Below are 115343 nucleotides of genomic sequence, written 5' to 3'. Positions count from 1 at the left end.
GATCGAGCTCGGCGTCAGGAAATCGGTGAAGGAGAAGGAGACGCTGGAACCGAAATGCTCGGCATGGCTGATGCCGACATTGCCGTTTTCGGGCAAAGCCACGGGCTTGAACTCCCAGCCGCTGTCGCTGCGCTTGCCGGCGACGACCTTGCCGCGCACATTGTCCATCAAATTGATGAAAAGCCGGTCCTGCGTGCGGGCAATACCGGCGATCGAGACACGGTGCGCCGGCTCGAGCACGGTATCGAGGGATCCGAATAGCCCGGTTTCGATCCAGCGCTCGAAATCGAGTGAATAGAGCCCGTCGGGCTTGCACAGCGTGCCGTCCGGCGCCGTCCATGGCGTACGCACGCCGAAGACAAACTGGCCCTTGAACAGTGCTGTATCGGTGACGTCGTCCGGCAACGGGATGCGCCTGTTTTCGCCCGATGGCAGCCGCAGGAAACTGTGCGAGGCGAAGAAGTCGATGGTCCGGGCGAGGAAGACATGACGCTTGTTGCCGTCGAATTCGACGGACCCGCCGGCGGCAAGATCCTGCTTCAGCGCCTCAAAGATCGGCATCGCCTCGTTCAGTGGCGTGCCGCGCCGCCAAAGCTTGACCACGCGCGGATAACCGGACTGGGTCTTGTCGTCCTCCTCGAAGGCGGCGGAAACGATAACCGTGTCCTCGTCCAGCCAGCTAAAGCTCGACTTCGAGGCAGGAGCGCGAAAGCCGCTATCGACGAACGATCTGCTTTCGATATCGAATTCGCGCATCTCGCTGGCATCGCCGCCATCCGGCGACAGGTTGAGTAGGCAGCGGCTGAAGTCGGGGTAGAGCCGACTGGCGCCGCTGAACACCCATTTCACCCCCTCTTTCGCCGCCAGGTTATCGAAGTCGATGATCGTCTGCCATTCCGGCTTGTCGGTCTTGTAGGACGCGACCGTGGTGCGCCGCCAGAGGCCGAGTACGTTCGTTCGGTCCTGCCAGAAATTATAGACATAGCCGTTGATAGCGGCCCCAACGGCGATGTTATCCTCGGCCGTCATCAGGTCGAGTGCCGTCTCGAACGACGTCCGATAGGACGGATCACCCTGCAGCTCCCCGACCGTGATCGCATTTTGGCGATGCACCCAGTCGAGCGCCTGCTTGCTCCTCCTGTCCTCCAGCCAGAGAAACGGGTCTTGGGCCGGTGAACCCGGCTGTCCCTTGGTATTCGATTTGGTCATGAGGTCTCCGGTTGAATCGGGCGGCGGCATAGCCAAGATCGACATGGGGCCGCTTATATTCAAGTCGTTCGTCAGAAACGGCGGCTTTCTGGCATTCACGCCATCCGTCTTCGAATGACCGTTACAACTGTCAGCGCCAGGCAAATGGCACCGAGCGTCATTGGCAGGCCGCCGGCGCCAACAACATCCATGGCGCTGCCCGCCAGCGGCGGCACGGCGATGCCGCCGATGCCCCACATCAAAGAGAAGGCGGCATTGCCGGCGACCAGTGCCGAGCCGGTGAACCGCTCGCCGAGCTCGATGATCGACATCGTGTAGATACCGTACGAAACCGCACCCCAGACGAAGACGCACGACCAGATCAGCGGCGTCTCGATGAGAACCGGCAGCAGCGCGCATCCCAGCACCGTCATCGAAACACAGATGAACCGCACCAGCCGCGCCGTCAGTCGTTCCGCCAACAGGCCGAGCGGCACCTGCATAGCGATATTGCCGGCGATCATCACTGACAGCAGCGCCGACATGCGCGCTTCCGCAATGCCATAATGTGTTCCGTAGACCGGCAGCAAGGCGAGCACCGCCTGTTCGAAACCGGCGGCCACAATCACCGCCGATAACAGCAGCCACGCCTGCGGCACGAACCCCAGCACCGAAACCCGGTGCCCGCTCTCGTCGACCTTGGGCAGCCGTGCCAGCACCGAGGCGAGGCAGGCGCCGCAAAACAGGAATGCGCCGATGCCGACCAGAAACGGCGGCCATCCCACGGTGCCGACCGCAAGCAGGCACAGCGGCCCCGCCGCAAAGCCGGCCGAAATGATGGTCGAATAGATGCCCATGACGCGGCCGCGGCGTGCCGGCGGCGCCAGTGCGATCACCCAGACTTCGCTCAGCACGTAGAGCGGGTTGGTGACGGCGCCGATCAAAAAGCGCAGCGGAAACCACAGATAGACATTTTGGGTCCAGCCGATCAGCGCGAGCACCAGCGCGGAAAGTGCCGCGCAAGTAAGCGCGGTGCGCCCTGCCCCGAAACGCCGCGCCAGCGCCGGAACCAGCGGCGACGAGACGATGAAGCCGATCGGCGTCATTGCCGCCGACAGGCCGATTATGGCCGGCGAGACGCCCTGGCGCTGCAGGATGAAGCTCAACAGCGGATAGCTCAGCCCTTGCGCGATGGCGAACACCGAGACGGTGGCGATCACGCCGGTGATCGCCGCCCATTGCCCTATTTCGCCGCTGCTTTGTTCCGCCCGGTCCATGATGCAGGATTAGCGTTTCGGTTCCGTCGCGGTAAGCACCGGCAACGAAAACCGCTTGCCCCAGCCGGAACGCGATCAAGAGGCTGGCGATCCCGCCGGCTGCCCCAGGGCATGTCGCTTCCCTCGCCCTAGTGGTCGCCGCCTCCGCAATGGCCGGACGGCCGGCGGTCCATTATGCCGCCGCATTGCCGCAGCGTACGAGGACTATCATGACCGCCGCCCTTCAGCCCGCCGAACCGGCACTGGCAAACGACCGCGCCCGTCGCGGCGGCCGCGCGGGGAAGCGTGCCGGCGGATCGACGGCGTTTGAGCAGCCGCCGTTTCGGCAGTTGAAGAACCCGCTGACGCCGACCCGGCTGGTTTCCGACGACGAGCTGGAATCAATTCACCTCGCCTCTCTACGCGTGCTGCGGGAAATCGGCGTCGACGTGCTGCATGACGAAGCCCGGCGCATCATGAAGGCGCATGGTGCCGATGTCCGCGAGGGCAGTGAGCGGGTGCGCTTCGACAGCGACATGATCCTGGAACTGGTTGCCCATTGCCCGCCGGAATTCACCATCCACGCCCGCAACCCGGCGCACAATGTGCGCTTTGGTGGCGATAATCTGATCATCTCGATGATGGCGTCGGCACCCAATTGCTCAGACGTCGACCGCGGCCGTCGGCCAGGCAACCAGCAGGACTACCGCAACTTCCTCAAGCTTGCGCAGATGCACAACATATTGAACTGCACGGGCGGCTACCCGGTCGAGCCGATCGACATCCATCCGTCCGTGCGCCACCTCGAATGCATCCGTGACCTCGCCACGCTGACCGACAAGATGTTCCACATCTATTCGCTCGGTAAGGAGCGCAACGTCGACGGCATCGAGATCACCAGGATCGCGCGCGGCATCAGCCATGAGCAGTTGCTCGCAGAGCCGTCGGTATTCACCATCATCAACACCAATTCGCCGCTCAAGCTCGACGTGCCGATGATGGAAGGTATCATCCAGATGTCGAGCAAGGGCCAGGTGGTCATCGTGACGCCCTTCACCCTGTCCGGCGCCATGGCGCCGGTGACGATTGCCGGCGCGCTGGTGCAACAGAATGCCGAGGCGCTGTCCGGCATCGCCTTTGCGCAGATGGTGCGCAAGGGCGCGCCTGTCGGCTACGGCGGCTTCACCTCGAATGTCGATATGAAGTCCGGCGCGCCGGCCTTCGGCACGCCGGAATATATGAAGGCGCAGCTGGTCGGCGGGCAGCTCGCCCGCCGCTACAACATCCCCTACCGCACCTCCAACACCTGCGCCGCTAACACGGTCGACGCGCAAGCCGCCTATGAAAGCGTGTTCTCGCTGTGGGGCGCCATTCAGGGTGGCGGCAATCTGATGATGCATGCGGCCGGCTGGCTCGAAGGCGGCCTGCGCTGTTCCTACGAAAAGACCATCCTCGATATAGACCTGTTGCAGATGGTCGCCGAGTTCCTGACGCCGCTCGATCTTTCCGAGGAAGCGCTCGGTTTCGACGCCATCCAGTCGGTCGGCCCCGGCGGCCATTTCTTCGGCACCCAGCACACGCAGGACCGCTACAAGACCGCGTTTTACGCGCCAATCATTTCCGACTGGCGCAATTTCGAGAGTTGGGTTGAGGCCGGATCGCCGACCGCACTCGAAAAGGCCAATCGCGTGTGGAAGGAACGGCTGGCGTCCTATGAAGAGCCTTATATGGACCCGGCAATCCGCGAGGAGCTCAACGCTTTCGTCGACAAGCGCCGGGCCGAAGGCGGCGCGCCGACCGATTTCTGATCATTGGTTTGATGAACAGTCGACCCCCGCTCCGTCGAGCGTCGGACGACACCTCTCCCCCGATCGACGGGGTAGAGGAAGGGCGCGACCTTATTCCAGCCAGCCCCCTTCCTCTCCCTCCGGAGGGGGGAGAGGTGGCGCTGCGAAGCAGCGACGGAGTGGGGGAAGCCGTTCATGAAACGCGTAGTCGCCGCAAAATAGGTACAACCGAGCGAGCACGAAAACTTAGGCAAGCAGGCAATCAGGCGGAAGCACTGCTCTGGCTTGAATTAAAGGCGCGCAAGCTTGGCGGCTATCGCTTTACGCGTCAGTTCTCCATCGGCGCCTTTTTTGCAGACTTCGTCTGCCGCGAAAAATGGCTTGTTGTTGAAATCGACGGACAACAGCACGCCGACAGTTCATATGACCGCCGCCGCGATGATTTCATGCGCGCCCAAGGCTATTCGATCCTGCGTCTTTGGAACCATGACGTCCTGAAACATCGTACTTCCGTCTGTGAAACCATTCTTGCCGCGCTTGATGGCAGGCTGGCCGAAAACACCGCTGTATTCGACCTCCGCTTTGTTTTCGCGCCCCGCTCACTCGAGTCAATCTCTTCAAAAACGGAACTATCTTCATGAAATCTCATGCAAAAGCGGTTGTCATCGGCGGTGGGGTCGTTGGCTGCTCGGTGCTCTATCATCTGGCCAAGGCTGGCTGGACCGACATCCTGCTGATCGAGCGTTCGGAGCTCACCTCCGGCTCGTCCTGGCATGCGGCGGGCGGCTTCCATACGCTGAACGGCGATCCCAACGTCGCCAAGCTGCAGGCCTATACGGTGCAGCTTTACAAGGAGATCGAGGAGATTTCCGGCCAATCCTGCTCGCTGCACCTGACCGGCGGCGTGATGATGGCCGATACGCCCGAGCGCATGGACTTCCTGCGGCTCGCCCACGCCAAGGGCCGCTATCTCGGCATGGACACAGAACTGATCACGCCGTCCGAGGCGAAGGCGATGTTCCCGCTGATGGACGAGACGAATTTCGTCGGCGCCATGTGGGATCCGGTCGAGGGCCATCTCGATCCTTCCGGCACCACCCACGCCTATGCCAAGGCCGCCAGGAAGCTGGGCGCCGAGATCGTGCTGCGCAACCGCGTCGTCGAACTGACGCAGGAGGTCGACGGCACCTGGAACGTCGTCACCGAGCAAGGCACGGTCAAAGCCGAGCATGTCGTCAACTGCGGCGGCCTGTGGGCGCGTGAGATCGGTCGCATGGTCGGCGTCGAACTGCCGGTGCTGGCCATGGAGCACATGTATCTCCTGACCGAGCCGATGCCGGAGGTCGAGGAATTCAACAAGTCGACCGGCCGCGAGATGATCGGCGTGCTCGATTTCAAGGGCGAGATCTATACCCGCCAGGAGCGCAACGGCATCCTGCTCGGCACCTATGAAAAGGCCTGCAAGCCGTGGTCGCCGGTCAACACGCCGTGGGATTTCGGCCACGAGCTGCTGCAGCCCGACATCGACCGCATCGCGCCGTCGCTCGAGATCGGCTTCAAGCATTTCCCCGGCATCGAGAAGGCCGGCATCAAGCAGATCATCAATGGTCCCTTCACCTTCGCGCTGGACGGCAACCCGCTGGTCGGCCCGGTGCAGGGCCTGACCAATTTCTGGTGCGCCTGCGCCGTCATGGCCGGCTTCAGCCAGGGTGGCGGCGTCGGTCTCGCACTGTCCAACTGGATGGTCCATGGCGATCCGGGCTTCGACGTCTGGGGCATGGACGTGGCCCGCTTCGGCGAATGGGCAACGCTGCGCTACACCAACGCAAAGGTGCGCGAAAACTATTCGCGCCGTTTCTCCATCCGCTTTCCCAACGAGGAATTGCCGGCGGCAAGACCAGCGCAGACAACCCCGCTCTACGACACGATGCTCGCCAATAACGCCGTCATGGGCGATAGCTGGGGGCTCGAAACCCCGCTCTGGTTCGCGCCGAAAGGCTCTGAGCCAAAGGACATCGTGTCCTTCCACCGTTCCAACGATTTTGGCCCGATCGGCGAGGAAGTGCGAGCCACCCGCGAGAGGGTCGGCGTCACCGAGATCGCCAACTTCGCCAAATACGAAGTCTCCGGACCAGGGGCCGAGGATTTCCTCAACCGGCTGATGACCAATCGCATGCCAAAGACCGGCCGCATCGTGCTGACGCCGATGCTGAACGAGTTCGGCCGGCTGATCGGCGACTTCACCATCGCCAAGGCGGGCGAAGAACGCTTCATGATCTGGGGTTCTTCGGCAGCGCAGAAGTATCACATGCGCTGGTTCGAGAAGCATCTGCCCAAGGACGGCCCAAGGGCGTCAGAGGTGCGCATCCACCGCTTCGACCAGACGCTGGTCGGCCTCTCCATCGCCGGGCCGAAATCGCGTGACCTGCTGCAGAAACTGGTCGATGTCGACATCTCGACCAAGGCCTTCCGCTTCATGGATTTCCGCGAGATGGCGGTCGGCGGCGCGCCCTGCATGGTCAACCGCATCACCTACACCGGCGACCTCGGCTATGAGATCTGGATGGCGCCCGCCTACCAGCGCCTGGTCTACAAGGCGATCAAGGAGGCTGGCGAAGAGTTTGGCCTTATCGATTTCGGCATGCGGGCTTTGCTCTCGATGCGCCTTGAGAAGAACTTCCCGACCTGGTTCCGCGAGCTACGTCCAATCTACGGACCATTCGAAGGCTCGATGGACCGCTTCATCAAGCTGGAGAAGAACGATTTCATCGGCCGGGAGGCGGCAGCCAGGGAACAGGCGGCAAGGCCGAAGCTGCGCCGCGTTTCCTTCATCGTCGATGCCGCGGATGCCGACGTCATGGGCGACGAGCCGATCTGGGCCAAAGTCGGCGGCAAGGATTACGGCACGGTGGAAAAGCCGCATGGCTACGGTGCACCGCGCTTCGACGCGGGCGGCAAGGAAGTGCGCGGCTCGAACGCCGCCGAAGGCGCGTCTGCCGTGCGCGGCATTGTCGACGGCGACTGGCGCGTGGTCGGCTGGGTCACCTCCGGCGGCTATGCGCATTATGTCGAGAAGTCGATGGCGCAAGGCTATGTACCGGCAGCGCTTGCCGAGAACGAGAGCGCCGGCCTGTTCGAGATCGAAATCCTTGGCCACCGGCGTCCCGCACGCATCAATGTCGAACCGCCGTTCGATCCGAGCGGCGAAAAGATGAGGACGTAGGCGCAGCCAGCCGGTCGCATTGTGCGGAGCATGCTCTTCATGTTAGCGCAGCCGGCAACACTCTGCTGGCAGGGGCGATGAGATTTCATTGAAGTACAATCTGAGATGGGCCGAGTGGCTGGCCGAGGGACGGATCGGCCCGTTCCCGGCGGCGATCGTCGTGGTCGCGGCTTACTTCGCCTTGCAGACCGTCATACTGTCCCTGTTGAGCTCTTGGGCGGGAACCGGCGTCGGCATCGATGATGCGGAGCAGCTGATCTATATACCGTATCTCTGGGCTGGATATGGCGGCTCGCAACCACCCCTCTACACCTGGATCAACTGGCTGGCCGCGCATGTTTTCGGCACCAGTATCTTCACGCTGAAGCTCGTCAAATACTCCGTGCTGTTCCTAGCCGCCTGCAGCGTGTTCGCCGCCATGCGGCGGTTTGGCTACACCAAAGCGACGGCGGCGGCGGCCATGTTCGGCCTGTTTACGATCCCGCAGATCGTCTGGGAATCGCAGCGCGCCTTGTCGCATTCCGTCGCCGTCGTCGCCTTCTGCTCGCTGCTCCTGCTTGCTATGGCCTATCTTGTCGAGCGGCGAAGCATGGTCGCCTATGCGGCGTTTGGCTTGGCCACGGCGGCCGCAATTCTTGCCAAATATAATGATGTCTTCCTCGTGGTGGCCCTTGTTGCGGCAGTGCTGTCGCTGCGCGAATGGCGCAGCGTAATGCTCGATCCGAAGTTCGCCATCAGCATAGCGGTCGCGATACTGGTGCTGGCGCCAACCACCTATTGGAGCCTCATGCATCCCGCCGATTTATTGTCGAGAGGCGAGAAGTTCGGAATAGACTCGCAACGAGGGCGCATGGCGGCGGCTTTTGTCGGTGCCGGCAAGTTTATCATGGGAACCTTCAATTTCGCGGTCTTGCCGGTGCTCGTTTCCGCGCTGGCTTTCGGGCTGGCCGGGTTTCGTTTCTCCGAGTGGCACCCGAAAGGTCCGGCTCGGGAAATTCTGTTGCGGCGTACCTTGGCGCTCGGCTTGGCCATGCTTGCGATACTTGTACTGGTCACGGGCGTGACGGTGGTCAAGGACCGCTGGCTGCTACCTGTCCTGTTCATGTTGCCGCTGGCCATCGTCGCCACTATGGAACGGCTGGCGCCGCACGGCAGGAATGCGCAGCTCCTGGTAATCGCGGCTGGAGCGATAATCGCCGTGCTCCTCGCGCCCGCCACCTGGTACGTCCAGATAAACGGGACCAGTGGTCTGTCGCGGATGATCCGCGTGGATTACCCCGCCCTCTATCGCCAACTGACTGCGGACGGACCGGTCAAAACCGCAATATCTGATGGTGCATGGGTCGGAAACCTGCGGCTGGTCGACGAAAAACTGGTCGCACTTGACCAGGAAGTGCCTAATTTCGAAATGCTGATGCAGGAGCCGGCCGTACTCGTCTGGCTTGACCGTGACGATCCGCGTCCGGTCATTTTGGAGCAGCTCAAAGCGGCCGGCTATGAGCCGGACGGCCAGCCGCGGCAAATGATGGTTCCGCTGTTGCGTGGCACCGACAAGTCCACCCGGCCCGGCGCCTATGTAAGATTGAAGAGAATGGCGGTGGGAGGAGCCACGGTGCCAAAAGAAGGCGTTAGCGGAGGAGCCGACGGTGGACAGGAACCCGACTGACCGGCCCCGTCATCACCGCAAGATCATGCCGTTCGAGCCGGACGGCTCGAACGGTGTGCTGCGCAAAAAATCGCGGCTGAAGGCCGCTGAACTCAACCAGCATGCGCTGGGCTATGGAGCGCTGGCGGAAACCGAATGGCAGGCGGCGGGAATTGCTGCTCCTGACCTGCCCGCCATGCGCCGATACCGGCTCGAGCGCATCCGCGCCGAGCTGAAGCGCCGCGACTATGCGGGAGCCTTGCTCTACGATCCGGTCAACATCCGCTATGCGACGGATGCGACCAACATGCAGCTCTGGGTCGCACACAATCGGACCAGGCATTGTTTCGTCGCCACCGATGGCCCGGTGGTGCTGTTCGACTATTTCTCCTGCGAGCATCTTTCCGATCATTCCGGCGTCGTCGACGAGGTGCGGCCGGCAGTGTCGTGGGCTTATCTGTACAGCGGCGAGCTGACCGGTCAAAAAGTCCGCCGCTGGGCAGCCGGCATCGCCGAGCTGGTATTGGAACACGGCGGCGGCAATCGCCGTATCGCGATCGACCACATCAATCCCGAGGGCATCGAAGAGCTCGCCCGTCTCGGCATTTCGACCGGCAATGGCGAGGCGGTGATGGAAAATGCGCGGCTGATCAAATCGCCCGACGAGATCCTTGCCATGCGCCGCGCGATCGTCGCTTGCGAGGCAGCGATGGGTGAGATGGAGCAGGCGCTGAGGCCGGGGATTTCCGAGAACGAATTGTGGGCCGAACTCCACCGCGGAAACATCGCGCGCGGCGGCGAATGGATCGAAACCCGGCTCCTGTCGTCGGGTCCGCGCACCAATCCGTGGTTCCAGGAGTGCTCGTCGCGGACGATCGAGGCCGGCGAGCTCGTCGCCTTCGACACCGACCTGATCGGTCCTTACGGCTTCTGCGCCGACCTTTCGCGCACTTGGCTTTGCGGTGACGCGCCGCCGTCGCAGGAGCAGCGCGACCTGTTCCGAATCGCCGCCGACCAGATCGCCAACAACACGGAGCTGATGCGGCCGGGCGTATCGTTCCGCGACCTCGTCGAGCGCTCGTCAGTGCCGCCGGGGGACTGCTTCCCCGCCCGTTATGGGGTGCTCTATCATGGCGTCGGTCTTGCCGACGAATACCCGACTTTGCCGCATGCTAGCGACTGGACCGACGACACACCCGACGGAGTGCTCGAACCTGGCATCGTGCTGTGCGTCGAGAGCTATATCGGTCGGCTTGGCGGCTACGAAGGCGCCAAGATCGAGGAACAGATCCTGATCACCGAAACCGGCAACGAGAAGCTTTCGACCTACCCGCTCGACAATCGGCTGCTTGGCGGCTGCTAATGCATGTCCCACAAAGCATGCCCTCGGGCTTGACCCGAGGGTGTGCAGCGGTTCTGCGATAACGACATGCGTAAACTGGAATCTAAAGTGCTCGCATGAGGCCGCCCGACGCGACGCGTTTATATGAGCGCTGCGATCGCCTCGCGCATCGTGGTGACGATCGTTTCCGGCGTTGTCCTGGCCGTGATGAACGGCAAGCCTTTGCGACGCCTTGTCCAGCCGACGACCGTCACCTTCTGCGCCGCAGGCTCGAAACGCTGCGCCAGCGCCCAGCTCTCGCAGTCGATCGCCGCGACGTCGGCCCTGCCCTCGGCAACAGCAACGATCGAAGCACGGTGCCCACGGCTTTCGCTCAACGCGGAAAAGATGTCCAGACTCTCGCCCAATGCTTGCAGGTCGCGAGTTGGCGCGATGATGCCCGACATGGAATCCAGGCTGTTAAAGGTGAAACGCCGGCCGCGCAGCAGATCGAGCGGAATGACGGCACCGCCGTCGGCCGGCGACCTTGCCTGCGGTGCCTCGCCCGCTCTCATGATGATGGCGCTCGAATAGAGTTCGCCCTGTCCACCCTCGAAGGCATCGTAACGCGGCTGACCGACGAGCTGGACACGTTGCGACAGGCCGAGTTCCATCGGTCCCCAACAGGTTTGCGCAAGGAGCAGCGCCGGGTGCAGCCAGAGCCGGTGGAAATCCAGCTCGTCCGGCGGCAATGTCGCCGGATCTGGCGCGACGGGTTTTCCCTGATCGTCTCGGATACCGCCAGGCACTGGAGGCAAATCGCCATTGCGGCGGACGATTGTCTCCGGCGCATCGATGCCCCTTTGTCTGAAAGTATCGCGCAACCGCGCCCATTGCGCGTCGACCTCGTCCCGCGCTTCCGGCCAGTCATACATCGGCAAAGCCGCAATGAATTCGCTCATGTCGGGGATTTGACCGTTATGCGGGGAAATTGACAAGTTCAGGAAAGCGTCGTCCGCGCGGAACCGCCTGCAACAACGCAAGAATCACTCTTTCGGCGGCTCGGCGGGTACCGGTGCGCTGCCAAGCCCATTGAGGCTGCGTGCCCTGACACGCGGCTTGAATGCGCGTCCCGGTTCCGGCATGCGCCGCAGCACGGGATGGACGACCGGCTCCTTCGCCTTGAAGGCATAGGCCTTGAGCAACGCGAAATAGTTCGGATAGGCGTAGCCATTGTTCATCCGCAGCCACTCGTCGCGGCGGTCGCGAAACAGTTTCGGCAGCCTGTACCAGGCCACCGTCGGGCTCTTATGATGGACGAAATGTAGATTGTTGTTGAGGAACAGGAAGGACAGCGGCGAGCGCTCGACGATGATCGTGCGGCCTTCCGGATGTTCCGACCATTGGTGCTCGGCGTAGGTGCGGATCGAAATCAGCGATTGTCCCAGCCATACCGGCACCAGAACGTAAAGCCACAACGGCATGCCGAAGCCGAACTGCACGATGGGCAGCACGATGGCGAGGCCGATAGCGTGCAGCAGCCAGGCCTTGCGGACGACCTTGTCGCCCGCGGCAACCTGCCTGGCGTCGTCGATGAAGAAGCCTATGCAGGAAAGCCACGGGCCCAGCACGAAACGGCCGAGCATTGTGTTGTTGATCTTCAGCAGGAATTTCATCGCCGACGGCAGGCCCTCGTGCTGCCAGAGCGCCTCGTAATAGCTTTCGGGATCGTCGAGCGGATCGGTCAGGCGCTCGTCTGCATGGTGGCGCAGGTGAATGGTCTTGAACCGGCGAAACGGCCAGACAAGGCCAATCGGCAGGAACACAAACGCTTCGTTGAGCCGCGCGTTCCGGGTTGGGTGGCCGTGCAGGACCTCGTGCATCAGCGAGGATTGCAGCGTCGCAATCAGGGTCAGAAAGGCGAGCGCCAGCAGCGGGTAGGATGGCCAGAGCAGAAAGCCGGCAGCGAGCCAGCCGCCGTAACAGAGAAGTGCGAGAAATACGGTCGGCCATTCGATGGCTGCTGCGCCGTGTCGCCTATTGCCCATGCTCGTCATGCTATCGACCACTGCCTTCCAGTCGCCGGAACCCGTTTGATTCCTGACAGCATTGTGTCAGGAGTGTTGCATCGAGGCAACGCGATAAAGCGCACAAACTGTTGCGATTGCGCATTTTCAGCTGCATATGTTATGCATTGCAAACAACGGACCGGATTCATTTACGCCTGAAGCCCGCGTTCGCAGGTTTCAGCGCAAATTTTTCCTCCTATCGAGTGGGACGGCGATTTGGACAAGCGCGACCTGTCGACGATCTTTCGCGAGCGCCTGAAAATGCTCTTGACAAGGTCCGATTTGAACCAATCAGCGTTCGCCGGTGCGGTTGGCATCGACCGTTCGGCACTGTCGCAGCTGCTCTCCGGCGGCTCGACCCGCCTTCCCCGTGCTGAAACGCTGCTTAACATCGCCGCCGAATTCAAAGTCTCGCTCGACTGGCTGCTCGGCCTCAGCCACGACGAGGGCGTCACCGGTGAAATCCGCGAGAGCCTTGAGATCGAGGAGGCGCCGGACGGCTTCGACCGCACGCTGCTGGCTCGCTGGCATGCCGAGGCGGCGGGAACGAAAATCCGCTACGTGCCGGCCGGCATTCCCGATCTTCTGCGCACCGAGGCGCTTGTCGACTATGAAGCCGTCATCGCCAACAAGAGCCGCGAGGCACAGGCCGGCGAAACGCAGTATCGCATTGACTACAACCGACGGCCCGAAACCGACATGGAAGTCTGTATGCCGCGCCACACGCTGGAGATCTTCGCGCGCGGGCTGGGCGTGTGGGACCGCTTTCCGGAAGCCGACCGCCACCAGCAACTCCTCCACATGGCGACACTGCTCGACGACCTCTATCCCACCTTCCGCCTGTTTCTCTATGACGGGCGGATGCGCTATTCGATCCCCTACACGATCTTCGGGCCTTATCGCGCTGCCATTTACGTCGGCGACATGTATCTGGTGCTCAACGCCACGCAGCCGATCCGCATCCTGACCAGCCATTTCGACAATCTGATCCGTGCCGCGGACGTCAACGCGCATGAGGCGGCCAGCTTCACACGAAAGCTGGCGGAGATGCGATTTTGACCGGTTGTTTCCCGCGCCGACATTGACGTCACATAAAGAATTCTTTATATCGTTATCTCAATAATTCTCCGGGAAGGCGTATTCCACAATGACCAATCCGATCGACGCGCTGCTTGCCGAAAAGGGCGTCCTGCTCGCCGATGGCGCCACCGGCACCAATCTGTTCGCCATGGGCCTTGAGGCCGGCGAGGCTCCCGAGCTCTTGAACGAGACCGCTCCCGACACCATCACCAGCCTGCACCAGAACTTTGTCGATGCCGGCGCCGACATCATCCTGACCAACTCTTTTGGCGGCACCCGCCATCGGCTCAAGCTGCACCATGCGCAGGACCGGGTCTATGCGCTGAACAAGCGCGCCGCCGAAATCGCAAGCGCCGTTGCAAAAAAGGCCGGCCGCAAGGTGATCGTGGCCGGCTCAGTCGGCCCGACCGGCGAGCTGCTGGTACCGCTTGGCGCCATGACCTATGACGAGGCGGTCGAGGCCTTTGCCGAGCAGATCGAGGGGTTGAAGGCGGGCGGCGCCGAAGTCGCCTGGATCGAAACCATGTCGGCGCCGGACGAGATCCGTGCCGCCGCCGAAGCCGCCATCCGCGTCGGCCTGCCGTATACCTATACCGGCTCCTTCGATACCGCCGGCCGCACCATGATGGGACTGCTGCCGAAGGACATCCACGGCGTCGTCGATGGCCTGTCGCAGACGCCGCTCGGTGTCGGCGCCAATTGCGGTGTCGGCGCCTCCGATATTCTCGCTTCGCTGCTCGACATGACCGAGGCGAAGCCGGAGGCAACGGTGATCGTCAAGGGCAATTGCGGCATTCCCGAATTTCGCGGTGCCGAGATCTACTATTCGGGCACACCCGAGCTGATGGCCGACTATGTGCGCCTCGCCGTCGATGCCGGCGCCAAAATCGTCGGCGGCTGCTGCGGTACCTCGTTCCAGCACCTTGCCGCCATGCGCAAGGCGCTCGATGCGCATACCAAGTCGGATCGCCCGACCGTCGAGCAGATCGTCGAACGCATCGGCCCGATGCGCAACAAGCAGGCTACGGTCAACGTCGCCGAGACCAGCGAAGCCCGCCGCGAGCGGCGCCGCGGACGCGCCTGACGCTTTCGTCTGCGACGCGGTCCGCGCGAAGCAGTGCGGCCGCGAAAAAAAGGCCGGCAAGGTTTCCCTCGCCGGCCTGCCTCACCCGCCCGTAGGCCGGCTCCCCCTATCAGAACGATCCCATCTGAAAGAAACCGGCGGTCATTGCCACTACCGGTTACCGCCGAGCGCCGAGGCAAGGCGCACAAGCGAGAGGAACTCGGACCGGTATCCAAACGGGTCGGGTCCTCTGGCGGCGGTGGCAATCTGCATGATCTTGTCGTAGCCGAACTTCGCGGTCGCATCCTCGTCGCGCAGCTTCTGGCCGAAGGCAGCAACGGCAACGGAAAAACGCTGGTCGGTGCTGGCCTGGTCGAACGACGCCACCTCGTCGGCTGACGTCACTGGCGTGGTGATCAGCTTTGAAGTGTCCTCGTTCGGCAGCTTGTAGCGGATCTTGACGAAGGCATATTCGTCGGCATTGGCAACACCGCCATTGTTCACCGAGGCCTGGCCATAGCGCAGTTGATCAATCTGTTCGCCGCCGCTGCCCTTAGGCGTGATTTCGTAGATCGCTGTGACCGAATGGCCTGAGCCGATCTCGCCGGCGTCGACCCGGTCATTGTTGAAATCCTCGCGATTCAAGGCGCGGGTCTCGTAGCCGATCAGCCGGTACTCCGAAACCTTGTTCGGGTTGAACTCGACCTGGATCTTCACGTCCTTGGCGATGGTGAACAGTGTCGAGGAGGCATCCTCGACCAGTACCTTCTCGGCCTCCGCCAACGTATCGATATAGGCAGCGGTGCCATTGCCGTTCTGGGCGATGGTCTGCATCATCTGATCGTTCAGATTGTCGCGGCCGAAGCCGAACACCGACAGGAATACGCCTGTCTTGCGCTCCTTTTCGATCAGCCGCTTCAGATCGTCGTCGTCGGTCTGGCCGACATTGAAATCACCGTCGGTGGCGAGCATCACCCGATTGATGCCGTCCTTGACGAAGGATTTCTGCGCCAGCCGGTAGGCTTGCCTGATGCCGGCCTCGCCTGCCGTCGAGCCGCCCGATGTCAGATTGTCGATGGCAGCGAGGATCTTGTCCTTTTCCGAAGCCTTGGTGGGCTCCAGCACGGTACCGGCATCGCCCGCATAGGTGACGATCGAGACCGTGTCGTCAGGTCTCAGCTTGTTGACCAGCAGTCGGAAGGCCGACTGCAGGAGCGGCAGCTTGTCCTGCTCGTTCATCGAGCCCGACACATCGATCAGGAAGACCAGATTGGCCTTGGGCTGCTCGGCCGGCTTCACGTCGAAGCCCTTGATGGCGACGTGCATCAGCTTGGTGTGTTCGTTCCATGGCGTCGGCATGACGCTGACGGTCGAGTTGAACGGCGTCGAGGTGGAGTCCGGGCCTTTCCAGTCATAGGGGAAGTAGTTGACCATCTCCTCGACGCGCACCGTATCGGCTTGCGGAATAAAACCTTCCTTCAGCGAGCGCCGCACGAAGGAATAGGAAGCGGTGTCGACATCGATAGAGAACGTCGAGACCGGATCTTCCAGCGCGGCATGCACCGGATTGGTCTTGAAATTCTCGATGCGATCGCGGTTTTCCTCTTGCGGCAGCATCTGGTCGGCCGGCGCAGCGGCAGGCTGCTGTGCCATCAGCTTGGGCTCGGCAACCGTGCCAGGCATGCGTCCGACCCGCGCGCCGCCATCGACGGCCGGAGCCGCGGTGCTGGTGCCGCCATTCAGCACAAACTCGCCACTCTGCGCCGGTTCGGGAGCATTGCGGGTGAGCACGTCCTGCTGGGTCAACCCGCCGACTGCGGTCGATTCCGCTTTCGGCGGCGATGTCGGCGCCACAAGCGCCTCGCCGGCGTTACGGCTTTCGCTGTCGGCGTCCGCCTTCTTCTGCTTGTCTGCTTCGGCCACGACCGGCGGTTTGACGGCCGCCGGCTTGTCGGCCAGTGTCTCGGTGATCTTGTCGTCCCCGCCGAATTCGGGCCCGCTGAATGTGGATTCCCCAAGCATGTACATGGCAGCGTATCCGGCGATCGGCAGGGCAACGAGCCCGGCGATGGCCGGCGTGGCGAAGAGTTTCTTTTGCATGATTTCGCTCCAGAGCCTTTGTGCTCGCTCTGTGAGACGAAGCCCGCTTGCCGATCCTTGGGCGGCCGGTAAAGTTTTTTCTTCCATGTCATAGGCGCGCAGCGCGGCCTGGAGGGCACGCGCCTTTGCGTCCGCGTCCGGCGCCGGTGCCGCGATGTCGCGCAGTTTGTTGAGTTCGTTGTCGTCGACCATGGTCACACTTCCCCGGCTGAACGCATCAGCGTCTTCAGCCGTTTCTTCGCTTCATGGATGTGCCAGGAAGCCGTCGTCTCCGAGATCGCCATCGCCTCGGCGGCGGCTGCATGGCTCAGCCCTTCGCCATAGACCAGCAGCACCGCGTCGCGCTGCTTGTCCGGCAGCTTGCGCACCGCCGCCCAGAGCGCCTCGGCCGGGTCTTCCGGCTCAGCCGAGATTTCCCCCGAAATCAGGACATAGGCGCCATAGGCATCGGTCTTGACCGTCTCGCGGGCGGTCTTGCGCATCATGTCGCGCGCCGCATTCAGCGTCATAGCGTAGAGCCATGTCGTGAAGACGCCGCTGCCATGATAGTCGCGGATCGCCCGGCCAAGCCGGACGCAGACTTCTTGGGCGATATCCTCGGCGTCGGCCTTTTTCCCGCACCAGCGATAGGCGGCGCGATAGACGAAACCGTAGTGCCTTTCGAGCAACTTGCCGAAAGCACCCCGATCTCCGCCCTTCGCCCGCCCGATCAGTTCAGCGTCGGAGGCTTCGCTTTCGTCCAGCATCATCGCCATCATTGCCTGTTGGACGAAGGCTAATGGCTGTTCCTTGGGGCGATGGAAAGAATTTTCTGGCGCGCCGTCACGTCGTAACGGTTGGCGTGCCCTGACCGAGCGTCTCCGCGAACAGCGTCGTCAGCCGCTTCCAGTGGCGCTCGGCGCCGGCTGCATCGAAGGCGCTGTGGTCCGGCACGCACCAGCCGTGCGCCATGCCGGCATAGTTCTCGATGACATGGTCGACCTCGGCCGCGCGCAGCGCTTCGGCCAGCCGCGCGGCTTGCGCGGGCGGAAAGCTGCGATCAGTGCCGGCCGTACCGATATAAACCCTTGCCTTGAGCGAAGCGGCCTTCCGGTGCGGACTGTCGGCGGCGTCACCAGCCAGATTGCCGCCGTGGAAACTGGCCGCGGCAACGATGCGGCCGGGATAGCTGGCCGCTGCGTTCAGTGCCCGCGCTCCACCCATGCAGCAGCCGACAATGCCGACCGGCCCGACGTGCGATAGATACCGGCGGTGACCGTCGCCGCAAGCTGTAGTGAGGCGATCTGCTTCAAGATTTCGTGCGGCATTCGGCGACGCTACAGACGCGCGAATGCTGCCATGTGAAAGGCCTGAACTTCGGCCGGATAGCGATAGTCGGTGCAGTAAGGACAGGCGTTGCGATCAAGGCAGCCGCCGGTCCGGCAGGGCTCGCCGTTTTGCCCGCGCACATGCGCCAGACAGGCTTCATGTGCAAAACCATCCGCAGAATAAGCCTCTACCGGACAGGATTTCAGGCAGGGTTTTTCCAGACATGTGTCGCAAAGGTGAATCATGTCGCGGGGTTCTTGGAGCGCAATTTCGTCTTCGAACAGCAGCGCGCCGCGATAGGCATGCCAGAGCCCATATTGCGGATGCATGAGAATGCCGAGCGGTGACGGCTTCAACCCCTCCGCACGCATCGCCCATTGCTGGAATGGCAGATAAGGCCTGTCGGACGGCGACACAGCGCGCGCCCCTAATTTTCCGGCCACCGCGCCGATCACTTCGCGCGACCATCTGTCGAGCGGATCGTCGATCGGCTGTGACCGTTTCTCCAACCAGTGCATAAAGTGCGGCCAAGGTGCGGCACCCGCCTGCCCCACCAGCAGGACGGATTTGGCGGTAGCGCCGGAGAGATCGGAAGGCGCCTTCTCAGCGCCTGCAAAATTGAAGCCGCCGCGAAGCACGAGACCGTGTGCGGAAAGTGCCGCCGCGATGGTTTCGACCATGCTGCGCTCGAGGATCATCCCTTCTTGTCCGGGTCGGAGAAGGCGCTCCGCCAGACTTCCTTGTGGATGATGTTGGCGACTTTAGCCCCGCCTGATTCGGGCTCCTTTCAGGTGAAGGCGTCGGCCATCGACGCCTTCTTCCTGGCAATGAAGTCCTTCAGCCCGTCGTCGATACCCGGATCGAGATGCGGCGCCTCGTAGCTTTCCAGCCAGCGGCGGGCGAGCTCGTTGGCGCGCTGCGGGGCGGTTTTTTCGCCTTCGGCCAGCCATTGCTCGTAAGAATTGTTGTCGGCAATGTTGGAACGATAGAATGCCGTCTGGAAATTGGCCTGGGTGTGATCGCAGCCGAGATAATGGCTGCCCGGGCCAACCTGGCGGATGGCGTCCATCGCCTGGCCGTTTTCCGACAGGTCGACGCCTTCGGAGAACTTCTGCGTCATGCCGAGCTGGTCGATATCCATCATGAACTTTTCGTAGCAGGAGGCGAGACCGCCCTCGAGCCAGCCGGCCGAATGCAGCACGAAATTGGTGCCGGCGAGGATCGTCGAGTTCAGCGTGTTGGCGCTCTCGTAGGCGGCCTGCGCATCGGGGATTTTTGAAGCACAGAGCGAACCGCCGGTGCGGAACGGCAGGCCGAGCCTGCGGGCAAGCTGTGCGGCGCCATACGAGACCAGCGACGGCTCCGGCGTGCCGAAAGTCGGCGCGCCCGACTGCATCGAGATCGACGAGGCGAAGGTGCCGAACAGCACCGGCGCACCCGGCCGGATCAGCTGTGTGAACGACGCCCCGGCCAGAACCTCGGCCAAAACCTGTGTCAGCGTGCCGGCGACCGTCACCGGGCTCATCGCACCGGCAAGGATGAACGGCGTGACGATACAGGCCTGATTGTGGCGCGAATAGACCTTCAGCGCTCCCAGCATGGTCTCGTCGAAGACCATCGGCGAGTTGGCATTGATCAGGCTGGTCAGCACCGTGTTGTTCTCGACGAAATCGTCACCAAACACGATCTTGGCCATCGCCACCGTGTCTTCGGCGCGCTCGGGCGCGGTCACCGAGCCCATGAACGGCTTGTCCGAATATTTGATATGGCTGTAGACCATGTCGAGATGCCGTTTGTTGACCGGCACGTCGACCGGCTCGCAAACCGTGCCGCCCGAATGGTGGATCGACGGCGCCATATAGGCGAGTTTCACGAAATTCCGGAAATCCTCGATCGTCGCATAGCGCCTGACGCCGTCGAGATCGCGCACGAAGGGCGGTCCATAGACTGGCGCGAACACTGTCGCGTTGCCGCCGATCTGCACCGAGCGCTCGCCGTTGCGAGCGTGCTGGGTGTAGACGGACGGAGCGGTCTTCAACAGCGAGCGGCAGAGGCCCTTGGGGAAATGCACCCGCTCGCCCTTGACGTCGGCGCCCGCCTCTTTCCAAAGCTTTAGCGCCTCGGCGTCGTCGCGGAAGATGATGCCGATCTCCTCCAGCACCGTGTCGGTGTTCTTTTCGATCAGCGCCAGCCCTTCCTCGTCCAGCACTTCATAGACGTTGATCTTGCGCTTGATATAGGTGAGCTGTGTGCCGGGGCCGCCGCCCGAACGTGCAGCCCGTCGGGCTGCGGCGCCACCGCTGGCAGCGCGTCCGCGCCGCGCGTTTGACGCTTCCTGATCGACCGGCGCGTTCTCACTCATAATCGTTCTTCCCTGGCTTTCGTTCTGGCCTTGATTTACTCCGGCCGGGCTCTTGTACCGGCCTGAAATCCGTTTGCGGCCGCATATTGCGGTCTCTGGCCGGATCGTAGCCATGCACCCTATTCGAAACGGCCCGCCAGCGCCAACGCCTGTCGCAAAATCGACAAGAATTCCAAGAGATTTACGGTCGCTTTCGTTTTGCGGGAAGTCGCAAATCAGCTATGGACAACCGGCCCATGCGGGTTAGGTATTGGCGCGATATTTTTTAAGCTGCCGCGATAGTTGTAGCCGGCAAGGAGCCTGAGAAAAAATGGCCGACGACGAGATCATCCTTTCGGAACTCTCCGACGACGAGTTGGTGCAGCAGATGCACGACGATCTTTATGACGGGTTGAAGGAAGAAATCGAGGAAGGCACCAATATCCTTCTCGAGCGCGGCTGGGCGCCTTACAAGGTGCTGACCGAGGCTCTGGTCGAAGGCATGCGCATCGTCGGTGAGGATTTCCGCGATGGCATCCTGTTCGTTCCCGAAGTGCTGCTGTCGGCCAACGCGATGAAGGCCGGCATGTTCATCCTGCGTCCGCTGCTTGTCGCCACTGGCGCGCCAAAGCAGGGCAAGATGGTGATCGGCACCGTCAAGGGCGACATCCACGATATCGGCAAGAACCTGGTCGGCATGATGATGGAAGGCGCCGGCTTCGATGTCATTGACCTCGGCATCAACAATGCGGTCGAAAAATATCTCGATGCCATCGAAAAGCACCAGCCCGACATTATCGGCATGTCAGCGCTACTGACGACGACCATGCCTTACATGAAGGTCGTCATCGATACGATGAAGGAAAAGGGCATTCGCGACGACTATGTTGTGCTGGTCGGCGGTGCGCCGCTCAACGAGGAATTCGGCAAAGCCGTCGGTGCCGACGCCTATTGCCGCGACGCCGCGGTGGCGGTCGAGACCGCCAAGGACTTCATGAAGCGCAAGCACAACGTCCGCGCTTCGGCCTGAGGTCAATAAGTCCGGCACCAACGAGAAAAGCCGCGCCTTGCAGTGCGGCTTTTTTATTCCCAAATGTTTAGAGCCGTGCGGATCAGGGTTTCTTGACGGTATCGTCAACAGCTTTAGCAGTGGATTTGATATCCTTACCGACGCCGCGCACCGTGTTGGCGCAGGCCGAAACAGCCAAGGCGCAGGCGAGAATAGCGATTGGCGCAACGCGGAACAATTTCATGAATGGTGTCTCCCTCAGGATATAAATTCGCTGGACAGCAACGAAGATGGATTAGACTGGTTCCATGACTACCGCGCGAAAACAACAATCCGATCAGGGCGACAGGCTGCTCGTCATCGCCTGCGGGATGATTGCGCGCGAGGTTTTGGCGGTCAAGGAGCAGCTTGGGCTCGACCATCTCGACCTGACCTGCCTGCCAGCGGAGTTCCACTTCTATCCGGACCGCATCGCGCCGGCCATGGACAAGGCAATCGAGAAGGCCAAGACCGACGGCTACAGACACATCTTCGTCGGCTATGCCGATTGCGGCACGGGTGGCTTGCTCGATCGGATCTGCGAGAAGCATGGCGTCGAGCGCATGGCCGGGCCGCATTGCTTTGCTTTCTACCAGGGCATGGATACCTATGCGAAGGTCGCCGATGATGACATGATGTCGTTCTACATGACCGATTTCCTCTGCCGGCAATTCGATGCCTTCTTCATGAAGCCGCTCGGCCTGGACAAGCACCCGGAGCTGATCAAGGACTATTTCGGCAACTACGAGAAGCTGATCTATATCGCTCAGACTGACGACCCGGAACTCGACAAGGTCGCCGAAAAGGCGGCGAAAATGCTCGGTCTCGCCTATGAGCGGCGCTCGACCGGCTATGGTGACCTGACGAAGGAACTGGCCAGCGCTGCAATCCTGGCTTGACGGTACTTCTAGGCAAGGCCTTCTTCAGCTTCGAGCCCGGCGAGCACATCGGCAAAGCTCGTCTTGCAGACGAAACCCAGCCGGTCCCTCGCTCGCGACGCATCGTAGACCCGGTCGATCGACGAAAAAATCGTCCAGCCTTTCTTCGCGTAGAGTGCCGGATAATCCGGAAAATAGCGTGCGACGACCGAGGGTGCATCGGCGATCAATGCCGCGCAATCCTCGGGCTGGAACGGTGTCGGTGCCGAAATGATGAAGATGTCGAAGCCCAATTGCGGTGCTTTCTCCAAGGCAGCGATATGGGCATCGGCAGCATCCTCCACCGTCAGCCGGCGAAACAAAAGCTCATTGGCTTTGGTGTTGGCGTCCGACTGTTCGATCACGTGCGCCATATCGTCTGCTTCGGGAAAGAACCGAGCGGTGCGCAGTACGATCGACGGAAGGCCGAACTGGAGCTGGTAAAGGCGACAAAGATGTTCCGCGGCAAGCTTGGTGACGCCATAGATGTTGCGTGGCTCCGGCGACATGTCTTCCGTCAGCCATGCCGCCTTGCGCGCGCCTCCCGTGAAACCGGCGCGTATGGCCTCGGAAATCATCAGCGATGTCGTCGACGTAAACACGAAGCGCTGAACCGCGAATGCAGCGGCCGCATCGAGCAGGTTGAGCGTGCCGCGCACATTCGTCTCGACGAAATCCTCGTTGCGATAACGTTCGATGTCGGGCTTGTGCAGCGCGCCGCTGTGGATGATGGCCTCGATGCGGTTCTCCTCGACCGCCTGCATGACCAGGTCGCGATCGGCGACTGAGCCGACGATTGGAGTTTCCGAAGACGGAACGGGATCGAGGCCGGTGACGTCATGGCCGAGGGCCCGCAGGCGCGGTGCCAAGGCGCTGCCCAGCCAGCCCGACGATCCCGTCAGCAAGATCCGCATTCTTTCCACCTCGTTTCCGCTGTCGATGCCCAAGCACGGATGACAGAACGTGGCGAAACATTAAGGTATGCGCCAGACAAGAAAACGGGCTGCTCTAGCCATCAACAGGGAAACGCCACCGATGATCGCTCGCCTCATGTTTGCCGCAGCAACTGTCCTCTGCTTGACCATGCCCGCGTTCGCCGACGGCGAGGTGCAGAAGTTGATAACGGCTGCCGACAAGGCGCGGCTCGACAAATATGGCGAGACGCGCAAGGCAGCGCTTGACGAGGCGAAGGCCGGCGATCCGGCCGAGGTCAAGCAGCTCGACGCCTTGCTGGCAAAGCCGCTGGTTTCCTTCTCCGACAACGACCTGACCGGCAAGTGGCAATGCCGCACCATCAAGGCCGGCGGATTGAGCCCGCTCGTCATCTATGGCTGGTTCAAATGCAAGGTGAGCGACGATGGTTCCGGCTGGAGACTGGAAAAGATCACCGGCTCGCAGCGCACCAAGGGCCGCTTCTTCGACGATGGCGAGAAACGCGCATCTATGTTGGTTCCTTCTACGTCAACGACGATCCGGCAAAGCCCTACGGCAGCGGCCCGGAAAGCGATCAGGTCGGCTATGCCTTCCGCAACAGCGCCAGCGAATGGCGCATCGAGTTCCCGGCGCCCTATTACGAATCGAAGCTCGACATCCTCGAACTCAAGCGCTGAGCCCCGATCACCAAGGGTTAACCCGGTCAGCCTAGCATTCGCGCGCAAAGAACAGGTCTTTGCGGAGGTCGCGAACCATGGCACGGTCGAAACCAAACCAACGACCGATCGTCGTCGTCACCGAAGGCGGCTCGCATATCTGGGCGATCGTCAACGCGGTCGCCGATCAACTCGGGCCGGTCAGTGTTATCCTCGAAGCACCTGAATCCAAAAAGCAATTGCTTCTCGGACGGGCGCGACGGCAAGGCTGGGCCTCGGCCATCGGTCAACTCGGCACGATGATGCTGACCCGGCAAAACCGCAGCCGGGCGACACAATTTCAAGCTACGCGTTGCGGCAGGCGGCGTTCTCGCGCGACATCTGCGTCGAGGCGGTCAGAGATGCGCTGGCCGGCAAGCTCGGCACGGTCGAGCCCGGCCTGCCTTCGAAACAATGGTATCACCCGACGGTCTGGTCCTATCTCTGGACCGGGATAACGAACGGCGTCTGGTGACGCGCCGATTTACCGGATGCCCACCCGCCGCTAACATTGCATCATGAGCGACATCGATCACCGCACCATCATTGCCGGCCTTTCGGTCGAGGACCGTCGCGACCTCACCGCCAGGCTTGACCGGCCAGGCATTTTCCGGCTGGCCGCCCATGGCGGGCTGGTTATCCTGCTGGGCGCGTTGATCGCCGCCCGCATCCCGTTCTGGCCGCTTCTCGTCTTGCCGCAGGGAATCCTGATCGTCTTCTTCTTCACGCCGCTGCACGAGACCATCCATGAAACGGCGTTCAGGACGGCGTGGCTCAATCGCGCTGTTGCCGCCGTGGCCGGCTTCCTGATCCTGCTGCCGCCGGCATGGTTCCGCTATTTCCATTTCGCCCATCACCGCCATACGCACGACCCCGAAAACGACCCCGAACTGAGGGCGCCGAAGCCGGAGACCGTCAGCCAATATCTGCGCTATCTGTCGGGCGGCCCCTATTGGATCGCCATGGGCCGCGTGGTCGCAACCAATGCGGCTGGCCGCAATCGCGACGGCTTCGTACCGGAAAAGAGTCGCGGCAAGGTGGTTGCCGAAGCACGGCTGTTCCTTATCGGTTATGCGGTGTTGCTGGCCGCATCTCTCACCATACAGTCGGCGCTGCTGTTGTGGGTCTGGATCGTGCCGGTGCTGGTAGGACAGCCGTTTTTGCGGGCCTACCTGCTGGCCGAGCACGCGTTGTGCCCGCATGTCGCCAACATGCTCGAGAACACCCGCACCACCTTCACCAACAGGCTGGTGCGCTTCGTGGCCTGGAACATGCCATACCATTCGGAGCACCATTCCTATCCGGCCGTTCCCTTCCACCGCCTGCCGCGCTTCCATGAGATCGTCGCGGAGCATCTAGGCACGACCGAACGAGGTTACGTGCGTTTCCACAGGAAGCTGGTCGGCAGCTTCGATGGCCGCGCCGGCTGACCTGTGCTGAAAGACTCCGCTTTCAACCGCGGCCGTCGATTGCGTCGCTTTTGAAGGCCCCCGCGTCGTCCCATAACAAGCAGCCCAACAGCGCTTCCGGCAATGCTCGAAACCACTGCATTGGCCCAAAACATCGGAATCGATCTTTGGAGGGCACGATGCAGCGGAGTTAGATGGTAGAGCATCGTTTGTGCGTTCGATTGGACGCGCGGCGCTCTGCAGGAGCAGGAATTCATGGCCGATCTGATCGTCGTCTACTGGCGCGACATCCCCGCCCAGGTCATCGTCAAAAAGGGCCGGCAGAACGCCAAGCGCGAACTGCCGCTGCGCTTCACCGAGGCGATCGACATGTGCGCCATGCGCACCGGCGCCGGCGGCACCGACGACTATCTTGCCGAATGGCGCAAGGCAGAACCCATCCTAGTCGGTGACGATCTTGAAGCCGAGGCGGAGAAGGCTCTTCAGGAAATCGATGCGAAATACGACCGCGAGCGGCTGATAGCTCTGGTCAAGGCGGGCGGCAAAGAAAATGTCTGATCCCCAATCAATGCCGGCGACGACGGCTCAGACCGGCCTGACGCAGGCGACCATCGTCAGGAAGGCGGCGCCGAAATCCGACTACAAGCCGGCCGACGTGTCGCCGCAGCGGCGCGTGCAGCGTTCGTTTGCAGTGCGGCTTTGGTCGGTCCGGCATTCGCGGTTGCTCGAATGGTTTTACGCCAAATTCGCCGACATGTTTCTGCTCCTCCACCCGCTTTGGAAGGGCATCGGCTACAGCCGCGTCGAAGGACCGGTGAAATTCGTCGAAAAGCGCGTCAAGGGTTTCATGTTCGACTGCCGCATGTGCGGCCAGTGCATCCTTTCCTCGACCGGCATGTCGTGCCCGATGAACTGCCCTAAGCAATTGCGCAACGGCCCTTGTGGCGGTGTCCGCGCCAACGGCAATTGCGAGGTCGAGCCTGATATGCCCTGCGTCTGGGTTAAGGCCTGGGAAGGCTCGCGGAACATGGTGCATGGCGACAGGATTTTGGAGGTGCAGAAACCGGTCGACCAATCCTTGCGCGAGACCTCCGCGTGGCTGCGCGTCACCGCGCAGGCGGCGGCCGCCCGCGATGCGGCCCGGAACATTACCAACACTGGAGCGTCGGCATGATTGGCCGCCAGCCCGACGAGAATCCGGCCGGCATCCATTTGCCGCTCGATCCCCTGCCCGGCCACACCTCGCGTGGTCGCCTGGAGCGCGTATTGAGACGCGGCGAATTCGCAGTGACGACCGAGCTCAATCCGCCCGACAGCGCCGATCCGGAAGACGTCTACAACCGCGCCAGGATTTTCGACGGCTGGGTCGACGCCATCAATGCCGTCGACGCTTCCGGCGCCAACTGCCACATGTCGTCGGTCGGCATCTGCGCCCTCCTGACCCGCATGGGCTATGCCCCGATCATGCAGATCGCCTGCCGCGACCGGAACCGCATCGCCATCCAGGGCGACGTGCTTGGGGGTGCTGCGATGGGCGTCGCCAATATGCTCTGCCTGACCGGCGACGGCGTGCAGGCCGGCGACCAGCCCGGCGCCAAGCCGGTGTTCGATCTCGACTGCATGTCGCTGCTCGAAACCTGCCGTATCATGCGCGACAACGGAAAATTCCTGTCCGGCCGCAAATTGACGACCCCGCCGCAGCTTTTCCTTGGCGCGGCCATCAACCCGTTCGCGCCGCCGATCGATTTCCGGCCCTATCGGCTTGGCAAGAAGATCGCTGCCGGCGCGCAGTTCGTGCAGAGCCAGTATTGCTTCGACGTGCCGATGTTCCGTACCTACATGCAGAAGGTCCGCGATCTCGGCTATACCGAGAAATGCTTCATCCTGTGCGGCGTCGGGCCGCTGGCCTCGGCCAAGACGGCCAAATGGATCCGCTCCAACGTGCCGGGCATTCACATTCCCGATCAGATCGTCAAGCGCCTGGAAGGCGCTCAGGATCAGAAGAAGGAAGGTAAGCAGCTCTGCATCGACATCATCAATGAGGTGAAGGAAATTCCCGGTGTGTCCGGCGTTCATGTGATGGCCTATCGCCAGGAAGAATACGTCGCCGAGATCGTCGACGAATCCGGCGTGCTGAAGGGTCGCCGGCCATGGAAGCGCGAAATCCGCCGCGACGACCAGCTCGTTGCCGACCGGCTCGACCACATACTGCATGACGACCTCACCGAAACCCAGGTCGACATGGTCAAAACCGCGCATTGACAGCGCGAATCGTCAGCATTCGCTTGATCACAAACAGATAACGATATAAAGAACTCTTTATATCACGATGGAGAGATTTCATGACCCGCACCATCGTCGCCTCGGCGACACGAGAAATCATCATCGGCTTCGATCAGCCCTTCTGCGTGATCGGCGAGCGCATTAATCCGACCGGCCGCAAAAAGCTCGCCGCCGAAATGATCGCCGGCAATTTTGAGACCGTCATCAAGGATGCGCTGGAGCAGGCCGCCTGCGGCGCGACCATGCTCGACGTCAACGCCGGCGTCACCGCAGTCGACCCCAACGCCACCGAGCCGGCGCTGCTGGTGCAGACGCTGGAGATCGTGCAGGGCCTGGTCGATCTGCCGCTGTCGATCGACTCCTCGGTGACCGCCGCGATCGAAGCGGCGCTGAAGGTCGCCAAGGGCCGGCCGCTGGTCAATTCCGTCACCGGCGAGGAGGAAAAGCTCGAAGCCATCCTGCCGCTGATCAAGAAATACAACGTTCCGGTCGTCGCCATTTCCAACGACGAGACCGGTATTTCGATGGACCCCGATGTGCGCTTTGCCGTCGCCAAGAAGATCGTTCAGCGCTGCGCCGACTTCGGCATTCCGGCGCATGACGTGGTCGTCGACCCGCTGGTCATGCCGATCGGCGCGCTGGGCGATGCCGGCCGCCAGGTATTTGCCCTGCTACGCCGGCTGCGCGAGGAGCTCAAGGTCAACACCACCTGTGGCCTCTCCAACATCTCATTCGGCCTGCCGCACCGTCATGGCATCAACGCCGCCTTCATCCCGATGGTGATCGGCGCCGGCATGACCTCGGCGATCATGAACCCGGTGCGGCCGCAGGAAATGGAAGCGGTGCGCGGCGCCAACGTGCTGAACGGCACCGACGAGAACTGCACCAACTGGATCAGGACATACAAGGACTACAAGCCTGCTGAAGGCGGCCAGGCCGTTGCCGCCCGGACGCAGGTCAACGCGCCGGGCGATGGCAATGGCAATGGCGGACGCAGGCGCGGCGGCCGCGAAGCGCGGATGGCCCGGGGTTGAGCCATGGCTTGGCCGACACGATATGGGTTTACGACTGGGAGGAACCGAAACACAGCGGCATCGCTGCCGTGGCCAAGACCCGAGCAGCGTAGAAAGTAAAGTCTGGAACGAATGAACTCTCCCGTCAACATCACTGATCCGCTCGTGCTGTTCATGCCGTCGGGCAAGCGCGGGCGGTTTCCGGTCGGCACACCGGTTCTGGATGCCGCGCGCCAGCTTGGTGTCTACGTCGAGAGCGTGTGCGGCGGGCGTGCCACTTGCGGGCGTTGCCAGATCGAGGTGCAGGAAGGCAATTTCGCCAAGCACAAGATCGTCTCCTCCAACGATCACCTCTCGCCCAAGGGCGCCAAGGAAGAGCGCTACGAGCGCGTTCGCGGGCTCCCCGAGCGGCGCCGCTTGTCCTGCTCGGCACAGATCCTCGGCGATCTCGTCGTCGACGTGCCGCAGGACACCGTTATTAACGCGCAGACTATCCGCAAGGACGCCGATACCAGGGTCATCGCCCGCGATGCGGCTATCCGCATGTGCTATGTCGAGATCGAAGAACCCGACATGCACAAGCCGCTCGGCGACCTCGACCGCCTGAAGATCGCGCTGATGAAGGACTGGGGCCTCAAGAGCCTAGATTTCGATTTCCATCTGTTGCCGCAGGTGCAAGGCATTTTGCGCAAAGGCAACTGGACCGCGACGGCCGCCATCCACAAGGACACCGACAGCGAGACCGCGCGGGTCATCGCTCTGTGGCCTGGCCTGAAGAACGAGGCATACGGGCTTGCCTGCGATATCGGCTCGACCACGATCGCCATGCATCTGGTGTCGTTGCTGTCGGGTCGGGTCGCCGCCTCGTCGGGCACCTCCAATCCGCAGATCCGCTTCGGCGAGGATCTGATGAGCCGCGTCTCTTACGTGATGATGAACCCGGACGGCCGCGAAGGCATGACGGTCGCCGTGCGCGAGGCCATTTCGGGCCTCGTCGACAAGGTCTGCGCCGAAGGCAACGTCCAGCGTAACGATATCCTGGATTCCGTTTTCGTCGGTAATCCGATCATGCATCATCTGTTCCTCGGCATCGATCCGACCGAACTCGGCGGCGCTCCCTTCGCGCTAGCCGTCTCCGGCGCCGTGCACATCAAGGCATCGGATATCGGCTTGAAACTCAACCAGGGCGCCAGGCTTTACATGCTGCCTTGCATTGCCGGCCATGTCGGCGCTGATGCGGCTGCAGTGACGCTGTCGGAAGGCCCGCATCGGCAGGACGAGATGATGCTGATCGTCGATGTCGGTACCAATGCCGAGATCGTGCTCGGCAATCGCCAGCGGGTCGTGGCGGCCTCCTCGCCAACCGGCCCGGCCTTCGAGGGTGCGGAAATCTCCGGTGGCCAGCGCGCCGCACCGGGTGCAATCGAACGCGTCCGTATCGATCCCGAAACGCTGGAGCCGAAATACCGCGTTATCGGCTCGGAACTCTGGTCCGACGAGCCGGGCTTCCTCGACAGCGTGCAGGCGACCGGCGTCACCGGCATTTGCGGCTCCGGCATCATCGAGGTGGTAGCCGAGATGTACCTCGCCGGCATCATTTCCGAGGACGGCGTCGTCGATGGATCGCTGAGCGGCCACTCGCCTCGCGTCGTCGCCAATGGCCGCACCTTCTCCTATGTGCTGAAGGAAGGCGAGCCCAAGATCACCATTACCCAGACCGACGTGCGCGCCATCCAGCTTGCCAAGGCGGCGCTTTATGCCGGAACCAAGCTTTTGATGGAAAAGCAGCACACCGAACATGTCGACCGTATCCATTTTGCCGGCGCGTTCGGCTCGTTCATCGATCCGAAATACGCAATGGTGCTGGGCCTGATCCCGGACTGCGACCTCGACAAGGTCTCGGCCGTCGGCAATGCGGCCGGCGCCGGCGCCCGCATGGCGCTCCTGAACCGCGGCTATCGCCGCGAGATCGAGGAAACCGTCAGCAGGATCGAGAAGATCGAGACGGCGCTGGAGCCGAAATTCCAGGAACATTTCGTTTATGCCATGGCGCTCCCAAATAAGATCGACCCGTTCCCCAAGCTGTCGGCGGCGGTGAAACTGCCGCCGCGCAAGACGGTGAGCGAAGACGGCATTGCCGGCGACGCTGCCCCGCGACGGCGTTCGCGCGAAGGCCACGCCGCGCGGCGCGGGCGGGGATGACTCGCCTCCGCTCGGCTGTCAGCCTTTCTATTTTCATTTGTATGCAAATGTTTCCAGATCGCGCCGATCTGGAAACGAAATCGCGTTTTCGTGAAATCCGCCAGATACATGTGCGGAGCATTTAACCGGCATCGAACGGCAGGCAGAAACAGTTGTCGGCCACCGCAACGCTCCAAAGGAGATCAAGATGTCGATGTTCGGAAGCCTCGGCCGCTATGGTGCGGCCTTCAAGAAAACACGCGAAGCGCGCAAGTCGCTGCGCATCCTCAACAGCTTGCCGCCTGAGATCCAGAAGGACATTGGCTGGCCGGTGTCGCCGCGTTCAAGCGAAAGGCAGCTTTCGGTCGGCTGGGGCATGCAGCGCGGATGAACTTCATCGACAAATGCAAGCTGCTTGGTATTCGCCGGGGCCGCAATGCGGCTCCGGCTGCACCCAGCAATCGGCTGCGCGCCGCACTGCCGCCCGCGGCGCTGAGCTGCCCAGGTGGGCTAGCGACTTCATGGACCTGAGGCTTTATCGCCAGCTGGAGTCAAACCACCGTGTTGAGATTGCATAAATATTGACTTTTTTGGTGGCGACACAATCTTCAAAATAGTCGGGGGTTCTCTTAGTCGGCTCAGCCGAAGTCCGTGTATCTGCATGCCCAGTCTCAAAAGCCACGTCGTTTCGTTCGTGCTCAGGTACAGCCGTAAGAAGGCGTTTTCCAGCCCGGAGAACCTGCAGCGCTGGATCGCCTATGCGCGCAAGACGGAAAACCATCGGCCGCCTGCGTCGCTGCGGTCGCGCCTGGAGATCACAACCCGCACGATCAACGGCTTTCCCGTCTACGAGATCGCGCCCAAGGCTGGCGAGCGGAGGCGGATTCTCTACCTGCACGGCGGCGCTTACGTCTTTGAAATCACCCCCTATCATTGGCGGCTGATCGCCGACATGGCCGACCGCCTCGGGTTCGGTATCACCGTGCCGATCTATCCCATTGCTCCCGAACACGATTTCCACGCGATGTTCGGTATGGTCGGCGCCGTCTACCGCCAGATGTTCGGCGAAACCAGGGCAAATGACATCATCTTCATGGGCGATTCCGCCGGCGGAAACATGGCTGTCGTGCTGACCATGATGGCTGCGCAAGACGGCCTGCCCTTGCCATCACGCCACGTGCTGATTTCGCCCGGCCTCGACGTATCGCTCGCCAACCCAGAAATGTATGAGGCTGAACGCAACGATCCATGGCTGGGCATTGCCGGCGGCCGCGAGGCGATCCGGCTTTACAGCGCCGGCATAGATCCCACCGACTGGCGCATCAGCCCGGTTTACGGCGACCTGTCGGTGCTGCCCAAAACGCTGCTGCTGACCGGTTCACGCGATCTGCTTACACCCGACAATCTGATCTTCGCGGAAAAGGCACGCGCGGCCGGCGTCGAAATTGAGGTCGTCCACGAGCAAGGCATGTTCCATGTCTGGCCATTGATCGACATGCCGGAGGCGCGACGCGCGCGGGACAGCATAGTGGCCTTCTTGACCAACGAAACTGACAGTTATCATGCCAAGGCAGGAGAGTTGTCGCTGCAAAGGGCAGACCGCGATGGAACCCCTCGCGATCTGGTTGCGCCGCTCAGGTCGTAGTTTGGCTCAGAACTTCCCAGTTTCCCTGAACATCTCAAACGTCGCTCGGATATGGTCGGCGACTGCCTTCACCGGCGCGCTGGCGTCCGGCGTCACCACCATGGCGAGGTTGTAGGTGCCGATGTCAGGCATGCCGTCCTTCGGGCACAGCTCGACCATGTCGCTGCCGAGGAACGATTTCGGCAGCGGCGCGACTGCAAGATCCGCCATGATCGCGGCGCGCTGGCCGGCCGTGTGCGCGCTCATATAGGCGATACGGTAGTTGCGGCCCTCGCGGCCAAGCGCCTCCAATGCACCCGCCCGCCAGGCGCAGCCTTCTTCCCACAAGGAGACCGGCAGCGGCTCGCGCAGATGCGCACAGCCCCCCTTGGCACCGGCCCAGACGATAGGCTCGGTGAGCAGTACTTCGGCGCCGATCGCGCTGGTCTTGTATGAGTTGGTGAGCAGCGTGATGTCGAGTGCCCGATCGTCCATGCGACGGCGCAGGTTGACGCTCTGGTCGATGGTGACGTCGACCGCGATGGAAGGATGCGACTGTGCGAATCGCTTCAGCACATGCGGCAGCACACGTTCGCCATAATCGTCCGGCGAGCCGAGCCGCACCACCCCGACAATGTCTGGAATGATGAACTTCGACACCACCTCGCGATTGATCGACAGCAGCCGGCGCGCGTAGCCGAGCAGCATCTCGCCATCGGTGGTCAGCGTCACCGAACGGGCGTCGCGCGCGAACACCGAGCGGCCGAGAATGTCCTCCAGCTTCTTGATCTGCATGGAGACGGCCGACGGCGTGCGGAAGACCGCATTGGCCGCAGTGGTGAAGCTCCCGGTCTCGGCGATTGCGACGAAAGTGCGCAGAACGTCGAGATCGAGCAGCGGCAGCGGATGATTGAGTGGGGCGTTCATGGCAAGCGACCTTCAATTTTTCTGATGCAAACCATCATTCCATTTCGTTTGATTGAACATCAGTTTGGGAGGATAGTCAACTCCATCGAAGGCAGGACGCATCGACGTGGTCCCGAAACAACCATGACACGGACCTGCAATCGACACGAAATGAAGCTGAAACAAACCCGGTGTACCGCCTGACGCTGCAAGCGCCGGGACAATCCCGGCCCAACGCGAAGGAGAATGAGATGTCTATCCTGTCATCCATCGGTCGGATCGCGACCGAGTTCAGCGAGGCCCGTGCCCGCTACCAGACGGAACGAGCCATCCGCGCGCTGCCGATTGAACTGCAGAAGGATATCGGCTGGCCCGAAGCTGCCGATGCCAAGACCGGCACTCGCCATGGTGTGGGATCTTGGGCTGGAGCAAAGTAAACCGTGTGTATCAACAGCTGAGGCCTGCCGCGCAGATCAGCCCGGCAGGCCTTTTTGTTTGTATTCAAATGATTTTCCCGAGCCATGTCGCCGTCGCATGCCGCATATGAGCAAGTCGCATAGCAGCCCGCACTGGCAATCAACACATTGTAAATAATCGAAAATCCTGGGCAGGTTGCCCAAATTTGTCGCATTCCGTGTCGCTTTTCATATCAAGTGCTTCGCTTTTGCGATTTAGTTTCCCCTCACGTAAGCCTATATGATCATCAACAAACGAGCTGCCCCACTCCATCAAGCGAAGGCGACCCGTCTGAGCAACTGAATGGAGATGATCATGAAGCTTTTTGCCCGCCTCTTTGCCCGCCGCGAAATGAACCTGACGACCGCGCTCGAGCGCCAGCGCCTGGCCAACACCATGCCCGGCCAGACCGGGGCCATGGCTGCGGCGCGCCTCGGCTTCGTCGCCTGAGACAGCAATCCTGGCGGAAGCAGCCCAGCGCTGCTTCGAAGTCGATCCAGCGCCGCCTCGGTTTTGCCGAGGCGGCGTTTTCGTGTGCGCAGACTGCGTAGGCTCGTTGGTCGATCCGGCGGCCTGTCACGTCCTTCGCCGCACAGCGATTGCCCATTTGCGACCCATGTCGCAAATAAAGTCGCTCCATTGCCATCTAGCCAATTGACAGGAAACGTTTTTCCTGATGTCGCTATGCTGATCGCGACATCCTGTTCGCGCCATTGCAGCGTGAGGATCTACCCGTGAACGTCGTAAAGCACCCGATCCGGCGATCGTTCGTATTCTTCCTGGTCCCCGATTTCACCATGATCGCCTTCGCAACGGCGCTCGATCCGTTGCGTTCGGCCAACCGCATGCTCGGCTATGAAGCCTATCGCTGGCGGCTCGCCAGCATCGACGGCAAGCCGGTGCGCGCCTCGAACGGCGTCGAATGCGCCGTCAACACCTCGCTGGAGGAAGAGCGCAAGAAGATGTCCGGACCGGACCGGCCGAACATGGCCATCGTCTGCAGCGGCATCAATGTCGAGCGCTACCAGAACAAATCGGCCTTTGCCTGGTTGCGCGAGGAGTACAATCGCGGCGTTGCCGTCGGCGGCCTGTGCACCGGCGCGCATATCCTGGCCGCAGCAGGCCTGTTGTCCAACAAGCGCTGCGCCATCCATTGGGAGAACCTGCCGGGCTTTTCCGAGGCGTTCCCCAAGGCCAATGTCTTCGCCGACCTCTTCGAGATCGACCAGAACATCTACACCTGCGCCGGCGGCACCGCCGCTCTCGATATGATGCTGAAGCTGATCGGCGACGATTTCGACGAGAGCCTCGTCAACCGCGTCTGCGAGCAGGTGCTGACCGATCGCGTGCGCAGCCCGACCGACCGCCAGCGCCTGCCGCTGCGCGCCCGCCTTGGCGTGCAGAATTCCAAGGTGCTGACCATTATCGAGCTGATGGAAGCCAATCTCTCCGAGCCGCTCTCGCTGATCGAGATCGCTGACCATGTCGACCTGTCGCGCCGGCAGATTGAGCGCCTGTTCCGCACCGAGATGGGGCGCTCCCCTGCCCGTTACTATCTGGAGATCCGCCTCGACCGCGCCCGGCACCTGCTGATCCAGTCGTCGTTGCCGGTCGTCGAAGTGGCGGTCGCCTGCGGCTTTGTTTCCGCCTCGCATTTCTCCAAATGCTATCGCGAGTTGTACGCCCGCTCGCCGCAACAGGAACGCGTCGACCGCAAGCAGCTTCTGGCGGCTTGATCGGGCCATCGGCTGGACGAAGCCCGCCGAGTCAATGCACTTCGGCCGTGCGCATCGCCTCGACGCGGATATCTTCCGTCAGCCGCGCCTTCAGTGCCGAAAACTCCGGGCTGGTCTTCAGCGTGTAGTGGCGCGGATGCGGCAGGTCGACGGCAACGTCCGACTTGATGCGGCCGGGCCGCGCCGTCATTACCACCACGCGCGACGCCATGAAGATCGCCTCCTCGATGTCGTGGGTGACGAACAGCACCGTTTTTTGCCGGCGCTCCCATATGCCGAGAAGCAGCTCCTGCATCAGCCCTCGGGTCTGGTTGTCGAGTGCTCCGAACGGCTCGTCGAGCAGCAGGATCTCCGGATCGTTGGCCAGTGCCCTGGCAATCGCGGTGCGCTGCTGCATGCCGCCGGAAAGCTGCTTCGGCCAATGGTTTTCAAAACCTCTCAGCCCGACGAGATCGACGTAAGAAGCGACGATTTCGTTGCGCTCGTGCTCGGCCATTCCACGTTCGCGCAGGCCGAAGCCGATGTTCTCGGCGACCGTCAGCCACGGAAACAGCGTATAGGACTGGAAAACCATGCCGCGGTCTGGACCGGGCCGGTCCACCACCCTGCCGTCGAGCATAACACGTCCCCCACTCGGCGCTTCGAGGCCGGCGACGATCCTGAGCAGCGTCGACTTTCCACAGCCGGATGGCCCCAGGATGGTGATGAAGTCGTTGGCGGCGACCGCCAGATCGGTCGGCATCAGCGCCTTGACCGGCTGCCCACCGCCGACACCGGCGAAGGTGCGCGAGACGCCTTCGATGACCAGCTTGCTCACGCCAGGCTCCATGGAAACAGCCAACGGTTGAGCGCCTTGAAGGCGAAATCGGACAACAGCCCGATCAGGCCGATGACGATGATGCCGAAGATGATCTGCCCTGTCGCCAGCCGCGACTGGCTGTTGATGATCATGTAGCCGATGCCCGACGACGAGCCGATCAGCTCGGCGACGATGACATAGGTCCAGGCCCAGCCGAGCACCAGCCGCAGGGTCTCGGCAATCTCCGGCGCATTGGCCGGCATGATCACGCGCCGCACGATGCCGTTGTCGGACGAGCCAAGCGTGTAGGCCGCCTCGACCAGGTCGCGCCGTGTTCCGCCGACTGTGACCGCGATGATCAGGATGATCTGGAACACCGAGCCGACGAAGATCACCAGCAGTTTTTCGAGCTCGCCAACGCCCGCCCACAGAATGAGCAGCGGGATGAAGGCCGATGCCGGCAGATAGCGGGCGAAGGAGACGAACGGCTCCAGGAACGCCTCCACGGGCTTCCAGGCACCCATCACGATGCCGAGCGGCACGGCAACGATGGCCGCCATCAGGAACCCGCCGAAGACGCGCCAGATAGTGATAAGGATGTCGAGCCAGAAGCGGTCCTCGACCAGCAGCCGCCAACCGTCTCTCACCATCGACAGCGGATCGGCAAGGAAAATGCGATTGACGTGGCCGCCAAGCGTGATCCACGCCCAGAACGCCACGAACAGCACGAAGAACGAAATGCCGAGCACGGTTCGAATGCCCGGCGAGACCGGATGCAAGGGGCGCGGCATCTTCGACCGTCCTCTGATCGGAATGAAAAAGCGGCGGCGCACGCGCCGCCGCCGGGCGACAATCCTGCCGGTTAGTCGGCGACGGCGCTGGTGTCGGCCAATGTCGATACGTCGGGCGCTTCCTTGATCAAGCCCATCTGCAGCAGAAGCTCGCCGGCGGTCTTGGAAAAGTCCTGGAATTCCTTGGTGAAGAACTGCTTGTTTTCAGCCTTGTCGGCCCATTTCAGGTATTTTGCCGACTCTTCGAACTCCTTGGCCGACTGCTTCACGTCGGCGCCCATCGCCTCATAGGATTTCGCCGGGTCGCTCTTTATCAGGTCAAGTGCCTCGAAATAGCTGTCGGCAAGCGCCTTGGCCGCATCCGGATTGGCCTTGAGGAACTCCGGCGTGCAGCCGACCGTGTCGAGCACCATCGGATAATCGAGAGTGGTCACAAGGATATGGCCCTGGTCGGACTTTTCGCGCACCGCCGAGATGAACGGCTCATAGGTGACCGCCGCATCGTTCTGTCCGGCGAGAAACGCCTGCGCCGCCGCGTCCGGCTCCAGGTTGACGACCGTCACGTCCTTGGTCGACATGCCGTTCTTGTTGAGCACCCAGGCCAGCATGAAATAGGGCGACGTGCCCGGCGCCGAGGACGCGACCGACTTACCCTTGAGATCGGCGACGGTCTTGATGTCGTTGCGGGCGACGATGCCGTCGGCGCCGTAGGACTTGTCGAGCTGGAATATCTGCTTGGTCGTCACGCCGTTAGCGTTCCAGACCAGCCAGGTCTCGACCGTAGTGGCGGCGCATTGCAGGTCGCCGCTGGCGATGGCGAGGGGCCGACTGGCTTGCGGCACCTTCTTCAAGGTGACGTCGAGGCCGTGCTTTTCGAAGATGCCGGCCTGCTTGGCGAGCGTCAGCGGCGCAAAGCCAGTCCATCCGCTGATGCCGATGCTGACCGATGTAGCGGCGGTGGCCGGCGCGGACAATCCGACGGCAAGCGTCAAGCTTGCTGCAAGAATTCCGATCCCGTTCATGTCGGTTCCCCTTTTTTGTTCGGATGGAGAATTGTGTCACAGACGCGCACAGGCTTGTCAATGAAGCAGATGCTGCACTGCGGTATGTCACCACCGGCAGCAAACTTCGCCATTAGCGGGTGTTGTACATCCAGCTGCGGTCGCGCCACATTTTTTCGCCAACCAGGCAGTCGGTGACGGGGATGTCCTGCGCCAGCACCAATGGCGGATGCGCCGCCTCTTCCGCCGCTCGCTGCGGCGAGGCCGGACCGGCAAGCTCCAGCACCAGCTTGCGGCGGATGGCCTCCGGAAACTGCGTCCAGTCATTGACCGGGATCATGAAGGAGCCCGGCCCGCCGATGACGCAGTCGCTGTAGTAGCGGTCGAGATTGTTGACATCGTAGGCGCTGGTGAACCCGCCCCTGGTCATCAGCGGCAGGCCGTTGACGGTGATGCCCTGCTTAATCACGGCGTCGCGGGTGATATCGACAGGTGCGCCCTGGTTGTTGGGGCCGTCACCCGAAATGTCGATCACCCGCTTGACGCCCTGGAAGCCGCTTTCGGCAAAGAGATCGCTGGCGAATTCCAGCGCGCCGGAGATCGAGGTGCGCCTGGCACTGGCCGGCGGATGAGCGGAAAGCTGCGCTGCCAGCCGCTCGGCGTCGGCACGATTGGCGATCACCGTCCACGGCACGACGACCTGCTGCCAGGTCGCGCCAGCCCATTCGACATACGTGACGGCAATCTTGCCATGAGCGCCTTCGCCGATTGCCTGCAGGACATCGTCATGCGTCAGCGCCGCCGCATAGCCATGACGCTGGATTTCAAGCTCGTCCGGCGACATGGACAAGGATACGTCGACTGCCAGCACCAGTTCGACGTCGACCGGCTCGGCGGCGCGGGAGTTTGCAGTCAGCCATAGCACCGACGCCAGCGCGGCGGCACCCGAGACGAAATGTCTTGCACTGGCAAAACCAGACATGCCGCACGTTAAGCGAAAATCGCCGATCGACAAAGAGAAAGCCCGGTGGAGAGCCGCTCATTCGGTCACATTTTTGCGACCGTCCCGATGGTTAGCTGCGCGGATTGAGGTTCTCCGGGTCATAGAGCGGCCTGTAGCCGACGGCGGCCACTTCGACCGGGTATTTCTCGCCGAAATATTCGACGTTCAGCTTGCGGCCCTCCTGGCAATACGCCCAGGGCAGGTAGGCGAGCGCGATGTTCTTGCCGAGGGTCGGACCGTAGGCCACCGAGGTCGTGAAGGAGCGGCGGCCGAGCTCGTCGACGAGCGTCTCACCGGTTTGCGGGTCCATCACCGGCATCGTGCCGACCGGATAGCGGGGAACGCCGTTGGAATCGGTATTGTCCGTCATGATAAGCGTGCAAAGCATGGCCGGCTGGTGCACCCGGGCGCGATATTCCAGATGCTTTGCCTTGCCGCAGAAATCGGCCTCCTTGACCTTCGGTCGGGCAAGGTCGGCTTCCAGCAGATTATATTCGGTCAACAGATCCGCGTTTTGCAGACGCAGGCTCTTCTCCATACGGCGGCTGTTGGCATAGGTCTCGACGCCAAAGGCCATCACGCCGGTCGACCGCAGCGCGTCCCAGACAGCGAGGCCGTCCTCGTAGCGCATGTGCAGTTCCCAGCCTTGCTCGCCGACATAGGAGATGCGGAAGGCGGTCACGTCCTTGCCGGCGATCCTGACGGGCTTGATCGCGGCAAATGGAAAATTCTCCGGCGTCAGCCCGTCGGGGTTTTCCACGCACTTGCTCAATGTCGCCCGCGCGTTCGGACCCCAGATGCCGATGGTCACGTACTTCTCGGTCACGTCGGTGACGGTAACGTCGAAGCCTTTGTCTTCTGCCGTCCGGCGCATGTACTGGAAGTCGCGCGGCCCCGCATCGGCGCCGTCGATGACGCGGCAGCGGTCGACCATGCGGATGACGGTCAGGTCGGCGCGCACCATGCCTGCCTCGTCGAGGAAATGGGTATAGATGCCCTTGCCGATATTGCCGTCGCCGCCGATCTTTGCCGCGCACAGCCATTCCATCAGCGCGACATGGTCCGGGCCTTCGACGTCGTACATGGCGAAATGCGACAGGTTGACGATGCCGCAATCCTCGCTCATCGCGAGATGCTCGGCGTTCGAGACGCGCCAGAAGTGGCGGTTATCCCATTCGTTTTGGCGCACCGGCACCCGGTTGCCGTATTTCTCGAGCAGATGCTCGTTGGCGGCGTAGCCATGGGCGCGCTCCCAGCCGCCGAGCTCCATGAAATAGCCGCCGAGTTCCTTCTCGCGCTCCCAGAACGGCGAGCGGCGGACATTGCGAGCCTTGGAGAAGGTCTCGCGCGGATGGACCGCCGGATTGTAGACCTTCATCGCCGTTTCAGTGCAGCGGTCCCAGATGAACTGCTCTTTCGTCTGGTGCGGATAGAAGCGCGAATAGTCGATGGCGTGATGGTCGATCGCCGTGCGGCCGTCTGTCATCCAGTCGGCGATGAGCTTGCCCATGCCGGGACCGTCCTTGACCCAGATCGCCACGGCATACCAGAGGCCCCTCACCTTCTGGCTTTCGCCCATCGAAGGACCGCCGTCCGCCGTCACCTGCAGCAGCCCGTTGAAGGAATGGCTCTCATTGTAGCCCAGCTCGCCCAGGATCGGCGTCAGTTCCATGGCCCGCTCGAGCGGCGCCAGGATCTGCTCCATGTCGAGATCGCGCTGCGACGGCGAAAGCCGTGCCTCGTTTTTCTCGAGAATATCGCGCGGATGGCAAAGGCGCGGATTGGTCTCTTCGTAATAACCCCATTCGATCTGCCCGCCTTCGGCGGTCTTGGGATCGCCGGTATCGCGCATATAGGCCGAATTACCCTGGTCGCGCAGCAGCGGCCAGCCGATCTCCTTGCCGGTGCCGGCGAACTCGGTGTACGGCCCGAAGAAGGTGAGCGGGTGGTCGATCGGCATGACCGGCAGGTCCTCGCCCGCCATTTCCGCGATCAGCCGCCCCCAGATGCCCGTGCAGACCACGACGTAGTCGGCCTGGATGGTGCCGCGGTCGGTCACCACGCCCTTGATGCGGCCGTTGTCGATGACGAGCGACCTGGCCGAGGTGTTGGCAAACGCCTTGAGTTTGCCCGAGGCTTCCGCCTGGTCGACCAGCTTGCCGGCGACTGTCTGCGAACGCGGGATGACGAGGCCGGCATCGGGATCCCACAGGCCGCCCTGTACCATCTGTTCTTCGATCAGCGGGAATTTTTCCTTGATTTCGGCGGGATCGATCAGGCGGGCGCGTGTGCCGAAGGCCTTCGCCGAGGCGATCTTGCGCTTGATTTCCGCCATGCGGGCGTCGTCTCCGACGCGTGCGACCTCGAGGCCGCCGATGCGGGCGTAATGACCCATCTTTTCGTAGAAATCGATGGAATAGAGCGTCGTCCAGCACGACAGGAAATCATGGCTGGTCGTGTAGCAGAAGTCGGAGGCGTGCGCCGTCGAGCCGATATCCGTCGGGATGCCCGATTTGTCGATGCCGACAATATCGTCCCATCCGCGCTCGATCAGGTGATGGGCGACCGATGCGCCGACGATGCCGCCCAGCCCGACGATGACGACCTTCGCCTTTTCCGGAAACCCTGCCATTGCCCGCGACTCCAAGATGCTATTGCGAGCAGACTATAGGTCGGCGCGGCGGCGCGCTTGCAGCCTGTTTGCGACATCGCCAAAAAAGCCCGCGCCACCAGCTCGTCGAATGCAGTTGGACCTACGCCTTCACCCTGCTCGGTACGAAAGCGCTGCTAGAGCCCGTTCTGCGCAGCTTCGAAGAAAAGTGAATACCTTCATCGCCGATTACTGGAAGTAAATAAAAGGCCGGGCGTTTGCCCGGCCTTCAAAAATCATGGCGTCGACTTTACTTGATGCGCGCGACGCCGCCCGAGATCTCGACGGTTTCCGAACCCGTCAGCGCCTCGAGGTCGCCATTCGGCAAGGTAACAAAACAGCCGCTCGGGCAAAATTCCACGGTTTCGCCGGCGGCCAGCGCCAGCTCGGTCTTGCCGCCGCCTTCCGTCACGATCAGCGTGCGGGTCTCGGCGTCCTTGTTGACCGCGCTGGCGGCATGGGCCGAACCGCCCACGGCCAGAAAAGCGATGGCGGCGACGAGAGACTTCCACATTTTGCAGTATCGGTGTTGCCACCGCCTCTGTTGCATTTCGCAAGGCATTCTCGCCGTTTGCAGGTGAGCTTATATGCAATGCAAGCTGAACAGCAACTGAATGCCGCATTCATGCCGCAATTGATTTCCGAAGCTTGAAGGCAAGCTCCAAACGCTAGTCAGGATCGGGCTTGCGTACCTTGCGTCCCGACTTGGCGAGACGTTTCGCCTCGACTGCCGCTAGAGCTTTTGCTTGTTCCCGCTCGGCGAATTCGACTTCGATCTTGTCGTCGTCGATCGGCCAGGCCTCGTGCTTTTTGGTCTCGACGACGGCGCGCGGTGTCGACGGAATTTCGATATGCTGGTCGGCGAACACATCGAAGATGGCAAAGCGGATGTCGTTCTGGACGATATTGCCACTAAGAACGTCTGCCAGGAACACGCGGATCTCGAATTCGAGCGCGGCCGGGCCGAAATTGGAAAACAACACAAAGGGTTCCGGGTTCTTCAGCACCAGCGGATGGCTGCGTGCGATCTCCAACAGGACGCCATGCACGTGCTTGACGTCGCTGCCATAGGCAACGCCGACCTTGATGTCGATGCGGCCGAGCTTGTTGCGGTGCGTCCAGTTGCCGACCGCATTGTTGATCAGGTTTGAATTGGGCAGGATCACCGATTGCCGTTGAAACGTTTCGATCTCGGTGGCGCGCACGCTGATCTTCTTGACAGTGCCGCTGATGTCGCCGGCGACGATCCAGTCGCCGACCTTGAACGGCCGCTCGGCCAGCAGGATCAGGCCCGACACGAAATTCGAGACGACATTCTGCAAGCCGAAACCGATGCCGAGGGACAGGGCGCCGGCGACCAGCGCAAGATTGGAGAGGTCGATACCGGCCGCCGAGATGCCGACCAGTGCCGCGACCGCGACGCCGGCATAACCGACCGCCAGCCGGATCGAATTGCGCACGCCGGTGTCGACCCGGCCGCGCGCCATCACCGAGCCGTCGAGCCAGCCCTGGAACCAGCGCGTCAGGAAATAGCCGATAATGAAGACCACAACGCCGGTGAGAATGCCGGTGACCGAGATCGTCACCGAACCGATGGTGAGGCCGGTCGCCAGCTTGTAGGCCCAGGCCTGAATGTCGCCGGGCTGGAAGCCCCACATCAACAGGATCAGCGGCAGGAACACCAGCACAATCATGATGTTGATGGCGGCGCTGACGACAAGCCCGAGCTGGTCGAGGGCGGTCTCTTCGTAGCTTGAATTGGCCGCTAGCCAGCGCCCGATCGAAGTTTTGGCGAACCCGCCTTCCTCGCCGATCGCCCGCGCCGACAGGAAACCGATATAGGCGGTGACCAGGATCGTGCCGGTGACCACGACCTGCAGCGAGACGAAAATTGCAAGGCCGATATAGCCAAGCAGTGCCGATGCGATGGTGAATAGGCCTAGTGCGATGGCGGTGTAGCGCAGCCACGCCGGCCAGGGGCGCCAGCTTCCGTCGGGAGCCTTGAACGGCTTCAGTAGGCCCATAAGGATCAGGATGATGCCGACGATGATGGTGGCGATGAAGCTTCTGGCGATGGTCAGCGACAGTGGCGAGCCCATCTTGTCGTTCACGACCGACAGGAAATAGTTGATGCCGATGGCGACGGCCATAGCGGTCGTCAGCCGCACCAGCCAGCGCGCCGGGCCGGTTTCGACCGGGATCAGGCGCCAGTTCGGCAATCGGGGCTCGAGCGCTGCGTTGGTCAGGCGGTTGACGCAGAACACCACCGCGGTGACGGCAACCAGCGAATTCAGGAAGATGCCTATGTCACCGCGTAAAACGTTGTAATAATTGAAGAAGAAGATCGTCGAGACAAGGAAGGCGCCGACCGCCAGCGTCGGCAGCAATGTCGACCAGAACGCCACCGACAAGCGGCTGAGATAGGAGGGGTCCTCGACGGAAGGATCCGCTTCGAAGACGCGGCCGAACAGGCGTCGGCCGCCGATAAAAAGCACTGCAGCGAATGCGAGCGCCATCAAAGTCGCGGCAAGAATGGCCTGGAACTTGAACTTGAAGGCGAAGCTCAGCCAGGACGAGACCGCCTTATAGAAGCCGGAAAACTCAGCGTTGGCGTCGGAAAAGACTTCGGGGCTAAGCGCATCGGACAGCACGTAGCGCTTGGTAAGCACATTGCGAAACAGCTCGCTGCGCATGTTGCCGATCTTCTCGATCAGCCCACTGATGCGGATCGACAGGTTCTGCGCGCTGGCAATAACGGCGTTGATCTCGGCTTTTTCGGAAGCCAAGGCCTGGCGTTCACCGGTTACGATGTCTGGCTCGGCCGGCTGGCCCGCGGCCGGCGGAGGTCCCAGCACCTCAATCCGATCGTTGATATCGCCGAGACGCGAGCGGAACGCTAGCGCGCTGGTGAGCGCCGCCCGCGACAGATCCTCCAATTGCAGACGGATTTCCACCAGGGTGGCATCGTCTTGGCCGTCCTGCTGTATCTTCTTCTCGAGACCGTCGGTTTTGGCCGTCAGACTCTGGATGACCTTCTGCTGGTCTGCGATCAACCCGGCGGCGCCCTGCCCGAGTGCCTGCGCCATTGCAACGAACGACGGCGGCGCCGAGACGACAAGCGCAAGAATCAAGACCAGGCGGAGTAAACGAAAGAACATGTTTTTTCTGGTGACTCGCGGGCGGCATCGGCAGTTTTGAAGCACGTCCTTGATAAAGAGGCTCATATCACGGGGCAAGTCACCCCAGGCGTCTCGTTTTTCGAAGTCGGCCAATCGAACTCGGCCAATCGGAGTCGGTCAATCGAAGTCGGGGAGTCGAAAAGCGATGGCGCAATCTTGGCTTTGCGTTGGCCACCTGCTCTATAGTCTGCCGCCAAGCCTGAAATGGATGACAATAAGAATGGCGGAATATTCGGCCTTTTCGCTTCTCAAAAACGCACTGACCGGAAACAAGGACTGGAGGCCGGCCTGGCGCAAGCCCGACCCGAAGGCGTCCTATGACGTGATCGTCATCGGCGGTGGCGGCCATGGCCTGTCAACCGCTTACTACCTAGCCAAGGAGCACGGCATCACCAATGTCGCGGTGCTGGAGAAGGGCTGGCTCGGCTCCGGCAATGTCGGCCGCAACACCACAGCGGTCCGTTCCAATTATCTCCTGCCGGCCAACACGCGCTTTTACGAGCATTCGATGAAACTGTGGGAGAACCTGGCCCACGACCTCAACTACAACGTCATGTTCTCGCAGCGCGGCTGCCTGAACCTCGCCCACACACCTGCCCAGCTCGACGACTATGCCCGGCGCGGCAACGCCATGCGCCATCTCGGCGTCGACGCCGAACTGATGACTACGGCGGAGATCGCCCGCCTGGTGCCGGCACTGGACGTCTCGGCCACCGCGCGCTTCCCGATTGTCGGCGGCCTGATGCAGCGGCGCGCCGGCACCGCCCGCCACGACGCCGTCGCCTGGGGCTATGCGCGCGCTGCAGATCGGCGCGGCGTCGACATCATCGAAAACTGCGAGGTCACCGGCTTCCTGCGCGACGGCGACCGTATCACCGGCGTCACGACGACGCGCGGCGAAATCCGCGCCAAGAAGGTAGCCGTCGCAGTGGCCGGCAGCACCGGGCAAGTCATGCGGCTCGCCGGCATCGAGACGATGCCGATCGAGAGCCACGTGCTGCAGGCCTTCGTCACGGAATCGCTAAAGCCGTTCATCGATACGGTCCTGACCTTCGGCATGGGCCATTTTTATATGTCGCAATCGGATAAGGGCGGCCTTGTCTATGGCGGCGATCTCGACGGCTACAACAGCTACGCCCAACGCGGCAGCCTGCCGATCGTCGATGAGGTGATGAGCGAGATGCTGGCGCTGTTCCCTGGGCTGGCCCGTGTCCGCATGCTGCGCTCATGGGGCGGCGTCTGCGACATGTCTATGGACGGTTCGCCAATCATCACCACCGGTCCGCTTCCGGGCATGTATCTCAACTGCGGCTGGTGCTATGGCGGCTTCAAGGCGACGCCGGCTTCCGGCTGGTGCTTTGCCTGGACCATTGCCAAGGACGAGCCACACGATCTCAACGCGGCCTTCACGCTCGACCGCTTCTATCGTGGCCTGGTGATCGACGACAAGGGCCAGGGCGCCACGCCCCGGCTGCATTAGGCCATGATCCCGAACCGCAGGTCCGCGTCAGCGAAAAGTGGAAACCGGTTTTCGGACAAGATCATGGTCAAACGAGAAGTTTAAGAGATCCATGCTCATCACCTGCCCCTATTGCGGCCCGCGCGACGTGATCGAATTCACCTATCAGGGCGACGGCAATCGCCAGCGCCCACAGCCGGCCTCGCAGAATCTCGACGCCTGGAACGCTTATGTCTACGACCGGCTGAACCCGGCCGGTGACCACAATGAGATCTGGCAGCATTCCGGCGGCTGCCGCGCCCATCTCAGGGTCGTGCGCAACACGCTGACGCACGAGATCTCCAGCACCGCGTTCGCGCGCGGCGATCACAATTCGGTTGCGCGGCACCGGGCCGAGGACAAGCCATGAGCCCGCGCCGTACCGAGGCCGGCGGCCTCATAGACCGGCTGCGGACCATTCGTTTCACCTTCGACGGCGCGCCCTATACCGGCCACGCCGGCGACACGCTGGCTTCGGCGCTGCTGGCCAACGGCGTCACCCTGTTCGGGCGTTCGTTCAAATATCACCGTCCCCGCGGCGTGCTGACCGCCGGCGTCGAGGAGCCTAACGCGCTGGTCACCGTGTTGCGGGGCGAGGTTCGCGAGCCGAACATTCCCGCCACCATGGTCGAGATCTATGACGGGCTGACCGCAATAAGCCAGAACCGTTTCCCCTCACTTGCCTGGGACGTCAGTGCCGTGAACCAGCTCGGCGGCAAGCTTTTGTCGGCCGGCTTCTACTACAAGACCTTCATGGGACCGGTGATCGGTCCGCTGAAGGGCACACGCTTCTGGATGTTCTGTGAGCATTTCATCCGCCGTGCCGCCGGCCTGGGCAAGGCAGGCACGGCTCCCGATACGGCGCGCTACGAACGCATGAATGCGTTTTGCGATGTGTTGGTAGTCGGCTCCGGCCCGGCCGGGCTGATGGCCGCCAGGGCTGCTTCCGATCAGGGTGCACGCGTCATCCTGGCCGAGCTCGAGCCGCATTTCGGCGGCTCGGCCAGTTGGTCGGGCGAGACGATCGATGGCATGCCGGCCGCCGACTGGGCGGCGCGCGCCGCTGGCCAGCTCGAAGGCCGTGACAATGTCCGCCTGCTGCCGCGCACCACGGTCTGGGGCTATTATGACGGCAACACGCTCGCTGCGCTCGAACGCGTCACCGACCACAAGGAAACGCCCGGCAAGGGCGAACCCCGCCATCGCTACTGGACAATCCGCGCCAAGTCGGTGGTGCTGGCCACCGGCTCGCTGGAGCGTCCGCTGGTCTTTCCGGGCAATGATCGACCAGGCGTGATCCTGGCGCATGCGGCCGAGCGTTTTGCCAATGAATATGGGGTGCTGCCCGGCGACAGGATCGGGCTGTTCACCAACAATGACAGCGCCTATCGCGCAGCCCTGGCGCTGAAGAAGGCCGGCGCCGTGGTCGTCGCCATCGTCGACGTACGCCCTGAGCTTTCGAGCGAGATGCGCAAGCTGGCCGGCGAAACCGAGGCCGAGATCTTTTCTGGCCACGCGGTGATCGCCACCGAGGGCGGCAAGGCGCTGTCCGGCTTCAAGGTGCAGCGCTTCGATATGGCGAGTGGCGCGCTTTCCGGCGATGCGCGCAGCATCCACGCCGATTGCCTGCTGATGTCGGGCGGCTGGTCGCCGACCATCCATCTGGCCAGCCAGGCCGGCGCCAAGGCGGAATGGAACGAAACGTTGCAAGCGTTCCTGCCGCCGAAACCTACAACACGGCAATGGATCGGCGCCGGCGCCTTCACCGGCAGTTTCTCCACCGCCGAGGCGATCGCCGAAGGTCGCGCCGCCGGTTTTTCCGCGACGGGCGGAACCGGCACGCCGGCGGCCTTGCCGGTTGTCGAAGCCGCTCCCGGCGATCCCGATCCGGCGCCGGTGTTCGAGATCAGGGCCAGTGGAAAGAGCTTCGTCGATTTCCAGCATGATGTGACGGCCGACGACGTGCGGCTGGCGCATCGGGAAGGCTTCGTCTCGGTCGAGCATCTGAAGCGCTACACCACGCTCGGCATGGCGACCGACCAGGGCAAGAGTTCCAACATACCAGGCCTGGCCATAATGGCCGAGGCGCTGGGCAAGCCGATCCCGCAGGTCGGCACGACGCGCTTTCGCCCGCCCTTTTCGGCGGTATCGATCGGCTCGCTTGCCGCCGAACGCTTCGGCGATCTGAAACCCGAGCGACTGACGCCGATGCATGACTGGCACGTCGCCAACGGCGCCACCATGTATTCGGCCGGCCTCTGGTACCGGCCGATGATCTATGGCCATCCCGGCGAGACGATCGAGCAGGCCTATGTGCGCGAAGCGAGAGCCACGCGCGAGAGCGCCGGCATCGTCGACGTCTCGACACTGGGCAAGATCGCCGTGCAAGGCCCGGACGCGGCGGAATTCCTTGACCGCGTCTACACCAACATGTTTTCGACGCTGGCCGTTGGCAAGGCGCGCTACGGGCTGATGCTGCGCGAGGACGGTCTCGCCTTCGACGACGGCACAACATGGCGGCTCGGCGAGCAGGATTTCCTGATGACCACCACCACCGCCAATGCCGGCAAGGTGATGCAGCATCTGGAGTATTTCCTCGACGTGATCTGGCCGGAGCTGAAGGTCCACGTCACCTCGGTAACCGATCAATGGGCCGGTGCCGCCATCGGCGGGCCGAAGGCAAGGCAGATATTGGCTGCTTGCGTCAGCGGCACCGCCGTCGACAATGCCGCACTGCCCTTCATGGCCATCGTCCACGGCGAAATCGCCGGCGTGCCGGTGATGATCTGCCGGCTGTCCTTCTCCGGCGAAATGGCCTTCGAGGTCTATTCCGGCGCCGGTTACGGCACCTATGTCTGGGAGGCGCTCATCGAAGCCGGCAAGCCGTTCGGGCTGGTGACCTACGGGCTGGAGGCGCTGGGCACCATGCGCATCGAGAAAGGCCACGTCACCGGTGCCGAGATCGACGGCCGTACCACGGCACGCGACCTGCATCTCGACTGGATGCTGTCGAAGAAGAAGCCGTTCATCGGCTCGGCGATGATGGATCGCGAGGGGCTGATCGCACCCGACCGCCTGGAACTCGTCGGTATTGTTTCGCTCGACAACCAGCCGCTCAATGGGGGCGCACACATCGTCGAGCAGCTTGACGAAGCCAATCCCCACGGCTCGCTTGGCCACATCACCGCCTGCTGCTATTCGCCGGCGCTCGGCAAATATATCGCGCTTGCCCTGGTCAAGGGCGGCAAGGCGCGGCGCGGCTCGCGTGCCTACGTTTCCGACCCGTTGCGCAACCGGTTCGGGCCGGTCGAGATCGTCTCCAACCATTTCTTCGATCCGGACGGGAGCCGCATGCATGGTTGAACGCCAATCACCGCTTGAGCCGGTGCTGCATCCGGGCTCGCATGGCGATTTCGAGCACGGCGTCGAAATCATCCTCTCCGAAACTAGGCCGGGGTCGATTCTGCAGCTCGCCGCCTGGCCCGGCGAGGAGAAGACGTTGATGGCCGGCATCCATACGGTCACCGGCCTGACTTTGCCCGACGGCGCCGGCGGCGGTGTGACGAACGGCGCCAGGTCGGTGTTCGGCTTTGCGCCGGGAAAATTTACGGTTGTCGATGAAGCCGAGGGATTGGCGACGGCCTTTGCCGATGTCGTCACCCCGGCCATCGGTACGGTCACCGACCTTTCGCACGGCCGCACCGCGATCCGTATCGCCGGGCCGAAGGCCGAGTGGGTGCTGGCGAAATTCTTCGCCATCGACTTCGCGCTCCCGGCCTTCCCGATCGGCGCCGGCCGCTCGACCATGCATCACGACGTCTTCGCGCAGATCCAGCGCACCGCGGCCGATCAGTTCGACATCTACGTGTTCCGCTCGTTCGCACGCTCGTTCTGGAAGGCACTCTGCCACGCCAGCGAGGAAGTCGGCTACGACGTGCAATAACTCAGCCGGCGCGTCGCCACGTTAGCTGGCGAACGTCACCCACTCTTCCAGCGGCGCGCGGTCGGTGCGGAATGCGTTTTCGGGCTTGGACGTGTCCTCATGGCCGAGCGCCATGCCGCAGACAACGATCTCCTCGTCGGGAATGTTGAGCACCGGCCTGATCTGCCGGTGATAGGGCGCGAAGGCAGCTTGCGGACAGGTGTGCAGGCCCCTGCCCCGCGCCGCGACCATGATGTTTTGCAGGAACATGCCGTAGTCGATCCACGACCCTTTGTTCAGCCGCCGGTCGACGGTGAAGATCATGCCGACCGGCGCATCGAAGAAGATGAAGTTGCGGTCGTGCTGCGCGCGCATCCTGTCGACCTCGCGCCGGCCGATGCCGAGCACGCCGTAGAGACCGAAGCCGTTGGCCCGCCGCCGCGTCAGATAGGGTTCGAAGAACTGGTCGGGATAATAGCGATATTCGTCCCATTCCGCCTTTTCGGCGCGGATGCCCGAGCTGAGGATGGCATCGCTGATGCGCTGCTTGACCTCGCCCTTGGTCACATAGACCTTCCAGGGCTGCATGTTGGTGCCTGACGGCGCGCGCGCGGCAACGGCGAGAATATCGCGGATGGTCTCGTCGTCGATCATATCGGGCAAGAAGGCGCGTACCGATCGGCGCGAGGTGATCGCGTCATCGACGATCGCCGCCGCAATCCGGGAGTTGTTTTCCAGCATGGCCGTCCCTTTGCGTATGATCCCGAACCCGATTCTCCGGAAGGATCATGCGCCGACTAGAAGTGATGGAGCATCCTTGCGCGTCTTTTTGAACGCCCGATAAGCCTATCCGCCTCGACCGGACGCCCCACTCGCCGCTCGTGCGCCGAGCCTCTGCCCGAACCGTCAAAATGGCGCAAGTAAATCTTGTGGGCGCATGAAAATCCTCTTGATTTTTTCACAAACGTGCCGTCACATGAAATTTGCTGGGAATTTTTCACCGAAACAGGGACAGCTTTGCCCTCAACCGCGGCCAGATCGGAACAAGACAGCGGCGAACGGCTGCTGGCCGGCGACATCCGCGCCTTGCGCAAGGCGCGCGGACTGACGCTTGCCGAGACCGGCCTCAAGCTCGGCCGCTCCGTCGGCTGGGTCAGCCAGGTCGAGCGCGGCCTGTCGATCCCGTCGCTCGGCGACCTCAGAGCCTTCGCCGAATTGTTCGGCGTGCCGGTCAGCCTGTTCTTCAGCCATGACGTGCCTGTCGAGACCGAGCGCGGCGTGGTCGTGCGCGCCGGCAGCCGACGCGTGCTTGGCACAAGCGATTCTGGCCTGGTGGAGGAGCTGCTGTCGCCCGATCTCGGCGGTAGCTTCGAGATGCTGCGTTCGGCCTTCGCCCCGGGTGCCGAGCTGAAGACCGAGGCGCGCCGGCCGACCGAGGAAGCCGGCTACGTCGCTTCCGGCAGCTTCGACATCGAAATTGCTGGCGTCTGGCACCGGCTTGGCGAAGGCGACTCCTTCCGCTTCGACGGCAAGCCGTTCCGCTGGCGCAATCCTGGAGCCGAGCCGGCTGTCGTCATCTGGGTGGTTTCGCCGCCTGTCTACTGAACGAATGCATGTCGCCCAAAAGTGCGTGGCGGTTTGGGACAATGACATGCATCAAAACAAATAGTCGGAGAAGAACATGGCCGGTTTGCCGACCACGGCACGCGTTGTGATCATCGGAGGCGGTGTCGTCGGCGCCTCCTCGCTCTATCATCTCGCCAAAGCGGGCTGGATCGACTGCGTGCTTCTGGAGAAGAACGAGCTGACTTCCGGCTCGACCTGGCATGCCGCCGGCAACGTGCCGACTTTCTCGTCGTCATGGTCGCTGATGAACATGCAGCGATATTCGACCGAACTCTATCGCCGGCTGGGCGACGAGGTCGGCTATCCCATGAACTACCACGTCACCGGCTCGCTCAGGCTAGCCCATAGCGCGGAGCGCATGCAGGAATTCCAGCGCGCCAAGGGCATGGGCCGCTACCAGGGCATGGACATCGATGTCGTCGGGCTCGACGAGATCAAGCGTCGTTACCCCTTCATCGAGACGCATGAGCTGAAAGGCGCGCTCTACGATCCGAATGACGGCGACATCGACCCGGCGCAATTGACCCAGGCGCTGGCTAAAGGTGCCCGCGACATGGGCGCGAAGATCATCCGCTTCTGCCCGGTCACCGGCGTGCGCCGAGAAAACGACGAGTGGGTGGTCGAGACGGCGCAAGGCGAGATCCGCTGCGAGATCGTCGTCAACGCCGCCGGATACCGCGCCGCCGAGATCGGCAGGATGTTCGGCCGCGAGGTGCCGATGATGGTGATGAGCCATCAATATATCCTGTTCGAGGAAATCCCCGAACTGGCGGCCTGGTCGAAGGAACAGGGCAAGAAGCTGCCGCTGCTGCGCGACGTCGATACGTCCTATTATCTGCGCCAGGAAAAGAACGGCATGAATCTCGGCCCTTATGAGCGCAATTGCCGCGCCCACTGGGTCGGCCACAACGACCCGATGCCCGACGACTTTTCGTTCCAGCTGTTTCCCGACGATCTCGATCGGCTGGAAGATTACCTGGCCGATGCTGTCGCCCGCGTGCCGATCCTCGGCACCGCCGGCCTATCCAAGGTCATCAACGGGCCGATCCCCTATGCGCCGGACGGCAACCCGCTGATCGGGCCGATGCCCGGCGTGCCCAGCGCCTTCGAGGCCTGCGTCTTCACCTTCGGCATCGCCCAGGGCGGCGGCGCCGGCAAGGTGCTGGCCGAATGGGTGACCGAGGGCCAGGCCGAATGGGATATGTGGTCCTGCGATCCGCGCCGTTTCACCGCCTTCGCCTCGGCTCCGGATTATTGCGTTGCCAAGGGCATGGAAATCTACGGCAACGAATACGCCATCCAGTTCCCGCGCCATGCCTGGCCGGCCGGACGCGACCGCAAGCTGTCGCCGCTCCACGGCCGCATCAAGGCACTCGGCGCCCAGTTCGATGCCTATAATGGCTGGGAACGCGCCACCTGGTATGCGCAGCCCGGTGACGACGTCTCCGAACAAGCCACGCTGACTTTCCGCCGCGACGGGCCGTGGCAGCATCGTGTGCGCCAAGAATGCCTCGCCGTCCGCGATGCCGCCGGCATTCTGGACCTGCCGGGCTTTTCCCGTTTCAATCTCGATGGTCCAGGTGCGGCCGAATGGCTCAGCCTCCAGGTCACAGGCCTGGTGCCGAAACCCGGCCGCATCGGCCTCGTCTATTTTGCCGACGACAAGGGCCGCATGGTCACCGAAATGTCGGTGGTCCGCCACGACGAGAACCTGATGACGCTGATCACCGCCGCGGTGGCGCAATGGCATGATTTCGAATGGCTGAAATCGCGCATCCCGAAGGACGCCGCATTCAAGCTGGTCGACAGGACGGAGGAATACTCTACCCAGATCCTCGCCGGCCCCAACTCGCGAAAAATCCTGGCCGAACTCTGCGCGGCCGACCTCACCCTGCCCTGGCTGACGCATCAGGAGACCAGTATCGCCGGACGTTGGGCAAAGCTGGTGCGCGTGTCCTTCGCGGGCGAGCTCGGCTGGGAAATCCACAGCAAGATCGATGATACCGCAGCGATCTTCGACACCGTCTGGGCAGCTGGCCAGAAGCACGGCCTGAAACCGTTCGGCATGTACGCGCTGGATTCGCTGCGGCTCGAAAAAGGTTACCGCACCTGGAAGGGCGACCTGTCGACCGCCTATTCGATCCTGCAGGGCGGGCTGGAGCGCTTCGTCAGATGGGACAAGCCTGACTTCCGCGGCAAGGCAGCGCTGCAGAACGAGAAGCAGCAGGGCGTCAAGAAACGCTTCGTCACGCTTGTCGTCGAAAACCCCGGTGACTGCGATGCGCCTTATATGTCGACGCTGTGGCGTGACGGCCGGATCGTCGGCGAGACGACGTCCGGCGGCTGGGGTCATCGTATCGACAAATCGATCGCGCTCGGCATGCTGCGCGCGGACCTGACCGAGCCGGGAACGGCGGTCGAGGTCGAGATCTTCGGGGAACGTTTTCGGGCGGTCGTGCAGGAGGACGAGCCGTTATGGGATCCAAAGAACGAGAGGCTCAGAGCATGAAGAAAGTGATCCTCACCGATGGCGGCATGGGCCAAGAGCTGGTCCGCCGCAGCAGCTCCGAGCCGACGCCGCTGTGGTCGGCCAGGGTGCTCATCGACGAACCGGATCTGGTGCGCGACCTGCATGCCGAATTTATCCGCGCCGGCGCCCGCGTCATCACCATCAACACTTATTCCGCAACGCCGGAGCGGCTGGCGCGCGAAGGCGCGGAAGAGCTGTTCAAACCGTTGCAGAAGCTCGGCATAGAACTGGCAAGGCAAGCACGCGACCAGGCCGGCGACGCGGCGATCGCCGGCTGCCTGTCGCCGCTGTTCGGCAGCTATGCGCCAGCGCTGACGATATCCTTCCAGGATACGCTCGACGTCTATCGCTGTATCGTTGCCGAGCAGGCGGACGGCGTCGATCTGTTTCTGTGCGAAACCATGGCGTCGGCCGAAGAGGCGCGCGCCGCCGTCACCGCGGCATCGGAAAGCGGCAAGCCCGTATGGGTGTCGTGGACGCTCGCCGACCACGGCGCACCGCGCCTGCGCAGCGGCGAAGCCATTGCGGCGGCGGCAAGCGCTCTCGACGGCCTGCCCGTCACGGCCCGGCTGATCAATTGCTGCCGGCCCGAGGCGATCGCTGCAGCGCTCCCCGAACTGATCGCCCTCGGCGGGCCGGTCGGCGCCTATGCCAACGGCTTCACCTCGGTCGAGGCACTCAAGCATGGCGGCACAGTGGAAGTGCTGCACGCCCGCCACGACCTCGATCCGGATGCCTATGCCGGCCAGGCGATCGGCTGGGTCGAGGCTGGCGCCGGCATCGTCGGCGGCTGCTGCGAAGTCGGACCGGCCCACATCGCCGCGCTGCGCGACCGGCTCGAACAGGCCGGCTACGAAATTTCGGGAGTAGCATAATGCCTAGGCCATCATCGCGCATTTCCGGCATCGTGCCCTCGGGCAAGGATGGCTGGGAGGTTCATTCCGCTGCCTGGGCGCGCAAGCAGGCTGGCGAAGACATCATCATGCTGTCGGTCGGCGACCATGATTTTGACACGCCGAGCGAGACGATCGAAGCCTGCGTGACGGCCGTCCGCGCCAGCAATCACCACTACACGCCGCTTGCCGGCGTTCCACGCCTGCGCAAGGCGATGGCGGCGGCGTCGACGCGGTGCACCGGGGTTGCGACCAGCCCCGACCAGGTCATCGCCACGCCGGGCGGGCAGGCCGCGCTTTACGCGGCCATTCAAGCGGTTCTCGACCAGGGCGACCATGCCATCGTCGTTGCGCCCTATTACGCCACCTATCCGAATACCTTCAGTGCGGCGGGCGCCGAGTTCAGCGTCGTCGAGACCCCCGCCGAAGACAGCTTTCAGCCGCGCGCCGCCGACATCCGCGCCGCCCTTCGGCCGAACACCCGCGCCATCCTGATCAACACGCCGAACAATCCCACGGGCGCCGTCTATTCGCGCGAGCGCCTGGAAGAGCTGGCGCAGATCTGCCGCGAGCATGACCTCTGGCTGCTGTCGGACGAGGTCTACTGGACGCTGGGCGGCGGCGATCACGTCTCACCACGCTCGCTGCCTGGCATGGCGGAACGCACGCTGGTCATCAATTCGATGTCCAAGAGCCACGGCATGACCGGCTGGCGCATGGGCTGGCTGACCGGGCCCGAGGAGATGATCTCGCTGCTGACCGACCTCAATCTGGTGATGACCTACGGCCTGCCAGCCTTCATCAGCCTCGCCTGCGCCGAGGCGCTCGAAAACGGCTACGGCGTCGAGGAGATCGCCGAGCGCTATGCCGCGAGGCGCGCCGTCGTTCTCGATGCCATGCGCGGGATGAACAACGTCACCGTGCGCGGCTCCGAAGGCGGCATGTATGTGATGCTCGACATATCGGCGATTGAGCCGGACGACGAAAAATTCGCCTGGGCTTTCCTCGACCAGGAGAAGGTCGGCGTCATGCCCGGCTCGAGCTTCGGCGCGGCCGCAGCAGGCCACATCCGCTTCAGCCTCTGCCAGCCTGAGCCGGTGCTGATGGAGGCTGCCACACGCCTGCGCCGCTTCGCATCCAGCTATCGCCGTGAGGCCGCATGAGCGCCCCGCCCACCAAAACCATTCCGACCAAGGCCATTCCTCCCAAAGCAAGGGCGGTTATCATCGGCGGCGGCGTCTCCGGTTGTTCCGTCGCCTATCATCTGGCCAAACTCGGCTGGACCGATATCGTGCTGCTCGAGCGCAAGCAGCTGACGTCGGGCACGACATGGCACGCTGCCGGCCTGATCGGCCAATTGCGCGGCTCGCAGAACATGACGCGGCTGGCGAAATATTCGGCCGACCTCTACGTCAAGCTCGAGGCCGAGACCGATGTCGGCACCGGCATGCGCCAGGTCGGCTCGATCACCGTGGCGCTGACCGAGGAGCGCAAGCACGAGATCTATCGGCAGGCGTCTCTCGCCCGCGCCTTCGATGTCGACGTGCACGAGATTTCGCCAGGTGAAGTCAAGCAGATGTACCCGCATCTCAATGTATCCGACGTGGTCGGCGCCGTGCATCTGGCGCTCGACGGCCAGTGCGACCCCGCCAACATCGCCATGGCCTTGGCCAAGGGCGCGCGCCAGAGTGGTGCGACGATCGTCGAGAATGTGAAGGTGACCAAGGTCCATACCAGGGCCGGCCGGGTCACCGGGGTGTCCTGGGCGCAGGGCGACGAGCAAGGCACGATCGATACCGACATCGTCGTCAACTGCGCCGGCATGTGGGCACGCGAGCTTGGCGCCCAGAACGGCGTCACCATCCCGTTGCACGCCTGCGAACATTTCTATCTCGTAACGGAACCGATCCCCGGGCTTTCCCGCCTGCCGGTGCTGCGCGTCCCGGACGAGTGCGCCTACTACAAGGAAGATGCCGGCAAGATGATGCTCGGCGCTTTCGAACCGGTAGCCAAGCCGTGGGGCATGAACGGCATAAGCGAGGATTTCTGCTTCGACCAGTTGCCCGCGGACATGGATCATTTCGAGCCGATCCTCGAAATGGGCGTCAACCGCATGCCGATGCTGGGCACCGCCGGCATCCACACCTTCTTCAACGGCCCCGAAAGCTTCACGCCCGACGATCGCTACTATCTCGGCGAGGCGCCGGAGCTTTCCGGCTACTGGATGGCGACCGGCTACAATTCGATCGGCATCGTCTCCTCCGGTGGCGCCGGCATGGCGCTGGCGCAATGGATCAATGACGGCGAGGCGCCTTTCGATCTCTGGGAGGTCGACATCCGCCGCGCTCAGCCGTTCCAGAAGAACCGCCGTTATCTCAAGGAGCGCGTTTCCGAAACGCTCGGCCTGCTCTACGCCGATCATTTCCCCTACCGGCAGATGGCGACTTCGCGGAACATAAGGCGCTCGCCGCTGCATGAGCATCTGAAGGCGCGCGGTGCGGTGTTCGGCGAGGTCGCCGGCTGGGAGCGCGCCAACTGGTTCGCCAGGCCCGGCCAGGAGCGCGAATACCGCTATTCCTGGAAACGGCAGAACTGGTTCGACAACCAGCGTGAGGAGCATCTGGCGGTCAGGAACGGCGTCGGCCTGTTCGACATGACCTCGTTCGGCAAGATCCGCGTCGAAGGCCGCGACGCCTGCGCCTTCCTGCAAAGGCTCTGCGCCAACGACATGGATGTGGCGCCGGGCAAGATCGTCTATACCCAGATGCTCAACCAGCGCGGTGGCATCGAGAGCGACCTCACCGTCTCGCGGCTGTCTGAAACAGCCTTCTTCCTCGTCGTGCCCGGTGCGACGCTGCAGCGCGATTTAGCCTGGCTGCGAAAACACCTTGCCGACGAGTTCGTCGTCATCACCGATGTGACCGCTGCCGAAGCCGTGCTCTGCCTGATGGGCCCGGATGCGAGAAAGCTGATTCAAAGGGTGAGCCCCAACGATTTTTCAAACGAAAACAACCCGTTCGGGACGTTTCAGGAGATCGAAATCGGCATGGGGCTGGCCCGCGCCCACCGCGTCACCTATGTCGGCGAGCTCGGCTGGGAGCTTTATGTCTCGACCGATCAGGCCGCCCACGTCTTCGAGGCTATAGAAGAAGCCGGCGCCGACGTCGGCCTGAAGCTATGCGGCCTGCACACACTGGATTCCTGCCGCATCGAAAAGGCCTTCAGGCATTTCGGCCACGACATCACCGACGAAGACAATGTGCTGGAGGCCGGCCTTGGCTTTGCCGTGAAGACGGCCAAGGGAGACTTCCTCGGCCGCGATGCGGTGCTGAAGAAGAAAGAAACCGGCCTATCACGTCGGCTGGTGCAGTTCCGCCTGAACGACACCGAGCCGCTGCTCTTCCACAACGAGGCGATCCTGCGCGACGGCAGGATCGTCGGTCCGATCACCTCGGGCAATTACGGCCATCATCTCGGCGGCGCTATCGGGCTTGGTTACGTGCCTTGCAAGGGCGAGAGCGAGGCGGATGTCCTGTCGTCGTCCTACGAGATCGAGATCGCCGGCGAGCGCTTTGCGGCGGAGGCGTCGCTTAAGCCGATGTACGATCCGAAGGCGGCACGGGTGCGGATGTAGCGCACCTCAGAGCGCGTCCATCCTGGCCGCGACCTTCGCCACGAACCTGGTCCGACTGCCCTCGGTCGACAGGTTCATCGAGTAATGCGCAAGGTAGGAAACCGACCCGCCGGGCTGGATCGTCGCGCGCAGCACCCGATTGACCAGCTTGCGCGGCGGGTCACCCATCAGCATGGCTCGGAACCGGCTGCCGCCATAGGTTGTGACGGCGACCACCTTGCGAATATTGTGCAGTGACGGCTGCACCTTGCCGGCGACCAGCTTGAACGACACACCGGGCAGGAAGACGCGATCGAAAAAGCCTTTCAGAATGGCCGGATAGCCGAAGTTCCACACCGGAAACGACAGCACCAGCGCCTCGGCCCGCAGCAAGCGCTCGACATAAGGCGACGCCGGATCGCCGTCGCTGCGTTCGTCGTGATAGGACATCCGTTCGGCGCGCGTCAGCCTGGGATCGAAATTCTCGGCATAGAGGTCACAGTCGTCTACCACATGGCCGGCCGCCTTCAGGCGCTCGACGATGGTCCGGTGCAGGCCGGCATTGAAGCTGGTCTCCACCGGATGAGCGTAGAGGACGAGGATGTTCAACCCGCGTTCTCCAGCCCCTTGAACAGAAACGACTTGCCCGAGCGATAATCATAGTCCGGATTTTCCCAGGCGATCATCTTGCCCGGATTGAGCAGCCCTTGCGGGTCGGTTTCGCGCTTGAAGGCGAGCTGCACCTCGTCGGTGCGCTTCATGCCGCCTTCTTCCAGCGTGTAGCGGTGCGGGTTGAAGATCCAGCAGCCATTGTCCTCGTGGATGCGGATGATCTCGTCGAGCCGCTCCGCCGTGGTGAAACGCACCAGCGGCAGCCCTGCGATGCCGATGGCGCCGTCGAAGCGGATGAATTCGAGATGCGCCGGCACCTCGTCGCCGAAGCGATCGACCATCGCCTTGACGTGGCCGAGGTGGTCCGGCGAAGGGTAGCGGGTCTGCAGGTAGGTGATCGTCGGATCAACCCGGATGGCACGCAGCGTCGTGTGGTTCCAGGTCAGCTCATAGGCCGGCGGCAACCCTTTGAGATCGGCCTCCTTGTCGGCCCGGAAGACAATCTCGCCCTTGCTGCGCGCCGTGAAGGCAAGGAAGGCATCCATCGCATGCGGTGCGATCATCAGGACGACGATGCTTTGGCCGCGCCGGAAAAACCGCTGGTGGCGCTTGAAATAATCGTAGGGGATCGGTGCTGCGATCGGCGTGATCAGTTTCGCCAGTATGCCGTCCTGGATGGCGAGGTCGTTGCCGAACCCGGCCGCATCCATGAAATCGTCGAAGCCGACGATGACGTCGATCCAGTCATAGCTGGCGGTCAGCGGCATCTCGACTTCGGTGATGATGCCGTTGGTGCCGTAGGCATGCATCACCTTCAGCACGTCCTCGCCGGTGAGCTCCATGACACGCGGCTCAGCCTCCATCGTCACGGTCCTCAGCCGGATGACATTGCCGAGGTCGCGCAGTCCGCCCCAGCGGATCGAGCCGACACCGCCGGAGCCGCCGGCGACGAAGCCGCCGATCGACGCCGTGTTGTAGGTCGACGGCGACATGCGGAGCTCCTGGCCGGAATGCGCCCGCGTCGCTCTGTCCATGTCGGCGAGCACGGCGCCGGGGCCGGTGACGACACGGCCGGGGGCGATCGTCTTGACCGCGTTCATCTCGGCGAGATTGAGCACGACGCCGCCGGACAAGGGCATCGCTTGGCCGTAGTTCCCGGTGCCGCTGCCGCGCGGCGTCACCGGCACGCCATGCCGGTGACAGGCAGCGAGAATGCGGACGACCTCGTCTTCGGTTTTCGGCGTCACGATCAGGTCGCCGGTGACGTGATCGAGCTGCTGCTTCAGCACCGGGCTGTACCAGTAGAAGTCGCGGCTCTTCTGCTGGACGATCGCCGGATGGTCGTCGATCTTCAAACCGTGCAGGTCGCGCTTGAGCGCCGCAATATCCATCATTCCACCATCAGATCATCGAGTTCGGCATAATCGGGCAACTGGCGCTCGATCGCCAGGCCGTCGCGTACAACGATGCGATCCGATTCGGGCCGTGACAGCAATTCCGTCCAGCTCCGCCCCTTGAAGACGACGAAATCGGCCGGCGCTCCGGCGGCAAGCGTGCCGAAACCGTCGAGCCGCATCACCTTGGCCGGCGTCGAAGTCACCGCTTTCGGCCAGTCGGCGACGGGATGGTCGAGATGCAGGATGCGCGTCGCCATCCGGTAAACCTCAAGCATGTCGAGATCGCCATAGGCGTAGAACGGGTCGCGCGTATTGTCGGAGGCGACGGCCACGGCAATGCCGCGCGCCTTCATCTCGTGCAGCAACGTCACCCCGCGCCAGCGCGGCGTGGTGTTGTCGCCGCGCCGGTCCTGCAGATAGAGATTGCACATCGGCAGCGACACCACCGCCAGGCCGGCCTTGGCGACCTTGTCTAGCGTGTCGAGCACGTCGAGATCGGGCTGGCGCGCCAGCGAGCAGCAATGGCCGACCAGGATGTTCCCCTCGAAACCGTTCCAAAGGGCGGCTTCGGCGATTTTCTTCAACGAGATCGCCGCGATATCGTCGGTCTCGTCGGCATGGAAATCGAGGTCGAGGCCGTGCTTGATCGCCTGCGCAAATACCTGGTCAAGCAGTTCTTCGAGATCCGGCACCATATAGGTGACGACGCCGAGCACGCCGTTGGCCGCAGCCACTCGCTTGGCCAGCCTCTCGAACCATTTCCTGTCGCGCACGCCCTCGATGCCGAGCAGGCAGACCGCCTGCAGCTCGATGCGGCCGCGCCATTCATCCCGCATCGTCTCGAACACCGGCCAGGAGATCTCTTCCTGCGGCGCAACGCTGTCGAGATGCGTGCGCAGCGCCCTGGTACCATGCGCATAGGCCGAGCGCAGCGAAAAATCCATGCGGCGGGCAACGTCGTCGGCGCTCCAGCGCGCCGCCCGGTCGGCGCCCGTTGCATTCAGCGCGCCCATGAAGGTGCCGTCCGGGTTGGGCTTTCGAGGCCAGATATGGCCCTTGTCGATATGGGTGTGGCAGTCGACGAAGCAGGGCAAGACGATCCGGCCGCCGAGATCGGTGGCGCCTGCCGGTGCATTGGATCGCTGATGTGCTGCAATGCTGGAGATTTTTCCATTGGCGACGGCGATATCCGTAAGCGCAAAGCCGTCGGCATCGAAGGCAGCCGCAAGTCCTGGCGTCAGCGACTGATGAACACGAACGTTTGCAAGATGATAAGGACCAGAGGCTGGTATCAAGCCGCACTCCCCTTTGTCCTGCAGGACATCTCCCCCTCAAAGGGGGAGATGGGCAGCTTCAACCGGGGCACACGCCTTGCCACGTCAGTAATTGGCGAAATCCGAAATGAGGTCCAATCTCCCCCCATGAGGGGGAGATGTCCGGCAGGGCAGAGGGGGGTAACGGCGCCGACCATGCCTACCGCTCCTGCCTCAGTGCGCTCTCGTGCCAGCGCCGCAAAATGAGATGCGATACCAGCGACAGAACCAGGAAGATCAGGATGCCGGTGAGCGAGATCAGGATCAGCGCGGCGAACAGCCTTGGCGCGTTGAGCCGGTAGCCGGCCTCGATGATGCGCGAGGCGAGGCCGGACGACTGGCCGGTGGCACCGGCGACGAACTCGGCCACCACCGCGCCGATCAGCGACAGCCCGCCGGCGATCTTCAGCCCGCCGAGGAAATAAGGCATCGCCGCCGGCAGCCGCAGGTAGCGCAATTGCTGCCAGCGGGTCGCACCATTGAGCTTGAACATGTCGCGCAGATTGCGGTCGACCGAATTGAGGCCGAGCGTGGTGTTGGAGAGGATTGGGAAGAAGGCGACGATCCAGGCGCAAAGCAAAAGCTTTGTCGTCTGGTTGTCGACATAGATGTTGATCAGCGGAAAGATCGCGACGATCGGCGTCACCTGGAGCACGATGGCGAACGGAAAGAACGACATCTCCACCCATTTCGACTGAGCGAACAGCACCGCCAGCCCGACGCCGCCGATGACGGCGAGAAGCAGGCTCAAGAAGGTGATCCTGAGTGTCACCAGCAGCGAGGAGAACAGCAGCCCGGCATCGTCATGCAACGTCTGCAGCACCACGCCGGGACGCGGCAGGATGTATTTCGGGATGTCGTTCCAGACGCAGACACGGTCCCACAGCCAGATCGCCAGGATCATGATGGCCAGCGGCAGCAGCCATCTGCCGATGCGCTCGAAGCGCTCCTGGCGGACGCGGCGCGCCTCCTCCGGGTCGAGCGCCAGGACTGGTTCTTCAATGGCCGTCATGATGCGGTCCGGCAGTTGAGTTGATGGCGCCGATCAGCACGTCGGATGCCTGGCGGCAGAGCGCGGCATAGTCGGGCGAGGTGCGAAACGCCTCGTCGCGCGGATAGGGCGCGTCGACGGCAAGCTCCGCGAACACTCGGCCCGGCCGCGCCGCCATGACGACGACGCGGTTGGAGAGGAAAACGCTTTCGAAGACGCTGTGGGTGACGAAAACGACGGTGAAACGCTCATCCTGCCATAGCTCCAGAAGGTCATTGTTGAGCTTGAAGCGGGTGATCTCGTCGAGTGCCGCGAACGGCTCGTCCATCAACAAAATCCGTGGCTTGGTCACCATGGCGCGGGCGATCGAGACGCGCATCTTCATGCCGCCCGACAGTTCGCGCGGCACCGCCTTCTCGAAGCCGGTCAGGTGAACCCGCGCCAGCATCTCCATCACCGTTGGTGCCGCCTTGGCCCGCGACACGCCCTTCAGCCGCAGCGGCAGCCAGACATTGTCGAAGACGTCGGCCCAGGGCAGCAGCGTGGGCTCCTGGAAGACGAAGCCGATATTCGAGCGGTCGCCGATATTCGAACGATCGCGGGCGCCGCTGCCGCGCCAGTCGAGCAGGCCCGAGGTCGGCGTCGACAGGCCGGCAATCAGCCGGAGAGCCGTCGATTTCCCGCAGCCGGACGGCCCGAGCAGGCTGAGGAAATCGCCTTCCCGGATCGTCAGCTCGACATTGCTGAGCGCGGTGACGCCGTTGGAAAAAAACTTGCCGACGCCACGCAGCGCCAACAGCGTCGGCCCCGGTACACTTCCTGGCTGTTGCGCCACTTTCTCCAGCTTCACGGTCTACTTCTTCAGGTCGAGCCCGACGCTCTTGTTGACGAAGGAAAGCGTGTAGGCCTTCTTGATGTCGATGCCCGCCGACGCGACCTTGGCCTTGACCATCTTGTCGTAAAAACTCTGGATGCGCGCGTCGGTCATGGCGCCGATGCCGAGCTTTTCGCTGTCGCCGGAATCGACCACGCCGAACTTCTTCAACTGCTCTATCGAGAAGGCGATCTGCTCATCCGTCATGTCCGGATTTTCCTTCTTGATCATTTCGTTGGCGGCCTTGTTGTCGCCGTAGAGATAATTGTACCAGCCCTTGGCCGAACCATCGACGAAGCACTGGACTACCTCGGGCCGCTTGTCGATCGTCTCCTGCATGGTCTCGACCGTCGTTGCATATGTGTCCCAGCCATAGTCGGCCAGCAGGAACTGGTTCGGCGTGAAACCGCCCTGCTTCTGGACGGCGAATGGCTCCGAGGTGACGTAACCCTGCTGGATCGACTTCTTGTTGGCGATGAACGGCGCAGGGTTGAAGGTGTATGGCACGCGCTTGGCGGCATCGAAGCCAAGGTCGGTGACCATCCACTGGAAGAAGGTCTGCGCACCTTCGTCGCCGAGGATGTACTGGTCGGCGTTCTTCAGGTCTTCCCATTTGTCCAGCCCCTGGCCGGGATGCGACATGATGACCTGCGGGTCCTTCTGGAAGTCGGCGGCCACGACGCGCATCGGTATGCCTTGCTGCACGGCATCGAAGGCCGACAGCAAATTGCCGCCCATGTAGAAATCGATCTTGCCGGCCAGCAGCAGCGGCCGGCCGCTGACCTGTGGGCCGCCCTGCATGATCGTCACGTCGATGCCGCAGGCCGCATAGGTGCCATCCGCCACCGCCTGGTAGTAACCGCCATGCTCCGGCTCGGCCAGCCAATTGGTGCCGAAGGTGACTTTTTCGTTCGCTGCCGCAGCAAGCGTGCCTGCGCCAAGCAGCACGATCGCGCCGGCCGAAATCTTCAGTTTTCCGTACATCCACACCACCCTTTGTTCGCTCCGGCGCGTCACGCGGCGGGCTCGACACCATTGTTTCAAGAAGCAAGACACATGCCACCGGCGCGTTGCGCCGGGACCGCCCGCTTGTGCAATGCCCGCCTGTGCAATGGCGGCGCGAAGGCCGGACGGGTCATGCTGTACGAAAGGCATCGTGCCTATTTTTTGATCGCCTGTCCACATTCGCCCTCGTGACATGCACCGCCATCTTGATGCCCGTATCGATCCCGCATTAGAGCGACGTGCGTCCACTTGGACGCACAAAGTACGCTCTAAAACTTCGTATCCTGTCGCATCGTGCTTTCCGAAAATCGATCTCGATTTTCGGGCCGATGCGATAGGCTGCCGTGAACGGAGATTGCCATGTTCAAATTTCTCACGCCGAAGTCGATCAAGCCGCCCTTCGCCCGCTACAGCCACGGCGTCGAGCTGCCGCCCGGCAAGCGGCTGGTGCTGTGTTCGGGCCAGGTCGCGATCACAGCGGACGACCAGATCCCGGAAGACGCCGGCGCACAGGCCGAGCTCTGTTTCCAGAACATATCGGCGATTCTCGGCGAGGCCGGGCTCAGCCTGTCCGACATCGTCCGCATCAACGCCTACGTCACCGACCGCGCCTTCCTGCGCCCCTATATGGAGGTTCGCGACCGGCTGTTCGCCAGCCCTGCGCCGGCCTCGACGCTGATGATCGTTTCAGGTTTTGCCCGGCCGGAATTCAAGGTCGAGATCGAGGTCATCGCGGCGGGTTGAGCAGCGCTGGCCAGCGGCTGGAATCGACAGGCCGATGATCTCAAGTTACACGACAAAGGTTGGCGCTGCCCCTCATCCACCTGCCGGCGCCTTCTCCCCGTGTAGTGACGGGGAGAAGAGCTAGCCGGAACGCTGGCGATCCCCCTCTCCCCCGTCCTTCACGGGGAGAGGCTAAGGGTGAGGGGCAGCGCAAACCCATTCAGTCTCTTCGAGGTTCAAAATGGCCGGAACAAAAAAGCGCGTATGGTGGGGTGACTACCGGACCACCGAATACGCGACCATCGATCCTGAGGCGACCATTGCCGTTCTGCCGCTGGCAGCGATCGAGCAGCACGGGCCGCATCTGCCGGTTTCGACCGACACCTCGATCATGAACGGTATGCTGGAAACGGTGATCGCCCGCCTGCCCGGCGATCTCGACATCCGCATCCTGCCGGTGCAGGCGGTAGGCAAGTCGAACGAGCACCTGCATGCGCCCGGCACCCTCACCCTGCCGGCGACGACCTTGGTCGAGGCATGGACCGAACTCGGCCTGTCGGTCGCGCGCGCCGGCGTCCGAAAACTGATTGTCGTCAACTCGCATGGCGGCAATGAAGAGATCATGGGCATCGTCACCCGCGAATTGCGTGTGCGGGCAAAGATGCTGGCGGTAAAGACCAGCTGGCAGCGCTTTGGCCGGCCGGCCGGTATGTACACCGATCTCGAAGACCGCCACGGCATTCATGGCGGCGACGTCGAGACCTCGCTGATGCTGCATTTCCGGTCCGACCTCGTCGATATGGCCAAGGCCGACAATTTCGTGTCCAAGGTTGCCCGCGCCGAAAAGGAATTTTCGCTGCTGCGCCACACCGGAACGCACGCCTTCGCCTGGATCGCCAGCGATCTCAACCCGAATGGCGTGGTCGGCGACGCCAGCATTGCCACCGCCGAAAAAGGCCGGCTCACCGCCGAGCATCAGGCCGACGGCTTCATCGGCTTGGTTAGGGACATGCGCAAGGCCAAGCTGGCGGATTGGCTGGCGTAGGTGTTTGATCCCACCAGCTCGGGCCCCGCTCACGAGGGGCGATTCCATTCGCGCGCGAGGATCCTCACTTCCCCTCTTGAAGCGGCGACACCGTGTAGATTTCGTCCAGTATCTTCACCATCAAGGTGTTGGCGGTCGCCTGGCCGTCGAGCGCGAGAGTCAGGTTGGTCCATATGACCAGGGTGACGTCATTGGTCGGATCGTAGCCCATGAAGGACTGGTAACCGGGCATCTCGCCTTCGTGATAGAAGATTTCGTTAGGCCCGAAGGTCAGCGTTAGGATGCCATAGCCGTATTTTTGCATGGCGGGTTCGCCCGGCTCCGGCGCCACAGGGCTTGCAAGCCACTGCCGCTGGAAGTCGGCATTGAAGAGCTTGCCCCCGACCAGCGCGCGCATCCAGGTCGCGAGGTCATCGGCGGTGGAGATGACTCCGCCAGCCGCAAAGTAGGCGGACGGGTTCTGCCATGTGTCGTCGTTGGGCTTGAGCGTTCCGGCCCTGGCCGCAGCCTGGAGGTCGTCCGGATAGGGCGCATCAGCCAGGGCGTACGAAGTACTGCCGTAGAGGTAACCGTTTGAGTATGGCTCGGGGATGGCGTTCGACGTGCTCGGCGGCAACGCCGTGTTCTTCATGCCGAGCGGCCCAAAAAGGCGGTCCCGGAAGATGGTCGAGAGCGGCTTGCCGTCGATCTTCTCGGCAACAAGGCCGAGCAGATAGTAGTTGGTGTTGTTGTACTCGAATTCGGCACCCGGCGCGAAGTCCGGCGGCCGTTTGAACGCCATGCCGAGTACTTCATCGGCGGTCCATACCCTGTAAGGATACTTGTCCAGGCTTTCGGCAAGTTCCGGCGCATTTGTGAAGTTAGGGAGGCCGCTCCGCATTGTTATGAGCTGCCGAATGGTTATCTCGTCGCCGTTGAGAACGCGCTGGACGTATTTCGAGATCAGATCGGCGAAGCTCAGTTTCCGTTCCTGCACCAGTTGCACGATAACAGCGGCGGTCATCGTCTTGGTGTTCGAGGCCGCACGGAAGTGGGTATCGGCGCGCGGCGGGTTCGTGGCACCCAGTTCAGTCGTTCCGTAGCCGAAGACGAGGTTGCCCCGCGGAGTCTTGAGCAAAACCATAGCACCGGGCAGCATAAGTTCCTTGGCCAAACCCTCGACAGTGGCTTGGAGCGCTGCCAGGTCGATCGACTTGAGAGCCGGCATGGAGGCGGCCACGGCGCTGCCTGTCGCGCAGACCACGCCAACAACGATGGCCAAAATTCTCCCGATCATCATTCGCCCCTTGGCCGTTTCCTAGAACTCCTGCGCACTTTCCTGGAACTTGTTTTTAGGCTCAGATTTTCAATTCGAACGGTGTGCCTTCGAAAGCATCCGCGCCGCGCCCGATCGCCTGGATCGCTTCGATCATCCGGCCCCTGCGATCGAGCAGCGTGTCGGCGATCGCGATCAGCCGCGGATTGGGTGTCGCCGTGGGCGACAGCCTGCGCAGAGTCTCGGCCAACTCGGCCTCGTCGCGCTTCGGCGCCAGCGCTGCCGCGATGATATAGGCCGAGGCGGTCGAGCGGCTGATACCGGCATAGCAATGCACCACCAGCGGCCGCGAGCGGTCCCATTGGCGAGCGAAATCGAGCAGGGTCACAACGTGCTCCTCGCCCGGCATGGTCATGCCCTCCTGCGCCACCGCAATGTCGTGCATGACCAGATGCAGATGGTTTTCCCTGGTGATCGAGGCCGGTCGCACCACCTCCGTTCCGGCGGCGAGCAGCGAAAGCAGCCGCCCGGCGCCGGTCTTCGTTACCGTTTCCTCGACTTTGGACAGCGAGCAGACATGGATCATTGGGTCGTTTCTCCCTTGGCATCATCGTCGCGCCGCGAGGCCCAGCCGGCAAGTGCGGATTCGAGCCGCCGCCATTCTTCGTCGGCTCCCGGCAGGCCGGCGCGCAGCACATCCGGCCGGCCGGCGAAATGCCGAAGCAGGATGCCGCGCTGGCCAAGCGCCGAAAACAGGCCGGCAGCGTTCGCCAGCCTGAGATAGCGGAACAGCGTGGTGCCACCGGCGACAGGCACGCCGAAGCGGCCGAACAGCGCGTCGAGCCGTGCGGCGTCCTCGGCCAGACGGCGCCGCATCCCGGCCTGCCAGCCGGTGTCGGCAAGCGCCCTTATGCCATATTCGAGCGCCGGCCCGGCAATCGCCCATGGCCCGAATTGCGCCTCCAGCCGCTCGACCATCAGCGCGTCGGCCAATGCAAACCCAAGCCGCAGGCCGGCCAGGCCGAAGAACTTGCCGAATGAGCGCAGCACGACGATGCCGCCCTGGTCGACATCGCCGGCCAGGCTCTCGCTGCGCGGGCCGACATCCATGAAGGCTTCGTCGACGACCAGCAGCCCGCCTCTGGCGCGTAACGTCCCGGCAAGTCGAAGCAATCTTTCGCGCTCGACGACGCGCCCGTCCGGGTTGTTTGGATTGACGACGATCGCAAGGTTGGCCGCCGCCAGGGCTTCGAAATCATCGACTTCAGCCGCCGCGTGGCCGGCGATCGCTGCTGCCCGCCGATGCTCGGCATAAGTCGGCCCGAGCACCAGCGCCTTACCCGGGCTGACCAGCGAAGCGACGCGCGGCAACAGGATCTGCGTGCCGGGCGCCGCCGCGACGTTCGCCGCCGACGGCGCGCCATAGGCGCTTGCCGCGAGTTCAGCCAAGTCGCGGCTGCGCGCCGTTTCCGGCAATCGCGACAGGGCGGTGGCGGGCAAATCGAAAAGCGGGTAGGAGTGCGGATTGATCCCGGTCGAGAGGTCGACGAAAGGCAGCGGCGCGTGAGGGAAAAGCGCCCTCGCCCGGCCAAGGCTTCCGCCGTGGTCCACTGCCGCCGTTACCCCATCAAGAGACTTCATGTCGATCCTGATCACTTTCCTGTCGCTGGCCATCGAACTTGTACTCGGCTACCCGGCCCGGCTCTTCGATGCCATTGGCCATCCCGTCACCTGGTTCGGCAGGCTGATATCCTTTCTCGACCGCAGGCTCAACCGCGCCACTGATTCCGACGCCGACCGTCGCCGCTGGGGCGTCGTCGCGCTGCTGGTAATCGTGCTGGTGCCGGCCGCCGTCGCCTTCTGGATCGAAGCCATGCTTTGGAGCATTCCCCTCGGCTTGTTGATCACCGCAATCCTGGCGACGTCGCTGCTGTCGCAGAAGAGCCTTGCCGAGCATGTCGAAGCGGTGGCCGACGCACTCGACAGCGGCGGACTGGACATGGGCCGCATTGCCGTCTCCAGGATCGTCGGCCGCGATCCGGAAAAGCTCGACAGGGCCGCTGTCTGCCGCGCAGCGATCGAAAGTCTTGCCGAGAATTTCTCCGACGGCGTCGTCGCGCCGGCCTTCTGGATCGGCATTGGCGGGCTCGCCGGCGGCGCCGCCTACAAGGCCGCAAACACCGCCGATTCGATGATCGGCCACCGCACGCCGCGCCACGAAGCCTTCGGCTGGGCGGCTGCGCGCTTCGACGACTGGATCAACCTGCCGGCGTCGCGGCTGACGGCGCTGCTGATCGTGCTTGCGGCTTTCCTGGTAAAGGGCGCCGACGCCAAAGCCGCCTGGCACACCGTGCGGCGCGATGCGAAAAAACACCGCTCGCCCAATGCCGGCTGGCCGGAGGCAGCGATGGCCGGCGCGCTCGGCCTGGCGCTCGCCGGCCCCCGTTCCTACGACGGCGTGATGGTCGAAGACGCGTTGATGGGCGAAGGCGGCCGCCGCGACGATGTCGAGAGCACCGACATTCGACGGGCTCTGAAACTCTACCGGGTCGCCGACTTGCTGCTGATTGCGCTGTTCGGGGTGGTCGCAGTGGTTGTTATCTTGGCGTGACCTGCGCTCGAGATCGACGGAAACAAAAAACCCGCCAAGCGGCGGGTCGTTGGAGCCAATTGGCACCATAGCCAAATTAATAGCATAGCCGCCGGCACAAAGCAAGAACAAAATAGGGCAACGCCTCAAATAATCGGTTCAGGTCGGCGCTGCCCCTCAGCCTTACCTCCCCGTGAAAAGACAGGGAGAGGGAGATCGCCAGCGTTGCGGCTAGCTCCTTCTCCCCGTCCTTCACGGGGAGAAGTCGCCGGCAGGCGATGAGGGGGCAGCGCTGACCTCGACAAACCAGCAACACCCCTCAGAACTCAATCCCCTGCTGTGCCTTCACGCCGGCGGAGAAGTGGTGCTTGGTCACGCCCATCTCGGTGACCAGGTCGGCCGCCTCGACCAGTGCCGGCTTGGCGTTGCGGCCGGTGACGACGATATGCAGGCCTTCGCGGCGTGACTTCAGCGCCGCGACCACCTTTTCGAGGTCGAGATAGTCGTAACGCAGCGCGATGTTCAACTCGTCGAGCACCACCAGGCTGATCGACGGCTCGGCCATCAGCTCGAGCGCCTTCGCCCAGGCGGCCTCGGCCGCCGCGATGTCGCGTTTCAGGTCCTGCGTCTCCCACGTAAAGCCCTCGCCCATGGCGTGCCAAACGACGCGGTCGCCGAAGCAGGCAAAAGCGTCCTTCTCGCCGGTGTGCCATTTGCCCTTGATGAACTGGACGACGCCGACACGCTTGCCGTAGCCGAGCATCCTGAGCGCCAGACCGAAGGCGGCCGTGGTCTTGCCCTTGCCCGGCCCGGTATTGACGATCAACAGCCCCTTCTCGACCGTCTTGGCTGCAACCTCGGCGTCCTGCACCGCCTTGCGCTTGGCCATCTTGGCGCGGTGGCGTTCCTCGTCCCCCTGTTCAATGGTCTTGGGATCGATAGTATCAGCCATGTCATTTCACCTTGAGCGGCAGCCCCGCCACCATCAAAAGCACGGTGCCGGCGACCGCCGCGACGTCCTGGTTCAGCCGGCCGGCGGCATCGCGAAACCGTCTTGCCAGCGCATTGTCCGGCACGATGCCCTGGCCGACTTCGTTGGACACCACGAACCACGGGCCACGCGGCCGCGACAGCACATCGGCCAGCCTTCGGCATTCGGCCTCGACATCATGGTCGGCCAGCATATGGTTGGTCAGCCACAGCGTCAGGCAGTCGATCAGTACCGGCTGGCCGTCGGGCAGTGCCTCGATCGCGCCGGCAAGGTCGAGCGGCGCCTCGATGGTCGTCCAGCCATCGCCTCGCCGCGAGCGGTGCAGCGCGATGCGCTGACGCATCTCCTCGTCATAGGCTTGCGCTGTGGCGATATAGCTCCACGGCGCCGGACAGGCGCTCACCAGCCTCTCGGCATGCGCGCTCTTGCCGGAGCGCGCACCGCCGATGACCAGGGTCAGCGCCCCGGCAGCGCGGTCAGGCAAAGCTGTCGCGCAGGCTGGTTGCCGCGCCGGTGAAGCGTCCGCGCACCAGCCCGACGACCATACCGAGCACCAGCCAGAACACCAGATTGGTCAGCGTCACCGCCACCACGAACTGATGATGCAGGCCTTCCGGGATCGCCGTCTCGAAACTGTCGGGCTGCGGCGCGCCGACAATATGCGGCGCAACGATCAACGCCACGGCAAGGATCGCCAGCGGCAGCGATCTGCGGAAGGCGATAAGGCCGAGACCGGCCGCTGTCGCCACCACTGTTGCCCACCACCAGATCTGGCGTTGAACAAGGTCGGCCGCCGGCATCGCCGGCAGTTCCGGCGCCAGGCCGAGGCCGGGCGCCAGCGTGAACACGGCAAAGCCGGCCAGGCCCCAGAACAGGCCCTGGCGCCAATTGCCGATGCCGCCGGCGAATTCCGAAACCGCGACCAGGACCAGTGCGAAGCCAATGCCGGTGACGATATTGGCAACGACGTTGAAGCCAAAGCGCTCGAAGCCGTCGGCCGGCGCCCAGCCTTCGTCTTCGGCCGGAGCCATTGCTTCAGCCGGTGCCGGCGCGGCGCTGCTCATAGCCATCGTGCCGGCGGCGTTTTCGGCCGGTGCCGCAGGTGCCGCGGCATGGTCATGGCCGCCGCCGGCCTGTTCGTAGACTTCCGCTTTCAGGATGAGCGGCACGGTGGCGTAGGCCTGCATGCAGGCGAGAACGACGCCGGCCACAAGCCCTGCGATCGCCGCGATGAACACGACGTTGCGAAACAGTGTCATGATGTCAGCCCCTTGTCAGTGGCAGGGAAAGCCCATCGAGTGGCGATAGTCATGCGCGGCATTGTGGACCGCATCGATATGCGAGAAGCCGACAAAGCCCATGACGAAAATGCCGAGGAATGCAGCAAGCGCCAGCTGCATGAGACGCGACTGCGAGGAGGCGGAAGCGCCGAGCGAAACGGAAGCGGTATTCATGTCTTGTCCTTTCGCCCTCCACCCGAGGGCATAGAAGTCAGTTTCCTGTCGCCGGCAGGTCTCCTGGCTCGCGGATCAGCGCCCTTCCCCACCTTCCCGAAGGCGAACCTTCAGTGGCATATGGAGAGGACTACCGCACACAGTTGCGGGGGCAGCCACGGCATTGGGCAAACAATTTCGCCCGCACCGCATTCCCTCTTGGTTCCAAAACGGAACCGACGACATCAGCGACTATAGGCAGAATCGCCGCGCCCGGCAAACCAAATTCCGCCGGATCGTGTGGCGAATGCGCCGCCTCGCCAAACCGGAGAACTGGCGCCGCAGACGTCGCGATCTACGCGGTCGAACAGAACGGCCTGCGTTCGATGCGGCACTGCACCGCTTCCACAATTGGGTGCGCGAGCGCCATGCGGCGCTCGAACATCAAAGCGATTTGGGCAGATAGCGCCAGGTGACGAAGCCGCAGATCGCCGCCAGCAGGCCGAGTGTCGCGAAAACCGCGCCTAGGCCGAAGAACGCCAGCACCACGGAATAGACCAGCGGCGGCGTCAGCTCGGAAAAGTCGAGATAGGTGCGGTAGACCGCCGCCATCTGTGCCCGCTCATACGAGCGCACCGAGCGCATGAAGGCGGTCGAGCCCAGCGCATCGAGCGCGATGGTGAAGAAAGCACCGCAAAGCAGCAAGGCGCCGGTGATGAGCGGTGCGGCCTCGCCGACGGCGCCGGCCGCCAGCAGCGTTGCCGACATCGCGAAATAGCCGAACGTCATGGTGCGCCGGCCGCCGAAACGCTTTCCTGCCCTGCCCCAGAAGATGGCCATGAACAAAAGCGCATTGCCGGCCGAAACCAAGAGGCCGCCGGCGAGCTTGCCTTCGCCGGTGATCACCATGAACAGCGGCCCATAGACGAAGAACGTCGTCCAGAAGCAGGAGCGGCCGAAGGCGATCAGCCAGGCCAGCCTCAGCCTTGGCTGCGCGACGAAGCGGCCGATATTGGCCAGCGGATTGACCGGCCGCGTCTTGCCGGGGCGGATCGACGGGTTATCGCCAAGCCGGTAAGTCCAGAACAGCGCCAGCAAAGCCATGGCGAAGACGGCCACCGCGCCATGCGCGGCATAGATGCCGAAACGCGTGTAGAGGTAAATGCCGAGGGTCGGTCCGGCGGTCCAGGCAAGCATCGACCACGCCATGCGCAGCGACTCGGCCTGCATGAAATCGGTCTTGCGGATATGGTCCATGATGTAGAGGTTGAGCGTGATCGCCAGCGCGCCGGCGCCGACGACGCGGCAGAGCATGCCGACCACCTGGCCGGCCAGCGTATGGGCGACGAAGAACAGCGAGCCGGCGGCCAGCAGGCAGGCGCCGGCGGTATAGACCCAGCGCCGGGCAAAGCGGGCGATCAGCATCGGCATGAACAGCGTCGCCGACAGGCCGAGCATCGCCACGATCGTGTAGAGGATCGAAACGATCTGCTCGTTGTGCAGTATCTCGTAGGCCTGGATCGGGATGACGCTGGACACGGTGGCGCGCGCGAAGGATTCGACCGCATAGAGCGAGGCGAAGGTGCGGGCATCCGCCGGCCGCAAGGCCGCAAGCCAGATCGGATGGCGCACATGGGTAGCCATTGTGTTCCCCGAAGCCGAATCGCCCGAAGCAGGGTTGGAGCACAAATCTGCCGCGGCGATTCCTGGCCGGGTAACAGGAAACCGACGCCTTCACGGCAAAAAGCGAAGCCGGCCAAAGGCTTTCCGGCTCTGGCCTAAAGCAGCCCTGATGCCGACCGTCACCAACGTGACGCAAGGCCCTGCTTCTTTTGACGGTGGCAACCGTGATAGTCGTCTTGCCGGGGCTGAACCAAGACAGCGAGACCAATGAGCATCGACACGCCGAGCGCAGCCGTTCAGGATCAACCGAAGTCGAAGCGCATCGCCGCTATCGACATTGCACGCGGCATCGCATTGCTTGCCATGGCGAGCTATCATTTCACCTGGGACCTCGAATTCTTCGGCTACACCGATCCCGGCCTCACCGCCTTCGGCTGGTGGAAAATCTACGCGCGCTGCATCGCCTCGAGCTTCCTGTTCCTGGTCGGCATCAGTCTCTATCTCGCCCATGGCAAAAAAATCCGCTGGACCGGCTTCTGGAAGCGCTTCGCCATGGTTGCCGGGGCAGCGCTCGCAATATCGCTGGTCACCCGCATCGCCACGCCCGACGGCTTCATCTTCTTCGGCATATTGCACGAGATCGCGCTCGCCAGCTTGCTCGGCCTGGCGTTCCTGCGGCTGCCGGCGCTGCTGACGCTTGCCGTGGCGGCCCTCGTTATCGCCGCGCCTTTCTACTTGCGATCCGAGCTTTTCGATCATCCGGCTTTGTGGTGGGTCGGCCTGTCGGCGACCAACCCGCGCTCCAATGACTACGTTCCGCTGCTGCCCTGGTTCGGCGCCGTACTTGCCGGCATCGCGGTTACCAAGCTCGCCGCCACCTCCGGCGCACTGACGCGGCTGTCGGCCTTGGCGCCCGGCCGCTGGGCAAACCCGCTGGTCTTCATCGGCCGGCACAGCCTTGCCTTCTATTTGATCCATCAGCCGGTGCTGATCGGCTCGGTCTGGCTGTTTTCGCAATTCATGCCGGCGCCGGCCGAAACCAGGGAGGTGAGTTTTCTGAAATCCTGCCAGATATCCTGCCAGCAGGCACGCGACACCGAGTTCTGCTCCAGCTATTGTGCCTGCATGCTGGACAGTCTCCAGGGCGAAGCCTCGCTTGACCGGCTCTACAGCAACGACCAGTCCCTGGAGTGGAAGGCGCATATTGGCGAGCTCGCCGGCACCTGCACCGCCCAAACCGAGGCGGCGGAACCGGGAACGCGCTAATCGAGGGAGGACAATAATGAGCGACAGTCACCCGAAACCCGTGCAGCAAAATCCTGGGCAGCCGAAGCTGGGGCACATCCCATGGCCGCCGCTGATCTATATCGTCGCCATCATCGTCAGCGTCGCACTAGGGCTGTTCTATCCGCTGCCGTGGATCGGCGATCTTCTCGGCGACATCCTGTTCGCCGCCGGCCTTGTGGGGTTGGTGGCGGTTGCCGCGCTCTGGTTCACGGCAATTCGCACCATGATCCGCGCCAAGACGACGCTCAACCCGAACGGCGTGCCTGACCATCTGGTGACCACCGGACCCTTCGCCGTCAGCCGCAACCCGATCTACCTCGCCAACACATTGCTGCTGGTCAGCCTCGCCTTTGTCACGGGGATCGCCTGGTTCCTGCCGCTGGCGGTCATCGCGGCGTTCTTGACGCAGAAGCTGACGATCGAGAGCGAGGAGAAGGTGCTGACCGCCAAATTTGGCAAAAAGTACCGGGACTACGCCAAAAGGGTGCGGCGCTGGATTTGAGCCGAGGCTGACACCGCGCCTATGTGGTGACGCCGAGTTCCACCAGCCGCTCGACGCAGGATTCCTCGGCCTGGTCGAGTTCGGCCAGGGTCTCTTCGAGGTCGCGGCGTTTCTGGCGCAAATCCTCGCGCTTTTCCTCGATTCGCTTGATCATCAATTTGAGTTGGCCGACCTCGCCGGGCGGCTCCCTGTACATCTGGATGATTTCGCGGATCTCGTTGATCGAGAAGCCGAGCCTTTTTCCCCGCATGATCTGGCGGATCAGATGCCGGTCCGATGGGCGGAACAGCCGGGTGCGGCCGCGCCTTACCGGCTGCACAAGCCCTTCATCCTCGTAGAAGCGCAACGTCCGCGTCGACACGTCGAATTCGCGGGTCAGTTCCGTGATCGAATAATATTCCCGCATCTTCACTCCAATGCCCCGACCACGCCGCGAGTTCCAACTGGCCGGCGCCGCCGGCGCTCAGGCGCGTACCAGAATCGGCGGACAAGGCGCTTTCCAAAGCCTCGCACGGCATTTACGTAAAAGTCAATTGAGGTGCCGTTCAGCGCACGCCGAACCACCATGTGGCGAGCCCGAGAAAGGCAAAGAAACCGATGACATCGGTGACCGTGGTGACGAAAACCGCCGAAGCCACAGCCGGGTCGATCTTGAAGCGGTCGAGCAGCAGCGGGATAAGGATGCCCGCCAGAGCCGCCACGAACATGTTGATGATCATCGCAGCCGCGATGATGCCGCCGAGATTGCGATCGTGGAACCAGGCAGCAGCCACGAGGCCGATCAGGATGGCGAAAATGATGCCGTTGATGAAGCCCACCCCGATCTCACGGCGGATGATGCGGCCGGCATTGTAGATGTCGAGGTCCCTGGTCGCCAGCGCCCGCACCGTGACGGTCATGGTCTGCGAGCCGGCATTGCCGCCCATGCCGGCGACGATCGGCATCAGCACCGCCAGCGCCACGATATGCTCGATGGTGCGGTCGAACAGGCCGATCACCGAAGCCGCCAGGAAAGCCGTCAAAAGATTGACCAGCAGCCAGGGCACGCGCGAGCGCGAGGTCGAAAAGATGCTGTCCGAGAGTTCTTCGTCGCCGACGCCGCCCATGCGCAGCAGATCTTCCTCGGCCTCCTGCTGGATGACGTCGACGACATCGTCGATGGTCAGCACGCCGACCAGCCGCTCGTTCTCGTCGACGACAGCAGCGGACAGAAGATCGTATTGTTCGAATTCGCGCGCCGCCTCCTCCTGGTCCATGGTGGCCGGGATGGCATGCCTGGTCTCATGCATGACCTCTTCGACCTTGACCGAGCGCTTGGTACGCAGGATCTGGTCGAGGTCGATGGCGCCGAGCAGCTTGAAGCTCGGATCGATGACGAAGATCTGGCTGAAACGGTCGGGAAGATTGTTGTCCTCGCGCATGTAGTCGATGGTCTGGCCGATCGTCCAGAAGGGCGGCACTGCAACGAACTCAGTCTGCATGCGGCGGCCGGCGGTCTCTTCGGGATAATCGAGCGAGCGCCGCAGCCTGATCCGCTCGGTGAACGGCAGTTGCGACAGGATCTCGTCCTGGTCCTCCTGGTCGAGGTCTTCGAGAATGTAGACGGCATCGTCGGAATCGAGATCCTGCACCGCCTGGGCGATCTGCGCATTGGGCAGACTGTCGACGATGTCGCGGCGGATCGCCTCGTCGACCTCGGTCAGCGCGGAAAAATCGAAATCCTTGCCCAGCAATTCGACCAGCGCGCGGCGCTGTTCCGGATGCAGCGCCTCGAGCAGGTGGCCGAGTTCCGACTGGTGCAGATCGTCGACTTCACGCTTCAGCGTCAGCCTATCGCGATCGGCGATCGCGGCCCCGATCTGGGCGAGGAACGACGACAGGATGACGCCGTCCTCGTCATAGATGTCGGCGCGGCGCTCCTCGACGGCCCTGGCGCCGGTCATCTGTTCGTCCTGGCCTTCCACCAGCGCCTCCCGCCATCGGATTTCCGGATAAGGTGCCTGTCAGGTCTAACGCATGACCCTGACAATCGGAATCGATTTTGCGAAAGGACCATGCGCAACGGCAAATTGCTACAGCGCCGTTCGCGCGTCCAAACGACGCAACGCATACCGGATGGTAGGAGAAGAGGACGTTCTACAAACCTGCGGCGCTGCAAACCTTCGCGGCGGCAGGTAAAGGGCAGCGTATCTCCCCGCCCCGGTCAACCAGATGGGGAGATCGACACTGATTCAAAACGGCGAGGCCGACAGTGCGAGGGCCTCGCTGGTATTGGAATGGAAGGCTTCCCGATCAGGCGGCGTGGCGCTTCGCCTCGGCCGCATAGCGGTCCAGGAGACCGCTCCAGCCACCCTCGGATTCGAAGGCCTCGCGCATCGCCTCTGCGGTTTCGCCCATGTTCTCCAGAAGTCTGTGCTCGAGTTCCACACGCGTCGCGTTCTCGCCGAGCGCGACAAAGCGGATCTCGACTTCGGTCAGCAGTGCCGGATCGTAGCGCCAGCCGGCTCCAATGCGCCAGGCGAGCGTCAGCCTGGACGGCGGATCCCAGGCGAGAACCTCGCCCCAATCGCATTGTGACCCATCCTCGCCAATCTCGTACCAGCGGCCGCCGGCTTTCGGTTCGATCACCGCGGTCGTCAGGGCGGATTTGCCGATCGAGTGCGAAGCCGGCCACCAGCGCCCGAATCCTGTGGTGAACACATCGAATGCCTTGTCGAGCGGCACATCCACGGTCACCGACTTCCTGACCGGCGCGGGCTTGATCATGGTCGTCATTTCCTCTTCTCCTTGCTGTTGTCGACTTCCCGTTTGAAGGCGTCGAGCGCATCGCCCCACATGCGGTCGAGCCAGGCGCGCATCTCGCCGAGCCCATGCGGGTCGAGATGATAGATGTTGCTGGCACCTTTCGGCTCTGCGCGGACCAGCCGGGCTTCCTTCAAAACCTTGAGGTGCTGCGATACCGCCGGCTGCGAGACCGGAAGCACTCGCGTCAGATCGATGACCGAGCGTGGCCGATCGGCGATGAGCTCGAACACCTTGCGGCGTGTCGGATCGGCCAAGGCCACCATGCCTGCGTAATCATAAATCATGACTTATGATAAGCTAAAACTTATGATACGTCAACAGGAGGCGGCAGGCCGCGTTAAGCACCGGCCAGTTCGGTTTCCAGCCCCCGGGGCAATCCCTTCACGCAGGGGCTTGGACAGCAAATGCGGATGCAAGATTACAGGGAAACAATCCGTCGCATGCGAGCCGGCGGCAAATGTCGACCACCGGGGAAAAGTAAACCTGGCGGCAAGGTTTTTACCTTATCGGTATATGTGTCTCTCCGGCGAAACGTTAAGAACGGGTAAATTGGTTTGGCCCTAACCACGGAAGCCTCTCGCTACAGGCCCTCCGCCATATGGCAATTGCGCCTCTCATTGTTCATGGCGACATATGTTTTAGGCGCATCCGCACTATACCCAGAAGTATTCTATACGTCTGCCTCAATCTATTCTCACAAATTTCTTGTTGGGATTCCGGTGTTGTTTATCGGTGGCGTCTGCTGTGCCGCGCTAATCCATGGCCGGCGGCAACCGGTTCGCTACGCACTGGATTTGGCTCAAGGGCGCTGGCGTGGTTGTCTGCTGGTGCTGCTGTTCTTCTTTGCCAGCTTGACCGCGTTCTCTACCTACAAGATCGCCATCCCGTCCGTCGTCCCATACTATGCCGACAACTGGTTGGCCGACGCTGACGAATGGCTGCACGGGATGCCGCCATGGGAGATCGTCCATAAGCTCGACAGCAACAATTGGTCGTCCGTCGTCTTCAACAGCTATGAAGTCATTTGGTTTTACCAGTGGTTCGGCACCATCCTTTTCGTGTCGCTCTGGTCGGACGAGATTGCCCGCATCCGCTATCTCTGCGCAGCAGCGCTGACGTTGTCCGTCCTCGGAACGGTCTTGGCCCTGGCGCTGGCATCGGTCGGACCGGTTTACTACCACCACTTTGTCGGCGTGGATCGCTTCCACGGATTGAATGCGGCCCTGGACAGGCTGGACCATAGTTACATGGTGCGGGAACCCGCGGCATATCTCCTGAAGGCTTACCAGAGCGGCCGGCCAAGTCTTGGCGGCGGCATCTCGGCCATGCCAAGCATGCATGTCGCCTTTGCCGTATTGAACGCCTATTTGCTGTCATCGATCAATCGCTGGCTTGGCGTTCTGGGTTGGACCTTTGCAGCCCTGATCCTGTACGGATCGGTGTTCACTGGCTGGCACTATGCCGTGGACGGCTACGCATCGATCGTTGTTGTATCGGTGATCTGGTGGGCGACCGGACGCCTGGTGCGCGAATAGTTATGTGCGCTTGTCGATAGATGGCCATGCCCGCCGATGGCCACTTCTCATAAGCCAAACTCGCGACCGCAATCAGGCACAAAGCACGTGCCCCCCACAAGGACGCTCCCCGCAGTGCGAGAATTCAACGAGGAAGAGATTCCGCTTTCGAATTTAATGGTGCGGTCGAGATGCAGCGCGCCGCAACGCCTGCCGCGTTGATTTTAAAGCATTTCTCTACGATTCCGCGGCGATTGTATTGAGGGCGGTTCGGCAGCGGCAAAGCACGTAGTTCCAGCCAGCCACCATCGGCAGGCAGCTGGCAGCCTTGCCATCACATCCTCCTCCTGACGAACACCCAGTCTAATACGGTCAACCGTTAGGCGCCGCGCCGCGCCGCTCGAGCGCGGTCTTGCGGATGATTTCTGCGATCTCCAGGCTGCTGCTGCACAGCATCTGGAAATCCGCCGAGTGTAGCGACAGGAGTGAGACCACCGTTGTGGCGCTGACGGTCGCCGAGCGCGGTTCGCCGGTGATCAGCGCCATCTCGCCGAAGAAGGCGCCAGGGCCCAGCTCCACCGGGTTCGGCGTCGCGACGCTGACGCGCCCCTCCACGACGAAGAACATCTGATCACCGGTCTCGCCCTTGCGGCAGATCACAGCGCCTGCCGGCACGATGCGAGGTCGTAATGCGCGCACGATCTCGACCAGTGTGGCCGGGCCGAGCTTCTGAAACAACGGCACGGCGGCGACCAATTGCCAATTGCGGACGAAATCCTCGCGACGGACTTCCTGATAAAAGCCCGTGGCAAGAATGCCAGCCCAGAGCGCGAAGATGCCGATGCCACTCATCATGACCGCCCCGGCAAGGACGCGGCCGGCGAAGCTTTCCGGAATAGCGTCGCCATAGCCGGTGGTGGACAGCGTGACCACCGCCCACCACATTGCCTGGGGGATGCTGCCGAACTTTTGCGGTTGGACGTCGCGCTCGATCACATAGGCTGCGAGCGCAACACCGAACAGAACGATGCCGAAGACCGTGGCGACGCCGATCAGGTTGCGCGCTTCGTTGGTCAGGATTCTGCCCAGCAGCGGGAAGAAAGTTGAATCGCGCAGCGGTTTCAGCAGCCAGACAGCGCAGTAGAGGCTCCGGTCGGGCGTGCCGACGAGCAGAAATGCGGCGAGTGGAACCAAAACCGCGAGCACATCAATGGCGATTGCCGGCGTCCTGTCCCGAAGGTCTCCCGCCCGGCGCTTGAGCAGTTTCTCGGCCAATTCCAGGAGATAGACGCCCCAAATGACCGCGAGCACGGCAGCCAAAGCCAGTCTGCTTCGTCCGGACATGTCCGGTGTCGTGAGCGCAGCCACCGCCACAAGCCCAGTCGCAGCCAGCACCGCGTTGAGCGGCGCGTAAATTCTTAAGAAAGGCAGTACCGACATTCTATGCCCACGAGCGGATGCTACCCTCCAGAATAGGATGCCTTCAAGGCAAGCGCAAAGGTGCTTGCTTCGCTGCTATGCCCATCACCAACCGTGAACTCAGATGTCCGGGAAAGTGAACAGACGGCATAGGACGCGAATTAACAAATTACGGTGACAGTGCACTTTTTGCCGTATTTGCACGGCTGTGCGACAAGCCTGAAAAGTCGCAATAACTTCCACAGCCAAAAGACTGATTGGTGCGGTCGAGAAGACTCGAACTTCCACGGGTTGCCCCACAGCGACCTCAACGCTGCGCGTCTACCAATTCCGCCACGACCGCACGTGGTAGGAGCCGGAACCAACCGGCCCGCGGCGTGTAGCAAATCGTTTCCGGTGAAACAAGTGCGCGGCCAGCAATAATCGGCCGGACATCGGCATAACTCTTCAAGGGCCGAACGTGCCGGAACTGGACGTTTGTACCGATTGCCGCCATATGAGTGGCGAGACGACATATCATGACAGAACGCAGCCAGATCGCCACGTCGTTCCTGCCCTTGCCCGGCTCGGCGCCGGTCGAATGGCGGATCGAGCCTGGGCTCACCGCCTATCCCGATGCGCTCGCCCTGATGGAGGCGCGCGCCGAGGCAATCCGCAGCGGCGCCGCCGGCGAGATGGTCTGGCTGGTCGAGCACCCGCCGCTCTACACCGCCGGCACCAGCGCCCGCGTCGAGGACCTGATCGAGCCGGACCGCTTCCCGGTCTTTGCCGCCGGGCGTGGCGGCGAATACACCTATCATGGGCCGGGCCAGCGGGTCGCCTACGTCATGCTCGACCTGAAGCGGCGGCGCGAGGATGTCCGCGCCTTCGTCGCCGCACTCGAACAATGGATCATCGGCTCGCTGGCCGCCTTCAACGTACGCGGCGAACGCCGCGAGGATCGCGTCGGCGTCTGGGTGGTGCGGCCGGATCGCCCCGCTTTGCCCGACGGCTCGGCGGCCGAGGACAAGATCGCCGCCATCGGCATAAGGCTGAGGCGCTGGGTGAGCTTTCACGGCATCGCCATCAATGTCGAGCCGGACCTTAGCCATTTTAGCGGCATCGTACCGTGCGGCGTCCAGGATCACGGCGTTACCAGCCTTGTCGATCTCGGCCTTCCCGTGACCATGGCCGACCTCGACCTGGCGCTGAAATCCGCTTTCGAGGACGTGTTCGGGCCCGCCGCCGTGTCGCCTGTCGAAGTGTCCCGCAAGGCCGGCTGAAACACTCGCCCAATGCCTGCGCCAATATGCGAAGGCGGCCTTCGCTCATCAGCATCGAGCCCGCCCTTGAGCTCAAGCCTCACATCGCGCCGATCCAGATTGCCATGGAAATGAGGAACGTGCTCATGCACACCAGCGAAACGACATCCTGAACAAGATCGGTCATAACTCTCTCCTGTTGTTAGTATGTTCGTATTTTGTTCTAATTTTGTTCGAATGTCAACGATCGCAATCCCGGTGTCACCGGAATTGCGCTCGGTCATTTCGACAGGGTTAAGAAAGGGTTGAGAGGGAGATGCCAAGCGTTTCGGGCCAACAGGCGCGCGAAAGCGGCGGGACGGCGCACGGCAGCCCGCAGGCCGTCATCGCCTCAATTGCAGCGCACCCTAAAGCGGCACAACCTTGCCGTCGGCCAGCGTCACGCGGCGGTCCATGCGCGAGGCGAGCTCATGATTATGAGTGGCGATGAGCGCCGCCAGGCCCGATTGCCGGACCAGTGCTGCCAGCGCCTCGAACACATAGGAAGCGGTCACCGGGTCGAGATTGCCGGTCGGCTCGTCGGCCAAAAGCACCAGCGGCGCATTGGCGACGGCACGCGCAATGGCGACCCGCTGCTGCTCGCCGCCGGAGAGCTCGGAGGGGCGATGCTGTGCCCGCTTGCCGATCTGCATATAGTCGAGCAATTGCGCCGCCCGCTCGGCCGCCTCCTTGCGCGGCAGCCCTTTTATCAGCTGCGGCATCATGATGTTTTCCAGCGCCGAGAATTCAGGCAGCAAATGATGGAACTGATAGACGAAGCCGACGTCGTTGCGGCGGATCGCCGTGCGCTCGTCGTCGGAAAGCCGGCCGCAGGCGCGCCCCGCCAGGATCACGTCGCCGGCGTCCGGTCGCTCCAGCAGCCCGGCGGTGTGTAGCAGCGTCGACTTGCCGGTGCCCGACGGCGCCACAAGCGCCACCATCTCGCCACGCTTCAGCGAAAAATCGGCGCCGTTCAGGATGGTCAGCTTGCGCGGTCCCTGCACATAGTGCCGTTCGACGCTCTTCAGCTCGATAATGGCTTCGGCCATCACTCGTACCTCAGCGCTTCGACTGGATCGAGCCTGGCCGCGCGCCACGCCGGAAACAGCGTCGCCAGGAACGACAGCGCCAGCGCCATGAGAACGACGGAGATCGTCTCGCTGGCATCCATGCGGGCCGGCAATTGGCTCAGGAAATAAAGCTCGGGATTGAACAGCCGCTCGTTGGCCAGCCAGGAGAAGAACTGGCGGATGCGCTCGACGTTGAGGCAGATCACGATGCCGAGCAGCACGCCGGCAATGGTGCCGACAACGCCGATCGCCGCCCCGGTCATCAGGAAGATGCGCAGGATCGCACTGCGCGTCGCGCCCATGGTGCGCAGGATGGCGATGTCGTGGCCCTTGTCCTTCACCAGCATGATCAGGCCCGAAATGATGTTGAGCGCCGCCACCAGCACGATCAGGGTCAGGATCATGAACATGACGTTGCGCTCGACCTGCAGCGCGTCGAAGAACGTCTTGTTGCGTTGCCGCCAATCGACAAGGCTGATCGGCCGCTGCGCCGCCTCTTCGACCTTCGGCTTCAGCGCGTCGATATTGTCGGGATTGTCGGCGTAGATCTCGATCGTCTGCGCCCGGCCGTCCATGTTGAAGTAAAGCTGCGCTTCGGAGAACGGCATGTAGACGATGGAACTGTCATATTCCGACATGCCGACCTCGAAAATCGCGGTGACCGGATAGCCTTTCATGCGCGGCGTCGTGCCAAGCGGTGTGATGTCGCCCTCGGGCGAAATCAGCGTGATCGTATCGCCAAGCACCAGCCCGAGATTCTCGGCCATGCGGCTGCCGATGGCGACGCCTTCGCCGGTGTCGAAGCCGACGATCGAGCCCTCCTTGATATTGTTGGCGACGATGGTGATCTTGCCGAGATCCTCGCCGCGTATGCCGCGCACCAGCGCGCCGGTGCCGCCGCCGACATTGCCTTGCGCCAGCACCTGCCCGTCGATCAGCGGGATGGCGTATTTGACGCCGGGCACGCCGTTGATGCGGCCGGCGACCTGGGCATAGTCCTCCAGCGGCATATCGAGCGGCTGCACGATCAGGTGCCCGTTGACGCCTAGGATGCGCGTCAGCAGTTCGGCGCGAAAGCCGTTCATCACCGCCATGACGACGATCAGCGTGGCGACGCCCAGCATGATGCCGAGGAAGGAGATCGAAGCGATGACCGAGATCACCGTCTCCTTGCGACGCGAGCGCAGATAGCGCCACGCCACCATGCGCTCGAAGCCGGAAAAAGGCCCGGCGCCCGATGGTCTTGCTGCCGCCGCTTTGTTCATGCGGCGGCACCGAAACGCTGCTTCACGTCCGCGATCGGCAGCGTCTCGCGCTCGCCGGTCCTGCGGTTCTTGATTTCGACCTCGCCGGCGGCGATGCCGCGCGGCCCGACGATCACCTGCCACGGCAGCCCGATCAGATCGGCGGTGGCGAACTTGCCGCCCGGCCGCTGGTCGGTGTCGTCGTAGAGCACCTCCTTGCCGGCGGCGGCAAAAGCGGCGTGCAGCTCGCCGCAGACGCGATCGCATTCGGCATCGCCGGCCTTCATGTTGATCAAGCCGACATCGAACGGCGTCACCGCCTCCGGCCAGATGATGCCGTTATCGTCATGACTGGCTTCGATGATCGCGGCGACCAGCCTGGACGGGCCGATGCCGTAGGAACCGCCAGAAACGAAATGATCCTTGCCGTCCGGGCCTGTCACCTTGGCGCCCATCGGCTTGGAATATTTGTCGCCGAAATGGAAGATATGACCAACCTCGATGCCGCGCGCCGAGACCCGGTCGCTCGCGGGCACCTTCTCCCATGCCGCCTCGTCATGCATCTCGTCGGTGGCGGCATAGGGCGTCGTCCATGTCTTGACGATGGCGCCGATCTCGGCGTCGTTCGAAAAATCCGTGTCTGCGCCAGGCACTGCCAGCGAGAGATAATCGCGGTGGCAAAACACCTGGCTCTCGCCGGTGTCGGCCAGGATGATGAACTCATGGCTGAGGTCGCCGCCGATCGGCCCGGTGTCGGCGCGCATCGGGATAGCCTGCAGCCCCATGCGCGTAAACGTCCTGAGATAGGACACGAACATGCGGTTATAGGCGGCCTTGGCGCCTTCATAATCGAGGTCGAAGGAATAGGCGTCCTTCATCAGGAACTCGCGCGAACGCATGACGCCGAAGCGCGGGCGCACCTCGTCGCGAAACTTCCACTGGATGTGATAGAGGTTGAGCGGCAGGTCCTTGTAGGACTTGACGTAGGAGCGGAAGATCTCGGTGACCATCTCCTCGTTGGTCGGCCCGTAGAGCATATCGCGGTCTTGCCGGTCCTTGATGCGCAGCATCTCCTTGCCGTAATCTTCATAGCGGCCACTTTCGCGCCACAGCTCGGCCGATTGGATGGTCGGCATCAGGATTTCGAGCGCGCCGGCGCGATTCTGCTCCTCGCGGATAATCCAGCAGACCTTGTCCAGCACCCGCTTGCCGAGCGGCAGCCAGGAAAAGCTGCCCTGCCCCTGCTGGCGGATCATGCCGGCACGCAGCATCAGCCGATGCGAGACGATCTCGGCCTCGCGCGGGTTTTCTTTGAGGATGGGCAGGAAATAGCGCGACAAACGCATGAACTGGTCCGTGAGAGAGGATGGCGGCGCCGGAATCGGCGCGGCACAGGCTTGCTTGCCCCGGCTTCATAGCCATTTCATGGCGGAATGGAAACCCGGCCCAGGCGCTGCACAGGCGCCGCAATTGCCGCACGCGGCTTGCTGGGCGTTTCGCAAGCAACGCCTGCCGTACTATTGTGCACTGCAGCACGAGATTGCCTGTTTCCGGGCAAAATTCTTCGTGACATTTTCACCCGCCCTAGGCTAGTGTGCCCACATAACCGAGAGGGTAGAGAAAAATCTGCCCTCCTACGCGGTCAAAGTCTTGGGAGGATGCGATCTAGGCGCGGTAACTCGCTGCCGCCGGACACCGGAAACAGATCGGACGCGTTTAAATTGCAAGGCCTCGCGCCTTGCATTTTTTTTGTGCAATCATTTGGTTAGCACGACAGATTACCAAACTACATGACGTTGCGTCAGCCCAAGCCCGCCCCGGGGCTTTACTTGGATTGACCGTGCTGGCTCAGCTTGATTTCAGGGCGTCGGCTAGGCTGGGATAGCCGGACACGGTAGGTAGCCGGCTAATGCGCTGGGCTCTGGTTGAAATCCGGCACGATATGCGGGATGTCATCGATGCCGAGGCCAAGCCCTCTCGTGATGCCGTAGAAGATAGCCATGAGGACCAGCGTGGCGATTGTCGTGCGCAGCGCCGCGCGCAGCATATGCGGTCCGCGCGGTGCGCTCGGAACCGTGCCAAGCGTCACGTCCCGGTCCTCGTCCTGTGTCCGCATGCTGAACGGCAGGACGGCGAACAACACCACCCACCATGTGGCGAAGAACAGGGCAACAAACGAAACCCAACTCATGCTTGCTCCAGTTCGACCAGCGTGCCGAAGAAATCCTTGGGGTGCAGAAACAATACCGGTTTGCCATGCGCGCCGGTCTTCGGCTTGCCGTCGCCCAGCACGCGCGCGCCGCTGGCCTTGAGACGGTCGCGCGCCGCAACAATGTCGTCCACCTCGTAGCAGAGATGGTGCATGCCGCCGGACGGATTCTTCTCGAGGAATGCGGCGATCGGCGAGGCTTCGCCGAGCGGCTCGAGCAACTCGATCCTGGTGTTGCCGACGTCGACGAACACCACCGTAACGCCATGCTCCGGCAGCGCCTGCGGCGCGGTTACGCGGGCGCCAAGCGTATCGCGATAGACCGCCGCAGCCGCGGCCAGATCCGGCACCGCAAGCGCGACATGGTTGAGACGTCCGAGCATAGGGTACTCCCGGGTTAAGGGAGTAGGGGAGTAAGGCAGTAGGGGAGTAGGGAAAAAAGGATCTAGAAGTGCAGACTGTTTGCGCTCCTACTTCCTGCTTCCCTACTCCCTTACTGCCTTACTGCCCTATTCCCTTGTTCGTCACCGCGTGACGAACACTGTCACCAGCGGCTTCTTGCCCCAGGCTTCGTTGGCCGCGCCGCGCACCGCGCGCCGCACCGCCTCCTGGACCAGGTCGAGGTCTTTTCGGCGCTGGCGGGGGATGGAGTCCACGGCGCCGATTGCCGCATCGATCATCAGGTCTTCCAGGCTCTCGCCGCTGCGGTCGGCCTCGGCGACGCCGATGGCGACGAGATCGGGATCGCCGGCAAGCTCGTATTTGTCGTCGAGCACGACGTTGACGGCGACATGGCCGGCAAAGGACAGCTTGCGGCGGTCGCGAATGCCCATCGCCTGATCGCTGCCGATCAGCCTTCCGTCCTTGTAGATGCGGCCGAACGGAACCTGGTCGATGATGGCGGCAGCACCCGGATACAGCCTGAGCATGTCGCCGTCGCGCACCTGCGCCACCTGGCCGATGCCGGACGTCGACATCAGCGAGCCCTGCGCCACCAGATGCGCCGCCTCGCCATGAACGGGAACGCCGATCTGCGGCCGCACCCATTCATACATCTTGCGCAATTCGCTGCGGCGTGGATGGCCGGAGACATGCACCAGCGCATCGCCGTCCTCGATGATCTTGATGCCGAGATCGATCAGGCGGTTCTTGATTTCGAGGATCGCCTTCTCGTTGCCGGGAATGGTGCGCGAGGAAAACACCACCGTGTCGCCGGCCGTCAGCGCCACCGACTTCATCTCGTCGCGCGACAGCTTGGCAAGTGCGGCAAGCGGCTCGCCTTGGCTTCCGGTGCAGATGATGACGAGGTTTTCGCGCGGGATGAAGCCGTAATCCTCCTCGGCGATGAATTCCGGCAACCCGTCCATATAACCGAGTTCATCAGCCACATCGATGACGCGCTTCATCGAGCGGCCAAGCACCAGGCATTGGCGGCCGGCATCCCGCGCTGCCTTGGCGATCGAGACGATGCGGCCGACATTGGAGGAGAAGCTGCTGACGGCGACACGGCCCTTGGCATTCTGGATGACACCTTTGAGGCCCTCGCCCACCGCCACTTCCGACGGTGATTCCCCTTCCCGCAGCGCGTTGGTGGAATCGCAGATCAACGCCAGCACGCCCTTGTCGCCATAGGCACGGAAGCGTGCCTCGTCGGTCATCGGCCCCACCGTCGGCGCCGGATCGATCTTCCAGTCGCCGGTATGGATGACGACGCCGGCCGGCGTGGTGATCGCCAGCGACATCGGTTCGGGAATGGAGTGCGCGACGGGGATGGCCTCGATCTCGAACGGACCGACGGTGAATTTCTCGCCAGCCCGGTAGATCGTCACCGGGATCTTCGGCGCCCCTTGCTCGCCCTGCCGCTTGGCTTCCAGCAGGCCGGCGCCGAACGGCGTCATCCAGACCGGCGCCTTGAGCTTCGGCCAGATGTCGTGCAGCGCGCCGTAGTGGTCCTCATGTGCATGGGTAATGACGATGCCGCGCAGATTGGCGACATTCTCCTCGATGAAGCGGGTGTCGGGCAGTACCAGGTCGACGCCGGGCAGGGTTGCATCGGGAAAAGTAACGCCGACGTCGACGACGATCCATTCGCGCGCATTGGCCGGCCCATAGCCGTAGAGGGCGAAGTTCATGCCGATCTCGCCGACACCGCCGAGCGGCACGAAGACAAGTTCGGCATTTTCCGCTGTCGCCATGGTCTTTCCTTCCTTGCCGGTCAAATTGTGGGCCGGTCAAATTGTGGGCCGGTCAAAATCGTCGGCCAATCAAAATTGTCAGCCGGTCAAATTCAAGCTGGTCAAATACCTGGCCAGTCAAACGTATTGGCCAGTCAACCGACGGCCGATGCGACCGCGCCGAAATGCACGTCGCCGGCGGCGATCGTCAGAACCGAGCCTTCATCGTCGCGGATCACGAAACGGCAGTCTTCGTCAATGGTCTCGAAGGTGCCGCGCACCACATTACCGTCAATTCTGACAGCAACCTGCCCGCCAAGCCCCGCCGCACGCGCCAGCCAGCGCCGCCTGACGGCGGCAAGCCCACGCCCTTCGTTCCACAGCCGGGCATTCTCGCTCCATGCATCCGACAGCGCCAGAAACAGCGTCTCGGCATCGCAAGCAGACCCCAGCGCGTTGAGCGACGTCGCTGGATAGGGCAAATCATTAGGATAAGCCACCACATTGACGCCGATGCCAACAGCCACCGCCGAACGGTCGCCATCCAGCATCGCCGATTCCAGCAGGATGCCGGCGAGCTTAGCGCCCGAGGCAAGCACGTCGTTCGGCCATTTCAACTCGAAGCGGTTCTTGCCCTGGCTCGCACCATCGAGGCCGATCGCAATCCTGCCTTTCGGCACGACGGCGTCGAGCGCGTCGGCCAGCGCCAGTCCGGCAACGAAGCCGAGCGTCGCGGCAAGTCGAAGCTCGGTGTTGGTGATCACCAGCAGCGTCGCCGCCAGGTTGCCTTCGGGCGTCGCCCAGGCGCGGCCGCGGCGGCCACGTCCCGCTTCCTGCTTTTTTGAGACGACCCAGAGTTTGCCCGGATCGCCGGCCCGCGCGTGCTCCAGCGCCAACGCATTGGTGGAGCCGACCGTATCGTGCGCCTCGAGCCGGAACCCTTCCGAAGCCGCGGTTGGAGCCAGCCTGAACGTCATTCCGTTAGAAGAAGGTCTTGGCCGCGGCGGCTGCGTAGGTTCCGATCGGGCCGCCGATCAGCACGTAGAACAGCACGAAAGCGCCGCAGGCGCCGAGCACGACGCGCAGTTCGGTCGCCATCGGCACGAAGCCGCCGACCGGTTCGTCGAACCACATGATCTTGATGATGCGCAGATAATAATAGGCGCCCACCACAGAGGCCAGCACGCCGATGATCGCGAGCGCGTAGAGGTTGGCATTGATGGCGGCGAGGAACACGTACCATTTCCCCCAGAAGCCGGCGAGCGGCGGGATACCGGCCAGCGAGAACATCATGATGGTGAGGATCGTCGCCATGATCGGGTTGGTCGCCGACAGGCCGGCGAGATCGCTGATCTGCTCGACATTGCCCTCCTTGCGCCGCATGGCCAGGATGAAGGCGAAGGTGCCGAGCGTCATCACCAGATAGATCAGCATGTAGATGGCGACGCCGCGCACGCCGTCCTGGCTGTTGGCGGCAAGGCCGACCAGAGCATAACCCATATGACCGATGGAGGAATAGGCCATCAGCCGCTTGATGTTGGTCTGGCCGATGGCCGCGAATGCGCCGAGCGCCATCGAGGCGATCGAGATGAAGACGATGATCTGCTGCCAGTCGGCGGCGATCGGCTTGAAGGCGCCCATGGTGACGCGCACCATCAGCGCCATCGCCGCCATTTTGGGTGCCGCCGCCAGAAAGGCCGTCACCGGCGTCGGCGCGCCCTCATAGACGTCGGGCGTCCACATATGGAACGGCACCGCCGAGATCTTGAAGGCAAGGCCGGCCAGCACAAAGACCAGGCCGAAGACGAGGCCGAGCTGGCGCTCGCCGCCGCTGAGCGCCGCGGCGATCTCCTGGAAGCCGGTGTTGCCCGTGTAGCCGTAGACCAGCGAGATGCCGTAAAGCAGCATGCCCGACGACAGCGCGCCAAGGACGAAGTACTTCAGCCCGGCCTCGGTCGAGCGCAGATTATCGCGGTTGATCGCCGCCAGCACGTAGATCGCCAGCGACTGCAGCTCGAGGCCGAGATAGAGCCCGATCATGCCGTTGGCCGAGATCATCAGCATCATGCCGAGCGTGCAGAGCAGGATCAGCACCGGATATTCGAACTTGTCGAAACGCTCCGCCTGGGCAAAGCGAACCGACATGACCAGCGTCACCGCCGAGCCGACCAGCGCCAACATCTTCATGAAGCGGGCGAATGGGTCCTGGATGAAGGCTTCGCCATAGGCGTTGCCCTGCCCCGGGGAAAAGATCAGCCAGGCGCCGGCGATCACCAGCACGGCAACAGCAAGGCCGCTCACCGTGACGGCGGTGTTGGCGCGCGAATAGGCGCCGAGCATCAACAGCGCCAAGGCGCCGATGGCGAGGATCAGCTCTGGCGTCGAGAGCGACAGGCTGGAGAGAAGGTCCGGCGTCATGGTTCGCAAACCCCCAGTCAGTTCGCCGCCGCGGTCTGCGCGGCGCCGATGGATGCGGTGACATTGGTAACGAGCGCCTTGACCGATTCGGCCGTCGCGTCGAAGATCGGCGCCGGATAGACGCCAAAGAAGATGACCAGCGCGACCAGCGGATAGATGATCACCTTTTCGCGCGTCGACAGGTCGAGCAAACCTTTCAGGCTTTCTTTGGTCAGTGCGCCGAAGATCACCTTGCGGTAGAGCCAGAGCGCATAGGCCGCCGACAGTATGACGCCGGTGGCGGCGAAGAACGCCACCCAGGTGTTGACCCGGAACACGCCGAGCATGGTCAGGAACTCGCCGACGAAGCCGCTGGTGCCGGGCAGGCCGACATTGGCCATGGTGAAGATCATGAACACGGTTGCATATTTCGGCATGTTGTTGACCAACCCGCCATAGGCGTCGATGTCACGCGTGTGCATGCGGTCGTAGACGACGCCGACGCAGAGGAACAGCGCGCCGGAGACCAGGCCGTGCGACAGCATCTGGAAGATCGAGCCCTGGACGCCTTCCTGGTTCATCGCGAAGATGCCCATGGTAACGAAGCCCATGTGAGCGACCGACGAATAGGCGATCAGCTTCTTCATGTCCTCCTGCATCAGCGCCACCAGCGAGGTGTAGATGATGGCGACGACGGAAAGCGTGAAGATCAGCGGCGCGAACATTTCGGATGCGATCGGAAACATCGGCAGCGAAAAACGCAGGAAGCCGTACCCGCCCATCTTGAGCAGGATGGCGGCCAGGATCACCGAGCCGGCCGTCGGTGCTTCGACATGCGCGTCCGGCAGCCAGGTATGCACCGGCCACATCGGCATCTTCACCGCAAAGGACGCGAAGAAGGCAAGCCATAGCCAGGTCTGCATATTGGCCGGGAAATTATGCGTCAGAAGCGTCGGGATATCGGTGGTGCCGGACTGGAAGAACATCGCCATGATGGCGAGCAGCATCAGCACCGAGCCGGCCAGGGTGTAGAGGAAGAACTTGAACGAGGCATAGACGCGCCGCTTGCCGCCCCACACGCCGATGATGATGAACATCGGGATAAGGCCGGCTTCGAAGAAGACGTAGAACAAGACGATGTCGAGCGCACAGAACACGCCGATCATCAGCGTCTCGAGCAGCAGGAAGGCGATCATATAGGCTTTGACGCGCTTCTCGATCGATTCCCACGAGGCGAGAATGCAGAGCGGCATTAGGAAGGTGGTCAGGATGACGAACAGCATGGAGATGCCGTCTACGCCCATATGGTAGGAGATGCCGGAATCCAGCCAGGCAAACTTCTCGACGAACTGGAAGCCAGGTTGCGAATTGTCGAAGCCGGTCCAGATAAACAGCGAAATCACAAACGTGAACGCAGTCGTGAAAAGCGCGATGGCGCGGATGTTGCGGCGCGCGTTCTCGCTGTCATCACGCACGAAAAGGATGAGCAGCACACCAACCAGCGGCAGGAAGGTGACCAGCGATAGGATCGGCCAGGCGGTCATCAGAGCATCATCCAGGTGACGAGTGCGGCAACGCCGATCAGCATGGCGAAGGCATAGTGGTAGAGATAGCCGGTCTGCAGCTTGACGACCCGGTTGGTGACGTCGACGACGCGCGCCGAAATGCCGTCCGGCCCGAGTCCGTCGATGACGGTGCCGTCGCCGGTCTTCCACAGGAAGTGGCCGAGGCGCTTTGCCGGCCGCACGAACAGGAAGTCGTAGAGCTCGTCGAAATACCATTTGTTGAGCAGGAAGGCGTAGAGCAGGCGATGGTTGGCAGCGACGCTCCGAGGCATTTCCGGCGCGCGAACATAGAACTGCCAGGCTATCGCAAAGCCGATCAGCATGGCGATGAACGGCGACAACTCGACCCATAACGGCACTTCGTGGATTTCGTGCAGGATCTGGTTGTCCGGCAGCGTGAACAGCGACGCCTTCCAGAATTCGGCATAGCCCTCGCCGATGAAGGCGCCGTGGAAGATCACACCGGCGAGCAGCGCGCCAGCCGCCAGGATGAACAGCGGCACCAGCATGACCGGCGGCGATTCATGGACATGGTGCATGACCTCGTGGCTGGCCCGCGGCTCGCCGTGGAAGGTCATGAAGATCAGCCGCCAGGAGTAGAAGGAGGTGAAGCAGGCAGCAATGACCAGCAATATGAAGGCAAATGCGGCGACCGCATTGTGGCCGGCGAAGGCCGCTTCGATGATGGCGTCCTTGGAAAAGAAGCCGGCCGTGCCGATGATCGTTACCGGAATGCCGACACCGGTCAGCGCCAGCGTGCCGATCACCATCATCCAGTAAGTCGTCGGGATCAGCGTCCTTAGGCCACCCATTTTGCGCATGTCCTGCTCGTCGGAGACGGCGTGGATGACCGAGCCCGAGCCGAGGAACAGCAGCGCCTTGAAGAAGGCGTGGGTGAACAGATGGAAAATCGCCGCGCCATAGGCGCCGACGCCGAGCGCCACGAACATGTAGCCGAGCTGCGAACAGGTCGAATAGGCGATGACGCGCTTGATGTCGTTCTGGACAAGACCGACTGTCGCCGCGAAGAAGGCGGTGAAGGCGCCGATGAAGGTGACCACCGTCAGTGCCGAATGCGACAGCTCGAATAGCGGCGACAGCCGCGCCAGCATGAACACGCCTGCCGTCACCATGGTGGCGGCATGGATCAGTGCCGAGACCGGCGTCGGGCCCTCCATGGCATCCGGGAGCCAGGTGTGCAGCGGCACCTGCGCCGACTTGCCCATGGCGCCCATGAACAGGAGCAGGCAGACAACCGTCATCGCGGCCTGCTTATCAAGCGCATAGCCGAGGAAGGTCAGTACGGCCGCGCCTTGCGGCGCGCCTTCCGCCGGAATGAACGTCGCCGCATTGGCGAAGATGGTGCCGAGATTGACCGAGCCGAACAGCACGAACACGCCGAATATGCCGAGCGCAAAGCCGAAATCGCCGACGCGGTTGACGACGAAGGCCTTGATCGCAGCTGCATTGGCCGACGGCTTCTTGTACCAGAAGCCGATCAGCAGATAGGAGGCAAGGCCGACGCCTTCCCAGCCGAAGAACATCTGCACGAGGTTGTCGGCCGTCACCAGCATCAGCATGGCGAAGGTGAACAGCGACAGATAGGCGAAGAAGCGCGGCCGGTCCGGGTCGTGATGCATGTAGCCGATCGAGTAGATATGGACCAGCGCCGACACCGTATTGACGACGACCAGCATCACCACGGTCAGCGTATCGATCCGCAGCGCCCACGACGCTTCGAGGCCGCCTGACTGGATCCAGCGCAGTACCGGCACGGTGAACACCTCGCCGCCGCCGAAGCCGACCGAGAAGAAGGCAACCCACGACAGCACTGCCGCGATCACCAGGAAGCCGGAGGTGATGTATTCGGAAGCCTTGGCCCCCAGCGAAGTGCCGAACAGGCCGACGATCAGGAAGCCGAGCAGCGGAAGGAAGACGATGGCCTGATACATGGTGGTTCCGTCAACCCTTCATCATGTTCACGTCTTCGACCGCGATCGAGCCGCGGTTGCGGAAGAAGACGACGAGAATGGCAAGGCCGATCGCCGCTTCGGCCGCCGCGACCGTCAGCACGAACAGTGCGAACACCTGGCCGACCAAATCGCCGAGCGCCGCCGAAAAGGCGACGAAATTGATGTTGACCGCAAGCAGGATCAGCTCGATCGACATCAGGATGACGATGACGTTCCTGCGGTTCAGGAAGATGCCGAACACGCCGAGCGTGAACAGGATCGCCGATACGGTCAGGTAGTGCGCGATGCCGACGACCATTTCAGACTCCTTCGCCCGTCTTGACCTTGCGGATTTCCACTCCGGTTGCCGCCGTGCGGCCGACCTGGGCGGCGATCGACTGCCGCTTGACGCCCGGCTTATGGCGCAGCGTCAGCACGATGGCGCCGATCATGGCGACCAGCAGCACCAGGCCGGCGATCTGGAAGTAATAGAGGTAATCCGTATAGAGGATGTCGCCGAGCGCTGCCGTGTTCGAGCGCGCGGCCAGGTCCGGAATGGGCTTGGCGACCATCGCCGCCAGTTTCGGCGCGAATGTATAGCCGCCGAGCACCACGATCAGCTCCGCCGCCAGGATCAGCCCGACCAGCGCGCCGATCGGTGCATATTGCAGGGCGCCTTCCTTCATTTCGGCGAAGTCAACGTCGAGCATCATGACGACGAACAGGAACAGCACCAGCACGGCGCCGACATAGACGACGAGCAGGATCATCGCCAGGAACTCGGCGCCGGTCAGCATGAACAGGCCGGCGGCGTTGAAGAAGGTCAGGATCAGAAACAGCACAGAATGCACGGGATTGCGCGCCGAAATGACCATGAACGCCGATGCCACCGCGACAAAGGCGAAGAGGTAGAAAAAGGCCGCCTCTAGTCCACTCAGCATGGGTTCCCCCGGGTTTCCTGTCCAAACAGGACGTTCGTCCTGTTTTTTGCCACCGCCTCCGGTCGGCAAGTTGCGTGTTCCTATCGCATGTTCCGATCGGGTTGAAAGACCCGATCGAAAAGAAAACATGCGACACTCTTTCATTCCGGAGGATGATCTTGTCCGAAAAGTATGCAACTTTTCGGGATCATCCTCTGAACGAGGCCCTCGCCCCGTTCATGCATCAAATATCAGCGGTAAGGCGCATCCAGCGAGATGTTGCGCGCCAGCTCACGCTCCCAGCGGTCGCCATTGGCCAGAAGCCTGTCCTTGTCGTAATAAAGTTCCTCGCGCGTCTCCGTCGCGAACTCGAAATTCGGCCCCTCGACGATGGCGTCGACCGGGCAGGCTTCCTGGCAGAAGCCGCAATAGATGCATTTCACCATATCGATGTCGTAGCGCACGGTGCGCCGCGTGCCGTCATTGCGGCGTGGGCCGGCTTCGATGGTGATGGCCTGCGCCGGGCAGATCGCCTCGCACAATTTGCAGGCGATGCAGCGTTCCTCGCCGTTCGGATAACGGCGCAGCGCATGCTCGCCGCGGAAGCGCGGGCTGACCGGTCCCTTCTCATGCGGATAGTTGATCGTCTCCTTCGGCGCGAAGAACTGGCGCATCGACAGGAAGAAAGCGCTGACGAAATCCTGCAAAAGCAGTGACTTGGCGGCCTGGGATAATGCAGACATCAGGCAAACCCCGTGATCTTTAGGAAAGCGGCGGTGGCGACCACCATGAACAGCGAGATCGGTAGGAAGACCTTCCAGCCGAGCCGCATCAGCTGGTCGTAGCGATAGCGCGGCACGAACGCCTTCACCATCGAGAACATGAAGAACACCAGGCAGACCTTGAGCACGAACCAGATCAGCCCCGGCACCCAGGTGAACGGCGCGAAGTTGAAGGGCGGCAGCCAGCCGCCGAGGAACAGGATGGTGGCCAGCGCGCACATCAGGACCACGGCGACATATTCGCCGAGGAAGAACAGCAGGAACGGCGTCGACGAATATTCGACCATGTGGCCGGCGACGAGTTCCGATTCGGCTTCCACAAGGTCGAAGGGCGGCCGGTTGGTCTCGGCCAACGCCGAGATGAAGAAGACGATGAACATCGGGAACAGCGACAGCCAATGCCAGTCGAGGAAGGTGTTGGGCAGGCCGAGCCGCGTGCCCAGCCCGTCCTGCTGCGACAAGACGATGTCGGACAGGTTGAGCGAGCCGACGCAAAGCAGCACGGTGACGATGACGAAACCGATGGAGACTTCGTAGGACACCATCTGCGCCGCCGAGCGCAGCGCGCCAAGGAACGGGTATTTCGAATTGGACGCCCAGCCGCCCATGATCACGCCATAGACCTCGAGCGAGGAGATGGCGAAGACATAGAGGATGCCGACATTGACGTTGGCGATCGCCCAGCCCTCATTGACCGGGATCACCGCCCAGGCCGAGATCGCCAGCACCGCCGAGACCAAGGGCGCCAGCAGGAAAACGCCCTTGTTGGCGCCGGACGGGATCACCGGCTCCTTGAACACGAATTTCAGCAGATCGGCGAAGGCCTGCAGTGTGCCCCACGGGCCGACGACGTTCGGGCCGCGGCGCAATTGCACCGCCGCCCAGATCTTGCGGTCGGCATAAAGCACATAGGCGACGAAGATCAACAGAACGACGATCAGCACGACCGACTTCAAAAGGATCAGCAGCGCCGGCAGCACGTAGAAGGAGAAGAAAGTGTCCATGTCTACTCCGCCGCCTGCCTGAAGCCGTTTTTCGCCAAAGCCGAGCATTCGGCCATCACCGCGGAAGCCCGCGCGATCGGATTGGTCAGGTAGAAATCCTTGACCGGCGAGGTGAAGGTGCCCTTGTTCAGCCGACCGCCGAGCTTGGCAACCCTGGCGATGTCGGCCGGGTCGCCGGCCGCGACATGGTCGACGCGGGCAAGATGCGGGTATTGCGCATAGAGCTTTGCGCGCAGTTGCTGCAGCGAATCGAACGGCAGCTTCTTGCCGAGCACATCCGACAGTGCCCGAAGGATCGCCCAGTCCTCGCGCGCTTCGCCGGGCGCGAAGCCGGCACGGTTGGTCTGCTGCACGCGGCCTTCGGTGTTGACGAAGGTGCCCGACTTCTCGGTATAGGCGGCGCCCGGCAGGATGACGTTGGCGCGATGCGCGCCCTTGTCGCCATGCGTGCCGATATAGACGACGAAAGCGCCGCCGGTCTTGGCCATGTCGATTTCGTCGGCGCCGAGCAGGAACAGCACGTCGGTCTCGCCCAGCATGCCGGCGACATTCCTGCCGCCCTCGCCCGGTACGAAGCCGACATCGAGGCCGCCGACGCGTGCCGCGGCGGTGTGCAGCAGGGCAAAGCCGTTCCAATCGGCCCTAGCGGCGTTGACTGCGACGGCGAGCTTCGCCGCCTGGCCGAGCACGGCCGCGCCGTCCGGACGCGCCAGCGCACCCTGGCCGACGATGATCAGCGGATGCGTCGCCTTCTTTAGCAGATGGAAGAACTTGCCGTTGCCGTCGGCCAGATCCTTCAGCGATTCCGGTCCGGCGCCGAGCTGCTCGTAATCATAGCGCGTATCGCCGACATCGCCGATGACGCCGACCGGCAGATTGCCGGCCCGCCAGCGCTTGCGGATGCGGGCGTTGAGCAGGGATGCCTCGAAGCGCGGATTGGCGCCGATGATCAGCACCGCATCGGCCTGTTCGATGCCTTCGATGGTCGGGTTGAAGACATAGCTGGCCCGGCCGAGCGACGGATCGAGTGCGGCACCGTCCTGGCGGCAGTCGGTGTTCCTCGAGCCGAGCGAAGCCATCAGAAGCTTCAGCGCGTAGATCTCCTCGACGGCTGCGAGATCGCCGGCAATGGCGCCGATCTTTTCGGGTGCGGCATTCGACACCGCTTCCTTGATCGCGGCAAAAGCCTCCGCCCAGCTTGCCGGGGCCAGTCTGCCGTCCTTGAGCACATAGGGCCGGTCGAGGCGCTGCGTGCGCAGGCCGTCCCAGATAAAGCGGGTCTTGTCGGAAATCCACTCCTCGTTCACCGCCTCGTTGGTACGCGGCAGGATGCGCATCACTTCGCGGCCCCGGCTATCGACGCGGATCGCCGAGCCGACGGCGTCCATCACGTCGATGGACTCGGTCTTGGTCAGTTCCCAAGGCCGTGCCTGGAAGGCGTAGGGTTTGGAGGTCAGCGCACCGACCGGGCAAAGGTCGATGACATTGCCCTGCAGTTCCGAAGTCATTGCGCTTTCGAGATAGGTGGTGATCTCGGCATCCTCGCCGCGGCCGATCAGGCCGAGCTCGGATATGCCCGCAATCTCGGTGGTGAAGCGGACGCAGCGCGTGCAATGGATGCAGCGGTTCATGATCGTCTTGACCAGCGGCCCGATATACTTGTCTTCGACCGCCCGCTTGTTCTCGTGGTAGCGTGAGGAATCGACGCCGAACGCCATCGCCTGGTCCTGCAGGTCGCACTCGCCGCCCTGATCGCAGATCGGGCAGTCCAGCGGATGGTTGATCAGCAGGAATTCCATCACGCCTTCGCGGGCCTTCTTGACCATCGGCGTGTTGGTGAAGATTTCCGGCGGCTCGCCGTTCGGACCGGGGCGCAGGTCGCGCACGCCCATGGCGCAGGACGCCTGCGGCTTGGGCGGGCCGCCCTTCACCTCGATCAGGCACATGCGGCAATTGCCGGCGATCGACAGCCGCTCGTGGAAGCAGAAGCGCGGCACTTCCGCACCGGCGTCCTCGGCCGCCTGCAGCAGCGTGTAGTGGTCGGGTACAGTGATCTCTTTCCCGTCGACCTTGAGCTTTGCCATTTCGCCTCAAACCCCTGCGGACGTTCCGCAATCTTTCCTTCCGGGCGCAGCCGACACCGCGCACGGTATTGAATTCAATTTTTGGCCCCGGCCAATGCGGCCGCCTGACCGATCCAGCCGTCACGGCCGATACGGCCCTTCAACGACAGGTAATCTTCGACCCAGGCGATCTCTTGCGGCGTCCACGCGGCAATCTGGGCGTATGTCCAGATGCCAAGGCCGTTCAGCACCTTTTCCAGTTTCGGCCCGATGCCCGATATTGCCTTGAGGTCGGCGGGCACGGCTGGCCGGTCCATCGGCTTGGGCTGCTTGAAATCTTCCGGCATCAGCCCGGCCGACGCATCCGCTGCAACGGTGCTGGCATTCGCCACGCTCCGCGCCGCAGTGCTTGTTGCAATGTCGGTCACGTCATTAGCGAAGGACTGCGCCTCGGCAATCAGGGTTTTGGTGGCTGCGCGCGCCTTGGTCGAGGAGCTTTTGCCGGTCGCGGAAACGCGTTCGGTCCGGGCCTCGAAATCCTCGGTGACCGGCTGCCAAAGCCGCTGCGAGGTCTCGGCCACGCCTGAAAGCACGCCCATCCAGACGCCAAAGGCGTGGTTGGCAAGCCCGATGCCGAGTGCCGTCATCGCCGCCGCGCCGGCGACAGGATGCGCCAGGAGATTGACGGCGCTGGCCATCTCCTTCGGCATTGTCCTGGTCAGGTCCTGGTTCATCTTCAAGAACGGGTCCCCATCGGGCGTCAAATCGTCGGGTATCGAAAACAGCGACATAGGTGGTCTCCTGGTCGTTTCCGTCTGCCCCGCGCTCGTTTCCTCGTTTCGGGCATTCGCCCGCATTTTTTGAATTCTTCTATTCCGCCGCCGCCAGCACCGGTTCGGCGCGGTGTGCGTTGCGCGAGAACTCGTCGATGCGCCGCTCCACCTCGCCGCGGAAATGCCGCATCAGGCCCTGGATCGGCCATGCCGCCGCATCGCCCAGAGCGCAGATCGTGTGGCCCTCGACCTGCTTGGTCACGTCGAGCAGCATGTCGATCTCGCGCTTCTGCGCCTCGCCGCGCACCAGCCGTTCCATCACCCGCCACATCCAGCCCGTGCCCTCACGGCAGGGCGTGCACTGGCCGCAGCTCTCATGCTTGTAGAAGTAGGACAGCCGCGCGATCGCTTTCACGATATCGGTCGATTTGTCCATGACGATGACAGCCGCGGTGCCGAGGCCCGATTTCAGGTCGCGCAGCGCATCGAAATCCATCGGCGCGTCGATGATCTGCTCGGCCGGCACCAACGGCACCGAGGCGCCGCCCGGAATGACCGCCAGCAGATTGTCCCAGCCGCCGCGGATGCCGCCGCAATGCGTCTCGATCAGTTCGCGGAACGGGATCGACATCGCCTCTTCGACGGTGCACGGATTGTTGACGTGGCCGGAGATGCAGAACAGCTTGGTGCCGGCATTGTTGGGCCGGCCGAAGGACGAGAACCAGGCCGCACCGCGGCGCAGAATGGTTGGCGCCACGGCGATGGACTCGACGTTGTTGACCGTCGTCGGGCAGCCATAGAGGCCGACATTGGCCGGAAACGGCGGCTTCAGCCGCGGCTGGCCTTTCTTGCCTTCGAGGCTTTCGAGCAGCGCCGTTTCCTCGCCACAGATATAGGCGCCGGCGCCATGGTGCATGTAGATGTCGAAATCGTAGCCGGAGGTATTGTTCTTGCCGATCAGCTTGGCCGCATAGGCCTCGTCGATGGCGAGTTGCAGCGCCTCGCGCTCGCGGATGAACTCGCCGCGCACGTAGATGTAGGCGGCGACCGCGCCCATGGCGAAGCCGGCGATCAGGCAGCCCTCGACCAGCGTATGCGGATCGTGGCGCAATATATCGCGGTCCTTGCAGGTGCCGGGTTCGGACTCGTCGGCATTGACGACGAGATAACTCGGCCGGCCGTCGCTCTGCTTGGGCATGAACGACCATTTGAGCCCGGTCGGGAAGCCGGCGCCGCCGCGGCCGCGCAGGCCCGATGCCTTCATCTCGTTGACGATCCACTCGCGCCCCTTGGCGATGATGCCGGGCGTGTTGTCCCAGGCGCCGCGCGCCATGGCGCCGGCCAGCGACTTGTCGAAGCGGCCGTAGATGTTGTTGAAGATGCGGTCTCTGTCCTGAAGCATTGCTCGTTCCTCAGACCGGCTTCTTGCCGGTCGGCCGGCTCTTGTTTCCGGGCGACGGCTTGGCCGCTTCGGCGGCAGCCTTCGCTGGTTTAACCTTGGCCTCCGGCGCTTTGAAAGCAGACGCCGGCTCGGCCTTGTTCTTGGAGCCTTTGCGCTGTTTCGAGACGTCCTCGACCTGCGGCTCGGCCTTGTTGGCATTGGCGGCCGAATGCAGAGGCGCTGCAACGCTCGCCGCCTTCTCCGCCGTTGGCGCGACTTTTGTCGCCGACGGCGATTTCAGCGCCGGGCTGGTCTCGACCGCATCGGTCTTCGGCTTGCTGGCATTCGAGGGCGCAACTGGCGCCGGTGCAGGCGCGGCAGCAGGCGGAACCGGCGCTGCGGCGTAAGCCGCCGGCGCCGCTTCCTTGGCGGCCTTGGTCGCGGCCCTGGTTTCCCGGTCGCGGGTCGCCTTGAGGATCGCCTTTTCACTCTTAAGGGTCGTCAGGCCACTGGCCGGCTCGGAAGTGACGCGGCCGTTTTGCGGTCCCGGTTCCACCGTAGCGCCCTTGCCGGCGTCATAAAGGTCGATGATCTCGGCAAGCCGCTCCGGCGTCAAATCCTCATAGGTGTCCTTGAATATCATCACCATCGGCGCGTTGACGCAGGCGCCGAGGCACTCGACCTCCTCCCACGACAGCGTGCCTTTGTCGTTGGTGTGGAACTGGTCGTGATGGATCTTCGAGCGGCACACATCCATCAGCGCTTCCGAGCCGCGCAGCATGCAGGGTGTGGTGCCGCAGACCTGGATATGGGCGCGGCTGCCGACCGGATTGAGCTGGTATTGCGTATAGAAGGTGGCGACTTCCAGCCCTCTGATATAGGGCATGCCGAGCATGTCGGAGATCGCCTCGATCGCCGCCTTGGTCACCCAGCCTTCCTGCTCCTGCGCCAGCATGAGCAAGGGGATGATCGCGGATTGCTCTCGCCCCTTCGGATATTTCTTGATCCACTGCTTCGCCGCTGCCGCATTCGCCCGGTTGAAGGCAAAGGCGGCTGGCTGGAGGCTGGCTTCTGCGAGACGGCGGACTGACATTTAGCGATCGACCTCACCAAACACGATGTCGAGGGAGCCGAGAACCGCGGTGACGTCGGCCAGCATGTGGCCGCGGCACAAAAAGTCCATGGCTTGCAGATGCGCAAAGCCCGGCGCGCGCAGCTTGCAGCGGTAGGGCTTGTTGGTGCCGTCGGAGACGAGATAGACGCCGAACTCGCCCTTCGGCGCCTCGACCGCGGCATAGACCTCGCCGGCTGGAACGCGGTAGCCTTCGGTGTAGAGCTTGAAGTGATGGATCAGCGCTTCCATCGAGCGCTTCATCGCCGCGCGCTTCGGCGGCACCACCTTGCCGTCGAGGTTCGACACCGGCCCGCCGCCCTCCTTGCCGAGCAACAGGTCGACGCACTGGCGCATGATTTTCGCCGACTGCCGCATCTCTTCCATGCGCACCAGATAACGGTCGAAACAGTCGCCGTTCTTGCCGACCGGAATGTCGAAATCCAGCTCGGCATAGCATTCGTAGGGTTGCGATTTGCGCAGGTCCCACGGCGCACCCGAGCCGCGCACCATGACGCCGGAAAACCCCCAGGCCCAGGCGTCCGCCAGGGAGACAGTGGCAATGTCGACATTGCGCTGCTTGAAAATACGGTTGCCGGTCAAAAGCGCGTCGAGGTCGTCGATCGACTTCAGGAACGGGTCGATCCACTTGCCGATGTCCTCGATCAGCTTCTGCGGCAGGTCTTGATGCACACCGCCCGGCCGGAAATAGGCCGCATGCATGCGCGAGCCGCTGGCACGCTCATAGAACACCATCAGCTTTTCGCGCTCGACGAAGCCCCATAGCGGCGGCGTCAGTGCACCGACATCCATCGCCTGCGTCGTCACATTGAGGATGTGCGACATGATGCGGCCGATCTCAGAGTAGAGAACTCGAATAAGCTGCCCGCGCTTCGGCACCTCGATGCCGAGCAGCCGCTCGGCTGCGAGCGCGAAGGCATGTTCCTGGTTCATCGGCGCGCAATAATCGAGCCGGTCGAGATAAGGCACCGCCTGCAGATAAGTCTTGTGCTCGATCAGCTTTTCCGTGCCGCGGTGCAAAAGTCCGATATGCGGGTCGACGCGATCGACGACTTCGCCGTCGAGTTCAAGAACCAACCGCAAAACACCATGCGCTGCAGGGTGTTGCGGGCCAAAGTTGATATTGAAGTTGCGAACGGAGGTTTCAGCCATGGAGGCGCCTCTGGCGAAGAGTCAGTAGTGAGTAGTGAGTAGTGATCATCAACCTCAATGCCTGCTTCATTCCGCCTGCTTGGCCTGCACCGTCCGGATAAGAGATCTCGTCATTTTTCCAATCTCTTCGCATCGCAGTAGCAGTTCAATCTCATCGTCTTTTCGTAGCAGCCCAACCCGGCATGCCAGCAAAATGTGCGTTTCCAGTTCCTTCAACGAACCTTGCGCCATGCGCAAAAATTGAACGAACGAACCTCTGTTTTCTCGACCGTATCCCTCCGCGACGTTGGCTGCGATCGAAACCGCCGATCGGCGCATCTGCGAGGTCATGCCGTAGATCTCCTCCTTCGGAAACCCTTTACTGATGCGGTAACAATCTTCAGCAAGCACCATCGCCGATTGCCACACCTTCAGGTCGCGATAAGATTCGATCCTTTTTTCCAATTCCTACTCACTACTCACTACTCACTGTTTCGCCTTCTCGTCCCCCGGCAGAACATAATCCGTGCCTTCCCATGGGGACAGAAAATCGAAATTGCGGAATTCCTGCTTGAGCTCCACCGGCTCGTAGATGACGCGCTTGGCCTCGTCGTCGTAGCGCACCTCGACGAAGCCGGTCAGCGGAAAGTCCTTGCGCAGCGGATGGCCTTCGAAGCCGTAGTCGGTCAGAATCCGCCGCAGATCGGGATGACCCGAAAACAGCACGCCATAGAGATCGTAGGTTTCGCGCTCGAACCAGTCGGCGCCGGGATATATGCCGGTGATCGACGGCACCAGCGTCTCTTCGTCGGCCTGGACCTTGATGCGGATGCGGATATTCTGCCTCGGCGACAGCAAATGATAGACGACGTCGAAGCGCTTTGCCCGCGACGGATAATCGGCGCCGCAGACATCGATGATCGAGATGAACTGGCATTTCGGGTCGTCGCGCAGGAAGGTCACTGCCTCGATCAGGTCGCGCGGTTCGACCGAGATGGTGAGTTCGCCATAGGCAAACACCGCCTCGCCGATCCGGCCGGTCAGCTTCTCGCCCAGATAGGTCGAGAGGTCATTCAACGCCTGGGTCATGCCGCTCACCGTTCGATCGTGCCGGTGCGGCGGATCTTCTTCTGCAGGAGAAGGATGCCGTAGAGCAGCGCTTCGGCGCTCGGCGGGCAGCCGGGCACGTAGATGTCGACCGGCACGATGCGGTCGCAGCCGCGCACCACCGAATAGGAATAATGATAATAGCCGCCGCCATTGGCGCAGGAGCCCATCGAGATGACGTAGCGCGGCTCCGGCATCTGATCGTAGACCTTGCGCAGCGCCGGCGCCATCTTGTTGGTCAGCGTGCCGGCAACGATCATGATGTCGGACTGACGCGGAGACGCGCGCGGCGCGACACCGAACCTCTCGGAGTCATAGCGCGGCATCGAGGTATGGATCATCTCGACCGCGCAGCAGGCGAGACCGAAGGTCATGAACATCAGCGAGCCGCTGCGCGCCCAGGTGATCAGCGCCTCGGTCGAGGTGACGAGAAAGCCCTTGTCGGCGAGCTCGTTGTTGATCTCCAGGAAGAACGGATCATCCTCCCCCACCGGCCTGCCGGTGTTGGGGTCGATGAGGCCCTTGGGCTTCGGCGCGACGAGCGTGCCGGAACTGTCGTTCAATCCCATTCCAGCGCTCCTTTTTTCCATTCATAGGCAAAGCCGATGGTCAGCACCGCCAAAAACACCATCATCGACCAAAAACCGAGCATGCCGATCTGGCTGAACGACACCGCCCAAGGAAACAGGAAGGCTACCTCCAGATCGAAGATGATGAACAGGATCGACACCAAGTAGAAGCGGATGTCGAACTTCATGCGCGCATCGTCGAACGAGTTGAAGCCGCATTCATAGGCCGAAAGCTTTTCCGGATCGGGGTTGCGGTAGGCCACCAGGAAGGGTGCGGCAAGCAGCGCCAGCCCGACCACCAGCGCCACGCCGATGAACAGGACGATGGGCAGGTACGAACCTAAAAGTGCGTTCATGCTGCAGTTTCCGTTGGCGGCCAATCCACTCTGATTACAGCACCGGACCCACTTGCGGAAGCGTGACAGTTTAACCACTGAACCGTTTTAAGGGGGCTCTATGCTGCAACGCGGCGAGGGTTAGCGCAGCGCTTTCGGCGAAGCAAGTCAAACCTTGTTCAAATCGCGGTACTGGGCGGCATATCCGGGAAAACTGGTCAGATCCGCTCCTGTTTGATTTCTTTCACTTTTCACTCCACTTTTCTCTCCTGACATGGATACCGCCAAAACCCTGCTAGCATGGCGCGGAATCACAGATTCTCTTCTCTGTCCGGCATCATCAGGATACCCGCATTGATGAAGGAAAAAATCTCACTTCGCATGGCCCGCCGCATCGCGCTGGCGGCACAGGGATTCAATGATCCCCGACCCGCCGGTACACCCGACCGCCGACATCTGGCCCGCGTGCTTGCCCGTACCGGCCTGCTGCAGATCGATTCCGTCAGCGCCGTGGTGCGCGCCCACTACATGCCGCTCTATTCGCGGCTTGGCCCCTACAAGCTGGCGCTGCTCGACGACGCCGCCATAACGCGCAAGCGCATGGTCTTTGAATATTGGGCGCACGAAGCCTCCTTCCTGCCGGTCGAGACCTATCCGCTGATGCGCTGGCGCATGCAGCGGGCCGAGCGCGGCGAGGAAATGTACAGCGGACTGGCCAAATGGGGCCGCGAGCACGCCGCCTATATCGAAGACATCTATCGCGAGGTCGCCGAACGAGGCCCGATCGCGGCGTCGGCTTTCGAAGGCCAGAAGGGTTCGGGCGGCTGGTGGGGCTGGAGCCATGCCAAGCACGCCTTCGAATGGCTGTTCTGGGCCGGCCGCATCACCACCGCGCATCGCCGCGGCTTCGAACGGTTCTACGATCTGCCGGAGCGCGTACTGCCGCCCGCGATACTCGCTCTACCGGTTCCCTGCCCCGAGGACGCCCACCGCGAATTGCTGCGCATCTCCGCCCGCGCCCATGGCGTCGCCACGGCAGGCGACCTGCGCGACTATTTCCGCCTCTCGCCCGCCGATATTAAGGGCCGCATCGAGGAGCTGGTCGAGGCTGGCGAGCTGTTGCCGGTGAGCGTCGACGGCTGGAGCAAAACAGCCTATCTCCATAAGAACGTCCGTTTGCCGCGCAGGATCGAGGCGCGCGCCTTGCTTGCGCCGTTCGATCCCGTGGTCTTCGAGCGGTCGCGCACCGAGCGATTGTTCGACTTCCACTACCGCATCGAGATCTACACGCCGGCCGAAAAGCGCCGGTATGGCTATTATGTGCTGCCGTTCCTGCTCGGCGACAGCATCGTCGGGCGCGTCGACCTCAGGGCCGACCGTCCGGCCGGCGTATTGCGCGTCCATGCCGCCTATGCGGAGCCCGGCGCCCCGCCACAAACCGCTGCCGAACTCTTCGAGGAATTGAAGCAGATGCAGGGCTGGCTCGGGCTTGAGCGCATCGCGGTGACGGCTGCCGGCGACCTTGGCCGGCCGCTCGCAGATATCGCCGCGTCATAGACGTGCGTTGACACGACTGCCTCCACAAGCCTAAATCCGTTTCAGACGGTCCCCTGCCCGCAACGGCAGGGGCCAAGAGGGAATGCGGTGCGAAATCTCGATTTCAAATCCGCGGCTGTCCCCGCAACTGTAAGCGACGAGCCAAGGCCGAAAACCACTGGGATATTCCCGGGAAGGCGGCACCAAGGCGATGACCCGCGAGCCAGGAGACCTGCCGTCTAGGACATAAGAATCCGATCGCCTGGCGGGTTTTCCGGGCAAGGAGCCTGATTTGGAACGCGACAGCAGTTTTTCGGCTGAGACAGCGGATTTATTGTCCGGCCCTGACGATTCCCCGGCCGGCGTTACCGTCATCGTCTGCTCTTCCTGCCGTGACGAGACCGGTTCGGACGCTCATCCCCGCGCCGGCGAACTGCTCGCCGAGGACACGCGCCGCGCCGCTTCCGGCGAAAACATCAAAATCCGCACCGTCGAATGCCTCGGCAATTGCAAGCGCCGGCTCAGCGCCGCCATGCTGCGCGACGGCTGCTGGAGTTACGTCTTCGGCGACCTGACCGCGACCAGCGGCGCCGATCTCGTGACCGGCGCAAAGCTGTTCGCCACCTCGACGGATGGGCTCATTCCGTGGCGCGGCCGTCCCGATTGCCTGAAGCGCGGTCTGGTTGCCCGCATCCCTCCCCTCGACCTTTTGAAGGACTTGATATGACCGCTGCCCCCCTTTCGCGCGTCCCCTGCACCGTCGTTACCGGATTTCTCGGCGCCGGCAAGACGACATTGATCCGCCATTTGCTCGAAAACGCCAAAGGCAAGCGGCTGGCCATCATCGTCAACGAGTTCGGCGACATCGGCATCGACGGCGAGATCCTGAAGGGCTGCGGCATCGACACCTGCCCCGAGGAAAACATTGTCGAGCTGGCCAATGGCTGCATCTGCTGCACTGTCGCCGACGATTTCGTCCCGGCACTCGACCAGATCCTGTCGCTGATGCCGAGGGTCGACCATATCCTGATCGAGACGTCCGGGCTGGCCCTGCCCAAGCCGCTGGTCCAGGCCTTCCAGTGGCCGTCGGTCAAGAGCCGGGTGACCGTCGATGGCGTTATCGCCGTCGTCGACGGACCGGCGCTGGCTGATGGGCGCGTCGCCAACGACATGGACGCCCTGCAGGCGCAGCGCGCGCAGGACGAGACGCTCGAACACGACGATCCGGTCGAGGAAGTATTCGAGGACCAGCTCGCTTGCGCCGACCTGATCATCCTCTCGAAGAGCGACCTGATGGACGCAGCCGGCTCGGCCCGTGCCAATGCCGTCATCGGCAAGCATGTTGCGCGGGCGGTGAAGATCGTGCCGACTTCGCAAGGCAAGGTCGATCCGTCGGTGCTGCTCGGCCTCGGCCTCGCCGTCGAGGACGACATAGAGAACCGCAAAACCCATCACGACGACGAGCTCGACCACGAACATGACGATTTTGACTCGTTCGTCATCGACATCGCGTCCGTGTCTAACCCGGACGAGCTCGCACAACGCGTCGCCACGGCGGCGGAGGAAGAAAACGTGTTGCGCGTCAAGGGCTTCGTCGAGGTTGGCGGCAAGCCGATGCGGCTCCTGCTGCAGGCCGTCGGCCCGCGCGTCAACCATTATTACGACCGGGCCTGGACCGCTGAAGACGATCGCCGCTCGCGCCTTGTCGTCATCGGTCTGAAAGGGCTGAACCGCCCGGCGATAGAGCGTATCCTCGCCGGCTGACCCCAGGTACAAGCCGCGATGCACATCCTCACCACCACATCCGCCTCGCTCGACGATCTCGCCGAGCCTGTCGATCTCAGGCAAACGCCTGCGGATGTCGTGGCCCTGTCCTTCACCGACAGCGACCTGGCCGGGCTGGCGGCGGCGTGGAAGGCGGATGCGGACCGCCTGCCCTCGATGCGGCTCGCCGCCTTGCGCGACCTGCGCCATCCGATGTCCGTCGACCTCTGGACCGAGAGCGTCGCCCGCCACGCCAAGGTCATTCTGGTCCGCATTCTCGGCGGCTACGAGTGGTGGCGCTATGGCTGCGACCAGCTCGCCGTTATCGCGCGAAATCGCGGTATCAAGCTGGCGCTCCTACCGGGCGAGAGCCACGACGAGGATTTGCGACTGATCGAAGGCTCGACGCTGCCGCGCGAGGAGTTGGACGCCCTGCTTGGCTATTTTCGCGAGGGCGGGCCGGCAAATATGACGGCGCTGGTGCAGAGGCTGGCAAGTCTCGCTGGATCTGGTGCGGCGGTAGCCGAACCCGTTAGCGTGCCAAAGGCTGGATTTTACGAGCCGGGACTGGGGGTCGTAGAACGCGGCGTCCCCCTCCCCCTCGAGGGGAGGGTCCGGCCGCAGGCCGGGGATGGGGTCCTCTCCGAAGCGCGCCAACTCAAAGAGGCGTCGAGCACTGCCGCAATGACCCCACCCGGCCCTTCGGGCCACCCTCCCCTCGAGAGGGAGGGGGACGTCGTGCCAATCCTCTTCTACCGTTCGATGCTGCTCGCGGCCGACGTCGCGCCCATCGACGCGCTTTTCGAAGCGCTGAGCGCGCGCGGCATGGCTCCCGTGCCTATCTTCGTCTCCAGCCTCAAGGACCCGGCCTCACTCGCCTTTGTTGAAACCGCGCTTGCAACGCTGAAGCCTGCCGCCATCATCACCGCCACAGCTTTCGCCTCTGGGGCCGAGCCGGGCGTTGAAACCCTGTTCGACCGCGCCGGCGTGCCGGTGTTCCAGGTCATCGTCGCAACCACCCGCCGCGACATCTGGCAAACCAATCAGCGCGGCCTGGCGCCCGCCGACCTTGCCATGCATGTCGTCCTGCCCGAGCTCGACGGCCGCATCCTGGCCGGCGCCATTTCCTTCAAGGGCGAAAGCGAAACCGATCCCGCATTGGCCTTCCGCGCCTTCGCCAACCGGCCAGAGCCCGACCGCGTCGCGCAAGTGGCGAACCGTATCGAGGCATTCGTGCGCCTGCGGCGGACGCCGCGCGCGGAACGCAAGCTCGCCATCCTGATCCCCGACTATCCGAGCGCCCCCGGTCGCACCGGCTACGCCGTCGGCCTCGACGTGCCGTCCAGCGTGCTGGCAATGCTGCACGATCTGAGCGAACAGGGCTACGCCGTTGAAAGGATTCCGCAAACGCCAAGGGAGTTGTTGGATTTGCTGGAACGGGGGAATGGTGGGCTGAGACTGGACGATTATCTCGCTCTTTCTGCAGAGTTACCGACTGCGGCACTCGCTGCCGTGGAGGCGGCATGGGGTAAGGCGGAAGATGAGACAGGTTCGCGCGAGGCGCCCCCCTCTGTCCTGCCGGACATCTCCCCCTCAAGGGGGGAGATTGGCCGTTTCGCCGACGGCACCCGTTCTGCAACCTCAGTGATTGGCGAAACCGGCAATGAGAGCGCAATCTCCCCCCTTGCGGGGGAGATGTCCGGCAGGACAGAGGGGGGTGTTCAAGCGCCTGCTGTCGCCAAATTCCGCTTCCGCACGGCCACGTTCGGCAACATCACCGTGGCGCTCGCCCCCGATCGCGGGCGCTCAGTCGACCGCCGCGCCGACTATCACGACCCGACATTGCCGCCGCGCCATGCGCTGGTCGCCTTTGGCCTCTGGCTGCGCCAGTCGCTCGGCATCCATGCAATTGTCCATGTCGGCGCCCACGGCACGCTGGAATGGCTGCCCGGCAAGACCGTTGCGCTCAGCGAAAACTGCTTTCCCGAAATCGTCACCGGCGCCCTGCCCGTCGTCTACCCCTTCATCGTCTCCAATCCAGGCGAGGCAGCGCAAGCCAAGCGGCGCGTTGCCGCCGTCACGCTTGGCCATCTGCCGCCGCCGCTGACCGGCGCCGGGCTGGACGAAAACCAGCACAGGCTTGAACGACTGGTCGACGAATATGCCCAGGCCGACGGGCTCGACCGCCGCCGCCGCGACCGCCTGGCGAAGCTGATAGTCGAAACGGCGGAAAAGACCGGCCTCGCCTCAGAGGCTGGTGTCGCCAGGACCGACGCAGCCGACGAGGCTTTGCGCCGCATCGACGCCTGGCTCTGCGATCTCAAGGATTTCGCCATCAAGGACGGCCTGCACATTTACGGCCGCTCGCCGGAAGGCGAAGCTGATCCGGTACGGCGGCAAAGTGCGGCAGCTGAAAAAACCGCGCTGCTTGCCGCCCTCGACGGCCGCCACGTCGCTGCCGGTCCGGCCGGCGCGCCGGCGCGTGGCCGGAGCGATGTGCTGCCCACCGGCCGCAATTTGTTTACCGCCGACCCGCGCACCATGCCGACGCCGACCGCCTATGATCTGGGTAAGGCGGCAGCGGAAGAAGTCGTCCGCAACTACATGCAATCGCATGGCGACTGGCCGCGCTCGCTGGTCATCGACCTCTGGGGGTCGGCCTCGCTGCGCACCGGCGGCGAGGAGATCGCGCAAGGCCTGGCGCTGATGGGCTGCCGGCCGCAATGGGATTCAGCCACCGGCCGCATCACCGGCATCGAGGTGCTGCCGCCGGCAACGCTCGGCCGCCCGCGCGTCGACGTCACCTGGCGCATATCGGGCCTGTTCCGCGATATGTTCCCGACCCAGATCGCGCTGATCGACGCCGCGGCCAACGCCGTGGCGACCCGCGACGAGCACGATTCGGAAAACCCGCTGGCGGCCAGGACCCGCATCGACGGCAAGATCAGCCCGCGCATTTTCGGCACTTCGCCCGGCACTTACGGCGCCGGCGTCGAGGACATGTTGTCGAGCGGCGACTGGTCGGCGCGCGAAGAGATCGGCCGCGCCTATCTCGACGCCACTTCGCATGCCTATGGCGGCGCCGAGGGCGAAGGCATTTCGGCGCCTGGCGCGTTTGAGGGTCGCATCGCTGAGGCCGACCTTCTGGTTCATACCGGCGACGACCCCGGCCGCGACATCCTCGAAGGCTCGGCCGACGTCGCCTTTATCGGCGGCTTTTCGGCAGCGCTTGCCGCGCTCGGCAAGAACGCCGACGTGATCGTGCTCGACACCACGGACCCGCAAAAGCCCAAGCCGCGCTCGGTTGGTGAGGCCGTATCCCGGGTAGTTCGCGCCCGCGCGGTCAACCCGCGCTTCATCGCCGGCCAGATGCGGCACGGGCCGCGCGGCGCCTCGGAATTCGCCGAGACGGTCGACCGGCTGGTCGGCTTTGCCGAGACTACCCATGCCATATCAGGCACGCTGATCGAGGCCGTGCACGACGCCTATCTCGGCGACCCCGTGGTGCGCGCCTTCATCCTGCGCGAGAACCCGGCGGCGGCGAAGGTGATTGCCGAGCGTTTGCTGTCAGCACGGCGGCGCGGGCTCTGGCATCCGCTGCGCAACTCGATCGATAACGATCTCGCCGCACTGATTGCCGAAGCGCAAGCTCTGGGAGTGGCGGCATGAACGCTTTCTCGCGCCGTGGCGCCTGCCCTGCCTTGTCCGCGCCGATGCAAACCGGCGACGGGCTGCTGGTGCGGCTCAATCCGGTCGCTGGAGGACTGTTGCCGAAGTCGTTGATCGGACTCTGCGAATCCGCCTTGCGCCATGGCAACGGCATCATGGAAGTGACCGCCCGCGGCGGCCTGCAGATACGCGGCCTGACGCACGAAAGCGCCCGGCTACTGGCGATGGAGGTCGATGCGCTCGGCATCGCCGTGCGCACCGGCGTGCCGGTCGAGACCGGCCCACTGGCCGGGCTCGACCCGGAGGAGATAGCCGACCCGCGCCCGATGGCGGAGCGGATTCGGGTGGCGATTGAAGAGGCTGGTCTGACGGCAAGGCTCGGTCCGAAGGTTTCAGTCGTCATCGACGGCGGCGGGCAACTGACGATGGATGCGGTAGTGGCCGATGTACGACTGGCTGCGATCAGAACCGACGCGGGCGTCGGCTGGCGGATAGCTGTTGCTGGTGACGGGCAGAATGTCAGGCCTCTCGCCATGATCGAGAAAGATGCTGCCCGTGATATCGCCGTCGCGATTCTCAGGATGGTCGCCGAAAAAGGCCGCGAAGCTCATGCAAGGGATTTGACGGAACGGCAGCGTAGATCACTCGCAAGCTGGCATTCCTTCGCGCCCCCCTCTGTCCTGCCGGACATCTCCCCCTCTAGGGGGGAGATCGGCAGTTCCGCCGACGGCCGTACTTCTGCTGCCTCGGTATTCGGCGCGACTTCGGCGATTAGCGAAGGCGGAGACCAAGGCGCAATCTCCCCCCTAGAGGGGGAGAT

Annotated in this window: 103 protein-coding genes, 1 tRNA gene, 3 pseudogenes and 2 riboswitches (1 of these 109 running past the window's edge); of the genes and pseudogenes, 43 read left to right on the top strand and 64 right to left on the bottom strand. The window is 62.9% G+C overall.

Going from position 1 to position 115343, the window contains the following annotated elements:
* On the bottom strand, positions 1-1209 hold the 5' portion of the coding sequence (locus NKJ17_RS10015) for a prolyl oligopeptidase family serine peptidase (protein WP_352688169.1). It extends 861 nt beyond the left edge of the window; 1209 of the gene's 2070 nt are visible here — the first part of the coding sequence; the start codon lies at positions 1207-1209; its stop codon lies off the left edge, out of view.
* A 95-nt stretch (positions 1210-1304) separates the two neighbouring features.
* Entirely contained in the window at positions 1305-2465 is a 1161-nt protein-coding gene (locus NKJ17_RS10010) for an MFS transporter (protein WP_352505759.1), read from the bottom strand.
* Positions 2466-2674: 209 nt separating this feature from the next.
* Between NKJ17_RS10010 and NKJ17_RS10005 the strand changes: the two genes are divergently transcribed.
* The 5 genes from NKJ17_RS10005 to NKJ17_RS09985 all read left to right on the top strand — a co-directional run bounded on the left by NKJ17_RS10005 (position 2675) and on the right by NKJ17_RS09985 (position 10462).
* Positions 2675-4252 carry a trimethylamine methyltransferase family protein gene (locus tag NKJ17_RS10005; protein ID WP_254818184.1) on the top strand — a complete coding sequence of 526 codons (1578 nt, stop codon included), beginning with the start codon at positions 2675-2677 and terminating at the stop codon, positions 4250-4252.
* A 134-nt stretch (positions 4253-4386) separates the two neighbouring features.
* On the top strand, positions 4387-4872 hold the full coding sequence (locus NKJ17_RS10000; RefSeq protein ID WP_352505758.1) for an endonuclease domain-containing protein: 486 nt from the start codon (positions 4387-4389) through the stop codon (positions 4870-4872).
* Complete coding sequence (locus tag NKJ17_RS09995) at positions 4869-7454, top strand: GcvT family protein (RefSeq protein WP_352505757.1); 2586 nt, start codon at positions 4869-4871, stop codon at positions 7452-7454. Before NKJ17_RS10000 ends, NKJ17_RS09995 begins: the two co-directional genes overlap by 4 nt.
* 88 nt (positions 7455-7542) lie before the next feature.
* Positions 7543-9120: an ArnT family glycosyltransferase gene (locus NKJ17_RS09990; protein ID WP_352505756.1), complete on the top strand. Its 1578-nt coding sequence runs from the start codon at positions 7543-7545 to the stop codon at positions 9118-9120.
* Between the two features lie 25 nt (positions 9121-9145).
* Positions 9146-10462, top strand: coding sequence for a M24 family metallopeptidase (locus NKJ17_RS09985; RefSeq protein WP_352505866.1), 1317 nt, complete (start codon positions 9146-9148; stop codon positions 10460-10462).
* A gap of 119 nt (positions 10463-10581) precedes the next feature.
* On the opposite strand, the gene NKJ17_RS09980 is transcribed toward NKJ17_RS09985, so the two are convergent.
* The gene (locus NKJ17_RS09980) at positions 10582-11382 is read right to left on the bottom strand and encodes a phosphate/phosphite/phosphonate ABC transporter substrate-binding protein (protein WP_352505755.1); all 801 of its coding nucleotides are present in this window, start codon (positions 11380-11382) and stop codon (positions 10582-10584) included.
* A gap of 84 nt (positions 11383-11466) precedes the next feature.
* Positions 11467-12477: a fatty acid desaturase gene (locus tag NKJ17_RS09975; RefSeq protein ID WP_352505754.1), complete on the bottom strand. Its 1011-nt coding sequence runs from the start codon at positions 12475-12477 to the stop codon at positions 11467-11469.
* A gap of 228 nt (positions 12478-12705) precedes the next feature.
* Between NKJ17_RS09975 and NKJ17_RS09970 the strand changes: the two genes are divergently transcribed.
* Together NKJ17_RS09970 and bmt are read left to right on the top strand one after the other, a co-directional pair.
* Complete coding sequence (locus NKJ17_RS09970) at positions 12706-13548, top strand: helix-turn-helix domain-containing protein (protein WP_254818179.1); 843 nt, start codon at positions 12706-12708, stop codon at positions 13546-13548.
* A gap of 88 nt (positions 13549-13636) precedes the next feature.
* Positions 13637-14653, top strand: a complete 1017-nt coding sequence (gene bmt, locus NKJ17_RS09965; RefSeq protein ID WP_292654777.1) for a betaine--homocysteine S-methyltransferase — start codon at positions 13637-13639, stop codon at positions 14651-14653.
* A 150-nt stretch (positions 14654-14803) separates the two neighbouring features.
* Here the strand turns inward: bmt and NKJ17_RS09960 are convergent, their stop codons facing one another.
* From NKJ17_RS09960 to NKJ17_RS09940, 5 genes and pseudogenes are all read right to left on the bottom strand, one after another.
* Entirely contained in the window at positions 14804-16924 is a 2121-nt protein-coding gene (locus NKJ17_RS09960) for a vWA domain-containing protein (RefSeq protein WP_352505753.1), read from the bottom strand.
* Between the two features lie 2 nt (positions 16925-16926).
* Positions 16927-17487, bottom strand: a complete 561-nt coding sequence (locus NKJ17_RS09955) for an RNA polymerase sigma factor (RefSeq protein ID WP_352505752.1) — start codon at positions 17485-17487, stop codon at positions 16927-16929.
* A gap of 67 nt (positions 17488-17554) precedes the next feature.
* Positions 17555-17962, bottom strand: a pseudogene (locus tag NKJ17_RS09950) (dienelactone hydrolase family protein); the annotation flags it as partial.
* Positions 17963-18048: 86 nt separating this feature from the next.
* On the bottom strand, positions 18049-18738 hold the full coding sequence (locus tag NKJ17_RS09945) for a hypothetical protein (protein ID WP_352505751.1): 690 nt from the start codon (positions 18736-18738) through the stop codon (positions 18049-18051).
* Between the two features lie 89 nt (positions 18739-18827).
* Complete coding sequence (locus tag NKJ17_RS09940; protein WP_254818174.1) at positions 18828-20402, bottom strand: trimethylamine methyltransferase family protein; 1575 nt, start codon at positions 20400-20402, stop codon at positions 18828-18830.
* A gap of 310 nt (positions 20403-20712) precedes the next feature.
* On the opposite strand from NKJ17_RS09940, the gene NKJ17_RS09935 reads away from it, so the two are divergent.
* Complete coding sequence (locus NKJ17_RS09935; protein WP_023676506.1) at positions 20713-21411, top strand: cobalamin B12-binding domain-containing protein; 699 nt, start codon at positions 20713-20715, stop codon at positions 21409-21411.
* A gap of 82 nt (positions 21412-21493) precedes the next feature.
* Here the strand turns inward: NKJ17_RS09935 and NKJ17_RS09930 are convergent, their stop codons facing one another.
* Positions 21494-21634 (bottom strand): entericidin A/B family lipoprotein, encoded by a 141-nt coding sequence (locus NKJ17_RS09930; RefSeq protein ID WP_023676507.1) that lies wholly within the window; start codon positions 21632-21634, stop codon positions 21494-21496.
* Between the two features lie 64 nt (positions 21635-21698).
* Here NKJ17_RS09930 and NKJ17_RS09925 point away from each other — a divergent pair, with 64 nt between their 5' ends.
* Positions 21699-22328, top strand: a complete 630-nt coding sequence (locus NKJ17_RS09925) for a DUF1638 domain-containing protein (RefSeq protein ID WP_254818173.1) — start codon at positions 21699-21701, stop codon at positions 22326-22328.
* A gap of 8 nt (positions 22329-22336) precedes the next feature.
* Here NKJ17_RS09925 and NKJ17_RS09920 read toward each other — a convergent pair whose 3' ends face one another.
* Entirely contained in the window at positions 22337-23260 is a 924-nt protein-coding gene (locus NKJ17_RS09920; protein WP_254818172.1) for an NAD-dependent epimerase/dehydratase family protein, read from the bottom strand.
* Between the two features lie 121 nt (positions 23261-23381).
* Here NKJ17_RS09920 and NKJ17_RS09915 point away from each other — a divergent pair.
* Positions 23382-23956: pseudogene (locus tag NKJ17_RS09915) on the top strand (DUF4893 domain-containing protein).
* A 31-nt stretch (positions 23957-23987) separates the two neighbouring features.
* Here the strand turns inward: NKJ17_RS09915 and NKJ17_RS09910 are convergent.
* The gene (locus NKJ17_RS09910) at positions 23988-24110 is read right to left on the bottom strand and encodes a hypothetical protein (protein WP_352688244.1); all 123 of its coding nucleotides are present in this window, start codon (positions 24108-24110) and stop codon (positions 23988-23990) included.
* Between NKJ17_RS09910 and NKJ17_RS09905 the strand changes: the two are divergent.
* The 9 genes and pseudogenes from NKJ17_RS09905 to NKJ17_RS09865 all read left to right on the top strand — a co-directional run bounded on the left by NKJ17_RS09905 (position 24064) and on the right by NKJ17_RS09865 (position 32505).
* Positions 24064-24449: pseudogene (locus NKJ17_RS09905) on the top strand (hypothetical protein). The gene NKJ17_RS09910 and the pseudogene NKJ17_RS09905 sit on opposite strands and share 47 nt — an antisense overlap.
* 43 nt (positions 24450-24492) lie before the next feature.
* Positions 24493-25404, top strand: a complete 912-nt coding sequence (locus tag NKJ17_RS09900; protein WP_352505749.1) for a fatty acid desaturase — start codon at positions 24493-24495, stop codon at positions 25402-25404.
* Between the two features lie 234 nt (positions 25405-25638).
* Entirely contained in the window at positions 25639-25941 is a 303-nt protein-coding gene (locus NKJ17_RS09895; protein ID WP_352505748.1) for a virulence factor, read from the top strand.
* Positions 25934-26557 (top strand): methylenetetrahydrofolate reductase C-terminal domain-containing protein, encoded by a 624-nt coding sequence (locus NKJ17_RS09890; RefSeq protein ID WP_352505747.1) that lies wholly within the window; start codon positions 25934-25936, stop codon positions 26555-26557. Before NKJ17_RS09895 ends, NKJ17_RS09890 begins: the two co-directional genes overlap by 8 nt.
* Positions 26554-27645 (top strand): methylenetetrahydrofolate reductase, encoded by a 1092-nt coding sequence (locus tag NKJ17_RS09885; RefSeq protein ID WP_352477600.1) that lies wholly within the window; start codon positions 26554-26556, stop codon positions 27643-27645. Before NKJ17_RS09890 ends, NKJ17_RS09885 begins: the two co-directional genes overlap by 4 nt.
* Positions 27646-27725: 80 nt before the next feature.
* Positions 27726-28700 carry a methyltetrahydrofolate cobalamin methyltransferase gene (locus tag NKJ17_RS09880; protein WP_023676516.1) on the top strand — a complete coding sequence of 325 codons (975 nt, stop codon included), beginning with the start codon at positions 27726-27728 and terminating at the stop codon, positions 28698-28700.
* Positions 28701-28811: 111 nt separating this feature from the next.
* Positions 28812-30881, top strand: a complete 2070-nt coding sequence (locus NKJ17_RS09875; protein ID WP_352688163.1) for an ASKHA domain-containing protein — start codon at positions 28812-28814, stop codon at positions 30879-30881.
* A 187-nt stretch (positions 30882-31068) separates the two neighbouring features.
* Complete coding sequence (locus NKJ17_RS09870) at positions 31069-31251, top strand: hypothetical protein (protein ID WP_352477599.1); 183 nt, start codon at positions 31069-31071, stop codon at positions 31249-31251.
* A 270-nt stretch (positions 31252-31521) separates the two neighbouring features.
* Entirely contained in the window at positions 31522-32505 is a 984-nt protein-coding gene (locus tag NKJ17_RS09865; RefSeq protein WP_352505745.1) for an alpha/beta hydrolase, read from the top strand.
* 6 nt (positions 32506-32511) lie between these two features.
* On the opposite strand, the gene NKJ17_RS09860 is transcribed toward NKJ17_RS09865, so the two are convergent.
* A complete protein-coding gene (locus NKJ17_RS09860; RefSeq protein WP_023676521.1) occupies positions 32512-33411 on the bottom strand; it encodes a LysR substrate-binding domain-containing protein in 900 nt (299 codons plus the stop codon).
* A gap of 230 nt (positions 33412-33641) precedes the next feature.
* Here NKJ17_RS09860 and NKJ17_RS09855 point away from each other — a divergent pair, with 230 nt between their 5' ends.
* The 3 genes from NKJ17_RS09855 (at position 33642) to NKJ17_RS09845 (ending at position 35582) form a co-directional block, all read left to right on the top strand.
* On the top strand, positions 33642-33827 hold the full coding sequence (locus NKJ17_RS09855; RefSeq protein ID WP_023719925.1) for a hypothetical protein: 186 nt from the start codon (positions 33642-33644) through the stop codon (positions 33825-33827).
* Between the two features lie 334 nt (positions 33828-34161).
* Positions 34162-34296, top strand: coding sequence for a hypothetical protein (locus NKJ17_RS09850; protein WP_013894968.1), 135 nt, complete (start codon positions 34162-34164; stop codon positions 34294-34296).
* A 347-nt stretch (positions 34297-34643) separates the two neighbouring features.
* Complete coding sequence (locus NKJ17_RS09845) at positions 34644-35582, top strand: GlxA family transcriptional regulator (protein ID WP_302895626.1); 939 nt, start codon at positions 34644-34646, stop codon at positions 35580-35582.
* Positions 35583-35613: 31 nt separating this feature from the next.
* On the opposite strand, the gene NKJ17_RS09840 is transcribed toward NKJ17_RS09845, so the two are convergent.
* From NKJ17_RS09840 to NKJ17_RS09810, 7 genes are all read right to left on the bottom strand, one after another.
* On the bottom strand, positions 35614-36399 hold the full coding sequence (locus tag NKJ17_RS09840; RefSeq protein ID WP_352505744.1) for an ABC transporter ATP-binding protein: 786 nt from the start codon (positions 36397-36399) through the stop codon (positions 35614-35616).
* Complete coding sequence (locus NKJ17_RS09835) at positions 36396-37172, bottom strand: ABC transporter permease (RefSeq protein WP_352505743.1); 777 nt, start codon at positions 37170-37172, stop codon at positions 36396-36398. Before NKJ17_RS09835 ends, NKJ17_RS09840 begins: the two co-directional genes overlap by 4 nt.
* 71 nt (positions 37173-37243) lie before the next feature.
* Positions 37244-38194, bottom strand: coding sequence for an ABC transporter substrate-binding protein (locus NKJ17_RS09830; RefSeq protein ID WP_352505742.1), 951 nt, complete (start codon positions 38192-38194; stop codon positions 37244-37246).
* A gap of 112 nt (positions 38195-38306) precedes the next feature.
* Positions 38307-39155 carry a DUF1194 domain-containing protein gene (locus NKJ17_RS09825; protein ID WP_352505741.1) on the bottom strand — a complete coding sequence of 283 codons (849 nt, stop codon included), beginning with the start codon at positions 39153-39155 and terminating at the stop codon, positions 38307-38309.
* 91 nt (positions 39156-39246) lie between these two features.
* Positions 39247-41808 carry a GcvT family protein gene (locus NKJ17_RS09820; RefSeq protein ID WP_352505740.1) on the bottom strand — a complete coding sequence of 854 codons (2562 nt, stop codon included), beginning with the start codon at positions 41806-41808 and terminating at the stop codon, positions 39247-39249.
* A 268-nt stretch (positions 41809-42076) separates the two neighbouring features.
* A complete protein-coding gene (locus NKJ17_RS09815; RefSeq protein ID WP_254818157.1) occupies positions 42077-42340 on the bottom strand; it encodes a hypothetical protein in 264 nt (87 codons plus the stop codon).
* 154 nt (positions 42341-42494) lie between these two features.
* Positions 42495-44984, bottom strand: coding sequence for a mechanosensitive ion channel family protein (locus NKJ17_RS09810; protein ID WP_352505739.1), 2490 nt, complete (start codon positions 44982-44984; stop codon positions 42495-42497).
* Between the two features lie 241 nt (positions 44985-45225).
* Here NKJ17_RS09810 and NKJ17_RS09805 point away from each other — a divergent pair, with 241 nt between their 5' ends.
* From NKJ17_RS09805 to NKJ17_RS09790, 4 genes are all read left to right on the top strand, one after another.
* Positions 45226-46485, top strand: coding sequence for a sarcosine oxidase subunit beta (locus NKJ17_RS09805; RefSeq protein WP_352505738.1), 1260 nt, complete (start codon positions 45226-45228; stop codon positions 46483-46485).
* A 91-nt stretch (positions 46486-46576) separates the two neighbouring features.
* Positions 46577-46873, top strand: a complete 297-nt coding sequence (locus NKJ17_RS09800; RefSeq protein WP_023676536.1) for a sarcosine oxidase subunit delta — start codon at positions 46577-46579, stop codon at positions 46871-46873.
* Positions 46870-49866, top strand: a complete 2997-nt coding sequence (locus tag NKJ17_RS09795; protein WP_352505737.1) for a sarcosine oxidase subunit alpha — start codon at positions 46870-46872, stop codon at positions 49864-49866. The genes NKJ17_RS09800 and NKJ17_RS09795 overlap by 4 nt, the downstream gene beginning before the upstream one ends.
* Positions 49859-50446 carry a sarcosine oxidase subunit gamma gene (locus NKJ17_RS09790; RefSeq protein WP_352505736.1) on the top strand — a complete coding sequence of 196 codons (588 nt, stop codon included), beginning with the start codon at positions 49859-49861 and terminating at the stop codon, positions 50444-50446. The genes NKJ17_RS09795 and NKJ17_RS09790 overlap by 8 nt, the downstream gene beginning before the upstream one ends.
* A 21-nt stretch (positions 50447-50467) precedes the next feature.
* On the opposite strand, the gene NKJ17_RS09785 is transcribed toward NKJ17_RS09790, so the two are convergent.
* Positions 50468-51166 carry a nitroreductase gene (locus NKJ17_RS09785; protein WP_352505735.1) on the bottom strand — a complete coding sequence of 233 codons (699 nt, stop codon included), beginning with the start codon at positions 51164-51166 and terminating at the stop codon, positions 50468-50470.
* Positions 51167-51442: 276 nt separating this feature from the next.
* Between NKJ17_RS09785 and NKJ17_RS09780 the strand changes: the two genes are divergently transcribed.
* The 5 genes from NKJ17_RS09780 (at position 51443) to NKJ17_RS09760 (ending at position 59108) form a co-directional block, all read left to right on the top strand.
* Positions 51443-52030, top strand: coding sequence for a helix-turn-helix domain-containing protein (locus tag NKJ17_RS09780; protein WP_352505733.1), 588 nt, complete (start codon positions 51443-51445; stop codon positions 52028-52030).
* A gap of 76 nt (positions 52031-52106) precedes the next feature.
* A complete protein-coding gene (locus tag NKJ17_RS09775; RefSeq protein ID WP_352688159.1) occupies positions 52107-54560 on the top strand; it encodes a GcvT family protein in 2454 nt (817 codons plus the stop codon).
* Positions 54557-55456 (top strand): homocysteine S-methyltransferase family protein, encoded by a 900-nt coding sequence (locus NKJ17_RS09770; protein ID WP_352688157.1) that lies wholly within the window; start codon positions 54557-54559, stop codon positions 55454-55456. Before NKJ17_RS09775 ends, NKJ17_RS09770 begins: the two co-directional genes overlap by 4 nt.
* The gene (locus NKJ17_RS09765; RefSeq protein ID WP_352688155.1) at positions 55456-56637 is read left to right on the top strand and encodes a pyridoxal phosphate-dependent aminotransferase; all 1182 of its coding nucleotides are present in this window, start codon (positions 55456-55458) and stop codon (positions 56635-56637) included. Before NKJ17_RS09770 ends, NKJ17_RS09765 begins: the two co-directional genes overlap by 1 nt.
* Positions 56634-59108 carry a GcvT family protein gene (locus NKJ17_RS09760; protein ID WP_352688153.1) on the top strand — a complete coding sequence of 825 codons (2475 nt, stop codon included), beginning with the start codon at positions 56634-56636 and terminating at the stop codon, positions 59106-59108. The genes NKJ17_RS09765 and NKJ17_RS09760 overlap by 4 nt, the downstream gene beginning before the upstream one ends.
* Positions 59109-59114: 6 nt before the next feature.
* Here NKJ17_RS09760 and NKJ17_RS09755 read toward each other — a convergent pair whose 3' ends face one another.
* The 6 genes from NKJ17_RS09755 to NKJ17_RS09730 all read right to left on the bottom strand — a co-directional run bounded on the left by NKJ17_RS09755 (position 59115) and on the right by NKJ17_RS09730 (position 65258).
* Positions 59115-59696: an NAD(P)H-dependent oxidoreductase gene (locus tag NKJ17_RS09755; RefSeq protein ID WP_352688151.1), complete on the bottom strand. Its 582-nt coding sequence runs from the start codon at positions 59694-59696 to the stop codon at positions 59115-59117.
* Positions 59693-61093 carry an FAD-binding oxidoreductase gene (locus NKJ17_RS09750; protein WP_502906536.1) on the bottom strand — a complete coding sequence of 467 codons (1401 nt, stop codon included), beginning with the start codon at positions 61091-61093 and terminating at the stop codon, positions 59693-59695. The genes NKJ17_RS09755 and NKJ17_RS09750 overlap by 4 nt, the downstream gene beginning before the upstream one ends.
* Positions 61090-62391, bottom strand: coding sequence for a cytosine deaminase (locus tag NKJ17_RS09745; protein ID WP_352688149.1), 1302 nt, complete (start codon positions 62389-62391; stop codon positions 61090-61092). The genes NKJ17_RS09750 and NKJ17_RS09745 overlap by 4 nt, the downstream gene beginning before the upstream one ends.
* 178 nt (positions 62392-62569) lie before the next feature.
* Entirely contained in the window at positions 62570-63421 is an 852-nt protein-coding gene (locus tag NKJ17_RS09740; RefSeq protein ID WP_254818144.1) for an ABC transporter permease, read from the bottom strand.
* Positions 63408-64250 (bottom strand): ABC transporter ATP-binding protein, encoded by an 843-nt coding sequence (locus NKJ17_RS09735; RefSeq protein WP_352688147.1) that lies wholly within the window; start codon positions 64248-64250, stop codon positions 63408-63410. The genes NKJ17_RS09740 and NKJ17_RS09735 overlap by 14 nt, the downstream gene beginning before the upstream one ends.
* A 3-nt stretch (positions 64251-64253) precedes the next feature.
* A complete protein-coding gene (locus NKJ17_RS09730; RefSeq protein WP_352688145.1) occupies positions 64254-65258 on the bottom strand; it encodes an ABC transporter substrate-binding protein in 1005 nt (334 codons plus the stop codon).
* A gap of 381 nt (positions 65259-65639) precedes the next feature.
* Here NKJ17_RS09730 and NKJ17_RS09725 point away from each other — a divergent pair, with 381 nt between their 5' ends.
* Together NKJ17_RS09725 and NKJ17_RS09720 are read left to right on the top strand one after the other, a co-directional pair.
* On the top strand, positions 65640-66023 hold the full coding sequence (locus tag NKJ17_RS09725) for a RidA family protein (protein ID WP_352688143.1): 384 nt from the start codon (positions 65640-65642) through the stop codon (positions 66021-66023).
* Between the two features lie 220 nt (positions 66024-66243).
* On the top strand, positions 66244-67047 hold the full coding sequence (locus tag NKJ17_RS09720) for a creatininase family protein (protein WP_352688141.1): 804 nt from the start codon (positions 66244-66246) through the stop codon (positions 67045-67047).
* A gap of 64 nt (positions 67048-67111) precedes the next feature.
* Here NKJ17_RS09720 and NKJ17_RS09715 read toward each other — a convergent pair whose 3' ends face one another.
* The 3 genes from NKJ17_RS09715 to cobD all read right to left on the bottom strand — a co-directional run bounded on the left by NKJ17_RS09715 (position 67112) and on the right by cobD (position 69943).
* Positions 67112-68266, bottom strand: a complete 1155-nt coding sequence (locus NKJ17_RS09715; RefSeq protein ID WP_352688139.1) for a serine hydrolase domain-containing protein — start codon at positions 68264-68266, stop codon at positions 67112-67114.
* Positions 68267-68384: 118 nt separating this feature from the next.
* A complete protein-coding gene (locus NKJ17_RS09710) occupies positions 68385-68888 on the bottom strand; it encodes a tyrosine phosphatase family protein (RefSeq protein ID WP_352646973.1) in 504 nt (167 codons plus the stop codon).
* Positions 68885-69943, bottom strand: coding sequence for a threonine-phosphate decarboxylase CobD (gene cobD, locus NKJ17_RS09705; RefSeq protein ID WP_352688136.1), 1059 nt, complete (start codon positions 69941-69943; stop codon positions 68885-68887). The genes NKJ17_RS09710 and cobD overlap by 4 nt, the downstream gene beginning before the upstream one ends.
* On the opposite strand from cobD, the gene cbiB reads away from it, so the two are divergent.
* Positions 69942-70913, top strand: a complete 972-nt coding sequence (cbiB, locus tag NKJ17_RS09700) for an adenosylcobinamide-phosphate synthase CbiB (RefSeq protein ID WP_352688134.1) — start codon at positions 69942-69944, stop codon at positions 70911-70913. The two genes, cobD and cbiB, sit on opposite strands and share 2 nt — an antisense overlap.
* Before the next feature lie 298 nt (positions 70914-71211).
* On the opposite strand, the gene cobO is transcribed toward cbiB, so the two are convergent.
* The 5 genes from cobO to NKJ17_RS09675 form a co-directional block, all read right to left on the bottom strand.
* Entirely contained in the window at positions 71212-71844 is a 633-nt protein-coding gene (gene cobO / locus NKJ17_RS09695) for a cob(I)yrinic acid a,c-diamide adenosyltransferase (protein ID WP_352688132.1), read from the bottom strand.
* Between the two features lies 1 nt (position 71845).
* Positions 71846-72367, bottom strand: coding sequence for a bifunctional adenosylcobinamide kinase/adenosylcobinamide-phosphate guanylyltransferase (cobU, locus tag NKJ17_RS09690; RefSeq protein ID WP_352688130.1), 522 nt, complete (start codon positions 72365-72367; stop codon positions 71846-71848).
* Entirely contained in the window at positions 72360-73142 is a 783-nt protein-coding gene (locus NKJ17_RS09685) for a CbtA family protein (RefSeq protein ID WP_352688128.1), read from the bottom strand. Before NKJ17_RS09685 ends, cobU begins: the two co-directional genes overlap by 8 nt.
* A 15-nt stretch (positions 73143-73157) precedes the next feature.
* Positions 73158-73337: a CbtB domain-containing protein gene (locus tag NKJ17_RS09680; RefSeq protein ID WP_023676561.1), complete on the bottom strand. Its 180-nt coding sequence runs from the start codon at positions 73335-73337 to the stop codon at positions 73158-73160.
* A gap of 36 nt (positions 73338-73373) precedes the next feature.
* A riboswitch (cobalamin riboswitch) is annotated at positions 73374-73572 on the bottom strand.
* 188 nt (positions 73573-73760) lie between these two features.
* On the bottom strand, positions 73761-74960 hold the full coding sequence (locus tag NKJ17_RS09675) for an MFS transporter (RefSeq protein WP_352688126.1): 1200 nt from the start codon (positions 74958-74960) through the stop codon (positions 73761-73763).
* Positions 74961-75206: 246 nt separating this feature from the next.
* Here NKJ17_RS09675 and NKJ17_RS09670 point away from each other — a divergent pair, with 246 nt between their 5' ends.
* Positions 75207-76205 (top strand): heparan-alpha-glucosaminide N-acetyltransferase, encoded by a 999-nt coding sequence (locus tag NKJ17_RS09670; RefSeq protein ID WP_352688124.1) that lies wholly within the window; start codon positions 75207-75209, stop codon positions 76203-76205.
* Between the two features lie 16 nt (positions 76206-76221).
* Positions 76222-76728 carry a methyltransferase family protein gene (locus tag NKJ17_RS09665; RefSeq protein ID WP_352688122.1) on the top strand — a complete coding sequence of 169 codons (507 nt, stop codon included), beginning with the start codon at positions 76222-76224 and terminating at the stop codon, positions 76726-76728.
* 19 nt (positions 76729-76747) lie between these two features.
* On the opposite strand, the gene NKJ17_RS09660 is transcribed toward NKJ17_RS09665, so the two are convergent.
* The 4 genes from NKJ17_RS09660 to NKJ17_RS09645 all read right to left on the bottom strand — a co-directional run bounded on the left by NKJ17_RS09660 (position 76748) and on the right by NKJ17_RS09645 (position 79817).
* Positions 76748-77134, bottom strand: coding sequence for a MerR family transcriptional regulator (locus NKJ17_RS09660; RefSeq protein WP_023676566.1), 387 nt, complete (start codon positions 77132-77134; stop codon positions 76748-76750).
* A 139-nt stretch (positions 77135-77273) separates the two neighbouring features.
* The gene (gene mgtE, locus NKJ17_RS09655; protein WP_502906540.1) at positions 77274-78671 is read right to left on the bottom strand and encodes a magnesium transporter; all 1398 of its coding nucleotides are present in this window, start codon (positions 78669-78671) and stop codon (positions 77274-77276) included.
* 349 nt (positions 78672-79020) lie between these two features.
* Positions 79021-79503: an SRPBCC family protein gene (locus NKJ17_RS09650; RefSeq protein ID WP_352688118.1), complete on the bottom strand. Its 483-nt coding sequence runs from the start codon at positions 79501-79503 to the stop codon at positions 79021-79023.
* Positions 79500-79817: an ArsR/SmtB family transcription factor gene (locus NKJ17_RS09645; RefSeq protein ID WP_023676569.1), complete on the bottom strand. Its 318-nt coding sequence runs from the start codon at positions 79815-79817 to the stop codon at positions 79500-79502. The genes NKJ17_RS09650 and NKJ17_RS09645 overlap by 4 nt, the downstream gene beginning before the upstream one ends.
* Before the next feature lie 435 nt (positions 79818-80252).
* On the opposite strand from NKJ17_RS09645, the gene NKJ17_RS09640 reads away from it, so the two are divergent.
* On the top strand, positions 80253-81068 hold the full coding sequence (locus NKJ17_RS09640) for a phosphatase PAP2 family protein (protein ID WP_352688116.1): 816 nt from the start codon (positions 80253-80255) through the stop codon (positions 81066-81068).
* Between the two features lie 351 nt (positions 81069-81419).
* Here NKJ17_RS09640 and NKJ17_RS09635 read toward each other — a convergent pair whose 3' ends face one another.
* Positions 81420-82487, bottom strand: a complete 1068-nt coding sequence (locus NKJ17_RS09635; protein WP_352688114.1) for a cyclic nucleotide-gated potassium channel — start codon at positions 82485-82487, stop codon at positions 81420-81422.
* Between the two features lie 237 nt (positions 82488-82724).
* Positions 82725-82809, bottom strand: a tRNA-Leu gene (locus NKJ17_RS09630).
* 175 nt (positions 82810-82984) lie between these two features.
* Here NKJ17_RS09630 and lipB point away from each other — a divergent pair.
* Entirely contained in the window at positions 82985-83728 is a 744-nt protein-coding gene (lipB, locus tag NKJ17_RS09625; protein ID WP_352477561.1) for a lipoyl(octanoyl) transferase LipB, read from the top strand.
* Between the two features lie 386 nt (positions 83729-84114).
* Here the strand turns inward: lipB and NKJ17_RS09620 are convergent, their stop codons facing one another.
* The 23 genes from NKJ17_RS09620 to NKJ17_RS09510 all read right to left on the bottom strand — a co-directional run bounded on the left by NKJ17_RS09620 (position 84115) and on the right by NKJ17_RS09510 (position 107575).
* Positions 84115-84798: an ABC transporter ATP-binding protein gene (locus NKJ17_RS09620; RefSeq protein ID WP_254818120.1), complete on the bottom strand. Its 684-nt coding sequence runs from the start codon at positions 84796-84798 to the stop codon at positions 84115-84117.
* Positions 84795-86081: a lipoprotein-releasing ABC transporter permease subunit gene (locus tag NKJ17_RS09615; protein WP_352477560.1), complete on the bottom strand. Its 1287-nt coding sequence runs from the start codon at positions 86079-86081 to the stop codon at positions 84795-84797. Before NKJ17_RS09615 ends, NKJ17_RS09620 begins: the two co-directional genes overlap by 4 nt.
* Complete coding sequence (gene proS, locus NKJ17_RS09610; RefSeq protein ID WP_352688111.1) at positions 86078-87406, bottom strand: proline--tRNA ligase; 1329 nt, start codon at positions 87404-87406, stop codon at positions 86078-86080. Before proS ends, NKJ17_RS09615 begins: the two co-directional genes overlap by 4 nt.
* A gap of 560 nt (positions 87407-87966) precedes the next feature.
* Positions 87967-88251, bottom strand: a complete 285-nt coding sequence (locus NKJ17_RS09605; protein ID WP_352688109.1) for a DUF1467 family protein — start codon at positions 88249-88251, stop codon at positions 87967-87969.
* A complete protein-coding gene (gene mce / locus NKJ17_RS09600) occupies positions 88248-88652 on the bottom strand; it encodes a methylmalonyl-CoA epimerase (protein WP_352477558.1) in 405 nt (134 codons plus the stop codon). Before mce ends, NKJ17_RS09605 begins: the two co-directional genes overlap by 4 nt.
* 141 nt (positions 88653-88793) lie before the next feature.
* On the bottom strand, positions 88794-90464 hold the full coding sequence (locus NKJ17_RS09595) for a ribonuclease J (protein WP_352505705.1): 1671 nt from the start codon (positions 90462-90464) through the stop codon (positions 88794-88796).
* A gap of 134 nt (positions 90465-90598) precedes the next feature.
* A complete protein-coding gene (locus NKJ17_RS09590) occupies positions 90599-91420 on the bottom strand; it encodes a biotin--[acetyl-CoA-carboxylase] ligase (protein ID WP_352477556.1) in 822 nt (273 codons plus the stop codon).
* Between the two features lie 4 nt (positions 91421-91424).
* The gene (gene nuoN / locus NKJ17_RS09585; protein ID WP_352477554.1) at positions 91425-92861 is read right to left on the bottom strand and encodes an NADH-quinone oxidoreductase subunit NuoN; all 1437 of its coding nucleotides are present in this window, start codon (positions 92859-92861) and stop codon (positions 91425-91427) included.
* Positions 92862-92878: 17 nt separating this feature from the next.
* Positions 92879-94384, bottom strand: coding sequence for an NADH-quinone oxidoreductase subunit M (locus NKJ17_RS09580; RefSeq protein ID WP_352450009.1), 1506 nt, complete (start codon positions 94382-94384; stop codon positions 92879-92881).
* On the bottom strand, positions 94384-96357 hold the full coding sequence (gene nuoL / locus NKJ17_RS09575; RefSeq protein WP_352505704.1) for an NADH-quinone oxidoreductase subunit L: 1974 nt from the start codon (positions 96355-96357) through the stop codon (positions 94384-94386). The genes NKJ17_RS09580 and nuoL overlap by 1 nt, the downstream gene beginning before the upstream one ends.
* 10 nt (positions 96358-96367) lie before the next feature.
* Complete coding sequence (nuoK, locus tag NKJ17_RS09570) at positions 96368-96676, bottom strand: NADH-quinone oxidoreductase subunit NuoK (RefSeq protein WP_023676620.1); 309 nt, start codon at positions 96674-96676, stop codon at positions 96368-96370.
* A gap of 1 nt (position 96677) precedes the next feature.
* On the bottom strand, positions 96678-97298 hold the full coding sequence (locus NKJ17_RS09565; RefSeq protein WP_352505703.1) for an NADH-quinone oxidoreductase subunit J: 621 nt from the start codon (positions 97296-97298) through the stop codon (positions 96678-96680).
* 230 nt (positions 97299-97528) lie between these two features.
* Complete coding sequence (gene nuoI / locus NKJ17_RS09560) at positions 97529-98020, bottom strand: NADH-quinone oxidoreductase subunit NuoI (protein WP_023676622.1); 492 nt, start codon at positions 98018-98020, stop codon at positions 97529-97531.
* Positions 98020-99063 (bottom strand): NADH-quinone oxidoreductase subunit NuoH, encoded by a 1044-nt coding sequence (nuoH, locus tag NKJ17_RS09555; protein WP_292663045.1) that lies wholly within the window; start codon positions 99061-99063, stop codon positions 98020-98022. The genes nuoI and nuoH overlap by 1 nt, the downstream gene beginning before the upstream one ends.
* Before the next feature lie 2 nt (positions 99064-99065).
* On the bottom strand, positions 99066-101147 hold the full coding sequence (gene nuoG, locus NKJ17_RS09550) for an NADH-quinone oxidoreductase subunit NuoG (protein WP_352505702.1): 2082 nt from the start codon (positions 101145-101147) through the stop codon (positions 99066-99068).
* A 74-nt stretch (positions 101148-101221) separates the two neighbouring features.
* Entirely contained in the window at positions 101222-101917 is a 696-nt protein-coding gene (locus NKJ17_RS09545; protein WP_352505701.1) for a helix-hairpin-helix domain-containing protein, read from the bottom strand.
* A 79-nt stretch (positions 101918-101996) separates the two neighbouring features.
* Positions 101997-103301, bottom strand: a complete 1305-nt coding sequence (nuoF, locus tag NKJ17_RS09540) for an NADH-quinone oxidoreductase subunit NuoF (RefSeq protein WP_352505700.1) — start codon at positions 103299-103301, stop codon at positions 101997-101999.
* Between the two features lie 10 nt (positions 103302-103311).
* Complete coding sequence (nuoE, locus tag NKJ17_RS09535; RefSeq protein ID WP_352505699.1) at positions 103312-104373, bottom strand: NADH-quinone oxidoreductase subunit NuoE; 1062 nt, start codon at positions 104371-104373, stop codon at positions 103312-103314.
* Positions 104374-105564, bottom strand: coding sequence for an NADH-quinone oxidoreductase subunit D (locus NKJ17_RS09530; protein ID WP_254818103.1), 1191 nt, complete (start codon positions 105562-105564; stop codon positions 104374-104376).
* Between the two features lie 66 nt (positions 105565-105630).
* On the bottom strand, positions 105631-106008 hold the full coding sequence (locus tag NKJ17_RS09525; RefSeq protein ID WP_352505698.1) for a four helix bundle protein: 378 nt from the start codon (positions 106006-106008) through the stop codon (positions 105631-105633).
* Between the two features lie 21 nt (positions 106009-106029).
* Positions 106030-106632 (bottom strand): NADH-quinone oxidoreductase subunit C, encoded by a 603-nt coding sequence (locus tag NKJ17_RS09520; RefSeq protein WP_352505697.1) that lies wholly within the window; start codon positions 106630-106632, stop codon positions 106030-106032.
* Between the two features lie 5 nt (positions 106633-106637).
* Complete coding sequence (locus NKJ17_RS09515) at positions 106638-107219, bottom strand: NuoB/complex I 20 kDa subunit family protein (protein ID WP_023720749.1); 582 nt, start codon at positions 107217-107219, stop codon at positions 106638-106640.
* On the bottom strand, positions 107210-107575 hold the full coding sequence (locus NKJ17_RS09510; RefSeq protein WP_023720750.1) for an NADH-quinone oxidoreductase subunit A: 366 nt from the start codon (positions 107573-107575) through the stop codon (positions 107210-107212). The genes NKJ17_RS09515 and NKJ17_RS09510 overlap by 10 nt, the downstream gene beginning before the upstream one ends.
* A gap of 336 nt (positions 107576-107911) precedes the next feature.
* Between NKJ17_RS09510 and NKJ17_RS09505 the strand changes: the two genes are divergently transcribed.
* The 5 genes from NKJ17_RS09505 to cobG all read left to right on the top strand — a co-directional run.
* Positions 107912-109111 carry a winged helix-turn-helix domain-containing protein gene (locus NKJ17_RS09505; protein ID WP_352505864.1) on the top strand — a complete coding sequence of 400 codons (1200 nt, stop codon included), beginning with the start codon at positions 107912-107914 and terminating at the stop codon, positions 109109-109111.
* Between the two features lie 29 nt (positions 109112-109140).
* Positions 109141-109344, top strand: a riboswitch (cobalamin riboswitch).
* A gap of 38 nt (positions 109345-109382) precedes the next feature.
* Positions 109383-109817 (top strand): DUF1636 family protein, encoded by a 435-nt coding sequence (locus tag NKJ17_RS09500; RefSeq protein ID WP_352688105.1) that lies wholly within the window; start codon positions 109383-109385, stop codon positions 109815-109817.
* Positions 109814-110854, top strand: coding sequence for a cobalamin biosynthesis protein CobW (gene cobW / locus NKJ17_RS09495; RefSeq protein WP_352688103.1), 1041 nt, complete (start codon positions 109814-109816; stop codon positions 110852-110854). Before NKJ17_RS09500 ends, cobW begins: the two co-directional genes overlap by 4 nt.
* Positions 110855-110872: 18 nt before the next feature.
* Complete coding sequence (locus tag NKJ17_RS09490) at positions 110873-114523, top strand: cobaltochelatase subunit CobN (RefSeq protein WP_352688101.1); 3651 nt, start codon at positions 110873-110875, stop codon at positions 114521-114523.
* A partial coding sequence (gene cobG, locus NKJ17_RS09485) for a precorrin-3B synthase (RefSeq protein WP_352688099.1) occupies positions 114520-115343 on the top strand: 824 nt, incomplete at its 3' end. The genes NKJ17_RS09490 and cobG, both read left to right, overlap by 4 nt.

It is taken from the genome of Mesorhizobium sp. M0208 (genome assembly GCF_040322015.1).
Lineage (GTDB): Bacteria > Pseudomonadota > Alphaproteobacteria > Rhizobiales > Rhizobiaceae > Mesorhizobium.
The sequence above is the reverse complement of the archived record's forward strand: the minus strand, read 5'-3'. Positions and strand labels throughout refer to the sequence as shown.

Bases quoted from the DNA above. Each gene is read 5' to 3' on its own strand.
- NKJ17_RS10010 (WP_352505759.1), bottom strand. From the start codon at position 2,465: ATGGACCGGGCGGAACAAAGCAGCGGCGAAATAGGGCAATGGGCGGCG.
- NKJ17_RS10005 (WP_254818184.1), top strand. From the start codon at position 2,675: ATGACCGCCGCCCTTCAGCCCGCCGAACCGGCACTGGCAAACGACCGC.
- NKJ17_RS09995 (WP_352505757.1), top strand. From the start codon at position 4,869: ATGAAATCTCATGCAAAAGCGGTTGTCATCGGCGGTGGGGTCGTTGGC.
- NKJ17_RS09985 (WP_352505866.1), top strand. From the start codon at position 9,146: ATGCCGTTCGAGCCGGACGGCTCGAACGGTGTGCTGCGCAAAAAATCG.
- NKJ17_RS09980 (WP_352505755.1), bottom strand. From the start codon at position 11,382: ATGAGCGAATTCATTGCGGCTTTGCCGATGTATGACTGGCCGGAAGCG.
- NKJ17_RS09975 (WP_352505754.1), bottom strand. From the start codon at position 12,477: ATGACGAGCATGGGCAATAGGCGACACGGCGCAGCAGCCATCGAATGG.
- bmt (WP_292654777.1), top strand. From the start codon at position 13,637: ATGACCAATCCGATCGACGCGCTGCTTGCCGAAAAGGGCGTCCTGCTC.
- NKJ17_RS09960 (WP_352505753.1), bottom strand. From the start codon at position 16,924: ATGGTCGACGACAACGAACTCAACAAACTGCGCGACATCGCGGCACCG.
- NKJ17_RS09955 (WP_352505752.1), bottom strand. From the start codon at position 17,487: ATGGCGATGATGCTGGACGAAAGCGAAGCCTCCGACGCTGAACTGATC.
- NKJ17_RS09945 (WP_352505751.1), bottom strand. From the start codon at position 18,738: ATGATCCTCGAGCGCAGCATGGTCGAAACCATCGCGGCGGCACTTTCC.
- NKJ17_RS09940 (WP_254818174.1), bottom strand. From the start codon at position 20,402: ATGAGTGAGAACGCGCCGGTCGATCAGGAAGCGTCAAACGCGCGGCGC.
- NKJ17_RS09935 (WP_023676506.1), top strand. From the start codon at position 20,713: ATGGCCGACGACGAGATCATCCTTTCGGAACTCTCCGACGACGAGTTG.
- NKJ17_RS09930 (WP_023676507.1), bottom strand. From the start codon at position 21,634: ATGAAATTGTTCCGCGTTGCGCCAATCGCTATTCTCGCCTGCGCCTTG.
- NKJ17_RS09925 (WP_254818173.1), top strand. From the start codon at position 21,699: ATGACTACCGCGCGAAAACAACAATCCGATCAGGGCGACAGGCTGCTC.
- NKJ17_RS09920 (WP_254818172.1), bottom strand. From the start codon at position 23,260: ATGCGGATCTTGCTGACGGGATCGTCGGGCTGGCTGGGCAGCGCCTTG.
- NKJ17_RS09900 (WP_352505749.1), top strand. From the start codon at position 24,493: ATGAGCGACATCGATCACCGCACCATCATTGCCGGCCTTTCGGTCGAG.
- NKJ17_RS09895 (WP_352505748.1), top strand. From the start codon at position 25,639: ATGGCCGATCTGATCGTCGTCTACTGGCGCGACATCCCCGCCCAGGTC.
- NKJ17_RS09890 (WP_352505747.1), top strand. From the start codon at position 25,934: ATGTCTGATCCCCAATCAATGCCGGCGACGACGGCTCAGACCGGCCTG.
- NKJ17_RS09885 (WP_352477600.1), top strand. From the start codon at position 26,554: ATGATTGGCCGCCAGCCCGACGAGAATCCGGCCGGCATCCATTTGCCG.
- NKJ17_RS09880 (WP_023676516.1), top strand. From the start codon at position 27,726: ATGACCCGCACCATCGTCGCCTCGGCGACACGAGAAATCATCATCGGC.
- NKJ17_RS09875 (WP_352688163.1), top strand. From the start codon at position 28,812: ATGAACTCTCCCGTCAACATCACTGATCCGCTCGTGCTGTTCATGCCG.
- NKJ17_RS09870 (WP_352477599.1), top strand. From the start codon at position 31,069: ATGTCGATGTTCGGAAGCCTCGGCCGCTATGGTGCGGCCTTCAAGAAA.
- NKJ17_RS09865 (WP_352505745.1), top strand. From the start codon at position 31,522: ATGCCCAGTCTCAAAAGCCACGTCGTTTCGTTCGTGCTCAGGTACAGC.
- NKJ17_RS09860 (WP_023676521.1), bottom strand. From the start codon at position 33,411: ATGAACGCCCCACTCAATCATCCGCTGCCGCTGCTCGATCTCGACGTT.
- NKJ17_RS09855 (WP_023719925.1), top strand. From the start codon at position 33,642: ATGTCTATCCTGTCATCCATCGGTCGGATCGCGACCGAGTTCAGCGAG.
- NKJ17_RS09850 (WP_013894968.1), top strand. From the start codon at position 34,162: ATGAAGCTTTTTGCCCGCCTCTTTGCCCGCCGCGAAATGAACCTGACG.
- NKJ17_RS09845 (WP_302895626.1), top strand. From the start codon at position 34,644: ATGATCGCCTTCGCAACGGCGCTCGATCCGTTGCGTTCGGCCAACCGC.
- NKJ17_RS09835 (WP_352505743.1), bottom strand. From the start codon at position 37,172: ATGCCGCGCCCCTTGCATCCGGTCTCGCCGGGCATTCGAACCGTGCTC.
- NKJ17_RS09830 (WP_352505742.1), bottom strand. From the start codon at position 38,194: ATGAACGGGATCGGAATTCTTGCAGCAAGCTTGACGCTTGCCGTCGGA.
- NKJ17_RS09825 (WP_352505741.1), bottom strand. From the start codon at position 39,155: ATGTCTGGTTTTGCCAGTGCAAGACATTTCGTCTCGGGTGCCGCCGCG.
- NKJ17_RS09820 (WP_352505740.1), bottom strand. From the start codon at position 41,808: ATGGCAGGGTTTCCGGAAAAGGCGAAGGTCGTCATCGTCGGGCTGGGC.
- NKJ17_RS09815 (WP_254818157.1), bottom strand. From the start codon at position 42,340: ATGTGGAAGTCTCTCGTCGCCGCCATCGCTTTTCTGGCCGTGGGCGGT.
- NKJ17_RS09810 (WP_352505739.1), bottom strand. From the start codon at position 44,984: ATGTTCTTTCGTTTACTCCGCCTGGTCTTGATTCTTGCGCTTGTCGTC.
- NKJ17_RS09805 (WP_352505738.1), top strand. From the start codon at position 45,226: ATGGCGGAATATTCGGCCTTTTCGCTTCTCAAAAACGCACTGACCGGA.
- NKJ17_RS09800 (WP_023676536.1), top strand. From the start codon at position 46,577: ATGCTCATCACCTGCCCCTATTGCGGCCCGCGCGACGTGATCGAATTC.
- NKJ17_RS09795 (WP_352505737.1), top strand. From the start codon at position 46,870: ATGAGCCCGCGCCGTACCGAGGCCGGCGGCCTCATAGACCGGCTGCGG.
- NKJ17_RS09790 (WP_352505736.1), top strand. From the start codon at position 49,859: ATGGTTGAACGCCAATCACCGCTTGAGCCGGTGCTGCATCCGGGCTCG.
- NKJ17_RS09785 (WP_352505735.1), bottom strand. From the start codon at position 51,166: ATGCTGGAAAACAACTCCCGGATTGCGGCGGCGATCGTCGATGACGCG.
- NKJ17_RS09775 (WP_352688159.1), top strand. From the start codon at position 52,107: ATGGCCGGTTTGCCGACCACGGCACGCGTTGTGATCATCGGAGGCGGT.
- NKJ17_RS09770 (WP_352688157.1), top strand. From the start codon at position 54,557: ATGAAGAAAGTGATCCTCACCGATGGCGGCATGGGCCAAGAGCTGGTC.
- NKJ17_RS09765 (WP_352688155.1), top strand. From the start codon at position 55,456: ATGCCTAGGCCATCATCGCGCATTTCCGGCATCGTGCCCTCGGGCAAG.
- NKJ17_RS09760 (WP_352688153.1), top strand. From the start codon at position 56,634: ATGAGCGCCCCGCCCACCAAAACCATTCCGACCAAGGCCATTCCTCCC.
- NKJ17_RS09750 (WP_502906536.1), bottom strand. From the start codon at position 61,093: ATGATGGATATTGCGGCGCTCAAGCGCGACCTGCACGGTTTGAAGATC.
- NKJ17_RS09740 (WP_254818144.1), bottom strand. From the start codon at position 63,421: ATGACGGCCATTGAAGAACCAGTCCTGGCGCTCGACCCGGAGGAGGCG.
- NKJ17_RS09730 (WP_352688145.1), bottom strand. From the start codon at position 65,258: ATGTACGGAAAACTGAAGATTTCGGCCGGCGCGATCGTGCTGCTTGGC.
- NKJ17_RS09725 (WP_352688143.1), top strand. From the start codon at position 65,640: ATGTTCAAATTTCTCACGCCGAAGTCGATCAAGCCGCCCTTCGCCCGC.
- NKJ17_RS09720 (WP_352688141.1), top strand. From the start codon at position 66,244: ATGGCCGGAACAAAAAAGCGCGTATGGTGGGGTGACTACCGGACCACC.
- NKJ17_RS09710 (WP_352646973.1), bottom strand. From the start codon at position 68,888: ATGATCCATGTCTGCTCGCTGTCCAAAGTCGAGGAAACGGTAACGAAG.
- cbiB (WP_352688134.1), top strand. From the start codon at position 69,942: ATGTCGATCCTGATCACTTTCCTGTCGCTGGCCATCGAACTTGTACTC.
- cobD (WP_352688136.1), bottom strand. From the start codon at position 69,943: ATGAAGTCTCTTGATGGGGTAACGGCGGCAGTGGACCACGGCGGAAGC.
- cobO (WP_352688132.1), bottom strand. From the start codon at position 71,844: ATGGCTGATACTATCGATCCCAAGACCATTGAACAGGGGGACGAGGAA.
- NKJ17_RS09685 (WP_352688128.1), bottom strand. From the start codon at position 73,142: ATGACACTGTTTCGCAACGTCGTGTTCATCGCGGCGATCGCAGGGCTT.
- NKJ17_RS09680 (WP_023676561.1), bottom strand. From the start codon at position 73,337: ATGAATACCGCTTCCGTTTCGCTCGGCGCTTCCGCCTCCTCGCAGTCG.
- NKJ17_RS09675 (WP_352688126.1), bottom strand. From the start codon at position 74,960: ATGGCTACCCATGTGCGCCATCCGATCTGGCTTGCGGCCTTGCGGCCG.
- NKJ17_RS09670 (WP_352688124.1), top strand. From the start codon at position 75,207: ATGAGCATCGACACGCCGAGCGCAGCCGTTCAGGATCAACCGAAGTCG.
- NKJ17_RS09665 (WP_352688122.1), top strand. From the start codon at position 76,222: ATGAGCGACAGTCACCCGAAACCCGTGCAGCAAAATCCTGGGCAGCCG.
- NKJ17_RS09660 (WP_023676566.1), bottom strand. From the start codon at position 77,134: ATGCGGGAATATTATTCGATCACGGAACTGACCCGCGAATTCGACGTG.
- mgtE (WP_502906540.1), bottom strand. From the start codon at position 78,671: ATGACCGGCGCCAGGGCCGTCGAGGAGCGCCGCGCCGACATCTATGAC.
- NKJ17_RS09650 (WP_352688118.1), bottom strand. From the start codon at position 79,503: ATGACGACCATGATCAAGCCCGCGCCGGTCAGGAAGTCGGTGACCGTG.
- NKJ17_RS09645 (WP_023676569.1), bottom strand. From the start codon at position 79,817: ATGATTTATGATTACGCAGGCATGGTGGCCTTGGCCGATCCGACACGC.
- NKJ17_RS09635 (WP_352688114.1), bottom strand. From the start codon at position 82,487: ATGTCGGTACTGCCTTTCTTAAGAATTTACGCGCCGCTCAACGCGGTG.
- lipB (WP_352477561.1), top strand. From the start codon at position 82,985: ATGACAGAACGCAGCCAGATCGCCACGTCGTTCCTGCCCTTGCCCGGC.
- NKJ17_RS09615 (WP_352477560.1), bottom strand. From the start codon at position 86,081: ATGAACAAAGCGGCGGCAGCAAGACCATCGGGCGCCGGGCCTTTTTCC.
- proS (WP_352688111.1), bottom strand. From the start codon at position 87,406: ATGCGTTTGTCGCGCTATTTCCTGCCCATCCTCAAAGAAAACCCGCGC.
- NKJ17_RS09605 (WP_352688109.1), bottom strand. From the start codon at position 88,251: ATGAGTTGGGTTTCGTTTGTTGCCCTGTTCTTCGCCACATGGTGGGTG.
- mce (WP_352477558.1), bottom strand. From the start codon at position 88,652: ATGCTCGGACGTCTCAACCATGTCGCGCTTGCGGTGCCGGATCTGGCC.
- NKJ17_RS09595 (WP_352505705.1), bottom strand. From the start codon at position 90,464: ATGGCGACAGCGGAAAATGCCGAACTTGTCTTCGTGCCGCTCGGCGGT.
- NKJ17_RS09590 (WP_352477556.1), bottom strand. From the start codon at position 91,420: ATGACGTTCAGGCTGGCTCCAACCGCGGCTTCGGAAGGGTTCCGGCTC.
- nuoN (WP_352477554.1), bottom strand. From the start codon at position 92,861: ATGACGCCGGACCTTCTCTCCAGCCTGTCGCTCTCGACGCCAGAGCTG.
- NKJ17_RS09580 (WP_352450009.1), bottom strand. From the start codon at position 94,384: ATGACCGCCTGGCCGATCCTATCGCTGGTCACCTTCCTGCCGCTGGTT.
- nuoL (WP_352505704.1), bottom strand. From the start codon at position 96,357: ATGTATCAGGCCATCGTCTTCCTTCCGCTGCTCGGCTTCCTGATCGTC.
- nuoK (WP_023676620.1), bottom strand. From the start codon at position 96,676: ATGGTCGTCGGCATCGCGCACTACCTGACCGTATCGGCGATCCTGTTC.
- NKJ17_RS09565 (WP_352505703.1), bottom strand. From the start codon at position 97,298: ATGCTGAGTGGACTAGAGGCGGCCTTTTTCTACCTCTTCGCCTTTGTC.
- nuoI (WP_023676622.1), bottom strand. From the start codon at position 98,020: ATGTCTGCATTATCCCAGGCCGCCAAGTCACTGCTTTTGCAGGATTTC.
- nuoH (WP_292663045.1), bottom strand. From the start codon at position 99,063: ATGGACACTTTCTTCTCCTTCTACGTGCTGCCGGCGCTGCTGATCCTT.
- nuoG (WP_352505702.1), bottom strand. From the start codon at position 101,147: ATGGCAAAGCTCAAGGTCGACGGGAAAGAGATCACTGTACCCGACCAC.
- NKJ17_RS09545 (WP_352505701.1), bottom strand. From the start codon at position 101,917: ATGTCGCTGTTTTCGATACCCGACGATTTGACGCCCGATGGGGACCCG.
- nuoF (WP_352505700.1), bottom strand. From the start codon at position 103,301: ATGCTTCAGGACAGAGACCGCATCTTCAACAACATCTACGGCCGCTTC.
- nuoE (WP_352505699.1), bottom strand. From the start codon at position 104,373: ATGTCAGTCCGCCGTCTCGCAGAAGCCAGCCTCCAGCCAGCCGCCTTT.
- NKJ17_RS09530 (WP_254818103.1), bottom strand. From the start codon at position 105,564: ATGGCTGAAACCTCCGTTCGCAACTTCAATATCAACTTTGGCCCGCAA.
- NKJ17_RS09520 (WP_352505697.1), bottom strand. From the start codon at position 106,632: ATGACCCAGGCGTTGAATGACCTCTCGACCTATCTGGGCGAGAAGCTG.
- NKJ17_RS09515 (WP_023720749.1), bottom strand. From the start codon at position 107,219: ATGGGATTGAACGACAGTTCCGGCACGCTCGTCGCGCCGAAGCCCAAG.
- NKJ17_RS09510 (WP_023720750.1), bottom strand. From the start codon at position 107,575: ATGAACGCACTTTTAGGTTCGTACCTGCCCATCGTCCTGTTCATCGGC.
- NKJ17_RS09505 (WP_352505864.1), top strand. From the start codon at position 107,912: ATGAAGGAAAAAATCTCACTTCGCATGGCCCGCCGCATCGCGCTGGCG.
- cobW (WP_352688103.1), top strand. From the start codon at position 109,814: ATGACCGCTGCCCCCCTTTCGCGCGTCCCCTGCACCGTCGTTACCGGA.
- NKJ17_RS09490 (WP_352688101.1), top strand. From the start codon at position 110,873: ATGCACATCCTCACCACCACATCCGCCTCGCTCGACGATCTCGCCGAG.